We start from the raw sequence: 83,083 nt of genomic DNA, 5'->3' as shown, positions 1-83,083 counted from the left end.
AATTTTTTCCCGCGGGGGGCGTGTTTTTAAACCTAACCCCCCCCCCCACCCAACCCCCGGCCACCGGCTGAAAATCCCACCGGAGGGGCGGGGGAGGTCGAACCCGCTCCCCCGCCACGGCAGAGCAAAGCCACGGCAGAGCCAAAACCCTACGCAGCCACGTAATTACCACTAAGAATCAAAAGAACCTGAACGGTGATCCCAGTCCCATAGTAATCCGTAGCATCAGGAGACCAGGACGAGACAGCCGTCCAAAGCTTATCCAGCCAAGCCTGACTACCCGAATCCGTCATAGCCGCCACGGCAAACGGCGCAGTGAAACACGGATGCTGCCCACTCTCCGTCTTCGACCCCGAAAGCGAATACCCACTCTGGATCTTCGCCGGATCCCCACCGGTAGCCGACTTCACCCACGTGTTCATCTTCCGAACCTGCCCCGCAGCCGCGCTCCCCGAGAACGAAATCGCGTCCGCACCCAACCGCCACGGATCACGGCAGGCGTTCCAGCTGTACTTCCCGTCGTACGGCCCCTCGAGGAAGTTCGACGGCGCCGGCTTCGGCGTCGAGTTCGTGCTGACCACGAAGTCCGGCAGCAGCCCGGTGTTCGGCGCGTACGACGACTGCAGCTGGCTCACGGCCGTCTCCGAACGGGACCGGACGGCGTCCCAGAAGCTGTCCCCGGTCGCCGCGGCGAACGCGCGCAGGTGGCCCGGCATCCAGTCCGACGACCGCGAGCTGTTCTTGTACTCCGCGTCGTTGCCCCAGTCGCCCAGCAGGGTGAACTTCGTGCTGCCGTTGACCTCGCTCTTCTTGATCGCGTTGATGATCCGGACCGCCTCGGCCTTGTAGTTGACCGAACCGGAGCTGCCCCACTTCTTGTCCGCGACCAGCAGGCCGTAGGCGATTTCGAGGTCGCCGTCCGTGGCCGAATCGCTGCCGTTGACGCTCTTGCAGTTCGAATCCTGCTCGGCCGCGTGCAGGTCCTTGTTGTTGACCGACGGGTGCGCCTTGACGAACTTCAGGATCCCGTCGACGATCGAGCGCGCCTGCGGGTCCTTCTCCGCCATCATCGCCGAGATCGTCATGCCGTAGCCTTCGCCCTCGGCGACGAAGGAGTGGTCGGCGTCCTTGGACAGCACGGCGTAGGTGCCGCTGCCGCACTTGGTCGTCAGGAAGTTCTTCTTCCAGAAGTCGTAGTACTTCTGCAGCGCGGCATCCTGCGTGGCCTGCGAGACGGACGGCCGCAACGTTCCCGGCACGTACGGCGTGCCGGCCGCGGACGCGGCCGTCGGCACGCTCAGCAGCCCCGCGGCGAGCGCGGCCGAAACCACCACCGCCCGGACGACTTTCTTCATGGCTCCTCCGTAACGACATCGTTGGCTGCGGCGAAGGTGATCGAAGCCTGACAGAAAGTTCAAGACCAGGTCAAGAGCGTTAGGAAACTTTCCTTACTATTACCGTGAGTGGTCCCACACCGCCCCGCGCGCCCGGACGGACTAGCGTGGACACCATGAAGATCGACCTCGACGGCCGCGGGCCGGACTTCCGCGCGTTCTGGACCGAGCGCCACCTGGCCACGCTGACCACGGTCCGCCCGGACGGCACCCCGCACGTCGTCGCGGTCGGCGTGACCGTCGACTTCGAGGCCGGCCTCGCCCGCGTGATCACGTTCGCGCCGTCGGTCAAGGCCCGCCTCGTGCGCGCGGCGGGCGAGGCCGGCATCCCGGTCGCGGTCTGCCAGCTGGACGGCCCCCGCTGGTCCACTTTGGAGGGACGTGCGGTGCTGCGCGACGACCCGGAATCGGTGCGCGACGCCGAAAACCGGTACGCCGCCCGCTACCGGCAGCCCAAGCCCAACCCGCAGCGGGTCGTCCTCGAAATCACCGTGACCCGGGTCCTCGGCAACGCCTGACCCCGGGTCGTGAGTGAGAAACAGGGTTAGAACACTGTTTCTCACTCACGAGGCGCGGGAGTGCACCAGCCGCGTGTACTCCCCCAGCAGTTGCGCGAGTTCGCCGTGTTCACCCGCCGACGCCAGTTGCTGGTGGCCGACCAGCATCGCCAGCCCGAGGGACGTCAACGTCCGGGCGAGCGCGCGGTCGCCGACGATGGCCTCGACCACCCGGCCGACCGTCCGCACCCGGGCGTCGTCGACGCGCTTCTGCGCCGCACGCACCGTTTCGTCGTTGCGCGCCCACGCCCGGATGGCCGCCTCGGCCTCGTGGGGCAGGCCGAGGGTCAGGTCCATCAGCGCGGCGAAGTCGGCGGACGGGCCGCCGGTGCCGAAGTTGCGCTCGCGCAGGATCCGCACCTGGCGGTTCTCCCAGTGGTCCAGCAGCTGCTCCACGAACCCGGGCCAGCCGCCGAAGTGGTGGTAGAACGAACCGCTCGTGACGCCGAGCGCGCGGCACAGCGCGCCGACGGTCAGCTCGGTGAACCCGTGCTCGGCCAGCAGGTCCAGCGCGGCCCCGAAGTACGCCTGCCGGGTGACCGGCGGCATCAGACGTTCCGGTCCCGGTCCCGCCAGTACGGTTCCCGCAGTGATCGCTTGAGGATCTTGCCGGTCGCGTTGCGCGGCAACGCCTCCACGACGTCGACGCTGCGCGGGCACTTGTAGTGAGCGAGCCGCTCGCGGCAGAACTCCACGATCCTGTCGGCGTCGAGCTGGTCGCCGGCGACGACGGCCTTGACCTGCTCGCCCCAGCGGTCGTCCGGGATGCCGATCACGGCCACCTCGGCGACGCCCGGGAACTCCGCCACCACGCGCTCGACCTCGGGCGAGTACACGTTCTCGCCGCCGGTGATGATCATGTCCTTGACGCGGTCCTCGAGGAACAGGAACCCGCCGTCGTCGAGGCGCCCGACATCGCCGGTGCGGACCCAGCCGTCCACCACGGTCTCCGCGGTCGCCTCGGGTTTGCCGAGGTAGCCCGCCATCCGCTGCTCGGTGCGCACCCACACCTCGCCGACCGCGGCGTCCTCCGCCGTGACCGGGTCGACGATCCGGATGTCCACTCCGGACAGTGCGGTGCCCGCCGAGGCCAGCCGTTCGGGGCGAGTGGTGTCCCGATGTGCATCGGGGTCGAGCGCGGTGACCGCGCCGGACAGCTCGGTCATGCCGTAGACCTGGGCGAACTTGACGTCGGGCCAGGCGGCGAGCACCGTGCGCAGCAGCGGGAGGGGCATCGGGGAGGCGCCGTAGCAGAGGTACTTGATGCGGGAGAACGCCTGCAGCGCGGCCTCGCCGGCCTGCGCGATCCCGGCCACGACGGCGGGCACCAGGAAGGCGTGCGTGATCCCGGCCCGCAGCGCGGCGAACAGCGACGCCGCGTCGGGCTCGCGCGTCAGGTACGACGGTTCGCCGTAGAGGAACCCGGAAACGGCGTAACAGCTGCCGCCGACGTGGAACAGCGGCATGGCGACCAGGTTGACGTCGCCGGGGCCGATCGGGAACGCGGTCCCGGCGGCGAGGCCGTGCGCGAGGACGCTGCGGTGGGTCAGCACCGCGCCCTTCGGGAAACCGGTGGTCCCGCTGGTGTACATCACGAGCACGCCGTCGTCGGTGTCGACGCCGGTCCCGGCGTGCGGTTCCCCGGCCGCCAGGAAAGCTTCGTACTCGTCGGCGTCCCCGCCCACGACCACGACGCGTTCCAGTGCGGGCAGCCGGTCGCGGATCGCGTCGAGCGCGGGCCGGAGCTCGGCGCCGACGAAGACCACCTTCGCGCCCGCGTCCTTGAGCACGTAGGCGAGCTCGTCCTCGGAGAGCCGCCAGTTCACGACGGCGTTTGCCGCGCCGAGCCCGGCGGCGGCGAAGGTGGTTTCCAGGCAGGCCGGGTGGTTCTTGTCGACGAACGCAACCCGGTCCCCCCGCGCGATCCCGGCGGCGGCGAGCGCCCCGGACAACCGCCGGACCCGCTCGTCGAACTCGGCCCAGGTCCAGGCCCGGTCACCGAAGACGAGCGCGGTGTCGCCCGGACGTTCCCGGGCCCAGTGCGCCAGGAGCTCGCCGAACAACCGGACCCGCGGGCGGACGTCTTCGGGCATGGGCGTTCCCTCCGGACCGGCACTGGACCATAGACCGCTCTATGGTGCGGCCGCGCCCGGCGGACGTCAACACCGGACAACGGGTCCCGAACCGGCCCACCGGTCGGTGGTTTTGTGACGCCGTCAGCCGTCGAAGCGGCACCGGGCGGCTTCGATGTCCTCGATGAACCGCTGGGTCCAGCCGCACATGCTGTCGACCGTCGCCCGCAGCCCCTGCCCGGGCTCGGTGAGGGTGTATTCGACACGCGGCGGCACGGTCGGGTGCACCTCGCGCACGACCAGCCCGTTGCGCTCCAGCATGCGCAGGTTCTGCGTCAGCATCTTGTGGCTGATGCCCGCGACCTCGTTGCGCAGCTCGCTGAACCGCAGCGTGCGCTCGCCGAGGGTCTCGATGATCAGGAACGCCCACTTGTTGGCGACGTCCGAGAAGATCTCGCGCGCCAGGGAATCCGCGCGGGAGAGGTCCGCGTCCTGCTTGGTCACCATCTGGTTCCCCCGTCACCGAAAAGTGCCTTCTTCCGCATCGCCCAACACTCTCCTACGGTTCCTGGGTAACCACAAGAGAGCACGGAGGAAAGATGACCGTCACGCTGCTGAATTCCCTTGAGCTGCCCGAGATCGACGTCTACCACCAGGTCGCCGTCGCCGAGGGGAGCAAGCTCGTCTTCGTCGCCGGGCAGGTGGCCTGGGAGACCGGAGGCGACCTCGCGGCGCAGGTCGAGCAGTGTTACGTCAACGTCGCCGCCGCACTGGCCGCGGCCGGCGGCTCGTTCGCCGACGTGGCGAAGCTGACCTGCTACGTCGTCGACTGGACCCCGGACAAGATGCCTGCCCTGCTCGACGGCATCGCCCGCGGCAGCGCCAAGATCGGGACGACGGCGAAGCCGCCCGCCACCCTCGTCGGCGTGGCGGCGCTGGACGTCCCCGAACACCTCGTCGAGGTCGAGGTCACCGCCGTCCTCTAGCTCGGCGGGGCCATGACATTGGTGACGCCGGCGTGGAGCCGGGACGCTGGTAGCAGGCGCCTTTGTCGGTGACGACGCGGTGGATGTGGGTGATGCCGTGGCGGGCGAAGAATGTCCGGGCCAGCGCGCGATGATCCGCCGCGGCCGGCGGTTGGTGGCGCCGGCCGGATCGATGTAGCGGCGCCGATTCAGCCCGAGCTGCAGCAGGTGCCGGCTCACGGTCCGCACCGAGGCCGGGTCTTTCTGCTCGGCGGGGCGCGTGGGTCGCGCTTCTCATCCTGCCGCCGAAAGACCCGTCCCTCGTCTCAGGCCCTACCCGCCGTTACCAACGTCGTGACCCGCAACCGCTAGCTCGGCGGGGCGTATTCGTCCGAGATCTCCGTCGCGTAGTTCTCCCACAGCGGTTTCATGGTCTCGGCGTTGACCGGCTGTCCCGAATCGATCATGGCCTTGAAGTCGCGGAAGTACTGCACGTACAGGTCCGGCGTGAAGGTGTTCAGCATGACCGCGTTCTCGTCGCCGATGTTGGCGAACGTGTGCGGTGCGCCGGTCGGCACGATGACCCAGGTGCCCGGCCCGGCGTCGTAGTGGTCCGCGCCGACGGTGAACCGGAACGTGCCCGCCAGCACGTAGAAACCCTCGTCGTGCTGGGCGTGGCGGTGCTGCAACGGGCTCGGGGTGCCGGGCGGGATGGTGACCTCGGCGAACCCCAGCCGGTGGTCGGTGTGCTCGCCGTTCTCGAGGATGCGGATCTGCTGGGCCCCGCTGCCGAGGATCTCGCCCTCACCGGGGCGGACGATGTTCACCTTCGCCACGACTTCTCCTATCGCTGGTGGTCACCACCATCCTTTCCCGGGCCGGCCGTGCGCGTCTTGGTCGTCGGTGCACGGTTGCCGGTAACCAGTGCGCGGGCGTTGTAGCCGTACGTCGCCTTGAAGAGCTTGCTGAAATGGGTCGGGTCGGAGAACCCCCACCGGGCGGCCACGGCGGTGACCGTACGTCCGCTTCCGGTCAGCTCGGCCCGGCAGCGCTCCAGGCGGCGACGGCGGATCAGGGCCGCGACGGTGAGCGGCTGGTCCTCGAACAGCTTGTGCAGCCGACGTACCGAGATGTGGTGGGCGGCGGCGATGCCGGGCGGGGACAGCTCGGGGTCGGCCAGCCGGGCCTCGATGTAGCCGGTGATCCGGTCCCGCAGCCGCTCGTCCGGGGCCGGTTGCCCGTCGCCGAGCCGGGCCTCCAGGGCCACCGCGATCAGCTCGACGACGGCCGCCGCCGACCGCACTGCCTCCGCCTCGCGGAACCCGGGTGCCGACCGCGCCGACTCCCGGGCCAGCACGGAGACGAGGGCGCCCGGGCCGTGGCTGCCGTCGATGCGTACGCCGATGAGCCGGTCGAGCTGCGCGGGCCGGATCCGGAGCTCCCGGCGCGGAACCAGGATCGTGACGTGCGCTGCGGCGGTGCTCTCGAACCGGAGCGCCCGCGTGGGGTCGAGCAGCACCAGGTCGGCCGGCCCGAGTTCGGCTTCGCCGCGCCCCTGCTCGATCCGCGTCCGGCCCCGGGTCATCACCTTGACCGCCAGGTGCTCGCCGTCGGAGGCGTCGCGCTCCCGCCCGATGCAGGCGCTCTCCGGCGTGTCGAGGGAGACCAGCCGCAGCGGCCCGAGGTCACAGGTGGCGATCCGGCCCCGGAAGCCGGCCCCGGCCAGCTTGTTGACCAGCGGCGGGAACCCGCTGGCGGCCAGCTCGTCCTGGAACGTCTCGAGGTTGCCGGTCACCCGGTCGACGATAACCCTCAGGCGAACAGCGAAAGCAGTCCTTCGGTCGACCGCACCACCACGTGCGCCGCCGCGCGTTCGGCGTGCGGGCGGTCCGGGCGTTCCGCCTCGTGCCGCCAGCGCCGCAACGCGTCCAGGCCCGCCTCGTAGATCTCGTTCGGGTCCGCGTCCGGTTCCAGGCCGAGGCGGTCGGCCGGGGCCGTGCCCTGGGCACCCAGCAGCTGGACCGCCTCCTCCGCCGGCTCGCCGGACAACGCCGTGCGGCCGCCGCGGATGTCGGCGATCAGGCGGAGCTCGCGGAAGTCGTGGGCCGCCGCCGCGAACCGCTCCACGCGGGACACCAGGCGGTCCCCGCCCGGGCGGGGGTGCGCGGCCAGCAGGGCCTCCAGGCGGATGATCGCCGTCCGGGCCCGCAGGGCCTCGGCGCGCGCCACGAAACACCCCGCCAGGGTGTCCCGCAGCTCGCCCAACCCGCTGCGGCGCACCAGTTCCGCCGACAGCTTCACGCGGTCGTCGCAGCCGGTGCGGATCAGCGTGAGGGCCAGCCGGACGCCGAACATCCCGAACCGGACCACCAGCGACCGCCGCGTCTCGACCGGGATCGGGCCCGGGAACGCCGGGTCGGTGAACGAATCCACCGACAGCACGTGCCGTTCCAGTTCCTCGCGCGGCACCGCGGCGAACGCCGCCAGCAGGTCGAACTCGTCGTCACGCAGCGAGCGGCCGCCGTACGCGAGCTGGCCGGCGACCGCGATCACGCCCAGGAACCCCGTGCACAGCGGGTCTTCCCGCCACGCGCGCCGCGCCAGCTGCTTCGCAGTGAGCAACGCGTCGATCCGGCCCGCGCCCACCTCGTCGGCCCGGGACAGCACCAGCACCGAGTTGACCGCGCTCTGCCGCGCGAACGGCGAGCCGCCCGGCAGGTGCGCCGCCGCGAGCTCGTCCGGCTCGAGGTGGCGGACCAGCCGGACCATCGCGTCCGGGACGTCGTCGGCCGGGCCGGGGTCGTCCAGCAGCACCAGGTCGCGCAGCGCCCGGGTCGGCCATTCGCCCAGCGCGGCGGCGAGCGTCGTCTTCCCCGACGACGGCGCCCCGGTGAAGGCCACCCGCAGCGGCTGCTCCAGCCGGTTGAGGCAGTCGTGCAGCAGGGCCGAAGCCCGCGGGTCGTCCCGGTAGAGCCCGGCCGCGGCGTGCAGCAGGTCGCGGACGTCCTGGGTCACGCCGAAAGTTCCCGTCGCTGCTGCCGGCCGGCGATCGTGCCGAGCTCGCCCGCCCGCTGGTGCAGCGCGGCCAGCCGGTCGATCTCGCGGCGGATGTGGACGGTCCGCCGTTCCCGCTCGGCGGTGCCGGCCAGGATCGTCTCGCGCTCGCGGGTCAGCTCGTCGGCGAGTTCCTCGGCCAGCCCGGTGAAGTGGTCCCGCAGCCGGCGCTGCACGACCCGGATCGAGTCGCGGCTGTCCTTGCTGAACCGCAGGAAGACGTCGTCGACGTGCCGTTGCGCGGCCTGCTTGGCGACGGCCTGGCGCCGCTGCAGCCGCATCCCGCCTTCGTCCTTGATGGTCTTGGCGGCGAACGCGGCGCCGGCGCCGAGCGACACCGGGTTGATCAGCGGCAGCCCGGCGAGGCTGGTGACCAGGCCGAACATCAGCACACCGCCGTAGGAACCGCGCAGACCGGTGAACGCCTGCTGGCCGATCTTGAACTTCTCGATCTTCGGCCGCCGGACGTCGTCGAGGCCGTCCACGCCGGAGCCGTCGAGCCGCAGGTCGGGCAGCGCGAGGTCGTACTGGGCGCCGAAGCAGGCCGCGACCGCCTGGGCGATCCACTCCGCCCGGTCGGCCAGCCACGTGTAGTTCGTGTCGACCGCCTCGGCCAGCGCGTTGTCCAGCCAGGGCGCGAACTCGTCCCACACCTTCGCCGGGTCGCCCTCGTCGAAGGTCCGGTCGATCGTGGTGACGATCTTGCGAGTCCGCTCGCGTAGGTCGTATTCGGCGTCGGACAGCAGGTCGGTGATCTCGTCGGAGAGCAGGTTCTGCCACCGGGTGTTCTGCCGCCGCAGGTCGTCGGCGCGGCGCTGCGCCCGCTGCAGCAGCGCGGCCTGGCCGAGCCCGGCGTCCTGGCCCGCGGTGTCGGCGCGATCGCGCAGCGACTCCACCAGTTCGGCCGCGGCGGCGCGCACGCCGACCGCGGCGAGCAGCGCGCGCGACTGTTCCGGCGGGCGCGCGGCCTGCTCGGCGATCCAGCCCAGCAGTTCGGGGAAACCCGAGCGGGCGTTGAGATCCGCGTCACCGGCCTTGGCGGCGGCCTGGCGCACCACGGCCGAAACGGGCAGCACGGGCGCGTCGATCCCCGCCTCGCCGAGCATCGCGCGGTTGCGTTCGGCGACCGCGCGCCACCCCGGGCAGACGTCGATCTTGGTGAGCGCGAGCACGACGTGCGGGCACCAGGTGCGCACGTGCCGGGCGAGCGCGAGTTCCGCGGCGCTCAGCGGCGCGGTCGCGTCGGAGACGAGGATCACCGCGTCCGCTTCGGCGAGCACGTCGAGCGCGGCCGCGGTGCGCGGTGACCGCGGGTCACCGACCGGCGGGGTGTCGACCAGGACCAGGCCGGCCGAAAGGAGTTCGCGGGGCACGCCGACCTCGACGCGGCTGAGCGTGCCGGCCGGCCGGGCGCCGAGCTCGCCGGTGAGCCGTTCGACGGCGACCGGGATCCGTTCGAGGGACCGGCCGACCAGCGTCGCGGCGGGTTCGGCGGCGTAGGCGATTTCCGTGGGCACGGCGGGGGTCGCGGCGTCGCCGACCGCGCACACCGGCGCGTTCAGCACGGCGTTGAGCAGATAACCCTTGCCCTGTTTGGGGAAGCCGAGCACGCCGAGCCGGGACTGCCCGGCCGGGGCGTCCCGGCGTCTGCGCAGGCGCTCGGCGAGATCGGCGCGGCCGTGCGTGCGGCACGCGTCCAGCGTCTCGTTGAGCACTTCGAGCCAAGCCGGTGCGGTCACGATGGTCGAGTGTCCCCGGTTCACTCCCCGTACGCACACCGGGTGCCCGTCCCGCGGCTGCACCCAGACCGCGGGACGGGCACCGGTGACCGGTTCGGGGATCAGTGCCCGAGGTGGACGTCGTTGTGGGACGCGATGTCCCCGATGTGCAGGTTGCCCAGCGCGTTGTGGCCGACGTTGGCGACGTCGGACACCACGTCGTGGACCGCGGTGCCGTTGCCGGAGGCCAGCTCACCGACGTTGCCGACGGTGTTGTGGTCGGCGCTGATGCCGGCGGCGGAGGTCACGGTGTTGGTGACGTCGCCGAGGCCGTGGACCGCGTTCGAAACCTCGCCGGTGACGTGCTTCACGTCGACGTCGCCCGCGCCCTTGAGGATGCCGGAGAAGTCGCCGACGTTGCCCACGACCGAGTTCACGGTGTGGGTCAGGTCACCGCTGACGTCGCCGACGTGCGTGGTGGTCTCGTAGACCGGCGCGGTCACGTTGTTGGAGACGTTGCCCAGCACGCCCTCGCCGAGGTGGCTGACCTCGCCGACCGCGCCGACGGCGGCGCTGTGGTCGACGTCGGTGACCGAGTACACGAGGTTGCCGGCCACCTGGACCGCGTCCAGGCTCGAGCCGAGGTCGCCCGTCACGCCGAAGGCGCCGGTCGGGTCGCCGGCCAGCGCGGTCACGCCGGCGGCGGTGTTGGTGACGTCGGTCACCGTGGTGACGGTGTGCCCGAGGTCGCCGACGGCCGGCAGGCCGAGGCCGCCGACGCCCGGCAGCTCGCCGCCGAGGTCGCCCACGACCGGCAGGTCGGAGGTGGCCGGCAGGCCGAGGCCCGCGGTGAGGGCGGTGAGCTGGTCGATCGCGCCCTGGATGCCGGTGGCGTCGGTGCCGACCGGGGACAGGTCGCCGACGACGGGGAGGCCGCCCACGGCCGGGAGGCTGTCGACCGGCACGTAGTCGAGCACCAGCGGGATGACCTCGTGCACGTCGGCGGCGCTCACGTCACCGAGACCGGCGGCAGCGAGCACACCCTGCGGGTCGGTCCCGAAGGCCGCCAGCGCGGTCGGGTCGTTGAGCAGGTTGAGGGCGAAGTCGTGCAACGTCTGCACGGAGTCCATGGGGATTTCTCCTGGTCCGGTGGTTCGGGGGACGGCAGCGACCGCAGGGACCGCTGCTCCGTCATCAAGGTAGGGAGACGGTCCCCCAGCGCACATCGGGGATCACTCCGAGTCGCAGTCCAGTCAGCCGATAGGGGATCGATATGTCATCGTTAGGGAGTTAGGGGCTCATCCGAGACGCGCTCAGTTGGGTTAAATCCCTCCAGACCCTTGCCTGACTAACCCGTTTGGGTGAGGATGCCCCGAACCCTAGGGGGATTCCCTGCCCCCGATCGGCCCCACGACGTGAGGAGGAAGCGCCGGTGCCCTACGTCCTCGGGATCGATGTGGCACAGGGCCGGACCCACGCCGCCACCTGCCGCCGGCAAGGCCCCGGCTGGGGCGACCCCGAACCCCTCTGGCTGGGCGAACGCTCCCCGGCCGCGGCGTCCGCGCTGTTCCTCGACGACGAGGGCTACCTGCTCACCGGGGACGCGGCCGTCCAGGCCGGCGCCCGGGTGCCGTCGCGGCTGCTCACCGGCTTCCACCGGCGGATCGGCGACGACGTGCCGATGCTCGTCGAAGGCGAGCCGTTCCCGCCCGAGACGCTGACCACCGTGCTCGTCGAAGGGATCGCCGAGCACGCCGCGAACCTGTTCGGCGGCGCCCCGCACCACCTGGTGCTGACCCACCCCGGCGACTGGGGCGGCTACCGCCGTGACGTGCTGCGGCGCGCGCTGGCCGACGCCGGGTTCACCGCCGTCACGCTGGTCCCCGGCTCGATCGCCGCGCTCGGTGCGCACCTGCCGGTCCCCGGCCCCGGCGCGCAGGTGGCCGGGGTGTGCGAGTTCGGCACCGACGGCGTCAACGTCACCCTGGCGACGGCGACCGGGGCGAGCGGCTGGCAGGCCGGTGCGAGTGCCGAGGGGGTCGCCCCGGCGGCCGCGCTCAGCACGCTGTTCGCCCTCGCCGGCTCGGCCTCGGCCGTCCCCAAGAACCTCGCCGGGGTGGTGTTCTGCGGGGACGTCCCGCCGCACGCGCTCCCGGCCCGGCCGCCGTGCCCGATGTTCGCGGGACCGGTTCCGCCGGCGACCGCCGCCCTCGGCGCGGCCGCCCTCGCGGCCCTGCGCACCGACCGCCGGGAGACCCCCCAGGAACCCCCGGCCGTCGAGACCACCCTGCTCCCCCAGGTGGACACGTTCGGTGAGCTCGGCGAGCGGCCGCCCCGGCCGCCGGTCGACATCACGCCGTTCGAACTGCCCGAGCGCACCGGCCCGCTGAACCTGTTCCGGCGGCGGCGCCCCCTCGCCGCCGCGATCCTCGTGCTCGCCGCGGCCGTCTCGGCGGTGGCCATCACCGTCACCGCCCGCGAAGCCACCGCCGGTCCCGCTCCCACCCCCGCCCACTGCGCCCCCTCCGGTGAAGGTCACTGTTGAACACACTGCTCACGCAGGTTCCCCCGCTGCACTCCATTCCCGTGCACCCGGCGGCGCGGCAGCTGCTCGACCGCGTCGCCGCCGAGCCGGCCGCCCCGCTGCGGCTGGCCGTCGTCGCCCCCGGCGGGTACGGCAAGAGCGTGCTGCTCGCCGCGCTCGACCGCCGCTACCGCGAAGCCGGCGTCGAGGCCGTGCTGGTCGACGACGCCGACCGGCTCGGCCCGGACCAGCTCGAGGAGCTGCTCGCCGGCGCGGACGGGCCGATCGTCGTCGCGCACCGGCCGGCCGCGGTGGCGCCCGGCTGGACGCTGCTGCAGCTCGGCCCCCTCGGCGTCGAAGACGTGGCACGGCTGATGTCCGCGGTGACGGGTTCGCCCGCCGACCCCGCGGCCGCGGCCGAGCTGCACGCGCGCAGCGGCGGCGTGCCGCGGCTGGCCGAGCGGGCCCTGCTCGGGCGGCTGGCGGAGTTCCGGCCCGAGCTCGACGAGCTCGACGACGACGTCCTCCGCTACCTGATCGCGGCCGAGGCCGGCGCCGGGCGCAACCTCGACCTGCTCTGCGCGCTGCTCGACCGCGGCCCGGACCAGCTGCCCGCCATCGTCGAGGGCGCCCGCGCGACCGGGCTGCTCGCTCCCGACGACACGCTGCTGCCGCTGGCCGCGGCCGCCGTCCGCGACTTCGGGCCGCCCGCCCGCCGGCTGACCACCGTGCAGCGGCTGGTCGAACTGCAGCTGGCGAACGACCTCCCGGTGCTCGACCTGGCCCGGTCCCTGCTCGGCACGGGCAGTGCCGGCGCGTCCGCGGCGGCGGCGTTCGCCGCGGCGGCCGGGGAAGCGCTCCCTGCCGACGCGCGGCTCGCGACGCGGTTGTTCGAAGCCGCCGCCGAAGCGGGCGACCGCTCCGCCGCCGTAACCGCGGGCTGGGCGCGGGCGGCCGCGTTGTCCGGTGACCTCGACACCGCCCTCCGGCTGAGCGACGGGATGCTGGGCGCGGCCGACGCGGAAACCCGGGCGGCCGGCGCGGAAATCGCCGCGACGGTCCTGGCGCACCGGGGTGAACTGGCCCGCAGCGCCGAGCTCTACCACTGGGCGGGCCGCACCGACGCGTTCTCGGCGACGGCGTTGATCGGCACCGGCGACCTCGAAGGCGCCCGGCGGCTGCTCGACTCCCCCACGCCCGGCGCCGCACCGACGTTGTTCGCGGGCGCGGCGACCCGGATGGCCCGCGGCATCGTGGATTCGGTGTCCGGCTGCGCGACGGAGACGTTGTCCACGCTGCTGAGCGCGGCGGCGATGCTGGAGCCCGCGCTGGGCGGCACGCTGCTGCCGGACAGCCCGGCGGCCCTGGCCGCGCTCGTCGCCCTGCACACCGGGGAGCTGGCGCTGGCCGAATCCGTGCTCACCCGGGCCCTCGACGGCGGGATCGGCGGCGACCTCCTGGCCGGGCGGCACCGGCTGCTGCTGGGCTGGGTCGCGATGACGGCCGGCGACCTGGCGACGGCCGCGGAACACCGCGACGCCGTCGCCGGGCGGACCCTGGAGCCCCGGGACGAGCTGTTCTTCGCGACCCTGGAGCTCGGCCTGGCCCGGCGAGCCAGCGACCTCGTCGGGCTGCAGCGGTCGTGGAACCGCGCGTACCAGGCGTCGATGCGGCAGCAGACGGACCTGTTTTCGCTGCTGCCGCTGGGTGAGCTGGCCATCGCGGCCGCCCGCACCGGCGCGTTCGCCAAGCTGTCCGGCCAGTTCGAACGCGCCCACGGCCTGCTGGCCCGGCTCGGCGAGCCTCCACTGTGGACGGTGTCGCTGGTCTGGCACGAGCTGCACGCGGCGATCACCCTGGAGGACGCGGACGCGGCCGAGGCGCACCTGGCGACGTTGACCACGCACGCCCACTGCGGCCGCCACCCCCGCGCCCTGGCCACGGCGGCGCAGGGCTGGCTGGCCGTGCTGGGCGGCACGTTCGACCCGGACGCGATCTCCGCGGCCGCGGCGGAACTGCACGACCTGGGCCTGCGCTGGGACGCGGCCCGGCTGGCCGGCCAGGCGGCGATCCGCACGTCCGACCGCAAGGCGATGGTCCAGCTCCTGGAAGCGGCCCGCCAGTTCCAGGGCACGGCGGCCCGCCGCGACCCGGGCACGGCCGAACCGGCGGCGGGGACGGGTCTGGCCGCGTTGAGCGAGCGCGAGCTGGAAGTGGCGCGGCTGGTCGTGGACGGGCTGACCTACAAGCAGGCCGGTAGCAAGCTGTTCATCTCCGGGAAGACCGTCGAGCACCACATGGCCCGCATCCGCGGGAAGCTCGGCGCGGCGGACCGGCGGGAACTGCTGGCCACGCTCCGGGAACTGCTCTCGCGCCCGGACGCGCCCTAGTCCCGTTTGAGGGCGTTGGTCAGGCCGGCGACGACCGCGGTGGTCAGCACCCAGCCGGCCCCGGTCAGCACCCACGACCAGACCTGCGCCGTCTCCTGGGGGAACCAGTTCTTCTTCTGGCCCAGGTCGACGATCGGCAGCATCACGTCCAGGGTGTACGCCGCCGGCTGGAACTCCGGGACGGTGGCGGACGCGGCCTTCATCTGCGTGGGGTAGGCGCCGGCGAACACCGCCGTGCCGACGGCCACCAGCCCGGCCAGCCACAACCCGGCCAGCCAGGTGCGGTAGCCGTAGCCGACCGTCAGGTACAGCAGCCAGTTCCACGCCTTGCCCAGCAGGTTGAGCGCCCGGCGGCGGCGCCACTGCTTGGCGATGCCCACCCGGCGGGCGGCCTGTGAGTGGCCGTCCCGGCGGTAGGCCGCGGCGAGCTGGTCGTACAGCCCGGGTGCGTAACCGCCCTGGTGGCGCGCCAGCCACCTCAGGCGGGCGCGGACGCTGACCGTGTCGTTCTCCAGCACGTCGTAGCCGAACCCGCGCAGCCGCAGGTGGGCCGGCCAGCCGTCGAGGGCGTCGTGGAAGCTCGTCACCCGGGTGTTGGTGAGGTCGACGGTGCCGGCCGGCGGCTCTCGCGGCGTCAGGAACAGCGCGCCCGCGCGGGCGCTTTCGAGGTCGAGCGCCAGGCCGCCGGGGTTGGCCAGGGAGGCGCCGGTGAAGTCGAGGCTGCCGCCGATCTGCGCGCCGAGCAGGTTCACCTCGCCCACGGCGGTGAATTCGTTGCGGCAGAACATGGTCCGGTCGACGGTCAGGCTCTCGGCGTTGAGCGCGGGCCCGTGGTGGTTGGTCAGGGTGGCGCGGTCGAAGTCGAGGTTGCCGCCGATGTGGGCGCTGAGCAGGTTCACCTCGCCCACGGCGGCGAACCCGTGCCGGCAGAACATCGCGTGGTCGACCGTCAGGCTGTCGCCGTTGAGCGCGTACCCGAGGGGGTTGGTCAGGCTGGCGTTCTCGAAGTCGAGGCTGGCGCCGACGTGCGCCCCCAGCACGTTCACCTCGCCCACGGCCGTGAAGTCGTTGCGGCAGAACATCGCCCGGCCGACGGTGAGGCTGTCGGCGTAGAGCGCGTACCCGCCGGGGTTGGTCAAGGTGGCGCCTTCGAAGTCGAGGCTGCCGGCGACGGTCGCCCCGAGCAGGTTCACCTCGCCCCTGGCCGTGAAGCCGTTGCGGCAGTAGACGCTCTGGTCGGCCTTCAGGCTGTCGGCGTTGAGCGCGAACCGGCCACCGGCGGTCAGCACCGCACCGTCGAGTTCGAGGTTGCCGCCGACGTGGGCGCCGAGCAGGCGCACTTCGCCCTCGGCCGTGAACCCGTTGCGGCAGAACATCGCCCGGCCGACGGTGAGGCTGTCGGCGTTGAGCGCGGCCCCGTCCGGGCTGGCGAGCGTGGCCCCGTCGAATTCGAGGCTGCCGCCGATCTGCGCGCCGAGCAGGTTCACCTCGCCGTCGGCGGTGAAGCCGGCGCGGCAGTACATGCTCTGGTCGACGGTGAGGCTGTCGGCGTTGAGCGCGGTCCTGTCCGGGTTCACGAGCGTGGCCCCGTCGAGCTCGAGGTTGCCGCCGACGCGGGCGCCCAGGAGGCGCACCTCCCCGGTGGCCGTGAAACCGGTGCGGCAGTACATGCTCTGGTCGACCCGGAGGCTGTCGGCGTAGAGCGCGGGCCCGTCCGGGTTGGTCAGGGTGGCCCCGTCGAAGTCGAGGTGGCCGTCGACGCGGGCGCCGGACAGGCTGACCCCGCCTTCCGCGGCGACCAGCCGTTCCAGCACGAGGGCGCCGCGGACGTGCAGCTCGTCGGCGGCGATCCCGGGGAGGTGGCAGTCCGGCAGGCGGACCGTCACCGCCTGCGCCTGCTGCAGCGTGACCGGCTCCTCGAAGAAGCAGCCTTCCAGCACCAGCGGACAGCGGAGGACGGCCGCTTCGAGGTCGAGCCGGCCCGTCACCCGCGCCCCGCCGAGCCGCACGGCCCGCGGCGGGGGCTGCGTCCCGGTCACCAGCCGGGCGATCAGCTCGGCGCGCACGGTCCGGGACGCCGGCCAGCGGGCACCCCGGGCCGGGTCGTCGGCCGCGCGGTCGCCGGTGCGCAGGTCCACGTACGCGCCGCGCACCGCGGCCTCGGTCAAGCGTCGTTCGAGCCCCTGGTCGTCCGCCAAACCCCACACCTCCGGCAGGGCCCGGTTCCGGGCCCCCCGGAAGGGTGAGTCGATCGGCTGGTACCGCTCGTTACGCTACGACGTCGTAGTCGCGGCGAACGTGGCCGCGGGACCCGTGCCAGTCGCCGTGACCGCCGCGACGGTGAACGTGTACGCCGTCGCCGGGCGCAGGCCGTCGACCACGCGGGTCATGCCCTTGACCGTCGGCTGGGTCACCAGCGCGTCGCGGCCCTGCACGGTGATCGTGCGGCCGTCGGACACCGTGATCAGGTAGCCGAGCACCGGGGTGTCGCCCGCCGCGGCCGGCGGGTTCCAGCGGATCGAAGCCGCCGTTGCGCTCGGCAACGCCCGCGCGCTCGTCGGAACGTCCGGCAGCACACCGGTTTTCGGGCCGGGCGTCACCGGGGCGGCCGGCAGCGACGGCTCGCTCGTGCCGGACGCGTTGCGCGCCGCGACCGTCACCGTGTACGCCGTCCCGTCCGTCAGGCCCGGCACTTCGGCGTACGCGCGCTTCGCGAAGTCGGCCGCGGACACTGTCGCCTGGACCGTGCGCCCGCCGCCCGACGCCGTGACCACGTAGTCCGTGACCGGCGCGTTGTTGAAGGCGAACGTCGGGTTCCAGGTCGCGTACAGCTTGCCCGGGACGGCGAACGTGCCGACCCGCGACGGCGCCTCGGCCGGCGCCCGCCCGCCGACCTGCCGGGTGAGCAGCTTGCGGTAGGCCGGTTCGAGGCCCGCGTTCGCGACGATCGCGGGCGGCGCGTCGGCCGGGCGCGCCAGGAGCGTGTTGCCGCGGGTGATCGCGCCCTTGTCGGTCTTGTCGCGGTCGCCCTGCTCCCAGTAGTTGCCCTCGATCAGCGTCGGATCGTTGTTGCCGAGGTCGTCGCGGTAGTCGACGTGCACCGTGCCGACGTTCGCGTAGGCCATGTCGTAGAGGACGTTGCCGCGGACCGTCTCGTAGGTGTTGCCGTTGTCGGTGTAGACGCCCTTGCCGAGCCCCCACTGGCCGTGGATCACGTTGCCGGTGACCTTTTCGCCGTCGTCCAGGGAACTGCCGGTGATGCCCTGGGTGTAGACGCCGCCGCCGTCGTCGAGCATCAGCATGTAGTCGAAGATCAGGTTGTCCGAAACGACGTTGTCGTGCGACAGGTTCGGCGTCGCCGGGCGCTTGATCTTGTCCGGCCAGCCACCCCAGCCGACCGAGACCGCCGAGTAGCCGACGTGGTCGATCTGGTTGTGGGAGATGGTGTTCCGCACGGTGTAGCCGTTGACGACCGGCACCCCGCCGTGGAATTCGCGCGGCAGGCCGTAGAGGTGGTTGTCGGTGACCTGGACGTCCCGCACGACGTCGGCGTCGGTGTCCGTCACCGGTTTGTCGACGCCGCCGAGCTGCACGCCGTTGCCGGAGATGTCGGTGAAGACGTCCCCGCGCACCTGCGATTCCTTGGTGCCCTCGATCAGGTCGAGCCCGGCGCCGCCGAGGTGGGCGAACACGCTGTCGGCGAACTCGATGCGCTGCCCGTGGGAGACGGCGACGTTGGCGGGTTCCCGCGTCCACGAGGCGTACGGGCAGGTGCCGCCGGGCACGAACTGGCACAGGCCCTGGACGGCCCAGCCGTCGGCGCCCGTGATGGTGTAGCCGGCCTGGATTTCCGAGAACCCTTCGGGCGACGACGGCGTCAGCCAGGTCGCGTACGAGTAGCGCAGCCCGCGGAAGGCGACGTCGTGGATCGGCGCGGCGGCCGTGCCCTTCGCGTCGAGCAGCTTCTCCAGCACGGGCATCTCGACGTCCGCGCGGCGCAGGTCCTGGCCGGGTTTCGGCAGGTAGTAGACGACGTGCGCGGACCGGTCGAGGTACCACTCGCCGGGGGTGTCGAGCAGTTCGAAGGCGTTCTCGGCGTAGGTCGGGTGCCGTCCGTTCGTGAGGTCGGCCGGGCCGACCATGTTGACGCTGCGGCCGGGGATGTCCGGGAACAGCACACGTTTCGTCGAGTTGTCCCAGCACGGCTGGGCCATGGTGATCGTCGTGCCCGCCGCCGAGGCGAGGGGGCAGCGCGGCTCGGTCCACTGGCCGAGGCCGTCGCGCTGGATGTTCCACAGCGCTTCGCCGGCGGTGTAGACGAACTCGATGTCCTTCGGGTTGCGCCAGTGCGCGAGGGTGTCCGCGCTCGCGGTGTAGCCGGTGGCGGTGGCCTTGACGGTCACCGGCAGCGGGCCGCGGGCGCGTTGCTCCCGGACGCCGTCGACGTACAGCTGCCGCGTGGCGTCCAGCCCGGCGGGCGCGGGCGCGGCGAACAGGCCCGCCCGGCCCGCGACCGGCCGCCAGCCGGTGACCCGCACGCCGCCGTTCAGCTCGGTGTCGCCGCTGCCCTGCCAGATGACGCGGTGGCCGTTGCCGCCCGAATCCCGCGCGTCCAGCCGCAACGGCGCGGCCAGCCGGAAGACACCGGGCGCGAGGTGCACGGTGAGGTCCCGCGTCAGGTGCGGCGCCCGTTGCCGCACGAGGTCGCGGGCCCGGTCCAGGGTCCGGACGGGGTGCCCCGCGGTCCCGGACGCGTGGTCGGAACCGCCGGGCGAGACGTAGACGTCCCGGCTCGCGGCGTCCGGATCGGCCGCGGCCACCGGACCGGTCATGGCGAGCAGCGCGCCCGCCCCCAGGAGAGCGGCCACCGCGGTGCGCCCCCGCGTCGAGCCCCACTTGGTCAGCATGGACGAAACATAGGATCTCTCGACAGCGATGTCGACAATTTCCCGCTCATCGGGGCACGGGGTCCCCTATTCATCGGATGCCTGCGCGGCCATTCAGTCCCGGTCGGTCTCGGTCGGTCCCGGTCGGCCCGGTCAGTCCCGGCTGGGTCCGAAGCGTTCGGTGCGGATGCGGTGCGGGTCGTGGCCGAGGGCGACCAGGATGTCCGCGACTGTCTCCACGAAGCCCGTCGGACCGCAGACGAAACAGGACGCGCCGAACTCGGCGGGCCAGCCGGCGGTGTTGAGCGTCGCGACGTCGATGCGCTTGGGCAGGCCGGGGCGGCCTTCGGGCAGCTCGCGCGTGTAGACGTAGGTGACGTCCACCCCGGCGACGGGCGCGCGCAGCTCGTCGGCGTAGTACAGCTCGGCCGGGGTCCGCAGCGAGTAGACGAGCTTGAACGGCGTCCGCACGCCCGCGGCCCGCCGGGCCCGGATCATCGCCATCAGCGGCACGATCCCCGAGCCGCCCGCGACGAGCAGCACCGGCGCCGGATCGGTGGGCCGCCAGGCGAACCAGCCCCCGATCGGGCCGCGGATCTCGACGGGGTCACCGACCGCGTACGGGCCGGTGAGGTGCTCGGAAACCTCACCGCCGGCGACGCGCTGCACGGTCAGCTCGACCCGGTCCCCCTCGGCGGGCGCGGAGAGCGAGTAGCTGCGCTGCGCGCGGTAGCCGTCCGCCGCCGTGAGCCGGACGTCGACGTGCTGCCCGGCGAGGTGCCCGGGCCAGCCGGGCACGTCGAAGACGAGCGTGCGCGCCGTCGGCGTCTCGTCGCGGAAGCCGGCCAGGCGGGCGACCCGCCAGGCTAGTCGCCCTGATACCGCTGTTCGCGCCATGGATCCCCGTAGTCGTGGTAGCCGACGTTCTCCCAGAAGCCCGGCTCGTCCCGGATCTTCAGTTCCAGTCCGCGCACCCACTTCGCGGACTTCCAGAAGTACAGGTGCGGCACGAGCAGCCGCGCCGGGCCGCCGTGCTCGGGGGTCAGCGGCTTGCCGCCGTACTCGTAGGCGATCCACGCCTGCCCGTCGAGCAGGTCGGCCAGCGGCAGGTTCGTGGTGTAGCCGCCGTAGGAGTGCACCATGACGTAGTCGGCCTCGGTGCCCAGGCCGCCGACCAGCGTGTCGACCGGGACGCCCCGCCACCGGGTGTCCAGTTTGGACCACTGCGTGACGCAGTGGATGTCCACTGTGGGCTTTTCGCTGGGCAGCGCCATCAGCTCGGCCCAGTTCCAGGTGTGCTTCTCCCCGGACTCGGTGGTGACGGTGAATTCCCACGTTTCGGTGCGCACGCGCGGCGTCGGGCCGGCCGACAGCACGGGGAAGCCTTCCTCCAGGTACTGCCCGGGCGGCAGCCGCGGGTTGCCGCTGCGTGCCCGTCCCTGGAACCCCGGAGTCACGACACCCATTGCGGCACTCCCTTCCCGATCGCGCCGAGCCTACGCCCGGACCTGCAGCCCCAGCGACGTGACGAGCACCGCAGCCTGATCGGGTGACACGATCGCCGCGGCCAGCTCGGCGTTCAGCGGATCGAGGGCCGAGAGATCACTCCCCCGCAGGTCGGCCCGCGGGAGTTTCACGGCGTGCAGCATCGCCCCGGACAGGTCGACGTCGGCGAACACGGCGCCGGCGCAGTCCGCCCCGGTGAGGTCGGCCTCCCGCATCCGCACCCCCTGGAAGCTGACGGCCCGCAGATCGGCCCCGGCCAGCCCGGCGAAGGACCAGTCCCCACCGGTGACCCGCAACGGCCGCAGCTCGCATTCGGCGAACGAGGAGCCGACGAGCTTGCACCCGGTGAATTCGGCGTCGAAGAAGTTGCACCGCTTGAAGGTGCACCCGGTGAACGCCGAGTCCACGTGCCGCGACGCGTTGAAGCGCACGTTCCCGAACACGCAGTCGGTGAAGACGGAGTTCCGGGTGACCGCCTCCGAGAGGTCGGTCTCCTGGAACTCGCACCGCACGTAGTGCCGCCCGGTGAGCTCCTCTCCGTACCAGTCGTCGCGGACGAACCGCTGCTCCTCTTGCGTGGCCTCGGACATGCCGCCAGGCTAGCCCCAGATCCGGCCGCCGGAGGGAGCCAGCGCATGCTCGACGCCGACGACGTCCGCAAGGCCGTCCCGATGACGGCCGCGATCGACGCGGTCCGCGAGGCGTTCCTCGACCTGGCGGCCGGCCGTTTCGAGGTGCCCCAACGCTTGTCGTTCGCGGACGCGACCACCCTGGTGATGACGGCCTGCCACAAGCCGACGTCGGCCACGGTGGTGAAGACGCTCAACCTGGCCCCGGGCCGCACCCCGATGATCCTGGGCACACTGGTGTGGAACACGGCCGAGGGCCAGGTGGTCGCGGACGCGGTCGAGGTCACCACCCTGCGCACAGGGGCGGCCTCGGGCGTCGCAACGGACCTCTTGGCCCCGCCCACCGCAAGCCGCCTGGCCCTCCTGGGCACGGGAGCCCAGGCGGCCGACCAGGTCCGCGCGGTGGCAGCGGTACGCACGTTGCGGCAGGTGTCGGTGTTCGGACGCGACCTTTCGCGGGCGCAGGCGTTGGCGGACCGGTTGGGCGCCGAGTTCCCCTCGGTGGCGGTGCGGGTGGCGCGCCGCGCCTCGGATGCCGTGGGTGACGCGGACGTCGTTTGTTGCGCTACTTCATCGGAGACTCCTCTCTTCGGTGTCGACGACTTGCCGGAACGGGTCCACGTGAACGCGATCGGCTCGTACCGGCCATCCATGCGGGAGCTGCCGCCGGAGCTGTTGGCGACGGCGGGGTGTGTGGTGGTGGACCAGATCGCCGCGGCCATGGCGGAGGCCGGCGAGGTGATCCACGCGGTGGAGACGGGCCTTGTGGAGCGCGGATCGCTGGTGGAGCTGGGGACTGCGCTGGGCGACCCGCCGGTGGTGGGTGGGCGGACGGTGTTCAAGTCGGTTGGGCTCGCGGTGCAGGACTGGGCGGTGGGTCGGCTGCTCGGGGAAGCGGCTGCTAGGGCACGCCTTTAGACGGCATCGGCTGCCGGAACACCGCCAAGCCACGCCGGTGACCGCCGCGATCTCGCCGCCGGTGCGCAGCGGAACCCCGCACCCAGGGGCCCGCCGCCCCTGCAGCGCCCCGGCCCGCCGACCGAACCGAACCCGGGCTCGCCGGCCGAAGCCCGACCGCTGGCCGAACCGCACGCCGGGGTCGCCGCCCCTGCCGCACCCGGCCCTGCCCGGCCGGCGACCTTGCCGCGCCACGGCACGCACTCGGCCCGCCGCCGAAGCTCGCACGCCGGCCGAACCGCCCGGGACCCGTGTCGTGACCTGCTCCCCGGCTGCCGCGGCCCGGCCCTGTCCGGCCCTGTCCGGGCCGGGCCGGGCCGGGGCAGCGCGAGGCGGCGCGGGTCGGTGCGGAGTGGGTCGGGGCGCCGACCCTGCCGCGCTCCGGCTACCGACCGAACCGAACCCGGGCTCGCCAGCTGAAGCCCGCCCGCTGGCCGAAGTGCACGCCGGGGCAACCGCCCCTGCCGCATCCGGCCCGGCCCGGCGATCCTGCCGGGCCCCGGCCCGCCGCGCGAACCGCACTCGGCCCGCTAACCGAAAGCTCGCACGCCGGCCGAACCGCGCCCCGGGCCGAAGGTCGAATCGCCCGGGACCTGCGCCATCACTGCGAGCCGGCTGCCGGACCGGGGAGCCAGCCAAGGCCGTTCACCGCGCGTCCGGCTGCTCACCCGCCGTTGCGAGGGGGCGGCGGAGAGCAACGGGAGCGGCCGAACGGCGCAATCTTGGGGTTGGAGCGTTTGATCGGTCACCCGATCCGGGAATTTTCGCGGCATGTCTCCTTGGCGAACCACCACCAGACGGAACACGGCCGTGCGGGTCATCACGGCGATCGGCGCGATCTTCGCGGGGATCGAAGTTCTCTACATGATCATGGTGCTCGCCGGCGCGAATGCCGGCAATGCCTTCTTCCAGTTCATCAAGTCGCTGGCGGTTCCTCTCGCGTTGTTCTGGCCCGGCCTGTTCCCCGTGGACAGCCCCAGCCTGGCCGTGATCCTCGACTACGGCCTGGCCGCGGTGTTCTGGCTGGTCGTGACCGGCATCATCGCCCGCTTCGCCGGACGGTGACCGGAGGCGAACCACCCGCCGTCGCCGCCGTTCGTCGCCTTGGGTGACACTGGACGGATGAGCGACGGCAGGTGGTTCGACGGCTGGTCTCCCTGGCCCGAGCTGGCCGGCTTGGCCGCGGCCGGGCGTTCCCTGCTCCCGAACGTCCCGGTCACGCCGGCCGCCCTCGTGCGCACCGTCACCGAGCAGCTCGTCGGCCGCAGGCTGACCGCGAAGGTGGGGGACCGCGAAGTCGGCCTCACCCTCGCCGAACTCGACTACCCCGCCGACAGCCTCCGGCTGGCCACCGGGCGCATCGGCGACGTCCGGATCGTCGCCGAGGACGTCGACTGGCCCGACACCGAAGGCGCAGACGGCGAAGCACCCGGAAGCATCCCGCTGCGCCGCGTCACCGTGCTCGCCGAAGACGTCCGCCTCCGCTCGCTGCCCACGCCGGCCGCCAAGCCCGCGCGGGTGCAGCTCGGGATCGCCGTGTCCGCGGACGTGCTCCGCGACCGGGTGGCGAAAGCCCGCCCCGGGATCGTCGCCACCCCGGCCGACAACGGGCTGCTGCAGATCCGCTGGGCCAAGCGGCCGGACTGGGGCCACCTGACGCTGCGCCCCCAGGTGGCGGAGGACGCCGTGGTACTCGTGCCGCAGACCCTCCACATCGGACAGCGCCGGCTGCGCCCACCCCGCCGTTTCCGGCCCATCGTGCTTCCGCTGCCGGAACTCCCACCCGGCCTGAAACTGACGAAAGTGGAGCCGCGGCACGACGAACTCGTGCTGCACACAGTGGCGGAGGAATGGCCGGAGCGACTCTCCCGCATTCCCCTGCCGGACCTGCTGAGCTGGCTGACCACCGCCGCGATGACCCTGACCTTGCCGAACCTCGGTACGCGTTCATGATTTCCCCTCTCCGATGAGGGCCACGCTACTCGAACGCGCGTTCGAACATCATCACTCACAGGAGTGGAACTCAGGCGTCCCGATCCCGTAGGTACCGCGTGTGGTCGGCCTGCCGGTCGACCTCCGTCGCGTAGAACCGCTCGGCCACCCGGTGCGCCTCCGCTTCGAGCAAACCCAGCTGCGCCACCAGTTCCGAGCCCGCAGAAGCACGCCGAGCCGCGAACCACCACGGCAGATTGAGGTAGCTTTCCAGCGACAGCGGCAAATCGGTCCCCGCCAGCCGCACGACGGCGTGCTGCAGATCAGGATCCGCCGCGAGCCGCGAAGGCCGCGACAGCAGGTCGCGAAGGACCAGAACGATCCGGCGCACACTGTCCACTGAGGACGACGGTAGCCGGGACGCCTGCGCGGAAACCGTCGCCTCGAGCGCGTCCAGAGACTGCCGCAGCTCAGCCGACGTATCAGGAACCAGCCGCACCTTCTCCCCCGGCGCGAGCAGCGCCCCCGCCGCGTAGAGCGCAGCCACGACGAACGGCCAGAACCACCCGACCACCCCGGTCAGGTACAGCCCGACGCCGATCAGCCCGCCGACGCAGCCGGCGAGGTTCTTGGTCGACCCCAGATAACGCAGCATCACTGGTACCCGCGAATCTCCTGGAACACCCGCGAAAGCTCGACGTTGCGCGCGTCGAACACCTTCCCGCCGGTCTGCGTCGCGACCTGGGTCAGCTCGTCGCTGCTGCCCTCGCCGAACAGGACCGTGAACACCGGAACCTGTTTCACCGAGGGTGGCAGCGACCCGGACGACGTCAGGAAGTCCGTCAAGGAAGAACCGTTCGCGTTCTCGCCGTCGGTCATCAGCACGATGGAGGTGAACCGGTCCGGATCCGCGGCCACCAGCGGCTCGAGCACCTGGTACGCCCGCGAAAGGCTGTCATAGATCGCCGTTCCGCCCTTCGCCGTGAGCCCCTCGGCGAACGTCTTGATGTGCGCCAGCTCGGCCGCCGGGTTTTCCGATGGCACCGTAAACGTCCGCGGCGCGCCCGGCGCGGTGCTGAACGGCAGCATCGTCACCTCCTCACGGCTCCTGAACCGCCGGAACCGGCCGGTCAGCGAGGTGTCCGCGCCCGTGAGGCCCACCAGAGCGGACCGCAGCGAATCGATCCGCGCACCCGCCATCGACCCGGACGTGTCGAGCACGTACAGCGTCCGCGAAGGCCGCCGAAGCTTGTCGAAGTACGCCGCCAGCAGCGCGTCGACCGCCTGCTGCGTCGCCGGGAACGGCAGCTCGACCAGGTCCCGCTGCGCGAACTGCGGCCCCAGCGCGACCCCGGGCACGACCGGACGCCGCCCGGTGGTCTCCATGATCCGCTGCTGCACCGCCGGCGTCCGCAGGTGGTCCGCGAGCCGCTGATGGGCCGACCGCGCGTCGGCACCGGCGGAAGCCAGCAGGGTGAGCGGGTAGTCGGCGGTGACGACCCCGTCGCTCGGGTAGATCAGCGTGAGCGGCGCGGGCAGCTTCCCGGACGCGTTCGCCGACAGCAGCACGGACTCGTAGTTGATCAGCCCGTCGACCGGGTCGGGACCGGTCGCGCGCCGGACGTAGGCGTCCGACAGCCAGCCCGAGGAGCCCGCCGAAAGTGCTTGGGCGCTGAAGAACTGCGTCAGCTGCGGAGTCACCGAAGCGATCTGCTGGGCGTCGATCGCGTTGCCCGCGCCCGCCAGCGCCGAGGCGACCCCGACCAGCGCCGAGAACCCCGAGTTCGACGCCGACGGGTCCGTCATCCCGTAGCTGAACGCCTTCTTCCCGGCCTGCGCGGCGATTTCGCCCCAGCTGACCGGCTTTCCCGCCCAGCCGAGCCGCTGCACGACCGGCATGGCCAGCCCCAGCACCACCGGCGAGCTCATGATCTTGGCCTGGTTCCCGAGCCGCTTCGCCGCTTCGGGAATCCCGGCGGGGTAGCGGTTCGACGAGAACCACACGGCGTCGTACTTGCCGTCGGCACTGCCGTTCGCCAGCGCTTCGGCGCCTTCCAGGGTGCCGGTGAAGGTGAACTTGACCTTGACGCCGGTGGCCTGCGCGGCTTCGTCGAGCACCGGCTGCATGTCCGCCAGCTCGCTGCCCGCGAGGATCCGCAGCGTCCCCGGTTCGGGCGCGTCCGGCGGCGCGGACGACGGATCGGAGCACCCCGCCAGCACCACCGCCCCCAGGATGAGGGCCAGGACTTTCCTCATGCTTCCCCCTCGTGCGAACGCCGCAGGTGGTCCTCGGCGCGGCGGATCTCCCCGGACAGCGATTCGACGGTCGCCGCCATCGTGCGGACGGCGTCGGCGCGGAACCCGTCGATCGCGTCGATCGAGGCGTAGATCCGGTCGAAGGACGCGCGGATCGTCTCGGTCGCGACGGCCGGGTCGCTGCTCGCCTTGCGGATCTCGGCGGACTGCAGGTCCAGCAGCTCGGTGTTGGCGCGGATCAACCCGTCCGTGGTGGCCTGCAGCGCCGCGACCTCGTCGAGGACGTCCCGCTGGCTCGCCAGCGCGCCGCTGACCAGCAACGCGACCCGCAGCGCGGACACCGTCGTCGACACCGCCCGTTCGACGCCGCGGATCAGCTCGTCGTTGTTCTTGCGCACCAGGTCCAGCGCGAGGTAGCCCTGTGCGCTGACGGCCAGCTGGGTCAGCAGGTCCTGGTGCCGCTGCCGGATCGGGTAGAGCACGTCGGCACGCAACGCGTTGGCACGCGCGGGATCCGTCAGGTCGAAGACACCGGCCTGCGCCTCGATCGCGCCGTCGACGGCCTCGGCGAGGGCGGCCGCTTCGGCGAGCTTCCCCATCACCTTCCACAGCCGTTCGCGCTCGCCCTTGATCGAGGCGTTGTCGCGGCGCAGCACGTCCTGACGGCCGCGCAGGTCGACGACCAGCGCGTTGACCGGCTCGTTCGCCGCCCGGTAGCGGTCCAGCGCCCGCTTCGCGCCGGCCGCGGCCGGGAACATCCCCAGCAGCTTCCGGCCGGTCAGCGGCAGCTTCGCCGGGTCCAGTTCGGCGACGGTCCGCCGCAGGCTCGCGAGGCTCGTCGTGACGCCGTCCTGCGGGGACACCGAGCTGCGCAACGACCGGTCGAGCATCGTTCCGGCGACGCCGGCCGCCGCGCGCATGTCGGCCTCGCCGACGGTCAGCAGCTCGTCGAGCAGGTCGGTGAACTCCGGTGACCGGACGTCGAGGGCTTCGAGCCGGGACGCGAATTCCGAAGCGCGCACGGTGATTTCCGTCCGGGTACCGGAACTGAGCGTGATCAGCCCGGCGGCGCGCTCGGCCGGGATCGCGGAGACCGGCTCGGGCGGGGTGAGGGCGAAGTCCATGTCAGTACTGCTTGCCGACGGCGTCGAGCAGCCGTTCCAGGGTTTCGAACGACGGTGGCTCGACGGCGTCCACCAGGTCGGCCGGCACGTGGGCCGGCGCGGCGACCTCGGCGAACAGCTTCGGGTCGTTCGTGCGGAAGCCGAAGGTCGCGGCGAGCCGGCCCAGCTCGGGGTCGGTGGCGAGGAGCTGACCGACCTTGTCGCCGTCGGAAGTCAACGGCACCAGCGTGTGCTTCGAGTACACCGTCGGCGCGGTGTAGAGCATCCGCATGTCCGGCCGGATCGAGCCGTCGCCGCGGACCACCCGGTCGACGAACTGCGACTCGTAGATCAGCGCCAGCGGCGTCTTGCCCATGCCCGCGGACAGGTAGTCCTCGAACGGCCCTTCGGTGCTGTTCTGCGTGTACCCCTGGTCCAGGAACAGCTTCGCCACCGACGGCAGCACCTTCGCCTCCTGGTCGGGCGTGCTGACGACGGTGTTCCCGTTGGCCACGAAGGAAACGATCGACAGGTACATCGCCGCGGAGTTCGACTCGCGCGGGTCGGTCGTCGTGACCAGGACGTTCTTGCGGGCCGGGTAGGCGGTGTTGCCGGGCAGCTGGTCCCAGCGCGTGCCGGCCTTCGCCAGGTCGAGGTACTTCGCGATGTCGAGGACGTCGTAGTCGCCGGCGCCCTTGTGCACGACGCCGTTGGCGCGAAGCAGCGCAACGACCGGCTCGAAGGAGGCGACGGCCATCGGCGACTGGAACGGCGTGTACACCGTGGTCACCTTGCGGTCGCGCTGGATCTTCTGCGCCGCGGGCGACGACGACGGGAACGCGAACGCGTACTTCCCGAGGTCGACGGTGGTCGCGATCTGGCGCGACCCGGCCGTGTCGACCTCGACCTTCAGGCCGTGGCGGGCGAAGACGTCGACCACGCGCTGGTCGGCGAAGAAGGCCTGCTTCTCCGAACCGATCACCCCGCGCACGGTCGCGACGTCGGACGCGGTGCCGTCGCCGCGGCCCCAGATGATCACTCCCACGACGGCCAGCACCAGCACCACGGCCAGCCCGATCGACACCCGGCGTTTCACGAGTCACTCCCCTCAGCCGCCTTCGCCCATTTGACGCGGGAGCGGGCCGGTTCGAAGTGAACGGCGGGTGAAGGAACGGTCTCAGGTCACCGGGAACCAGGTCCCGGACGCCCATTCCGCGTCGCCCCAGGCTGTCCGCTCGTCGGCGCGTGGATCGAGCACCAGATCGGTGTCTTCCCGGAAAACCAGCACCGGCCGCAGTTCCGGCCCGTACGGCGGCCATTCGGGGCCGTCCGCGTCCGCGACGCCGTCCCGGACGAACCGCAGCCAGGCGCGGTGGATGAGCAACGCCGCCCGCTCGCGCTTCGGGTTCACCGCGGTCCCTTGCGCGGACAACGGCAGCGGCACCTTCCACGCCATCGTGGTTTCGGTGCCGTGGCCGCCGTCGAGCTGCTCGGGCACACCGGGCGCGGCGATGTCGATCCGGTAGCGGTACACCGGGGCGTGCGCGGACTGCGCGTCGGCGAGCCGCTGCGTCGGGATGCCGTACCGTTCGTCGCCCATCGCGGCGATCTTCGCGGCCTTGAGGTCGGGGACACGGCGAAGGTACGTCTCAAGAAGCTGCGAAGCGCCTTCGTCGCCGAGGATGCTCGAAAGCACACCGGACGCCGGAGCCGTCGCGATGTCGTCGCCGAGCATCAGCGCGTACGTGCTGCCTTCGTTGCTGTTGCAGCCGATCAGCAGCGGGATCCCGGCCGCGCTGCCCCGGCGGATCGGCTCGATCGGGACCTCGGGCAGGACCCGCGGGTGCAGCGTCGGGCGCCACAGCCACAGCGCCTGGAAGCCGGTCAGGATGCGTTCCTGCGCCTCGATGAACTCCTTGGCGGGCAGCGAGCGCAACGCGGCCACGTCGTGGCAGCCGACCTCGTCCAGCAGCCGCCGCGCCAGCGCCGTCCCCGCTTCCGGCGTCGCGACGTGGTCCGCGCCGCCGGAGCTGCTGATCGCCTGCGCGAACAACCCCTGGCCCAGCGGGCTGCCCAGGAGGTTGCCGACGCTCTTCGCCCCCGCCGAAACGCCGTAGACGGTGATCCGCGCCGGGTCGCCGCCGAACGCGGAGATGGTGCGGCGCACCCACTTCAACGCCTCGACCTGGTCGAGGAACCCGCACACCCCGGCGTCCGCTTCGGACTCCCCGAAGATGCCGCCGAGGTGCAGGAAGCCGAGTGAGCCGAGCCGGTAGTTGACGGTGACCACGACGATCCCGGCGCGCGCGAACTCCTCGCCGTCGCCCAGCTGCTCGCCGTGGCCGACGCGGTACCCGCCGCCGTGCAGCCAGAACAGCACCGGCCACCCGCCCTCGGGCGCGGGTCCCTCGGGCGTGCAGACGTTGAGGTACAGGCAGTCCTCGTCGCACACCGCGGACGGGTTCATCGGATCCGGCGACTGCATCGCGTGCGGCCCGTACTCCGTCGTCACGTGCACGCCGCCGGACGGCGACGGCGGCTGCGGCGCCTTCCACCGCAGCTCGCCGACCGGCGGCCGGGCGTACGGGATCCCGCGCCACACGCGGACCCCGTCGCCCGCCAGCCCGACCAGCGCCCCGAGTTCGGTCGTGACCGTCGGGACGGAAGCCATCAGAGCGAGGCCTGCTCGACCGTCGGCAGGCAGACCTCGAACCGGGTGTTCCCCGGTTCGGATTCGACGCGCAGGTCACCCTGGTGGCGTTCGACGACGATCTTCCACGAGATGTCCAGGCCCAGCCCGGTGCCCTCGCCGACCGGCTTGGTCGTGAAGAACGGCTCGAAGATCCGCGGCTTGATGTCCGCCGGGATGCCCGGGCCGGTGTCGCCGACTTCGACGCGGACCTGGTCGTCGACGCGCCAGGTGCGCAGGGTCAGCGTGCCTTCGCCCTTCATCGCGCCGAGGGCGTTGTCGATGATGTTCGTCCAGACCTGGTTCAGCTCGGCCGGGTACGCCGGGATCTTCGGCAGGCTGCGGTCGTACTCCTTGACGACCCGGATCCCGCCGCCGATCTTGCCGGACAGCATCACCAGCGTGGAGTCGAGGCCGTCGTGGACGTCGACCCACTGGTGCGGCGCCCGGTCCATCTGCGAGTACTGCTTGGCCTTGCCGACCAGCGCGGAGATGCGGGTGGTCGAGTCCTCGATCTCGCCCATCAGCATCTCGGTTTCGAGCGCGTAGGCGAGCCAGCGGACGGCGCCGTCGATGAACGTGTCGCCGACCTGCTCCAGCACGTGGTCCAGGTCGGCCGTGGTCAGCCCGGCGCGGACGTAGATGTCGGCGAGGTCCCAGCCGCCGTCGATCTCGCGCTCGTCGAACCAGTCGCCGATCTCGTCCTCGCGGTCGGCCTGCTGCATCGCGGTCAGCTTCTCGGCCTGCGCGACCTGCTTGACCAGGCGTTCCTGGACGTCGATGAGCTGGTAGAGCAGCTCCGGGTCGATGTCCTTCTTGGCCAGGAAGGCGAGCTTGTGCCGCATCCCGGCGACGCGTTCGCGCAGCGCGGCCGTCGCCCGCACGGCGGCCGCGGCCGGGTTGTTCAGCTCGTGCGTCAGGCCGGCCGACAGCTCGCCGAGCGCCAGCAGACGACGTCGTGAGCCGATCACCGTGTCGCTGTTGCGCCAGCCCAGGTACATGCCCTCCAGCAGGTGCGTCGCCATCGGGAACCACTTGCGGAACTCGAAGGAGAACTCCTTGGACGGCAGGGCCAGGAACGTGACGTCGGACAGCGCGCGCACGGTGGCGTTGTAGGTGTGCTCGGTCTCCTGGTGCACGAAGAACTGCGTCGCGCCGAAGTAGGCGCCGCGCTGGTCGGACCGGTTGGTCTCCACCTCGGTGCCGCTGACCAGCCGCGTCATCCGGATCGCGCCGTTCAGCAGGACGTAGAAGCAGGTCGCCTCGCTGCCCTCGCTGATGACGGTGGCGTCGGCCGGGTACTCCTCGAGCACCGCGTTGGCGGCGATCCAGTCGAGCTGCTCTTCGGAAAGGTGTTCGAACAGGAAGAGCCCGCGAAGCTCTTCCCGCGGCAGTGCGCTCATTGTTCCTCCAGGTACCGGTGTACCAGCGTCACGGCCATCGCGCCCTCGCCGACCGCGGACGCCACCCGCTTGACCGACTGCGACCGCACGTCACCGGCCACGAACACGCCGGGGATCGACGACTCGAGGTAGTGCGGATCACGGTCGAGCGGCCAGCCCGCCGGCCGCTGCCCGGCGGTCAGCAGGTCGGGGCCGGTGCGGACGAAGCCGTGGTCGTCGCGGTGGATGTCCTCGCCGAGCCAGTCGGTGCGCGGGGCGGCGCCGATGAAGATGAACAGGTGCCCGCTTTCGACCGTCTCGGTGACGCCGTTCTCGCACAGCGTGAGCCGCTCGAGGTGCTCGTCGCCGTGGGCCTGCTTGACCGTGGTGTGCGTGCGGACGTGGATGTTCTCGATGCCCGCGATCTGCTCGATCAGGTAGTGCGACATCGACGACTCCAGCGACTCGCCGCGGACCAGGATCGTGACGTCGCTGGCGTGCCGGGAGAAGAACACCGCGGCCTGGCCGGCGGAGTTGGCGCCGCCGACGATGTAGACGTGCTCGCCCTTGCACTCGGGCGCCTCGGTCGCCGCCGAGCCGTAGTAGACGCCACGGCCGGTGAGCTCTTCGATGCCCTCGGCGTCCAGCGCGCGGTAGTTGACCCCGCTGGCCAGGATCACCGAGTGGGCGGCGATCTCGCTGCCGTCGCCGAAGGTGATCACCCGCGACGAGCCGCGGGCCTCCAGGCCGACGACGTCCCGCGCGGTCAGCACCTCGGCGCCGAACTTCTGCGCCTGGCGCCGCGCCCGGTCGGTCAGCTGCGCGCCCGAGACGCCGTCGGGGAAGCCGAGGTAGTTCTCGATGCGCGAACTCGTGCCGGCCTGGCCGCCGGTGGCCTTCTTCTCGACGAGCACCGTGCGCAGGCCCTCGGAAGCGCCGTACACCGCCGCGCCGAGGCCGGCCGGGCCGCCGCCGATGACGACGAGGTCGTAGAACTCCTGCGCCGGGCGCGTCGACAACCCGACGGCGTCGGCGATTTCGCTGCCGGTGGGGTTCTTCAGCACGGTGCCGTCCGGGGTGACGACGACCGGGATGTCCTTTTCGGTGGCTTCCGCGGCCTGCAGGATCCGGCAGGCTTCGTCGTCCTCGACCGAGTACCAGCGGTACGGCACGGCGTTGCGCGCGAGGAAGTCCCGCAGGTGGAACGAGGGCGAGTTGTAGCGGTGGCCGATCAGCTTGACCTCTTCGACCGGCCTGTCGCCGACCGCCTTCCACGTCTCGACCAGGGCGTCGATCACCGGGTAGAGCTTCTCCTCCGGCGGGTCCCACGGCTTGAGCAGGTAGTGGTCGACGTCGACGACGTTGATCGCCTGGATCGCGGCGTCGGTGTCGGCGTAGGCGGTCAGCAGGGCGCGGCGGGCGTGCGGGAACAGGTCCATCGCCTTCTCGAGGAAGGCGATCCCGTCCATCTGCGGCATCCGGTAGTCGGCGAGGATCGCCGCGACGGCGTCACCGCGCAGCTTGATCTCGCGCAGCGCGTCGAGGGCGTCCGGACCGGAGTCGGCGCGGATGACGCGGTAGTCCTTCCCGTAGCGCCGCCGCAGGTCGCGGGCGACCGAGCGGGACACGGCGGGATCGTCGTCGACGGTCATCAGGATCGGCTGGCTCACGAGATGCAGCCTACGGCGCTTCTCAGGCCGTTGGGGAGGAACGCCGTTTCGGCACCTGGACCCGCTCCAGGTCCTCGGCCACCACGATCTCGCCGTCGAACTCGGCCCGCGCTTCCGCTTCGAACCGGTCCGGATCGGGGTAGCGCTGCGAGAAATGGGTCAGCACCAGCTGCCGGACGCCGCACTCGGCGGCGACGCGGGCCGCCTGCCGCGCGGTCAGGTGGCCGAAGTCCTTCGCCAGGGACGTGTCCTCGGCGAGGAACGTCGACTCGATCACGAGCATGTCGGCGTTTTCGCTGAGGGCGTACACCGCGTCGCACAGGCGGGTGTCCATCACGAACGCGAACCGCTGGCCGGGCCGCGGCGTGCTGACGTCCTCGAGTCTTACGTCGCCGAGGCTGCCCTCGCGCTGGAGCCGGCCGACGTCCGGGCCCGCGATGCCGCGTTCCCGCAGTTTCTCCGGGAGCATCGTGCGGCCGTCGGGCTCGGTCAGCCGGTAGCCGAACGCCTCGACCGGGTGACTCAGCCGCCGCGCCTCGAGGGTGAGCTTGCCGGTGGCGATCGGGCCGTCCTCGGCGATCGGGTGTTCCCGCAGGTCAGCCTGCTCGTAGAAGGCCGTCGCGTGCCGCATCCGCTCGAAGTAGCGCGCGCCGGACGCCGGGAAGTGGGCGTGCACCGGGTGGGTGACCTTGTCCAGCGAGAGCCGCTGGATCACGCCGGGCAGGCCGAGGCTGTGGTCGCCGTGGAAGTGCGTGACGCAGATCCGCGTGATGTCCGTGGCGGCGACGCCGGCCCTCAGCATCTGGCGCTGGGTGCCTTCGCCGGGGTCGAAGAGGATGCCCTCGCCGTCCCAGCGGAGGAGGTAGCCGTTCTGGTTGCGGTGGCGCGTGGGCACCTGGGACGCGGTGCCCAGCACCACCAGTTCGCGGGTCGACACCCCCGCACGGTACTCAGCCGGCGAGTTTTCGGAGCCGGAACGCCAGGACCAGGAGCACGATCCCGTAGAGGAGGGCGTAGATCCCGGCGATCAGCGCGACACCGTACGCGCCGGCGATCGGGTTGATCACGATGAGCACCCCGGCGAGCACGGAGATCGCGCCGGCCGCGATGAGGAACGCCTCGCCCCGGATCTGCTTGCGCAGCCGGATCGCCGCGGCGATCTCGGCGACGCCGGTGATGATCGCCCAGAAGCCGACCAGCAGGGCCAGCAGCAGGACGGTGAGGCCGGGCCAGACCAGGACCAGGATCCCGGCGACGATGCCGAGCGCGCCCAGGACGCCGTAGGCCACCCGGTGCCCGGTGTCACCCGGGCGGAACGCCTGCATCAGGCCGCCGATGCCGTCGACGATCGCGTACACGCCGTACAGGATCGCCAGGACGAGGACGGTGGCGCCGGGCCAGATCAGCGCGAAGAGCCCGAAGAGCACGGCGAAGACGCCGCGGACGGCCGCGATCGGCCAGGCTTGGCGGGGTTCGACGACGGTGAAGGCTGCGAAAGAGGTCATCTGCCGCTCCCGGGTCTAGGGACTCCCAGTATCGCGACGATTACCCTGTCCGGCTCCCGGAACACCCCGTTCGGGTGTATCCACAAAGGACCGGCGTGCGCCGCGGCCGCCACCACGGCGCACGCCGGTGACTCAGGGGTAACTCACCAGGTTGACGGCCTTGGTCCCGGACGGTGTCGCCGGGCCGGTGTTGTTGATCACGTGCGTGATCGTGCCCTGGTAGTTGAGCGACACGGTCACCATGTCGTGGAACCGGACACCCGGCGTGTTCGGCGCCTCGTACGCGTGCGCGCTGGCCACGGACGGGTTGGTGCTGAAGTAGCAGTAGCTGCCCAGCCCCCACGCTTCGTGACTGGTGACGTTCGGACCCACCTTGTAGGCGGAGAAGCCCGGCGTCGAGCCGTTCATCCAGCTCGCCTGGTCCGGCACGTCGTAGGGCATCTCGTTCTGGAAAAAGTAGGTCCGGCCGCCGTTGCCGTTCCAGACGACCTGCGTCTTCTGGTAGTGCTCGACGAACAGGCCGTACATCGTGACGTCGTTGCCGTTGACGACGAGCCCGGTGTCGGCGGTGTTGGTGCCCCAGCCGACGTACTCGTTGCGGTCGGCGTGGTCGGCGCGCCAGATCCACATGTGGTCGCCGATCACGTTGCTGCTGTTGACGACCAGGCTGGTCGTGGCCTTGCCGACGGCGGCGCCGCCGATCCGGAAGAACACGTCGTGCAGCGAGGTCGGGTCGGCGGCGTGGTTCGCGGTCGAACCGGCCGGGCCGACCTGCATGAGCGTGTTCGAGCTGGTGGTGCCGGCGTCGATCAGCAGGCCGGCGACCTTCACGCCGTCGACGTCGTCGACGCTCATCGCGGTGATGCCGTTGTCGGGGACGAGCGTGGCGATGCCGAGGCCGAGCACGACGGTGTCCGGCCGGGTGACGCGCAGGGTCTGGTTGAGGTGGTAGACACCGGGTGTGACCAGCAGGTTCTTGCCGGCGGCGAGCGCGGCGTTCAGGTCCGCGGCGGTGGCGCCGGGCTTGGCGATGTAGAACTGGCCGATCGGGATCGACGTGCCGGGCGCGGCGCCGTTGGCCCAGGTCGTACCGGAGGCGTTGGTCTTGGCCGCGGGCACGAACACCTGGTAGTTGCCGGCGTTGTCGATGTAGAGGAACGGCTTCTCGCGCACGACCGGCGTCTGCGCCACGGTGGTGTACGGCGGGCTGGGGAAGGTGTTCGCCGGGGCGCCCTGGACGCCGGCGAAGACCATGTTCCAGTTCGAGCCGTTCCAGCTGCCGAACTGCGAGTTGCGCGAGATCCACTGCTGCTGCGAGCCGGACCGGACCTGGCCGTCGATCTTCGTGTCGGAGATCCAGCCGCCGCTGGCCCACCCGCCGTCGTCGAGCTGCAGGTCACCGCGGACGTGCATGCGGCGGTAGGGCGCGGCCTGGCTGACGGCCCAGCGGTCGGCGCCCCCGGTCGGCGTCACGGACAGGTTCTCGGCGCCCCGCCAGAAGTTCTGCGTGGCGTTCTGCGGCGGAAACCAGTCGGCCTCGACGTGCACGGCACCGTTGATGTTCACGGCGTCGGGGCTCAGGCCGAGGCCGAGGACCTGGGTGTAGAAGCCGACGTTGACGTCGTTGGCGTAGGTGCCGGGCTTGAACATGACGGCGTACCGCTGGCTGCCGAACTGGTTGCGTTCCTGCTGGCCGAAGATGCTGTTGAGCCGGCTTTGGATGCTCGAGCTCGACATCGAGGGATCGAAGACGACGACGTTCGGGCCGAAGTCGGGCTGGCTCGTGTTCACGGGGCTCAGCATGAAGGACTGGGCGGCGGTCCCGTTGCAGGTGTACTGCTGCAGCTGCACCGAGTCGGCGGTCGAGGCACCGGGGACGTCAAGGCATTTGTTGCTGTTCCGGCTGACGAAGTGGTACCGGCCGTTGCCTTCGTCGACGGCCTGCCACTGCTGGTTGGCCCCGCCACCGTAGGTCCAGAGCTGCAGCAGACCACCATCGGAGCCGGAGACATCCTTGACATCCCAGGCGGCGGCCGGGTTGGCGCGGGCGTTGACCCGGAAGTAGCCGTCCCCGGTGGACTGGAACTGCCACTGCTGCGAGGTGGTCTGGTTGCAGGAGTACTGCTGCAGAACGGTCCCATCGGTACTGCCGGCACCCCGGGCATCAACGCACTTACCGCTGTTCGCGGCAGCCACGGTGTACCACCCATCGGGGGCAACCGCGGCGTGCGCAGGGGTCGCCATGGTGCTCCCGGCCAGGACAGACGCTGCCGCAAGCAGCGTCAGCAACCGCCGTCTCGTCATCGAAGCCTCCTCCGCCGCAGAAGCGGCGTCATCGAGAGGTGTGCCCGGAGTGTGGAGACGCGGCGTAACGGGCGGGGACCTCGGCGTCACAACCGCGCAAAATGTAACGGCGGTCACGGTGAGGAGTCAATACAGGACTAAAAATAAGGTGTGAATGTGCAGGTCAGAGGGGTTTGGGGGTTGTGGGTACCCCCGCGTGGAGGCCGTCTGGGCGGGGTGTACTGTATGGGCATACGAGATGCGGAGTTCACCTTCGCCTCGGGGCTATGGCGCAGCTGGTAGCGCACCTCACTGGCAGTGAGGGGGTCAGGGGTTCGAGTCCCCTTAGCTCCACAGTGACGAAACACCGCCCGCCGGATCTGAAGGTCCAGGTAGGGCGGTTTTTTCGTTGCGCCGGATCTTGAGTTACGTCAAGAAGAAGTTCAGCTACCGGTCGGTAGCTGGGGCAAAACTGGGGCACCGGCCCGAGGGCGGCGAAATGGGGTCACGAAAAGTGCCCCAGCAGCTTCCCCCGGACAGGTGAGCATCAGAGCTACTTCGTCCAGCGCCGTCGACCTATACGCTTCCGCCTCGCGAGGCCCTTCATCGACGTAGCGTCACGATGCAGGCTCGATCGTTAACGCGACGTACCCGCCTTCATAGGCCAACTGCGCAGCCAGCGGCCGACGAACAACTGTGACGGCCAACACCGTATGCTCAGACATGGTTGGCCCCGACCGACCGAGGCAAGACCGGGAATCCGTAGCGCCTAGCCCTGTCCAACGGATCCCCGGCCCCATACCCCGAGCGAAAGCATTTCCGGACAGGGACGAGGGGACGACGAAGACGCGCCGTGCGTCGGACTCGTCTGCCGGCCTGAGATAGCCGGCGCCAGGACCCCGATCCTGACCCTCACACCGGTTCGTAGGCGCTGGGAAACCGAGAAGCGTTCAGTGAGCGCGCTACTTGTTGTGGTCGGGATTGCTATCCCGACCGTTGGAGGAATCCTTGTTGTAGCGTTGATCTTGAGGTACTGCAGGTGGTTGGTCGAGCAGACCAACGACCCAAGGTCATTGCGCGAGTTCACACCCGTGTTGCGCGAACTGCGTGAGTTTGTGCGACGTGGGCGCCCAGCCTCCCGAGAGGAGGTGAAGCGAAACCGCCAGCAAGATCAATTGCCCAACCAGCCCAACAACGATCAATAGAGCTTCTCCTGTGGGCTTGATCTTCCCTTGGAGGATCAAGCCCACAGGCATGCACTCATTCGCCTGGACTTGGCGTACTGCAAGCGCTTCGACCGTTGCCTACATGCTTGCAAGCCTATCCGGTAAAGATCAACTGCATGTTGTCTCCCAAGTTGCCGTTAAGCGGAGTTAGCGGCGACAGTGTCCTTCGCTCATTTCGAGGCCGCCATGCAGACCGATGATGATGTCCTCCGCCGCCCCGACTCCCTGCCGCCCGCGCCACCGAGCCACTCCCAGCCCGCCGACTCCTCCACCGACGAAGAGGGCCGGCTGCTCTACACGCCGGCAGCCGCGGCCGAGCGGCTGACGGTCGGCGAGTCGTGGCTTCGGCACAAAGCCGGGCAGCGCCTCATCCCCTGCACCTTCATCGGCAAACACCTGCGCTTCTCCGAAGACGACCTGCGCGCCATCGTCGCTGCCGGCCACCGGGCCCCGCGCAATCGCAACCAGACCGGCCGCCCAGGACGCCGACGCCACACCCGTCGCTGACACCCGATCCGGTACCACGACGAGGTTCTTCGCCGGACCAGCTTCCTCTCTGTCGCCTATGGAGCGGTTCTAGACACGCACCACCACGCGACCCCCTCACCACAGCGCAGGAGTTCACCGTGCCCTGGACCGAACCCGCCGGCGACGACACCTGGCGAGTCCGCTACCGCCGCACCGACGGCACCAAAGGCGCCATCTCCGGCTTCCCCACCCCCGACGCAGCCGACGACCACATCAGCACGATGCTCCACGAACAACGCGCCGGAACCTGGATCGACCCCGGAGACGGCCGCACCACCATCGCCGAATTCGCACCCGCCTGGCTCGACTCCCTCGACATCGACCAACGCACCGAAGAGAACTACCGCAGCTTCCTCAAAGTCCACATCCTCCCCCGCTGGGGCAACACCGCCTTCGCCGAACTCACCAACCTCAGCATCCGCACCTGGGAAAAGAAGCTCCGCGCCTCCGGCCTGGCCAAGACCACGGTTGACAGCATCATCAAATGCTTCTCCCTCCTGCTCACCGACGCCGTCCCGGAGAAGCTGATCGCCGCGAACCCCCTCGTTGCCCGCCGCCGCGGGCGCCGCCGCCGCGCCCAGCGCACGCCACGCAAGATCTGGGGCGAACCCGCCGAAGTCCTCCACGTCGCCGACCAAGCCGCCCTCAAATACGGGGCATGCGGCGCCGTCCTCATCGTCACCGGCGGCTGGACCGGAGCCCGCTGGGGCGAACTCACCGGCCTCGACCGCGCCAACGTCCACCTCTACGACGACGACACCGGCTCCATCTACCTCGACCCCGACGTCGGCGCCCTCCACGAACCCTGCAGCGGCCCGCTCTACCTCGGCCACCTCAAAACCGACGAGTCCGAACGCACCATCAGCCTGCCCCCGTTCCTCGTCCGCCTCCTCCGCTGGCACCTGACCACCCACAACCACCGCCAGGTCTTCGTCACCCCCAACCTCGAATGGCACCGACGCAGCAACTTCTCCCGCCGAGCCTTCCGCCCCGCCGCCGACGGCAACCTCCACATCGCCAACCCGGCCATCCGCCTCCAGCCGGCCAAGCCAGGTCTCACCTTCCACGGCCTCCGCCACAGCCACAAAACCTGGATGATCGACGACGGCATCCCCGAAATCGCCCAAGCCCTCCGCCTCGGCCACGTCCTCCAAGACAAAGTCCAAGAGACCTACTCCCACGTCGCCGCCGCAGTCGAACAACGCCTCCTCGACAGCCTGCAGACACGATGGGACAAAGCAGTCGCCGACTCCGAAACAAAGCCCGGAGACGCACTATGGCGCACCTGGGGGTAGTTCAAGCGAAGCTCCGAGTCGAGCCAGCCCAACTTCAGTGCCCTCTAGTCCCTCACCTGATCCAGCATGACATTTTCACCGTTCTATAAACTTTCGGTGAGGAGCAAATCGGCAAACTTAGCTTCGTGATCACCGGCAAGTTTGGATCGCGGCGGAACGTCGGCGCCGGGCTGGCAGACATCCGGTCCAGGGTATCGACCATTTAGATTCAAGTTCGGGTTCGGCGCGAGCCAGTCGTCAGCAGTGAGTAGCCGTCGCCAAACGTCCCCTCCGACCGTAGCAGCCGAAGTGAAAATAGGAGCAAGCTCCTGGTCCGTGTCACCACAAGCAAACAGAACTGTTGGATTTCCAAGCCAGCGGGCGAGCCGGTCACTATGCTCAATGTCAGTCGCCTTCAGGCCGGTCGACCGATGCTTGACCTCACAGGCAAGGAGGTCGCCGCCTTCCATCGCGACGAGCACATCGGCTTCCAATTGCTCACCGTCTTCATTTCGAAAATCAACCCCGGGGTGCAACCCAACAACCTTTTCGACACCGGACTCAAGAATCACACGGATCGCTCTCATGACTAAAAGGTGGTAGATGGAGTCCATTTCGATCGCCCTTCTCAGCGACTCGCCGAGCCGATAGGAGAACGGCAAAGACGTCGGCTCAAACGGGTGACTGAGTGGCCGAGCGCAGCCATCGCAGATAATTGAGGTGCCGAGTTCGGAGACAGGTCGCCACGCCTCACGCTGACACCGCTGGCATTTTATGGAAGTCCCACGCAAGAGAAGTGATTTTTCCTCAGCCCACCGCAGCCACACCTTCGCGGCTTTTTTGTTGCCGATCGCTCGCGACAGTTCACCAAAGACGAGCGTGGCCGCTGATTCCCCTCCATGAGAAACGGACACATTCTCAATCAAACACTTCAGCTCTGCCAACGCCTCTTCAGGATTGCTTTGAGCTGCCGCGACGACCTTCGCCTGCTCTGTCGCGCGCTTCTTCCACCAGCTCATACCTGTCGCCGCCGACTTCTTGTACAGAAGGTCCAGCAACGGCCTGTGCGCGATGCGCCATACTTAGCCAAGGTCTCCGATCGACTCAAGAAGTGCAAGCGCGGAGCGCCCTGACGCAGACGGCGACACCGTCAGGCCACGATCACGCGCAACCGCTTCGAGGATCGTCCAACTCGCCGGCCATCGCACCTTTTTAATTTCGTCGTTGCCCGCGTCGATGGTGCAGCCACCCCCCGTGCACCGGTCGCTGTACCATTCATGCCGGTTCAGGGTAGGAGAAGCCGGAATCTTCGAGTCGTTGAGCGTGACAGTCAGATAGAGCTGCGGACGCGGACGAAGTCGGGACATCGGCTCGAGTAGAGTTCGATCTTCGTCTGTTCGTGTTCCAACCTGCGCCACGCCGTTTTCGAAGATGATCGCCGCGCGACTGGAGCGACTGGGAGGCGTCATGGGAACGAGCACGTCCCCTATTTCGACGACGTCAGCGATCTGTCCACTAGTCGCAAGACCTTGCCGGATCGCTTCCAACGATTCACGGTCAACTGTCGAGCTGACGAGGGAAATTGGCCACCCCGTAATCCCCGTTCCCCCTCTGGAGACAAGCATCCGGATATCCTTCACTGCCTGGTTTATCGCGTCTTCTCGACCATCTAGCAGCGGCACTCCCAGAGGTAGACTCCGCAACCACCCGTGCATGGCACGAAGATTCCACAGTAGGGCCAGGTCAGCGACCTGGCGCGGACGGTAGACAACGAGCACGTAAGGACCGGTCTGCCGAGCGAATACACCGCGTTCGGCACGCCAGCCGTCCAAGGCCGAGTGGACCACCTTCGGTCGATGTGGGGTAAGACCGAGAAGTGAGAACCCAGTCGGAGTGAACGTATCCCTGTTGGCGAGTCGCTGAGCCAATCTTTCAGCAGAGGGCTCTGAATCCGTGACGTAGTTGATCGGAAGATATTCTTGGAACTTGAGTCCCGGACGAAGCCCCTGGCTTGCAAGAATTTCGGCGTCCGGCACCTCCGGAAGATGGCCAAGACTGCCGAGGTAGCCGAGATGCCAGGGATCGTCTTCGGCGACGGTGCACACCTCGAGCATCCGATATTTCCCCCTCTCCTTGGCCGCAGCGACCGCAAGGGCTGAGACAGACCCACTTGGACGGGTCGATAGATGGGGGAACGCTTCGTGCATACCCGAGTCGACTACGTTGTCAACGTCTGACATGCATACCAGGTTCTTGTAGAATTCAGACGGGCCGTTCTCGTCGGTCGGCACAAGGAGATCTGCGACGCCGCCCCAGGCTTGACACATCCAACTGATGGTGTCAATCGCTGACTTGTAGTTCCTTTCGGGGAGCGAGTGAACGAACCGCAGAGGTCGGAGATGTAGCTCCGCGGTAGCGGCACCGCTCCGCAGCTCGTCGTCGAGAACACGTTTCATCAACACCTACTTTCATCCGGCGCGGCTACTCTACGTTGACGAACTTCCCCATCGCTGGACACGACGTTGGAGACGGCGAAAGCCACCAGATCGCGATGGGAGATGCTGGGAACGCCAGCCCCGAAGGACGCGGACGGTGCCAGCGACACTGGCGCAGCTTGATCCGCCATTCGGCCAACGTGGACCCAGTCCGGGTACTGGCTCGAACCGGGGAGTCAAGGCCGAGCGGCCGAGCCAGGTTCGTCATGCTTGACGATGCGGACGAACTGCCCTTATCGCGTCACTCGGTCGGAGATGGGCCGATGAACGCCACGAAGACCGCATTGGGCCAGGTCAGCTGACCACGCCGCACTCGCAGGCCTAACTCTACTGAGCGCTGCGAGATTCACCGATCGATCGATCGACAGATTCGGCCGCGGATCGTACGACCTGAACCAAGTCGAATTTGCTAGCCGGCTCGTTCTGCTGGCAGCAAGCGCGACCAGCAGAGCTACGAGCATGCGCACCGGCAGCCTCAGCACCAGGTTCAACACGTTGTCGCCCCTTTGAAACGTTGTGACGCCCTCGGCCGATCTCTTGAACGGTGCTTTAAGACAGGTCCTTGGTGTCGCGTGCGTAGTTCGAACGACGTGGTGCCCGGACCTCCGACCGCCGACTCCGACCTGTGAGGTCGAAGAGTTCAGGGGGATAGATGGCAGACGGCGTACGGAAGGCTTCGCGATGGCAAAGCGCGGTGAGGCTACTGCTGCTCATCACTGCTGCCGGTTCGGCTCCCTCCGATGAGGACGGCGAGGTACCGGCCGGGGCCATCGGGGTCGTGCGAGGCCAGCTGCGGCTACAGAAACTGGACTTTTGGGTGCGGTACCCCGACTACTTGGCCAATGAGCTGATGAACGAGTACGAGAAGGCGCTCGACGAGCCGTACCTGCTTGTTCTGGTGGCCCAAATCCTTGACTCGGAAGAACCTGACCTGCGACGGCTTCCAATGCTGCGGCACCGGTTCGGAGCATTCGAACCCTTGGACGATGTCCTGGCGCCGCTGGTCGAGAAAGGGCTCGTTCGCAAGTCGCAACTCGTCAACCGGGAGAGGGTGGCAGAGCACCGCTACTGGTTCACTGCTCGGGGCCAGGAGGTGGCCGACACTATGTTGGACGAGGCCCCTTCCCTGGGGTGGTACGGCGAGCGCACGCAACTGGTAGTCCAATTGTCAGATGGTTTGGGCGGCGAGCAACTTAAGCGCCGCCAGTATTTGGTCCGGGACTACGCCGACACACCTTGGAACTCCCACATCCCGCCGATCACTGAGCAGGCGCGGGCACGTTTGACCCAGCTTCGTGAGCGCCCCCGCACACCGAGCACACCGTCCCGCAGTGCTGGAGATGACCTCTCATGAGTACCCCGACTTACGACAACCTCACGGTCAGCGCAGCGGACCTTCTGACAAAGGTCGCCGAAGATCTCAAAGTCTCCCGCGATGTCGTGGAGACTGCCTTGGCCACGGTCAACATCGGCATACACACCCCGGTTGTGTCGGACCGGCGCTTACGGCTGGTGCACCTGGTCGTTGTCGGCGAGAAGAAGTCTGGCGAGGCGTTCACCGTGGACCGACAGCTCGATAGCGGCGTGTGGGCGATCGTGCACCCGGAGAACAGCGCGGGCAAGACAAGCTTGCTGGAGTTCTTCGTGCTGCCTTTACGGGGCGCCGCGCGTGACCTGCCCAAACATGTCCGCTCATGGGTGCGGCACCTACGCCTCGACGCCGTCGTGGCCGGCCGGCCTGTACGGATCTCGATCGACGCCAGCGACGGCTGGGAACGGCGCGCTCACGCCACCATCCGCACAGCAGACAGCGAGGACGAGCTGGCCAACTCGACCGACGAAGAACTGCGTCTGCTTGCCGAGGCGGTTGGGCTGGGAGAGATCGAGCAGGTGATCGGCCAGTTCATGCTCGACACACTGCGAATGAACCGCACTCAGCTGTGGTCGAGCAGCGGCGGCGCCGACGGCGACGGAGCCCCTTCGATCCACGGCTGGGCCTCATACTTTGGTGCCTGCTACCTCAACCACGGCGGCGATCAGCTGCTGCTCGGCGACGTGAACGCGCCCGGCCTCCCAGGCAAGCTCATGGAGCTGTTTGTCGACCTGCCCTACAGCTCGACGCTGGCTGAGGTAGCAGTGGCGGAGAAACGAGAGGCACGGACAACGAAGCAGCAGAAACGGCGAGCCGAGGGCGACGCGACGGCACGCGCCTCGGAGCGCGCCATCTGGCAGGAGGAGTTGAACCAGGTCGAACTGGATATCGCGGACCTCCGCACCAGCAATGCGCCGAGGGTATCTGGCCTGTTACAGGATCTGGACCGCGCTGCCAGCGCCCTGCGCGAGGCGAGGGACACCTTCGAGCGGACCGAAACCGCATTTCACGAGGCGCGCGACGCACGCTTGCGCGCCGAGCAAGCCAAGCTCGACGCGACCGAGACGTGGCAGGCGCGCCGGGTCCTGGGCCGGCTGGATCCGACCTGCTGCCCGCGGTGCGAGGAGCCGCTGACCGCGGACCGCCGCTCGAAGGAGCGGTCCAACGCCGATTGCGCCGTGTGCACACGTCCGTTGCCCGAAGTCGAGCCCGAGCTCGCGGAAGCGTTCCTGACCGAGCTCGACCAGGTCATCTCCAGCACCACGGCCGCTGAGAATGAAATGACCAGCCAGTACCAGCAACAGAGGACGGCAGTCGAGCTACGTCGTGATGAGCACGAAGCGGCTCGTCGGGCCCTCGATGATGCAATGACCGGCGAGCACCCGGCAGCCCGGCTGCAGACGCTAGAGATCAACGCCGCTGAACTCCGCGGCCGCTTGAGCGCGACCGCATCGTCCGAGGGCTCACAGCCCGAAGCCGGCACGTCCGTCACCTCGGTGTTAGCCGCGACACGTAAGCAGCTGCTGAAGGTCGTGGATAAGGCATCCAAGACATTGCTGCCGGAGATGGACGCCGAGATCGTCGCACTCTGCGAGCGGTTTGGCGTCCAAAACCTGGACTCGGTCAAACTCGATCGCGGAGCCCATGTCAACGCGGTGAAGGACGGGGAGCCGCACGCGTACAAGGACCTCTCCCGCGGCGACCGGCTACGCATGCGCATCGCAACAGTCATCGCCCTTTTGCGGATCGGCAAAGCACGAGGCGTGACCTCTCACCCCGGCCTGCTGATTATCGACTCCATCGCGGCCGAAGAGCTCACCAAGACCGCCGCACGCACCTTGATTGCGGAGCTGCAGAAGATCACGCAGGAGCTGCCGACCTTACAGGTCGTGTTCACGACCGCCCATCCGGAGTTCGTCGAAGGACTGCTACCGAAAGACCACGTCATCACCGCCGAGGGAGCGCACCTGTTCTGAGTAATCTCGTCTAGGTTTGCGAATGGCTCGAGGCGTTGGGCATGCCGAGCAGGGACGGGAGGAGCCTTGACGACGAACACCGAGCAGGCGTTACAGGAATGGGCCGAGGCTGCGACGGAGGCGCAACTGGAAGCAGGACCCACTCTGAACGACCTACGAGGCGCCGAGTCCGTTCTCGCCGATGCCGAGATCGTCTGTCGCGGCCCTCAGTTGCCGTATGTGATGCATGCTGTCGCGGTCAGCCTGTCCGACCTGGCCGAAAGCCAGGCTGCCGGACTGTTGCAGGCGATCAACGCGGGAATGCGCGACCCCGACAGCGGTTGGGTACTCACCGACGCGATCGATGTCCTCTGCGAACACAACCTGCTGCTGGAGAGGCTGGCGCGGGACGCCGCACGAGTCTTCTACAACCACGCCGAGACCGCGTTGCGCGACGAGAGCCGCGCAGAACTCGCCCACCCCTCCCTCACGGGTCTGCTGCGTCTGGCGCTGTCGAAACACGTTCCGCAGCACCGCCTGCTCAGCCTGCTCAGCGAAGTGACTGGGAACGAGCCGGCGACCGCACTACAGCGGTTGCCCGTGGTCATCGGCCTGGCACACGACTACTTCGGCGAAGCTGACTTGCTGGACGTCCTTGCCCTGCTGGCCGACAACCGTGGCCTTGACCCAGCCACACGCGCAGACGCGACCTTCGAACTCGGCCTGGCCCATGTCCACACCGCCCTTACCCAGCACACCGGGTCCGCAGCCAGACCCGATTTGGAACGCGCGCTCATGCGTTTCAATGTCGTGGCCCAGCACCATGAAGCGCGTTTCGATGCCCGCGCCTACGCTGCGTCCGTTGAAGCCATCCTTGCCTTCAACGACCTGGCCGAAGACGACGCCTCCGCCGTCGACCGACTCCGGAACGCCGTTGACCTGCTCGAGAGCAGCTTAGCGACGCTCCAAGCCTGGAACTCTGGCCACCACGACATGCCATGGCTAGCCGCCCGGGGCCAAGCCCTAACCGCCTGGGCGGGACTGACCACCACCCTCCAGGCCGCCGCGCAACACCTCTTCCAGCCGAGCTGGTACGACGCGGCAGCGGCGCTGGAGGAACTCATGGACGTCTACCTCGCCTGCCGAGCCGTCAGGGTGTATCCCGCCCACGCCGACGAGCTCGGCTCACTTGTCTACCCAACTGTCGAAGCCAGCTTCGCCAAGCGCGCGGGCCTACTGCACCACTTGGAGCAAGCCCTCGACCACGACCCTCGCTTCGTCGATCACCCAGACGCAACGGCCTTGCGCGACGCCGTCCGCCAACGTGGCACCACACCAACAACCGGAGAGCAGGAACGCCTGGGAAAAGCCCTGGCGAACCGCCCCGTCCTCGCGGCGCTGTTCGCTGACAACGTCCCCGCACTTCGCGATGACCTCGATCCCGCCCTCCTTGACGCAGTCGAGGACACTCTGCAACAGCACCAGCACGGATTTGCGCAGACGGACAATCCCCGGTACAACCAACTGGTCATCACGCTGCTGGAGCAGCTGTCGCAAAGCCCGGAATGGTTGCCTCCGGTCTCCACCCACTTCACGATTTTGCTCGACCGAGTGCTGCGCTTCCTGCACGTGAGATTCGATGCCCAAGCAGATCTATACGGCACCATCACGAGGTACCTCGGTCCTTGCCCACCTGGCGAGGACGGCAAGCCTCAGCTGTGGCCCGAGGAGACCATTCAAGACGACCTCCACCAGCACCTCTCTATCGCACTCACCCCTGGCACCGTTCAACGCGAGGTCATCGACATCGCCAGTGGCCGCACTGACATCACGTACACCCCGCAACCTGGGAACCGCTTTGTAGCGGAGATCAAACGGAGACCCAGCAAAGCGACCCGGATCGCAGTGGAACGTGACTACCTACCGCAAGCCACGAACTACACGGCTACCGGCCCGCCTTTCGGTATCCTCATCGTCGGAGACCACGGCCCCCACACAGCGGGATACACCAGCCTCAACGACAGCGTCTGGATCACGCCCGTCACACGCAGTCCCACCGAAACACCTAGGCTCATGGTGATCGGTGTCCTTCCAATAGGGCGTCCAACGCCGAGCGATGTCACCACGCCGGCAAGCGAACGCAAGTATGACCGGGCGCCAGGAGGAAGAGCTCGGCAGGAAGACCCGAAAAGACGCTGATCGGAGCACCGTATTACCGCCCCACGCCATAAAATCCGCGAACAAGCACTCAGACTGGCTCTACTCGACAAACGATCACCGCATCGCGTTCAGGCAGTCTAGCGCCTGGCCTGGCCCGGGTCGCGCCGTAGTCACGATGCAAGTCGACAGGCGGCGCCTGGTGCCCCAGCTCGCCTGACTACGGCGATCGGGCGCCTTCAAGATGACGACATCCTCGTGTGCGATCAGGTGCAGTGGCAAGCCGCCGTCGCGTTGCTTGCGGATGAAATCGCGCTGGAAAAAGCTGCCGCGCGCGACCAGCTTGGTTTCCGCGACCCGGGCGAGCAGGGCGACGCACCGCTCGACCGGCACCAGCCCGGCCGCGGCGCCGCAGGCGATGACCTGGGAGGGCAGGTCGATCAGCTCGGCGTGTTCGCGCCATGGGCGGACCGTGATTGCCACGTGGCCGCCGGGGCGCAGGATGCGGGCGCAGGCGGTGAGGATGCGGGTGAAGCCGGCCAGTAGGCGGTGGTGGCCGATGTTGGCGAGGTTGCCGCGGTCGAGTGCGCTGCCGTAGCGGTAGTGGCGCTTGCTGACCTTGTCGACGCCCGCCTCTCGGTCGGTGCTGACCAAGCCGTGCACCGACGGGCCGTACGGTGGCGAGGTGACGATCAGTGCGACCTGGCCGACGTACTGCTCCGGCAGCAGTGTCTCGAGTTGGCGGGCGTCGCCGCGGACGATCTGGCCGTCGTGGTCGTGGCCGCGCTTGCGCGCGAAGCGGAGGTTCGCGCGGGCGATGTCGGCCCAGTGCGGCTCGTACTCGACGCCGACCGCGCGGCGCCCGAGGTCGATTGCCTCGACCAGGGTGGTGCCGATTCCGCACATCGGGTCCAGCACCAGCTCGCCCGGCTTCGTGTAGTGCTCGATGGCGTGCGCGGCGACGGCGGGCAGCATTTTGGCCGGGTGCGCGGTCGACTCCGGCACGTACCGGCCCTTGCGCTGCGCGGCCGGCGAGGTCTGCGCGGTCGCCCACACCGACACCGGCAACTTCCCGAAGTCCGTCGGCGCGTCGGCGGGTGGAGTGGTGTCGAGGGCGTCGATGAACGCGCGGGACAGCGGCATGGTCGGCTCGTCGGCCGAGGACGTCGGGGTGGTCGGCGGTGTGGTGGTCACGGCGGTGCACCTGCCTTTCGGTCGGCTGGTCATCGGAGGTCTTCCGGCTGCGCGGCGTCGGCGTGGGCTTGGGCGAAGACGAGGACGTCGCCGTGCGCCCGCGTGTGCGTCATCGGCGCGGCAGGTTCTCGGCCGCCGGGTGCGAGGTCGGTTCGGTGCGTCGCGGCGGGTGGCTGGAGGCGGCCGTTCTGGATGGGGGTGTGGAGGGTGACGATGTGCTGGAGGTAGAGCAGGTCGGCGTTTTGCGCGGCGGCGATCATCTGGCCTGACGCGTCGGCGAGGCGGCCGCTCGACCAGTCGCTGTAGGTGTAGACCGCGAGAATTCCGCCGAACCCGAGCGACTGCGCTGCTGCGATCGCCACCGCCTCCGCCGAGCCGTCGGCTCCGCGTTCCGGCGGCAGCGACGTGATGACCAAGTCGACTCGCTCGTCGGCCGACAACCAAGCCGACGCCGCCTCGCCGTTGACGGGCACCTCGATCGCGGTCAGGAGCTCGAGCTTCGTGATCGCGGGGCGACGATCGAGCGCGTGCACGGCGTCGAGCGCCGCGTCCAGTTCGCCAGCGCCGGTGGCGCGGTCCGCAGCCTCCTCAGCGGTCGGCCATGGTGCGAGCAGAACCCGAGCGCCGGGTGCCGAAAAGCTGGTCGTGATGGTCTCGATGATCGGCACCGGCCAGGCGGCTGCCGGGTCGATCGGGTCGGGCCCGGCCGTCCACACCGTCGGCGGAATCGGCGCGAGTTCGCGGCTGGTGGTCGATCGCTTCGGGGAGCGGCGAGTGCGAGCGCTCGAGCCGACGGGATCCGGAGCGCCCGGGTACGGGATGCCGTTGACGGATCGAGGGCGTTGCGGGCGGGTCGAGTCGTCTCGATTGGACGGCCGGTTGGCCGAAGACGGCGGACGTCGAGTCACGAGCGGAACCTCCGGGGCGGGCCACCGACCGATCGAGTCGGGTGGCTTTCTGCGCGGTCGCCGACTAACTCCGGCACTGAGGTCGACAAGAGACACCATCACGCCGAGTTCGCGTTTTCCGTCCGGCGGCCGAACCTTCGTGAGCGAAGTCCGAGCTGGTCGACTGCCGGATCGCTTCTGCGATTTCGAGGTCGCGGTGCAGGCGTGAAACGGCTTTGAAGCGGCTTTGTCACGCCTGTGACCTGGGCTTGAAGCGGTTTTGAGGCGCTCTGGCGCGCTTCCTGGCGACGTCACTTTCCGTTCGCTCAGGAGTGCCGCCATGGACCAGACCTCGTCACCGAAACAGCCGACCCTCAGTCCGACGACGCGTCCGCGTGGCGAGGCCGGCATGTTCGATACCGCCCGCACCGCCTTCGCCTGGCTGGTCACCGGACCACATCCAGTCGCCCTCGACGGCCGCCAAATCTCCGGGCTACCGCCACGGCTGGTGCCGCTGGACGAAGTCGGCAAGCTGACCGTCGCGAAAGGATGTCCACAGCAGACCCGGGACGCGGTGTGGACGGCACTCGTGACGCGGTCACGGGCGGAAGGCGGCACGTGGACGGTTGCGTGCGTCGGGCTGGCGCTGCCGGTGCTGTTGCCGGTCGCGGCCAAGCTGACCAACCGGTTCCGCGGCGAGTTCCACGACATCCACGCCGCGGTGCTGACTGGCTTCCTCGAAGCCCTGGTCGACGTCGACCTCGATCGGCCGGCCATCCTCGTGCGGCTGCGGTGGGCTGCGTACCGCGCCGGTCACCGCGCCCTGCGCGAGGCGCTCGACGCCGCGGCCCCGGTCGCCGACCTCGGCGCTCGCGCGCCCGGGCCGGAGCACGTCGGCGGACACCCCGATTTCGTTCTGCTCGCCGCCGTCGACGCCGGCGTCCTGACCGCCGCCGACGCCGCGCTGATCGGTGACACGAGGTTCGGCGAGCTGTCGCTGGCCGAGGCGGCGCAGGCCCGCGGCCAGACGTACAAGGCGACGCAGCAGGCCCGGCACCGCGCCGAACGCAAGCTCGCCGAATACCTGAGCGACGCGGCGACGCGCCCGAGGAGGCGGCGCACTGTCGCCCGCGCGCCGGAGAAGTCGTGGCGTCCGGTGTCTCCCCGGCCGCCGAAATCCGGAGTTGGTGACCGCGGGACGCGAGTGCCCGCCCGCCCTCGCCCATCCCGGTCCACGTCGGAACCGGGCGCCGTTCAGGAGGCGTCCCCATGCGACTGATCACCCACCGCCCCAGTCACCACGCACCCGCCCACCGGCCACCGAACCGGCCCAGCCATCGCACAACAGCTCGAGTTCCCGCTCGCGCAATGCGCTGCCGCCGGCCCGGTTCTGTGCCGAAAGCTCCGATCTCTCCAACACGATCGCGTCGTCGCCCGGTCGTCGTGCTCGGCGGCACGCTGGCCGCCGCGGCGCTGCTCCTCGGTGGTTCCGCGGCGCATGCAGAGACTGTGCAGTACGTCGCGCTCGCCCAGTCCGTTGATCAGGTCCTGTCGAACATTCGCTCGTGGATCATGGGCATCCTCGCCGGCGTCGCGCTCGTCTTCTTGACCATCGGCGGGCTCCGCTACCTGATGGCGGCCAACGACCCCGGCGAGATCGAGAAGGCCAAGGGCGCGTTCAAGGCCGCCGGCATCGGGTTCGGGCTCGCCGCCCTGGCACCGCTCGTCGTGGAGATTCTCAAGACGATCGTCGGCGCGGTGTAGACGATGTCCGCCCACGCCGCACGCCGTATGGTCACACCGGGACACGCCGTCCGGTCGCGTCGCCGCCGCTCGTTCTGGCTCGTCGCTCTGGCGGCGTCGCTCACAGTCGTGCTCGGCGGCGTCGCGTCCAGCGCAGCCACCGCCGTCCCACGACACACCGGCACCGACCAGCTCGCTCCGGCACAGCCACCGTTGCCGCTGCCACCCAACCCGGGGTGCGAGCCGAATTCTGCGGAACCGGCCTGCCACCTTCCGAGCACGAGCTCGGCCCCGTCGATTCCGGCGACTCCCCTGCCGCCGATCACGGCGCTGCCCGCGCTGCCGTCGTGCTTCCCGGGCTCGTTGGATCCCGGCTGCGCGCCGGCGACCAGCTCGCCGTGTCAGGGGCCGAACTGCATCCCGCAGCCGTCCACGCTCGTGCCGAGCACGCCACCGTCGGCGTCGGTGCCGGACGGCGCCGGCGGCGACGCCGCGGAATGCGGCCTGACCGACCTCACCGGCTGCATGGTCGTCGCCGCGAGCACGTTGCTTGCCGCGGTCGTCGCCGCGGGGATGAACCCGCTGCTGGACCTGCTGGGCAAGACGCTGCTCACCACGCCGGAGCCGGATCAGCTGCCCGGCCTCGGCGCGGTGTGGGTCGGCTCGTGGCACATCCTGCTCACCGCCTACGTGATCCTCGTGCTGCTGGCCGGGCTGATCATCATGGGCTACCAGACGCTGCAGGCCCGCTACACCGTCAAGGAACTCGCACCCCGGCTCGTCGTCGGCTTCCTCGCGGGCACCTTCTCGCTGTTCCTGATGACCAAGGGCGTCCAGGTCGCCAACGCGCTGTCGGCCGCGGTGCTCGGCGAGGGCGTCGATCAGGCGCAGATGACGCGCAGCTTGATCTCGATGGTGCAGGGCTCCCTGCACGGCGGTGGCATCTTCCTCGGGATTCTCGGGCTGGTCCTGGTGGCGATGCTCTTGGTCCTGCTGGTGGTGTTCGTTGTGCGGGTGATGGTGACGATCCTGCTGGTCGCTGCCGCGCCGATCGTGCTGATGTTCCACGCCCTCCCTCACACCGAAGGTATCGCCTACCCCTGGTGGAAGGCCTCCGGCGGAGTGCTGGCGATCCAAGTCGGGCAGTCGTTGACGCTCGTGGTCACCGTGCGGGTGTTCTTCGCGCCGGGCGGGTTCACCATCTTCGGCCCGTCGCTCTCGTCGCTGATGAACCTTCTGCTGTGCATCGCGCTGATGTACGTGCTGATCAAAATCCCGTTCTGGTTCCTGGCGCCGCTGCGCTCCGGCCGCCCCTCGTTGCTCGGGCGGATCGCGCGCGGCGTGATCGCCTACAAGACGATGGGCCTGCTGTCCAGCGCAGCAGCGGCCCGCGGCACCTCGCGAGTTCGCCCCGACGGGCCGAGCGCGCCGCCGGATCCTCCTGCGACCCGGTCCGGGCAGTTCATGCTGCCGATGAAACTGCGCCGCTCCACCAGCTCGCGCCAAAACCCGCGCCGAGGATGGGACGAACTCCCCCGCGCCGGCGCGCTCGACGGAACGCCGGGGCCAGGCCAGCTGTCGTTGTTCACGACGCGCACCGGCGACTCGACGATCCGGACCAACCCGCGCGCGCTGCCGCTGAAGGATCTGCCGAACGCGCTGCCCGCCGACCAGCTCGGGTTGCCGATCACCGTGCGCCGCGAGCCCGACCGGCCCTCGCGACGCACGCTCGCCGATGACCTCGCAGCACCGCCGCCGACCGTTCGTCCAGCGCGGCAGCCGGGCCTGCTCACACCCGACGGGCGGATCAACCGCAACGCGCGACCGCCGACGAAGCTGCCGAACGCGCTGATCGCGCCGAGTGCGGGCATGCTACCGATCCACCTGCCGCCGCAGACGCCGCGGCCCGCGCGACGCAGCCTCGCCGACGAGCTCGCCGACCCCACCCGGACCACCAGCGCACCGCAGACCGGGCCGGGCCTGATCACGCCCTCGGGACAGATCAACCGCGCTGCACGCGCTCACCGCCGTCCCGCGCCCGACGCGTTCAGCGGGAACCGGCCGCTCGCGTCCGGGCAGTACCCGCTCCCCCTGGGCCTGCGCCGCCAGCCGAAACCCGTACCCCCGGCATCACCCACGCCGGTGCGGAAGCCCGGCGGCAAGCAGCTGCCCCTGCCGCTGGATCTGCCGCCGCGCCGGCCCAGGAAGTGAGGTAGCGAGGTCATGTCCCGACCTGTGCGCATTCCCGCCGACGTCGACCGCCCCGACCGCGTGTTCGGCCCGCTCACCGCGCGGCAGCTGACGATCCTCGGCGTCACCGGCCTGCTGCTCTACGCCCTCTACGGCGCCACCCGCAGCGTCCTGCCGCTGCCGCTGTTCCTGCTCGTCGCGGTCCCCGTCGGGCTCGCGGTCACGGTGGTCGCGCTCGGCCGCCGCGACGGCGTCCCGCTCGACCGCCTGCTGCTGGCCGCAATCCGCCAGCGCCGCGCGCCGCGCCACCAGGTCTCCGCTCCGGAGGGCGTCGGGCCGGTTCCAGCCTGGCTCACCGACGAACCCAAGCAGGACACGGTGGCGCCGACGCCGCTGGAGCTACCCGCGCGCGGTGTCGACAACGGGCAGACCGCCGGCGTCGTCGACCTCGGCGACGACGGTCTCGCGGTGATCGCCGCCTGCTCGACCGTCAACTTCTCGCTGCGCACGCCCGCCGAGCAGGAAGCACTCGTCAGTTCGTTCGCACGCTATCTGCATTCGCTGACCGCGCCCGTGCAGTTCCTTGTACGCGCCGAGCGGCTCGACCTGGCCCCGCAGATCACCGAGCTGCGCGACCGCGCCGGCGGACTCCCCCACCCCGCACTCGAAGCCGCCGCACTCGACCACGCGGACTACCTGGTCCAGCTCAGCCAGCATGCTGACTTGCTGCGCCGCCAGGTGCTGCTCGTGCTGCGCGAACCGACGCGTCCCGCAGTCGTCGACAGCGTCTGCTCGGCGCTGGGACGCCTCCGGCGACAGCCCGAAGCACCTGCGGTCGATCGGGCGGCGCGCCAGGCGTCCGAGCAGCGTCTCGCCCGGCGGCTCAACGAGGCGGTCGAGCTGCTCACCGCGGCCGGAATCGTCGTCACCGCGCTGGACGCGGCGACCGCGACGGGCGTGCTCGCCGCGGCGTGCAATCCCGACACCTTCCTCCCGCCCTCGGCCGCGCTGGCCGGCGCCGGCGACGTCGTGACCGCCGCCGACCTCTACGACGAATTCGAAGGTCGGTGAGCGCAATGCCCCGCACACGGCAACCCGGCTCAGCAGCTGCGACGTTCACGCCGGACTCGCTGTCGATCGGCGCACGGCATCTCGAGGTCGGCAACGAATGGGTCGCCTCCTTCGGCGTGACCGGCTACCCGCAGGAGGTCTACCCCGGCTGGCTCGCCCCGCTGCTGACCTACCCTGCCCGCCTCGACGTCTCCGTCCACATCCAGCCCGTCGACCCGGTCACCGCCGCCAGCGGCCTGAAGAAGCAACGGGCCCGGCTGGAGTCCTCCCGACGCCACCACGCGCGCCACAACCAGCTCGACGACCCGGACCTCGACGCCGCAGCCGATGACGCCGCCGACCTGTCCCGGCGGATCGCTCGCGGCGAGGGCCGGCTGTTCAAGTTCGGCCTGTACCTGACCGTCCACGCCCCCGACGAGCAGGCACTCGCGGAGGAGGTGTCGGCGCTGCGGTCGTTGTGCGCGTCGCTGCTGCTGGACGCCAAACCGGCCACCTACCGGTCGCTGCAAGGGTGGGTGACCACGCTTCCGCTCGGGCTGGACTCCCTCGGTCTGAAAAGGACGTTCGACACTGCCGCCGCGTCCGCGGCGTTTCCTTTCACATCACCGGACCTGCCCGCGACGGATCCGACGTCGACCTCGCCCAGCGGCGTGCTCTACGGCTACAACGTCGGCTCCCAAGGCCTCGTGCACTGGGACCGCTTCGCCTGCGACAACCACAACGCCGTCTTCCTCGGCCGATCCGGCTCCGGCAAGTCCTACCTGGTCAAACTCGAAACCCTGCGCAGCCTCTACCGGGACATCCAGGCATTCGTCATCGACCCCGAAGACGAATACGCCCGCCTCGCCGCCCAGGTCGGCGGCGCCTACGTCCACCTCGGCGGCGGAGGCGTCCGGCTCAACCCCTTCGACCTGCCCATCCACACCACGGCGTCCGGCCGGCGCACCGCGCCACAGGACGCCTTGAACCGGCGTGCGCTGTTCCTGCACACCGTGCTCGCCGTGTGCCTCGGCGCCGAGTTGACCGCCGGCGAACGCGCCGTCCTCGACACCGCCCTCATCACCACCTACGCCAACACCGGCATCACCACCGACCCGCGCACCTGGACCCGGCCGGCCCCGTTGATGCGCGACCTGCGCGACGTCCTCGCAGCTACCGGCGACGCCGTGGCCGCGGACCTCGCCGCTCGGTTGCACCCGTTCGTCGACGGCGCCTTCGCCGACCTCTTCTCCGGCCCCACGACCACCACACCCGACGGCCACCTTGTCGTGTTCTCCCTGCGGGACCTGCCCGACGAGCTCAAAGCGATCGGCACGCTGCTGACGCTGGACGCGGTCTGGCGGCGGGTGTCCAACCCGGCCGACCGGCGCCGGCGACTGGTGGTCGTCGACGAGGCGTGGCTGCTGATGCAGTCACCGGAGGGTGCGAAGTTCCTGCACCGGATGGCGAAGACGTTCCGCAAGCACTGGGCCGGGCTCACCGTCGCCAGCCAGGACATCGAGGACTTCCTGCGCAGCGAGCTCGGCCGCGCGATCGTGGCTAACGCCGCCACCAGCGTGCTGCTGCGCCAGTCACCGCAGGCGATCGACCAGATCGCGGCCACCTTCAACCTCTCCGAAGGGCAGCGCCAGTTCCTGCTCACCGCCGAGCGCGGTCAAGGTCTGCTCGGCTCCGGCACCGAGTGGGTCGCCTTCCAGGCGCTCGCGTCACCGACAGAGAACGTCCTGGTCACGACCGATCCCGCCGAACTCGCCGAGATCGCCCGAGACTTCGACGACCCCGCAGTCGAGGACGTCATCGACCTCGGCCCAGCCGGGTCGGAGGTCGCACCATGATCCGGCACCTGGGGTGGATCGGCGACTACCTGACCGACCCGTGGAGCGCGACGCACCACCTGCTCGCCGGCGCCATCGACGAGGCGGTGCGGTGGACGCCGATCGCGCTTCCGGTGCTGATGATCGTCGTAGCGGGCCAGGCGGTGGGTCGACGCTGGTGGCGAGGCAGGTGCCATGCCGCGCTGCTGGCTGACGCGCGGTGCGTCACCGTGCTCGCCCCGCCGACCGTCGACCCTGCCGGTGGCGTCCTGCTGTGGTCCAACCTCGTCGGCCTGCTGCGGCCGGGCTGGCGGCGGTGGTTGGCCGGCCAGCCGCACCTTGCGTGGGAGTACCGGTTTTCCGAGCACGGCGTCAGCCTGCGGTTGTGGGTCCCGGGCGTGATCCCGCCGGGGCTGGTCGAGCGGGCGGTCGAAGCTGCTTGGCCCGGCGCCCACACCCGCGCGGTCGTGGCCGACCCGCCGTTACCGGAGCCGAAGGCTGGTCTGCGCGCCATCACCGTCGGCGGTCAGCTGCGGCTCGCGAGGCCGGAGGCGTTCCCGATCCGGACCGGGTTCGACGCCGACCCGATCCGCGGCTTGCTCGGCGCGCCGGTCGGGCTCGGACGCGGCGAGTACGCGAGTGTGCAGGTCCTTGCCCGGCCGGCCACCGGTCGACGGGTCAGCCGAGCGCGTCGCGCCGCCCGGCGGGTGCATGCCGGCGCGTCGGGCCGGCTCGGCGGCCGCGTGCTCGACCTCCGCTGTTCGGTGGCAGGCTCCAGCGCCTGCGGGCGTCGCCAGCACTGAGGGACCAGCCGCAGGGGGCGCCGTGTCGAGTCGGACTGCACGATGCGTGCCGCCATGTCGTCTCCGCTTCCTCGTGGGACCTGGGAGCACCCCGGCGACCGGGACCGCGTCGGGGCCGGGCGAGGGGGATCGTTCCGTGCGAGAGGAATACGCCCGGGTCTCGCCCGGCAGGGCGGGTACAACCGGCCGCCGGGGTGCCACGGATGACCATGGAGCGGTCGTCCCTGGTCCACCAGGGGGACGAAACCGGGCGAATGTCGGGTCAATGGGGTGGCAGGTCGGTTGACCTGCGGTAATGTGGCGACTCGCGTGCGTAACGGAACGGGTGATGATCTTGGGTGGACGCCGACACGGCCTGATCCAGGCGCGCAAGGCCGCGATCTACACCCAGGAGTCGCTAGCCCACGCGCTCGACATGGACATGAAGACCGTTGGTACCTGGGAACGCGGCGAGGCCGAGCCCGTGCCGTACAAGCGGCCGAAGCTGGCCAAGCTGCTGAACGTGACGCTGGCCGAGCTGGAAGTTCTCCTGGCGGAGGGCACCACCGAGCGACCTGTGGAGCCGGCCCCGGCCGCCGAGGTCGCCGCGCCGAGTTCCGAGCCGGAACCCACGCCGCGCGGCGGCTGGCTTCTGCCGGTTATGGTGAATGGAAGGTCCGTACTTGTGCCGCTGAACGCCACCACCCTGAGCACCAGCGACCTCGGGCCGCTTCTGCCGCCCGCTCTCGTCGCCGGTGACGAGGCCAACCTTCCAGCGGCCGGGGCCGCGGAATGGGACGCCATGAGTCCACTTAGTCGTCGCTCGCTGCTCGCACGCGGCTTAGCTGCTTCGGCCCTCCCTGCCCTTGGCCTCGATGAACTGCAGCGCGTTGCCGAAGCTATGGCCGACGCCCGCCGCTACTTCGACGGCCCGGTGCTCGACTACTTCCGCCGCCAACTGGCCGCTTGCAAGGCCGACGACGGCACCCTCGGACCGGCCAAGACCTTGCCCCTGGTGCTCGGCGTGGTGGGCGCAATCGAAGAGCACGCCCGCGACGTCAAGCCGAACCTCCGCCGCGAGCTGCTCAGGCTCGGTGCCGAAAGTGCCGAGTTCGCGGGCTGGCTCTTCCGCGACGTGCGCGACTTCGGCCGGACGCTGTACTGGTACGACCGGGCTATGGAGTGGGCGCAAGAAGCCGGTGACACCGCCATGCAGGGCTACGTCCTGCTCAAGAAAGCGCAGCTGGCCTTTGACCAGCGCGAACCGCAGCAAATGCTGACGCTGGCCCAAGCCGTCCAGCACGGGCCCTGGTCCTTACCGTCCCGCGTCCAGGCCGAATCGGTGCAGCAGGAGGCGCGGGCGGAAGTCATGCTCGGCGCAACCGCCGACGCCGTGGGGCCAAAGCTGGACCAAGCCCGCCAGCTGCTGGGCGCTCGCGACGATGGGGCGTCCACACTGGGCGCGCACTACAACGACACGCTGCTGACCATGCAGACCGCGATCTGCTACACCGAAGCCGGAGCACCGCGGCGGGCGGTGGAGCTGTACGACGAGTCACTGGTGGAAGACCGGTTCTCGCCGCGCGACTACGGCTTCTTCTTGTCGTTGCGGGCCGGTTCGCTGGCACTAGCCGGGGAGCCGGACGAGGCCGCCCGGACCGGTGTCGAGTCGGCTGCGCGGGCCGACAGCACCAGCTCGCGGCGCACGAAGCAGGAGCTGGTGCGCGTTCTGGAATATCTCCGGCCTTGGACGAACCGACCCGCCGTGACGCAACTGCGCGAGGTCGTCGCTAGCTGACCCTGTACGCGTCAGTCGGCGGTTATCGACCGCCAGTTTCTCCCCGGTCGCCTTCAGAGCGAGAATGGAACCGTCCTTCTTCGACCCGATCATGCTGTGACGCATCATCTGAATCACTGCGGTAGGAGTCCTGGCGCTCCCTGTCCGCAAGATCCTCGGTTGACTGGTCGACCCGACCCCATGCATCGCCTGACGACACCGGCGTGTCGTCGCCGTAAGGCGGGTTGTCGCCGGTTGTTGAGCCGTATGGATTGGACATTCCTGCCTCCGTACTTGTCACTTAGATTGCGACAGAGAAGCAGGCTACTCCGAATAGAGATCGATTAAAACTCCGTTCGCACACTGGAGGGATACGAGTCCTCATCCTGCTGGTAAGCAGTGCCCTACGATTAGACGACAGGGTGCGAACTCTTCAAATTATGATCTTAACTGGAGATTTCGTACAGCTTGAGCGTCAATCCGAGTGATTTCCCAGCCAAGCTTGTACTTCGGCGATAACTTGCCCCTGCCACGCCCGAGATTGCGGATTGGCATACGTCGGGTCGTCGTGAACGGCGATGCCGTGCTGTGCGCCTTCGAGCTCCGTCAGTCGGTGCGGGGCGGTCAGCCGGCGATCTGCGTCCCGCGACGACTCCACCGGGATGAAGGTGTCCTTGGTGCCGTGCACGATAAGCGTGGGCGCCTGGATGTCGGCCAGCGCCCCACGGGCGTCCAGCCAGAACACCTCATTGAGTAGGGCGCGGCTCAGCCTGAAGCTCGGCGAGTGCGGCAAGAAGCCCTGCTCGCTCAGATCGCGGGCGGCCTCATCGGTTAGGTAGTCGTCCTCCCAGAAGTCCTTCTGGTCCACGAACCGCTGCTTGTAGTCGAGCAGCGGGTTGAACAAGACCAGCCGCTCGACGTCGGTCGGGCGTCGGGCGGCGTAGTAAGCAGCCAGTCCGCCGGAGAAGCTGGCCGCCACCAGCGACGCCGAAGCCAGGTTGGTCTCCCGGCAGAGGTAGTCCCGAGCTGCATGGATGGCGTTGAGGACCCCGGCGAGCGACAGCTCCTCCTGACGGCCTTCGCTCTCGCCGTGACCGGGGAGATCGAAGCGGAGTGAGGCTACCCCGCCTTCGGCCAGGCCAGCGGCCAGACGGGTGAAGAAGCCTGCCTCGTGGCGGGTGACACCGCCACCATGCACCAGCACAGCGGCGTGGCGGCTCGGGCCGTCCGGCTGGACGAGTGTGCCGACCAAGTTGAGGCCGTCGGGCGTGCGGACCGTGGTCTCAGTGCTGCGTGCGGTCATAGTTGCAGCCTAGAGGTGTGGATACTCCAGGCAACCCTGTAGCTCGGACCGGTTGCAGTCGCTGCTCTCCACGGAGGAGTAACAGTGTTGCACCTGGCTTCGGCTACAGAGAGTGTGCTGCGCGGTCCCTGATCGCCACACCGAGTACCGATAGGAGGACTTCTTGTTTGATGCGCCCCCGCAAGGCGCTCGCAGCGGATACCCCCGTATAGGCTCCCATCCTTCTACCGATGAGATGAAGCCGCAGGTCCGGAGGGGGACGGGATGCCGATGCCACAACAGGAAGCAGCCCCACGCCTAGCGAGTGAATCTTCTTTGTGGAGGTCAGGTGCCAAGCCTATCCGACTGGGTGCAAATTGCTTCAGCCGTCGGCGCAGTGGCCGCGGCGGTCGTTGGATGGCGCGCGGCCGTGGCGGCGCGAGCATCGGCTGACGCTGCCAACAAACAACTTCCCGAGCTGCGTAGACAGGTGGAGGCGAGCAACATCCAGGCGTCGGCTTCGCAGCGGCAAGTTGAACTTGCGCAGCAGGCCGCTCAAGATGCGTCCAGAGCTGCTCGCGAGGCCGTTCGCGCCAGAGCGGATGAGCGCGCTCCACACGTGATCGTAGCCCTCAGCGAGCCCAAGTGGCCACCATATGTTGACCCAAATCGCTCAATGATGCCGTATGCTAATGAACTCAGGCTCCTAGACAAAGAATCCATTCAACGATCCACGCAGGGCATGAGTGAGTTCTTTATGACCAAGCATGCTAACTGGTTCATGTGGTTCATGGGTACTGGTCGCCTTATCAACGAGGGGCCGACAGCGGCTCGCGTGCGAGTGAGTGGTGAAATAGTAATGGATACCTCACCTTCCCTTACTCATGCACCAGAGCGATCATTTGCCTCGACATATCCCATCCGAGGTGCTCAAAGAGTTGGCGATAGGGCCCGAGATGAATATCTTGTTGCTCCTGGCACGGCTATTGAGTTCGATTGGGCTATTGGTGCACCAGTAAGGGAGTGGGCCGAAAAAAGCAACGCTCCCGACGCCGCTGGAGGCGAGATTAGCACGGCAGTGTGGTCATACGGCGATGCCGGCACATTTGACAATATTCGGTCTGAGTTTAGAGCTCGCCCGCTACGTCAGGACGCGGATAATCCCAATCAGTGGCATCTCATTGAAGATACCATAGGGAGAATTGGGGTAGTGACCTATCCGGCAAAGCGCACGTGGCTCTTCGAGAATCAGTCGGATGATGCCTGAGTTTAGATGCGCGACTGCGGTAATATTAAGCTGTAAGTCCCCAGCTCGTGGAATGCGATACTCCTAACCGCGTGCGCGGCGACTGCTGCGTTGAGCGTGATGACACCGAGGGTCGTGCGCGGGTAGGCTTGCCGACTTGCTGTTGCCGCCGTGGCTTGCAAATTTTCTGGCACCTGCAATAGTTGAGGCATGACTGATTCGGGCGAAGCGCTGCTTTTGCAAACCTTGGGTGAAAACTTTCTGGCGTATGTTACTGCAACAACGTTAGAGACTATCCGATTGCGTCTCACGCAGACCCAAGAGACACTGTCAGCCGAGCGCGAAGAGGTTCTTGGAAACCTGGTGGCTTTTGTTCAGCAGGTTTCAGCCAGTGCCGAACATGCTGGGTGGCTCAACCACAGCTTCGCCGACGTGTTCGGAAGAATCCCCGACGGCGAGTCCGACTCCGTCGCCAACTCATTACGGAGGTCTTCGGGAGGTGATGTCTGGGAGCCGACGAACGAGGATCCAGCAACTCAGGAACTACTAGTTGCGCTTCGTGATGTGTATCCGATCATGCTACTTCCCGAGGAAGCGCCTTCCCCAATAAATCACGGTGCGCCGCTTCTAAGCGGTCCCCTCCACCGTCACCCTCGGCGCGAGAGGTTCGAAGCCGCGGTTATTGCTGACGAGGTGCTGATTCAATTATTTCCTGAGGAGCGAGAGGGTCAGGGAAGGGTTGGTATTGTGTACAGCAGCGCAGGTCATGGAGGTGGGACGCAACTTTGGCTTTTTGCAGGTCAACTTATCGGTGCGGGCTGGGAATGGGCTAAGCTGACAACTAGGGTGCCTAGTCTGCAGGAGCATGTGACTGGAGCAAAGTCTGCCCTCAACGTCCTCATTGCGGCAATCAAGAAAAAGCCTGCGAAGATACCGGTCAGGGTAGGTGTCACCGGCGTGCTGCTGCCTGATGGTTGTGAGCACATTGAACTTGGGTGGGCTACCCTGCGTCGTGCCGACGAGCGAGATGAGAATTCGGTGATTGACAATGCTCTGGCCGGTTCATTGCAAGCTAATCAACCGGACGGTACCTCGATTACGATCAAGTATAGCGGCGACATCGTGATGGAGATGGATATTGAGTACCGTCTCCGTTTGAAGGAAATCGATGTGATGAAGAGTGGCTGGCCGCTAGACCTTGATCCAAGTCTAACGATCGAGAAGCGTCTCGAAAACTTACGTCTCGGCCTACTGCTGGCCTTTCCTGATGAGCAACAACCGGTGATGGTTGCGCCTACATGGACTCAGATTGTAGACCCTACAAAATCACACATACTTGCGGGGTGGAATGACCCGCGAACCACGACAAACCTCCTGCCGCGCCAGTTGTCGACTGCAGATGTCGATTCTTGGAAGGAGTGGGCAATTCTCATCGGGGAAAAACGACAGAAGAGTATCGACGTTTCGATTCGGCGCGCGCTCCTTGCCGCATCGCAACGTCCCATGCCTGAGGATAAGCTTGTCGACGCCGTCGTAGTTTGGGAGAACCTGTTTGGCGCGGCTCAAGAGACCACACTTCGGGTTACTACATCCCTGGCGTGGTTGCTGGCCGAAGGTGCCGACGAGCGGAAGGGACTGCGGGAGCGATTCTCCAAGATTTATCGATTGCGAAGCGGGATTGTTCACGGCTCGAAGCAGTTGACGCGCGAAGAGGCTCAAACGGAGCCGGATGAAGCCCTGAAGATCGCATTAAATGCTTTGCGTGCTATCTTCCGCGACCGGCCGGATCTGATTGATGAGGCCGATGGAGGTGCACGAAGCAATAGGGTGCTGATCGGTGACTAGGCTAAATAGTGAGGTCAGGCGGCTGCGGCTTTATCACAGCTAAGCAGTCTTTGTCCTACGACCTCGGGTCCGGATCGCGAACGTACGGCAAGGTATCCGACTCACTTACCATAATAAGGCAAGAAAAATCCCGCAGAGAAGAATCGCATCTTCCCTGCGGGTTCGCGGCTACGAACTCGGCGTATTGCGCCGTCGGGCCGGCTTGCCGGGTTCTTCCGTGGTCGCCTCGGCGGGGTCGCCACCAGCCTCGAACAGCGCCTCAATGGCCTTGCGCCGGTCGGCGGCCTCCCGCTCGATCTCGGCCAGGGCTTCGGCGGCACGAGTCGCCAGCGTGCCATCGGCGCGCTTGCTCTCGATGTAGGCCCGGATGGCGTCCAGGATGGTTTCGCCGAGCGTCACGCCGTCCAGCTGGGCGACCATCGTCAACTGCGAGTGCAGCGTCTTGTCGAGCTTGACTCCAAGGGTCTTGGAGCCGCTCGGGGTGGGTTCCGACACGGAATCCTCCTCAGTGCGGGTGCGGCCGGTCATCCCCCGTTGGGATGGCAGCGACCGCACGACACCGGTGAGGTGTCGCGGCGCGCGTCAGGCGCAGCGCGCAAGGCGGGTGGCCTGGACGCCGAGCCGAGCGGCGGCCAGATCGGCATAGTCCGGATTCAGCTCGATGCCGAGCCAGTCTCGACGGTGCTTCTGCGCGACTGCACCCACGGTGCCCGTGCCCATGAACGGGTCAAGGACAAGCCCGGGTACCGGCGTGACCCGGTGGGAGCAGGCTGCGACCAATTCGCCCGTCGCTGGCCCCTTAGCGCTGTGCGGCCGAGGCCGGCGGGGCCGGGTCCACGACAGCCCGCAGGTCGGACAGACCTTCTCTGGGGTCGTCGCCAGCAGCGGCCGAGTGATCAGCTGCGGCGGGAACGTAGCGAAGTGCGCACCGCGGTAACGGCTCGTGGACAGCGTCCACACGTCGCCCGGGTTCTTTCCGTCCGGATGACCGGTGCGCCCCTCAGTGTGCAACCGTCCGAGCCCGCTACGGCTGGCAGCCAGCGGACCGGCCCAGTGTGGCCGAGGGGTCATGGGTGCCTGACTCGTCCGAGGTGTCGCCGTAGACTTCAGCGGCTCGCGGATCGCGTCGAGATCGAAGAAGTACCGCGGTGAGCGCACCAGGAAGTAGATGTACTCATGTGTTGGCGTTAAGCGGTCCGAAATCGAACTCGGTACGGGGTTGGACTTCGCCCAGACCACTTTGTTGCGGATAGTCCAGCCATCGGCGGCGAGACCGAGCAAGAGCCGTTCCGGTGCCAGCAGCAGGCTTTTCGGCGGTGCCCCGTATTTGGGATGGCGGCTGTACGAGTCGCCCAGGTTGAGCCAGAGTGAACCGGTGGGCTTTACCACGCGCCCCACCTCCCGCAATACCTGTCGTAGCGCCAGCGCCCAGGCGAAGACGTTGGCCTCTTGGCCGAGCTGGCCGGGCTGGCCATAGTCACGGAGGGCGAAGTATGGTGGCGACGTGATAACGGTGTCCACGCTAGCGGTCGGCAGCTGGCGCAGCACGTCCCGAGCGTCGCCCATGAGGAGGGCGTTACGCGGCAGGGGCTGGCAGCGCTTGTCGCCTTCGGGTTCGGGGCATGGCCGCCGCATCGGCCGGAAATCGACCCGCATTATTCTGAGCCTCGGTCTAGTGAGATTTGTATCTGTTGAGCATGCATGTTCCACCTCCTTCAGGGTTGCTTAGTGTGCATGGAGTCGCCTTAAAGCAACTGCACATGAAAGTTATACCGAGGATGCACCACTCGCAGCATTAGACCATACCCCGGAAATGTTCGGTTTTATTTCGGTTACTTCTAGAGTCCGACACAGACATCCCTTGCGTAAGCCCGGGGCTGAGGCTTGCGAAGTGAGGCCAATTATTGGGCGCTTTGGTCCTGCTCCTTCTTCACCAGACGCTTGATCGTGCTAACGCTTAAGCCGTAGGTCCGGGCCAGCGTCGGCTTTGACATGCCGTTGCGCCAGTCAGCCAGTAGCCGGTCTAGTTCGTCTGCACCCAGACGGTCAGCCACCCGCCAGGGCTGCCGCACGGCCACCGCCACATCCACGGATGCGGCCCCGTTCAGGACCGTGGGCAAGTCGGTCTGGTCGTTCGCGGCCATCCGTTCCAAGACGCGTTTGGCCTGGTCAACGGCCGTTTGACGGTTCGAGAACCGATGCAACATCTCCACATCGTCAGGAACCCCTTCGTTTCAGTCTTCTGGGCTGGTCGGAGGGGTTTTCTGCGTTCCGGGTTCGATCTTCGATGATCGTTGTTCCGCGAGATCTTGTGCTCCTGGTGGGGCAGAACTGGAGCACCACCCCAGCCCCGGTCCGGCGTCGGCGCGGTGTTCCTGCTGCTCCCAGACTGGTCCGGGGGCGTGCCCCCACCGTGGCGACAACCGGCGCCACCTGCCCACCGTCAGCCACACTCGGTGGCGGGGCCGCCGTGTGCCAGCAGCGCTCGAGATCGTCGAGCAGCCGCTGCTCGACCTCCGGGGCGACGTGGGCGCAATCGTCCGCGCCGAGGCCCGGGTCTTCGGCGGACCCAGCCACCGCATCGACCTCGACTCATGCAACGCACCCACCAACGGATCGATCACGATCACACCACGTCGAAGATCGACATTGTCCCGATGCAAGCCGGCCAGTTCGCCCCACCGGCAGCCGGTCCAGGCCGCCGTGATGACCAGCAGCCGCGCGATCGAGCCACCGTGACCGCGCTGTCCGCCGGATCGATCCACACCCGCCGACGCCGATCCACCTCCAGTCCCGCGGCGTAGACCTCAGCATCACGCCGCGAGCCGAATCCGGACACCGAACGAACACGGAGTACTGCCTCGAGAGGGTTCAGCGTTCGGTGATCGCGAAGCTGTCGTCGAGCTTGGCCACGAGGTCCCCCACAATGCCGGGCGCAAACTCATGCGCCCATTGGGTGGCTGCGTCCAAGAAGCCGAGGAGGTCTTGGTGCGTGCTGTGCAGTTGAGCGGTGACGATATCCAACGGTGCCGTGATCGCGTGCTCGATCGGGGGCAGGGCCTCGCCGAGGCCACCGTCGGGCCAGATGCGCACGGCGTTGTCGAGGTGCTCCACCCACGGTGCGGGGCTGTGGCCGAGCCACGGCTGGCCACCGTGCGGGACGGTGGTCCATTCGCGCCAGCCCTCCAGGCCGCAGCAGCAGCTCGGCGGGATAGCGACCCCTGTCTGCGAGTCGCGGGCCAGCAGACCGCCGGCGGCGATCAGGCGGTCGGTCTCGATGATGGCCCGAAGCACGGCGACAGCGTCACGAGGATGTGCAGCAGAGGCATCGGAACCCTGCGGCTGCAGGGCCGCCATCACCGTGCCGACGTCGAGCGGGGACATGCCCGCTGACATGTGGACAAGGGAACGCCCGACACGGGCTGCGACCGGCCAGAGGGTGAACCCGGTCGCGTCGGCCGCGTCGATCACCGGTTCCAGGACGAGCATGGCGGTCAGTCTTCACGGGCAGTACACCAGCCGGGAATCGACGCTGCACCGGGTGACCGTCGGCCGCAGTCGCGGAAACAATCATCCCGCCCTTGGACCAGCCCAACTCCGTCTGCGGCAGATGTTGACGTGTTGTGGCTGGCGCGATTACCGGGGCGAGCAGGTGATGGCCAAGTAGTCAGCTCAACTCCGGTCACGCCAGCGGCGGGGCCGGCGATCGCGGTTATCGGTGACGACATCGGGTGCAACATACGGCGTGGCCATGAATTCCTTGAGGGCGAGCGCTTCGCCAGTCTGAACGTCCAGCGCGATGGCCTCGGCCGCGGTCGCGGCGGGATCCTCGCCGGCGACCCAGCGGGCCAATGTCCTCGCGAGGTGGTAGACGAAGGTCGAGGGCACCAGATCCGCCCGGAAGCCGGGGGCTGCCACCTCCGCGACCACAGTCAGAGCACGCCGCGTGGTGCTCATCGGCCCGGTGGTGACCGCCTGCTTCACCGCGTCCACCAGGAGCTGGAGCAATGGAGACCACAATGGCTCCGGGACCAACCCGCACAACACTGCGGTCCATGTCGCGGCCGCCCACAGCGCGTCCACGTCGGGGCCGCGGCCGGCGACGTCGGCCATGGCGGTCACCACACCTGCCGCCAGTTCCCACAAGCCGCAGTCGAGCGCGACCGCGACGGACCGCCCGTAGTGCTCGACGGCCTCGCCGAGCCGTCCGCGGCGGGCGGCGATCCGACCGAGGTCGTGGTGGAAGGCGGCGGCCTCCTTGGGCTCATCCAGCCGGGTGGCGTGCGCGAGCCCGGTGGTGGCAAGGCGTTGCGCCGCGTCGAAGTCACCGCGATCGAGGTGACAGAGGGCCAGTCGGCCGATCGCGGTGACTTCCGCCCGGTCGTCGTGTATGAGGCGGCTGAGCTCCAGAGCTCTGGTGGCGGCGGCGATCGCCGCGTCGAGGTCGCCGGCCATCTGGTGCAACGCGGCCTGGTCGAGCTTGAACGCGCCCTGCCGCCACTCACTCTTGACCGCAACGGCGAGGTCGTAGCCCTCCACGGCGTACTGCATCGCCTCCTCGGCACGTCCCAGCCGCTTGCTCAGCTGCCCGAGCACGCCGACCGCGACGAGAGCCCCGTGCCGATCATCGTGCTCGGCGTGCAGGTCGCGGGCGGAGCGGGCCAGTGCCAGCGCTTCGTCGTAGTCGCCCTGCCGCATGGTGATGTCGGCCATCCGCATGGTCAGTTCCGCCCGGTTCGCGCAGGCTTCGCCGTAGCCGACGCTGCGACGGAAGTCGGCCAGCGCGGTGCCCCAGTCCGACCAGTGTGCGGCCAGTTTGCCGGTGAGCTCGAACCGCCGGGCCCACCGCCTGTCGAGGTCGTCCTGCGGCAAGCCGGCCCGCTCCAGCGTGGTGTCGAGGCGGCGGACGAGCTCGTCCGCCGCGGCCCGGTCGTCCTCGTGACGCGGGTCGTGCACGATGAAGAACCACAGCTCGCCCAACAGAGCGTCCACGTAGGACTCGCCGGTCTCGTGCGGGGTACCGTCGGCCCGCCGGCGCAGGGTGGTGATTTCCCTGTGCAGCAACCGGCTGATGCGTTCGTGTGTGGCGCCACCGGTCTGCGTGAGCAGCGCGCACTCGGCGAGCGCCGCCTCGGCCGCGGTCGTGCTCCGGTCCTGCCACTGGTCCAGCCTGCCGTTCACCGTGCCTACGTAGAGGTAGGCGCGTTCGATCCCGGACGGCAACGCAGTCCGCACAATCGCTTCGCTCGCGGGCCACTCCCCGGTGGTGAGCCGGTCGACCACGATCCGGCCGAAGTCCGCCGCCGGCCCCGACGGGACGCTCCACAGCGTGCCGATGTAGCCGCGGGCACCCGCGCGGACGAACTGCCGGCCCACGCCGGTCCAGGACTGGCAGGAATTGTTGAACACGATCGGCCGCCGGGTCATCGTCAGCCATTGCGGGATCAGCCAGCTCGGCAGCTTGAACCCGTCGGCCAGCACGATGGCCTCGTCCGAACCGTGCGTGTTGAAGAAGATCAGCTCGACCGGGAGGCTGCGCGACAGTTCCATCAGGGCCTGTGAGGACGCCTCGGATCCGGACAGCAGGACCGGGTGGGTGAAGTGAGTGCCCACCGAGCGCAGCACATCCGGGGTTTCCGACGTGCGGAAGAACCCGGGGTCGAACACCAGGCTGAACGTCCCGGGAGAGCGCTCGACCCCAGCGCCGTACAGCTCGTTCAGGATCAGCAGGGCCGGGTCGGCCGCGACGTGCCCGATGGGCTTGGTGGCCCAGTCGGCGTCGGCGGTGCGCACGAACGAGTAGGGCAGCCCGGTGGTGAACACGGTGAGGCGCCGCTCCCCGACCTGGGCGACGGCGGCCGCGGGCACCTGCGCGGTCACCGCGGCTTCTACAGCGGCGTAAGGGTTCCGCCCGGCGGACAGGTATCCCCACAACTTCCCGACGAAGTCGGCCGACCGCACGTCCTTGCCGAGCGCTCGGGCCCCAGCCTGCACCCGGGCCTGCTGTTCGGCGACCGCGCGCTGGACCGGTTCGAGATCCGGTGGCGGCGTGACCACAAGCCTCGTGCCGCGGTGGTGCGCGTAGACGGCGCCGAGCAGGGCCGCGGTGTCGGCAGTGTTCTCCACCAGCACCGCCTCGTCCCCGCTCGACCCCCTGTCCTCCACCGACAACGGGTCGAGCGGGGGCACCTCGTGGTCAACTGCACGCAGCACCGCTCCCGTACGCAACGCGACGAACAGCGAGCCGACCCAGGCGGTGAGGTCGTCGATCGCCACGTCGAGCAGCCGTCCGGGCGCACTGTCCGGGTCGCGCAGCAGGTGCCACCCGGCGATGGTCAGGCCCGGCAGGTCCGTGCACGGCAGAGACAGGGTCTCCGGCACGCTCGCGAACATCGCTGAGCTGCCGGGTTGCTCGGGATCGCGGCCGGACTCGGCCCACACTTCGTCGGCTTCCGCGAGCAGCGCCGGATCCCTGGTGTTCAGTTCCTCCGGCGCGAAGGCGTGCAGAAACACGACGCGCCGGACACCCATCCGGTGCACGAGGTCGGACACCAGTTCGTTGTGCTTGAGCCACGACCGGTACGGCGACAAAGCCCGCCGCAGCCGATGGTCCTCGGCGATCTCGGCCATCGCCTTTCGTGCCGTCTCGGGATCGCCGGACATCACCTCGTCCCGCCCCAACGTTGCGCCGATGCGCTGCATGGAGGCGTCCTGGGCGCGGCGGAACCGGCCGTAGAGCTCGATGTACTCCGCCTGCGGCATCGGTGGCGGCTCGATCGCGACGATCGGGGTGAGCCGGTCCGCAGGCAGGCAGGACGTCACGATCGCCGCCTCCCGCACCTGGTCCGGCCGGCACACGATGACCGTGTCCGCCACGTCGAACACCGGCTCACTCGTGACGGTGACAGTGAGCTCAGAGGTGCCTGGCGGCAGCGAAACCCGCACCCCGCCCCGGTGGAGAGCGCACGGCGCGACTGATTCGACGGTCAAGGTGATCTTGCCGGGCAGCGCGAACACGGCTCCCCGCTCGGTGGCCTGACCGGCCGCGTCGACGGCCAGCAGCCAGTCGAGCGGCGAGCGCAGGTCGAACCGCTGGGTCAGGGCCGCCGCGACCGGGCCGCCGTCGCGGCTCTCGACGAGTTCCAGCTCCCGGGTGCCGATGCCGAGCCCTTGCCGTACCCGCGTCACCGGCACGTCCGCCGACGGCAGTGGTTCCGGCGCGACACCCGCTGCCAGCAGGTGCTCATTCACTGTCAGCGCGGGCTTTCGGTGCAGGTCGAGCAGGGCCGAGGCGAGCAGTCCGTCCGCGAAGCGGAGCCGGATCCCGTGTGACAGACCAAGATCCACGATCTAGAGCCCTTGAAGGTAGGAGTCGACCAGCGAGCAGCGGACCAGCCGATCGCCGCGCAGCTGCTGCCGGCTGAGCTCGCGTCCCTTGCGTACCATCGAGTTCACCAGCACCGGCGTGGACACCCCGACGTAGATCGCGCCCCAGTAGGTGGTGGCCGGCAGCGCCAGGGCCAGCAGCCCGCCCAGCCCCGCGAACGCCAGCGACACGACCAAGTAGAACCAGGACCATTGGAACCGGCCCGGATCGTGGCGAATCCCGTACAGCCGGACGATCTCCGGTGCCAGTGCCCCGGCCATGCCCAACAAGAAGACGACTGCTGAACTCACCGAGCAAAGCTACCTGATCCACGCAGCCGCCAAGCCCGTTTCGGATTCGGCTGTTCGGGTGCATTCCCCTTCGATCAAGCCGTTCGGCTGGTCGGAGGGGCCACACCAAGGCCGACAGGGAGATGTGGACGGCCGCCTGGCGAATTCTTCGCCCTGCTGACGTTCTGGACTACGTGGCCCGCGTGCGGTCGCCGGTGGTGCGGGCGGCCTCACGTGCCGCGAGCTCGACACGGTCGTGGAACTCGGGCCACCCGTCGGGAAGGTTGTTGACCGTGGGGTGGTAGCCGGCGCGGCCGTCGATGAGTTCGCGGACGATGTCGGCGTGACCGGCGTGCCGGCAGGTCTCGGTGATCATGTGGACGAGCATCCACTGCAAGGTCACGTCGCGCATGCCTTCGGGAAAGTGGGGCACCTTGCCGGGTGAGTCGAGATCGAGTGCCGCGATGGTGGCGTCAGCGTGCTCCCACGACCGTTTGTACTGCGCAATGATGTCGTCGCGTGTCTCTTCGGGGCGGGCGAGGAAGTCCTCTGACTGCGTGCGGTCGACCAGCCACTCCCCCGCGTGGGCGGGCCGGTCGAACACTTCGCCGAAGTAGCCGAACTCGTTGCCCGTCAGGTGTTTCACCAGTCCGAGCAGATTGGTTCCGGTCGGGGTGAGCGGCCGGCGCGCGTCGTACTCGGACAGGCCGTCGAGTTTCCACACCAGAACGTCGCGCACCTGCTGCAAATACAGATGCAAATATGTCTTCGGATCCACGCCCCGACCCTAGGAATCCGGTACCCCCGCGGTCTTGGACATGCGTGCCGCGTCGATCGACGATGCGTGCCACGTGGTTGGATGGCCGGGTGGACTCGGTACGGGGCTCGGTTCGGCTGGACACCGAACGGTTCGGTGTCGACGCCTTCCGCGACGGCTGGGAAGCGCAGGTCGGCGACGGTTTCACGTTGCCCGCCTTCCACCACGAAGCCACGGCCGAAGCCGTCGTTCGTGGTCTCGCCTCCCGCGTCGGGGACTCAGTCATCACAGACTTCGAAGCCGCCACGCGCGTGCGGGTCGATTCCGCGTTTCCCGATACTGGCGAACTGCGGCTCTACGTGGTGCATCGTGGCGCCTACATCCTCAGACGTGAACGCGACACTTCAGCTGTCGACGCCGGCCAGTTCGTGCTGAGCCGCTCGATCGGGGTCACCGGCTACGAGGTCGCCGCGGGCACCACCGCCCAGGTGATCGGGCTGCCCGCCGAGGCGCTGGGCTTGTTCGCCGACGGCACGCAGGCGACCGGCCCGGCGGCTGCCGCGGAGGTCCAGATGCTGCTGGCACACACGAGTGCTGTCCACGCGACACTCGGCGACCTCAGCGAAAGCGGCGTCCACGCCAGCCGCAACGCACTGGTGGAGCTGGTCCGCGGGGTTTTGCACGGATATGTCGACGGCACCGAACCCGGCCTGGCCGGCCCGCTGGTCCACGCGGCGGGCAACCTCGCCGATCAACTGCTCACCGACCCGGACCTGACACCAGCGCTGCTGGCGCGCCACCTCAAGGTCTCGCTGCGAACGTTGCACCGGGCCTTCGCGTCGACCGGCGAGCCCGTCGCGGCGTACATCCGCCGACGTCGTCTCGAGCAGGCGCGCCGCGCGCTCCTCTCGCCGTTCCACCCCACGGTTTCGGAGATCGCGGCACACTGGCAGTTCGCCGACAGCAGCCACTTCATCCGGATGTTTCGTCGCCACTACGGCCAGACGCCGGCCCAGTTCGCCCGCGATCACCATCACTGAGCGTTCTAATACTGGCTTCAGGTTGGTCGGGGAGACTGAGCCGCGTGCGGATCATGATCGCGGATGACGAGGCGGCCATCCGTGAGTCGCTGGAGCGGGTGCTCCAAGTCGAGGGGTACGACACCAGCACCGTCGCCAACGGTCTCGCCGTGCTCGGCGGGGTCGGTGACGACGCGCCGGATCTGCTGATCCTCGACGTGATGATGCCCCGCCTCGGCGGGCTGGAGACCTGCCGGCGGTTGCGGGCGGCGGGCCGGGAGCTGCCGGTGCTGATGCTGACCGCCCGGGATCAGGTCTCCGACCGGGTCGCGGGGCTGGACGCGGGCGCCGACGACTACCTGCCCAAGCCGTTCGCCACCGAGGAGTTGCTGGCCCGGGTGCGGGCCCTGCTGCGCCGCCGCGCGCCGGGCGAGGACGAGTCGCAGATCCTGTCGTTCGCCGACGTCCGGGTCGATCCCGACCGGTTCGAGGCGTGGCGGGGCGGGCGACCGCTCCGCCTGACCCGCACCGAGTTCTCCCTGCTGCAGGTCCTCGTGCGCAACGCGACCCGGGTGTTGACCCGCTCCGCGCTGTTCGAGGCGATCTGGGGCTTCGACATGAGCACCACGGCCAACAACCTGCAGGTGTACGTGAGCTACCTGCGCCGCAAGCTGGAAGCCGAGGGTGAGCCGCGACTGATCTACACGCTGCGCGGCTTGGGGTACACGTTGCGGGAGACTCCTCCGTGAGCGGGCCCGCCGGCCGGCTGACCCGGTGGTGGCGCCGGCGGTCCCTGCGGACCAGGCTGACGGTGATCGCGGCGACGGCCATCGCGGTCAGCGTGTTCGTGGCCTTCCAGGTGGCCATTGAGCTACTGGACCGGGGGCTGCAGGACACCGCGAAGGATCAGCTGCGCGCCGACTCCCGCGTGCTCGCGACGAACGCGGAGCGCGCCGGTCTGGCGCAGGTCCGGCTGGCGGCTTATCCCGGATCCGGTGGGCTGGTGCGGGTCGTCCTGCCCGACGGCTCGACCCGGACGCCGGCCGGTCAGCCCGCGCTGCCCCCGGTCAGCGAGGACGCCGGGCGCGTGGCGCAGGGCGCGTCGGCCGACCTGATGGAATCGATCGACAGCGATGACGACCGCTACCTCGTCTACACGCTGCGGGCGGGCGACGGCGCGGTCCAGGTGGCCCGCGTCGCCGATGACAGCACGAACAACGAGTTCGGGTGGGGCATGGTGCTGATCGGGCTGCTCTGCGTGGCCGGCGGCGCCCTTGTCGGGCGGACCGTGGCGCGGGCCGGGCTGGCCCCGATCGACCGGCTGACCGCCGCCGCGGTCCGGGTCGCGCACACCCGGGATCTCGACGCCGACATCCCGGACGAGGGCGGTGGGGAGATCCGGCGGCTGATCCGGTCGATCAACGACATGCTCGCCGCGCTCCGGGAATCCCGCCGAGCCCAGCGGCTGCTGGCCGAGGACGCCGCCCACGAGCTCAAGACCCCGCTGACCAGCCTGCGCCTCAACGCCGAGCTGCTGATCCGGCTCGATCGGCGCGGCACCCTCGACAGCGCGCTGCCGCCGGAGAGCCGGACCCGGCTGCTCAACGACCTCGGCGCCCAGGTGGCCGAGCTGAGCACCCTGGCCGCCGAGTTGACCGACCTGGCGCGCGGTGACGTCAGCGACGAGAGCACCGAGGTGCTCGACCTCGCCGACGTGGTGGTGGCCGCCGCGGCCCGGGCGCGTTCCCGGGTGCCCGACGTCGAGGTCGCGCTCGACGTGAGCTCCGTGTGGGTGAGCGGACGTCCCGCCGGCCTCCAGCGGGCGGTGCTCAACCTCATCGACAACGCCGGCAAGTGGTCTCCCGCGGACCAGCCGGTCCAGGTCCGGCTCCGTGCCGAGGGCACGTCGGCGGTACTCGAGGTCGACGACGCCGGGCCGGGTATCGACGCCGCCGACGTGCCGCGGGTGTTCGACCGGTTCTACCGCGCCGACAGGGCGCGGGCGTTGCCGGGATCCGGTCTGGGGCTGTCGATCGTGCAGCGGGTCGTCGACGCCCACGGCGGCCGGGTCGCCGTCGCCCGGTCCGCACGCGGTGGCGCGCTGCTCCGGGTCGGCCTTCCGGCCGCGGCCTCGCCCGCCCCGATCGCGCGGCTCACGGCCGGGGAGGACACCGCTGTGCGCTGACCCGCCTGCCGAGCAACAACGAATGTCAAGAACTCCACTGTGGACACAAAGAAGTACCGTGGTACCAACGTCCTCCCGAGAATGACGACCGCAGTACGATGAAACGGGACGGAATCCGGCCTAGCGTTCGGGCCATGACGAAACCTGATAGTCCACTGCGGACTTTCGCGGCGGCGGCCATGGCGCTGGCGACGGTGTTCGCCGTCGTCGCCTGCGGGTCGAAGGCCGACAACAGTGCGGCGCCCGCCGCAGCCGGTCCGCACAACGGGCACGCGGGCGGGCCCGCGGCTCCACCGCAGCCGCTGCGCGCCGGCGAGCGGTTCGTCGACCTGAAGATGGCCGAGGCCTACACGCCCGCGCCGCCGGAGGGCGGCGGCACGGACGAGTACCGGTGCCAGGTGGTCGATCCGGGCCTGACCAAGACGGCGTTCCTGACCGGAACCCAGGTCACGCCGGAGAACGTCGCCCTCGCGCACCACGCCATCGTGTACACGGTGCCGCCGGGCGGCGCTGCCGCGGTGCGCGAGCAGGACGCGAAGACCCCCGGCCCCGGCTGGGAGTGTTTCGGCGGGACCGGCGTAAAGGGCGCCGAAGTGGAAGAGGGGCAGGCGACGTGGGCGGACACCTGGGCGCCGGGCGCCACGGAGACGCTGTTCACCCAGGACGCCGGCTTCAAGCTGGAGCCGGGCAGCCTGGTCATCCTCCAGATGCACTACAACCTGCTCGCGACGGACGGCAAGCCGGGCGGGTCGGACCGCACGGCGGTGCGGCTGCGGCTGACGGACGGCACGCCGCAGACCCGGGAACTCGACACGTTGCCGCTCGACGCGCCGACCGACCTGCCCTGCCCCGCCGGCGAATCGGGTCCGCTCTGTGACCGGGCGGCCTCGATCGCGGACGTGACGAAGCGGTTCGGGCCGGAGGTCGGCGAAACCGCGGACCGGCAGGTGGCGGAATGCGGCCAGAGCGCGCCGAAGCCCGGCGACACCCAGACGTGCGACCACAAAGTGGCGGCGCCGATGACGCTGTTCGCCGGCTTCGGCCACATGCACCTGCTCGGGCGGGCCATCAAGGTCGAACTCAACCCCGGCACACCGAACGCCGAGGTCGTGCTGGACGTGCCGCAGTTCGACTTCGACAACCAGCGGCTGGTGAAGCTGCCGTCGCCGGTGGAGATCGGTCCGGGGGACGTGCTGCGGGTGACGTGCACGCACGACGCGGGGCTGCGCAAACGGCTGCCGCAGCTGAGCAAGCTGCCGCCGCGTTACGTGGTGTGGGGCGACGGCACCAGCGACGAGATGTGCGCGGGCATCATGACGGTCTCACCCCGCAAGTCCTGACGAAGCGCCGGACGTGTGTGAGCGCACCGAGGTCTGAGCTCACACACGTCCGCGCTGCTGCGACCTGAAAGGCGGATTCCCCTTGTCCCTCAACGCTTCTCCCGACGAAAGAACGGATCGCGCCGATGCGCCACCACGGACACCGATCTGGACGCTCCTGCCGCTGCGTGTCTTCCTCGGCGGCACATTCCTCTACGCGGGCCTCTCCAAGATCTTCGACACCCACTACCTGGACGACACCTCACCTCTCGGCGTCCACGCTCAGATGCTGCACTCCGCGGCCACCTCCCCGATCGGCCCGCTGGTGTCCTTCGCGGCCGAACACCCGACCGTCATCGGCCTGGTCATCGCCTTCGGCGAGATCGCTGCCGGGCTGGGTACCCTGCTCGGGCTGTTCACGCGGATCGCCGCACTCGGCGGGTTTCTCCTCGCGCTGAGCTTCTTCCTCACCGTCAGCTGGACGACCCGCCCGTACTACTTCGGCGCCGACATCGTCTTCGCAGCCGCCTGGACCCCGCTGCTGATCGCCGGCGACGCAGGCCTGTTCTCCACGACGGCCCACCTGCGCGCCGCGATACGTCGTCGCCACCCGCCGAACCACGCCCCGGACGACGCCGAGCGACGCATTCTGCTCCGGGGCGGCCTGATCACCGCGACCGCCGCTGCCGTCGGCGCCGGCGTCATCGCCCTTTCCCGTCGCACCACCACCAGACCAAAACCAAGCCAGGCAACAGAACCAAGAACGCACTCCCCGGCCGTGATCGCTGCGGTCTCCGCCGTCACCGTCGGTTCGTCGACGAGCTTCACCACACCGGACGGTTTCGCCGCCTACCTGGTGCGCCCCTCGACCGACAGCTTCATGGCCTTCCTCGCCGCCTGCACCCACCAAGGCTGCCCCGTCACGCCCGCAGGCGCCGGCTTCCGCTGCCCGTGCCACGGCTCCACGTTCGACGGCAACGGCCAGGTCACCGCCGGACCGGCGACGAAACCCCTGACCGAAGTGCCGGTGCAGGTCGTCGGCGGGCAGGTCGTCACCGCATGACCGGAAGCGCTACACCGGCAGGGCGAGTCTCAGGTCGTAGGCGAGGATGACGGCCTGGATCCGGTCCCGGGCGCCGATCTTGGCGAGGACCCGCCCGACGTGGGACTTCACCGTCGACTCCGACAGCGTGAACCGTTGCGCGATCTCGCCGTTGGTGAGGCCGTGGCCGATGGCGACGAAGATCTCGCGTTCGCGGCCGGTCAGGGCGTCCAGCCGGGGATCGTCCCGCACGGGCCCGCAGAGGTCATCGCCGAGCCGGTCGGCGAACGCGTCGAGCAGCCGCCGAGTCAGCGCCGGCGCGACCACCGCCTCCCCGGCGGCGACGGCCCGGATGCCGGCGAGCAGTACCTCCGGGCGGGTGTCCTCCAGCAGGAAACCGCTCGCCCCGGCCCGCAGCGCGGCGAGTGCGTACTGGTCCATGTCGAACGTCGTCAGCACCAGGATCCGCGACCGCCCACCGGCGGCGACGATGCGCCGGGCGGCCTCGATCCCGTCGGCGCCCGGCATGCGGATGCCCATCAGCACCACGTCGGGACGCAGCTCGGCGGCCCGCCGAACGGCCTCGGCGCCGTTCGCGGCCTCGCCGACGATCCCGGTGTCGGGGGAACTCTCCAGCAGCATGCGAAACCCGAAGCGCTGCAGCGGCTGCGGGTCCACCACGAGCACAGAGATCATGAACGGCTGCCTTTCAGGGGCGCGTAGACGGTCCAGCCCGCCGTCCGATGCGGGGCCGCCGAGACTCGCGTCGCCCGGCGATGCCAACTTCATACCGAGCGAACCTGAAACGACTGTTAAAGCGGCGCTCAGGCCGGTTGGCCGCGCCCGCCCGCGCTACTGCCTCGACAGCGCCCAGGGCATGAGCTTCTCGGCCAGTGCCCGGCTGAACGGCCGCACCAACGTCTGCAGTTCCAGGCACGCAGACTCGCCGACAGCAGCGTAAGGCCTCACGCTGTTCTCGTCGGTCGCCTTCTCGATCTCCGCTCGCCGCGCCGTGCCCTCGGGTGTGAACGTCGGGGCGGCGTCCTCAGTGAGCCAGCCACGCGCACGCAGGCCCTCGACAGCCGTCGTCCAGTCTGCTTCGGGCCATGCCCGGGAAGTGCGCAGGGTCTCGGCCGGGACCGCGCCGGATGCCGCGTGGGTGATCAGGGCTTCGATGCCGCTCAGGCCGGCCGTCAACAGGGCCGCCACGTGCGCGTCGCCGCGGTACTCGCGTAGCAGCGTCTGTGCGTGCCACAACGCCAAATGCGGCTCGTTGGGCCAGGGGACCGCCGTGTGGGCTGCGAACAGGGGGCGGCCGGTGACGTCATGTACCACCGCCTCGGCCGCTTCGCGAAGGAGCGAAGCTGCGCGGTTCATCTCGGGTGAAACGATCGCGTCGCCCAAAATTGCGCGCAATGCCCGGTCGGCCGCCGTGTATCGAGCCGTGAGGACCGTCGCCGGGTCGGTGGTGGACCACGCGCCGGCCATCGACTTCGTGACCAGGTCCGGGTTGAAGTTGTAGAAGGTCGCGACCACGACCGGCGCTGGGACCGCGCCGAGCGCTGCCGACCTTGAGGCGAAGTAGCCGGTGCGGCCGTGGATGCCCAGTTTTTCGTACTCGGCAACGGCTTCCGGGGCGAAGTAGATCATCCCGTGGTAAGGCTCGAGAATCCGCCAGGTCCGCCGCGCCGCTTCGATCACCGGGTCAACATACCATCCGGTCGGTACGGAGACGAGCGGGCAGGAACCGCCCGAACCGGGCTCGGCGGCGCCACAACAGGGTTGATCCGCGTGTCGGGCCGACCTACGCTTCAGCGTCGATGCCTGCCGAGGAGGACCGATGCGAGGCGCCAACCGTGGCCACCGGGTGATCATCTCCTGTGCCCTGTCCGCCGGTCTGCTGGCCGCGACGAGCCCGGCCGCGGAGGCCGCGCCGGCGTCGCAGTTCTCCCCCGGTGCGCCGGGCGCCGGAGACCCGTACTTCCCCGACATGGGCAACGGCGGCTACGACGTCAGCCACTACGACATCCGGCTGGCCTTCACCCCCGGAACCGGCGCGATCAACGCGACCACGACCGTTCTCGCCACGGCCACCCAGAACCTCTCCAGCTTCGACCTGGACTTCCAGGGACCGCTGACGATCAGCAGGCTCTCGGTGAACGGCCAGGACGCCGCCTTCACCCGCAGCGGCGCCCAGGAGCTGGTCATCACCCCGCCGTACGGCCTGCGGAAGGGCAGCCCGTTCGTCGTCTCGGTGACCTACGCCGGCGTCCCGCAGAAGATCGACGACCCCGCGCTCGGCCTCTCCGGCTGGGTCGCCACGAAGGACGGCGCCGTCGCGCTCAACCAGCCGATCGGCGCCGCGACCTACTACCCGGTCAACGACACCCCCGACGACAAGGCGACCTACACCCAGTCCATCACCGTGCCGTCCGGGCTCACCGTGCTGGCCAACGGCGAACCCGGGCCCACCACCACGCAGGGCGGCCAGACGACCTTCCGCTGGTCCATGAACCGGCCGATGGCCAGCGAGCTGAGCATGCTCGCGATCGGCGGCTACAACGTCACCCGCGGGGTGATGGCCGGCGGCCTGCCGAACATCACCGCCATCGGCAAGTCGATCGACACGAAACCCGGTCAGGGCAAGGTGTTCAACCAGACCACCGCCCAGGTCATCCAGTGGGAATCCTCGATGTACGGGCCGTACCCGTTCGACTCGGCCGGCGGCATCATCGCCGACGTCGGCGTCCACTACGCGCTCGAGACGCAGAGCCGGCCGGTCTACGACCAGCGGACCAGCGACGTCGACGGCGACCTACTCGCCCACGAACTCGGCCACCAGTGGTTCGGCGACAGCCTCACCCCGGTGCACTGGTCGGACATCTGGCTCAACGAGGGGTTCGCGACCTACTCGGAATGGCTCTACCAGGAGAAGTTCAACAACATCCCGGTGCAGCAGACCTTCGCGGACACCTACGCCGGCGAGGAGGACTGGAGCGGCCAGGTCGCCGACCCCGGCCGTGACCACATCTTCGACGACCTGGTCTACAACCGCGGCGCGATGACCCTGCAGGCCCTGCGGACGAAGATCGGCGACCGCGCCTTCTTCGCCGTGCTCAACCTGTGGCCGTCGACGCACCGGTACGGCAACGTCTCGACGCGGGAGTTCATCCAGTTCGTCGAGCGGCTGACCCACCGCGACCTCGGATCGTTCTTCCGGACCTGGCTCTACCAGCCGGGAAAGCCGGCCCTCTGACCGTCACTCCAGCGCGGCCGCCTTGCGCAGCAACACCGAACGCTCACGGTCGTTGCCGCACACCCGCGCCGCCGGCTCCAGCTCCGTGCGTGCCTCCCGCACCCGGCCGAGCCTGGTCAGCAGGTCTTCGATGAACCGGCGGCCCGCGACCATCATTTCGTCGAAGTCGCCATCACGGCCGCGTTCGACTGCTCCCGGCGCCGGTCCCCTCGGAACTGCTTGAACGAGCAACTAGATGCGAGTACTAGTGGCAGCAGGGCCGACACGGTCCGTTCACTCTTCAGGGGAGAAGCAATGCCACTTGGGTTCAGCCTTCCGGTCTTCGGCAAGGCGGCGGCCACGCCGGGCGGGATCGCGTACTACGCGCGCGAGGCGGAGCGGGCGGGGGCGACCGGGCTCTGGGTCGGCGACCGGCTGCTGTCGCCCGTCGCGCCGGTCGTGCCCTACCCGGGCTACGAGACCATGCCCGAGGAGTTCCACACCGCGCAGGACCCCTTCACGGCGTTGGCCATCGCCGCCGCCGTGACCGAGAAGGCGGTGCTCGGGTCCAGCACCATCAACGCGACCCAGTACCAGCCCGCGAACCTCGCGCGCCTGCTGACCAGCATCGACGTCGCGAGCAACGGCCGGCTCCTGCCCGGCTTCGGCATCGGCTGGTCGCCCGACGAGTACGACGCCGTCGGCGTGCCGATGGGCGAACGCGGCAAGCGGCTGGACGACCTGCTCGACCTCCTCGAGACCTGGTGGACCCGGGACCTCGTGGCGCATAAAGGCGTCGGGTACACGATCCCGGAATCCCACGTCGACCTGAAGCCGGTGCGGAAGCCGCCGGTCCACCTGGCCGGCTTCGGCGGGAAGGCGCTGCAGCGCGTCGCCCGGCGCGCGGACGGCTGGCTGCCCGCCTGGTCGATCCCCGAAGCCTTCCCGGCCGACGTGATCACCTCGACCTTGGCTCAGATTCGCGTCGAGGCCGAGCAGGCCGGGCGTGACCCGCAGGCGCTCGGCGTCGCGCTGCGGGTGAACGCCGCGCCCGGCACGGACCTGGAGACGATCGCCGAGTCCGTGACCAAGATCGTCGAACTGGTCGCTCCGGACCACACCTTCGTCGACCTGTCCTACCTGGCCGGCAGCGTGGAGGAACTGCTCGACCTGACCGGCCGCCTGCTGGCTCTGACGGCCCGGGGCTGACGGATTTCCGGATCGCACGGTTGAGATCCCGCGTCCGTGGGCACGTCACCGGAGACGGGTCCTGGATGCGGGCTCGTCCGGGGTAGGCGGCGGCTCGCCGTGGTGATCACCCTGCCGTCGGGGCGGCAGGCGCGAAGGTCACCGCGGCCGGCCGCCGCCATCTTCTTCCGGCCGCCCGGCGGCCATCGTGGCGAAAATGCGGGCGAGCGCCGCCAAATCCTCCGCCTCGAGCGCAGCCAACGCCGGCGGCGGTTCGGTCAGGATGCGCCGAGCCGCCGCCGCGGCCTGCAGACCTGCCTCCGTGAGGTGCACCAGCCGGCTGCGCCTGTCCCCCGGATGGGCTCGCCGCTC

Annotated in this window: 68 protein-coding genes, 1 tRNA gene and 2 pseudogenes (1 of these 71 cut by a window edge); 30 read left to right on the top strand and 41 right to left on the bottom strand. The window is 69.4% G+C overall.

The window, feature by feature from the left end:
- Positions 1–149: 149 nt before the first annotated feature.
- On the bottom strand, positions 150–1,355 hold the full coding sequence (locus ABZW17_RS28515; RefSeq protein ID WP_354820739.1) for a glycosyl hydrolase family 8: 1,206 nt from the start codon (positions 1,353–1,355) through the stop codon (positions 150–152).
- 155 nt (positions 1,356–1,510) lie between these two features.
- Between ABZW17_RS28515 and ABZW17_RS28510 the strand changes: the two genes are divergently transcribed.
- Positions 1,511–1,912 (top strand): PPOX class F420-dependent oxidoreductase, encoded by a 402-nt coding sequence (locus ABZW17_RS28510; protein ID WP_354820736.1) that lies wholly within the window; start codon positions 1,511–1,513, stop codon positions 1,910–1,912.
- Between the two features lie 45 nt (positions 1,913–1,957).
- Here ABZW17_RS28510 and ABZW17_RS28505 read toward each other — a convergent pair whose 3' ends face one another.
- The 3 genes from ABZW17_RS28505 to ABZW17_RS28495 all read right to left on the bottom strand — a co-directional run bounded on the left by ABZW17_RS28505 (position 1,958) and on the right by ABZW17_RS28495 (position 4,530).
- Positions 1,958–2,500, bottom strand: coding sequence for a TetR/AcrR family transcriptional regulator (locus ABZW17_RS28505; RefSeq protein ID WP_354820733.1), 543 nt, complete (start codon positions 2,498–2,500; stop codon positions 1,958–1,960).
- Positions 2,500–4,044 carry a long-chain fatty acid--CoA ligase gene (locus tag ABZW17_RS28500; protein WP_354820730.1) on the bottom strand — a complete coding sequence of 515 codons (1,545 nt, stop codon included), beginning with the start codon at positions 4,042–4,044 and terminating at the stop codon, positions 2,500–2,502. The genes ABZW17_RS28505 and ABZW17_RS28500 overlap by 1 nt, the downstream gene beginning before the upstream one ends.
- A 123-nt stretch (positions 4,045–4,167) precedes the next feature.
- The gene (locus tag ABZW17_RS28495; protein WP_354820727.1) at positions 4,168–4,530 is read right to left on the bottom strand and encodes a helix-turn-helix domain-containing protein; all 363 of its coding nucleotides are present in this window, start codon (positions 4,528–4,530) and stop codon (positions 4,168–4,170) included.
- Between the two features lie 92 nt (positions 4,531–4,622).
- On the opposite strand from ABZW17_RS28495, the gene ABZW17_RS28490 reads away from it, so the two are divergent.
- A complete protein-coding gene (locus ABZW17_RS28490) occupies positions 4,623–5,009 on the top strand; it encodes a RidA family protein (RefSeq protein ID WP_354820724.1) in 387 nt (128 codons plus the stop codon).
- Between the two features lie 111 nt (positions 5,010–5,120).
- Here the strand turns inward: ABZW17_RS28490 and ABZW17_RS28485 are convergent.
- The 6 genes and pseudogenes from ABZW17_RS28485 to ABZW17_RS28460 form a co-directional block, all read right to left on the bottom strand.
- Positions 5,121–5,240: pseudogene (locus ABZW17_RS28485) on the bottom strand (IS481 family transposase); the annotation flags it as partial.
- 116 nt (positions 5,241–5,356) lie between these two features.
- Positions 5,357–5,824: a cupin domain-containing protein gene (locus ABZW17_RS28480; RefSeq protein ID WP_354820721.1), complete on the bottom strand. Its 468-nt coding sequence runs from the start codon at positions 5,822–5,824 to the stop codon at positions 5,357–5,359.
- Positions 5,825–5,832: 8 nt separating this feature from the next.
- Positions 5,833–6,783 (bottom strand): helix-turn-helix domain-containing protein, encoded by a 951-nt coding sequence (locus ABZW17_RS28475; protein WP_354820718.1) that lies wholly within the window; start codon positions 6,781–6,783, stop codon positions 5,833–5,835.
- A gap of 17 nt (positions 6,784–6,800) precedes the next feature.
- On the bottom strand, positions 6,801–8,003 hold the full coding sequence (locus ABZW17_RS28470; RefSeq protein WP_354820715.1) for a GTPase: 1,203 nt from the start codon (positions 8,001–8,003) through the stop codon (positions 6,801–6,803).
- The gene (locus tag ABZW17_RS28465; protein ID WP_354820712.1) at positions 8,000–9,781 is read right to left on the bottom strand and encodes an isoniazid inducible protein IniA; all 1,782 of its coding nucleotides are present in this window, start codon (positions 9,779–9,781) and stop codon (positions 8,000–8,002) included. The genes ABZW17_RS28470 and ABZW17_RS28465 overlap by 4 nt, the downstream gene beginning before the upstream one ends.
- A 101-nt stretch (positions 9,782–9,882) precedes the next feature.
- On the bottom strand, positions 9,883–10,890 hold the full coding sequence (locus tag ABZW17_RS28460) for an IniB N-terminal domain-containing protein (protein WP_354820709.1): 1,008 nt from the start codon (positions 10,888–10,890) through the stop codon (positions 9,883–9,885).
- A gap of 302 nt (positions 10,891–11,192) precedes the next feature.
- Between ABZW17_RS28460 and ABZW17_RS28455 the strand changes: the two genes are divergently transcribed.
- Together ABZW17_RS28455 and ABZW17_RS28450 are read left to right on the top strand one after the other, a co-directional pair.
- Positions 11,193–12,305 carry a molecular chaperone DnaK gene (locus ABZW17_RS28455; protein ID WP_354820707.1) on the top strand — a complete coding sequence of 371 codons (1,113 nt, stop codon included), beginning with the start codon at positions 11,193–11,195 and terminating at the stop codon, positions 12,303–12,305.
- A complete protein-coding gene (locus tag ABZW17_RS28450; protein ID WP_354820705.1) occupies positions 12,302–14,674 on the top strand; it encodes a LuxR C-terminal-related transcriptional regulator in 2,373 nt (790 codons plus the stop codon). The genes ABZW17_RS28455 and ABZW17_RS28450 overlap by 4 nt, the downstream gene beginning before the upstream one ends.
- Here the strand turns inward: ABZW17_RS28450 and ABZW17_RS28445 are convergent.
- The 5 genes from ABZW17_RS28445 to ABZW17_RS28425 all read right to left on the bottom strand — a co-directional run bounded on the left by ABZW17_RS28445 (position 14,671) and on the right by ABZW17_RS28425 (position 21,656).
- Positions 14,671–16,872, bottom strand: coding sequence for a hypothetical protein (locus ABZW17_RS28445; RefSeq protein ID WP_354820702.1), 2,202 nt, complete (start codon positions 16,870–16,872; stop codon positions 14,671–14,673). The two genes, ABZW17_RS28450 and ABZW17_RS28445, sit on opposite strands and share 4 nt — an antisense overlap.
- A gap of 75 nt (positions 16,873–16,947) precedes the next feature.
- Positions 16,948–19,581 carry a fibronectin type III domain-containing protein gene (locus ABZW17_RS28440; RefSeq protein ID WP_354820699.1) on the bottom strand — a complete coding sequence of 878 codons (2,634 nt, stop codon included), beginning with the start codon at positions 19,579–19,581 and terminating at the stop codon, positions 16,948–16,950.
- A 132-nt stretch (positions 19,582–19,713) separates the two neighbouring features.
- The gene (locus tag ABZW17_RS28435) at positions 19,714–20,457 is read right to left on the bottom strand and encodes a ferredoxin reductase (protein ID WP_354820696.1); all 744 of its coding nucleotides are present in this window, start codon (positions 20,455–20,457) and stop codon (positions 19,714–19,716) included.
- Entirely contained in the window at positions 20,427–21,026 is a 600-nt protein-coding gene (locus ABZW17_RS28430; protein WP_354820693.1) for a sulfite oxidase-like oxidoreductase, read from the bottom strand. The genes ABZW17_RS28435 and ABZW17_RS28430 overlap by 31 nt, the downstream gene beginning before the upstream one ends.
- A 30-nt stretch (positions 21,027–21,056) precedes the next feature.
- Positions 21,057–21,656 carry a pentapeptide repeat-containing protein gene (locus tag ABZW17_RS28425; protein WP_354820690.1) on the bottom strand — a complete coding sequence of 200 codons (600 nt, stop codon included), beginning with the start codon at positions 21,654–21,656 and terminating at the stop codon, positions 21,057–21,059.
- 45 nt (positions 21,657–21,701) lie between these two features.
- Here ABZW17_RS28425 and ABZW17_RS28420 point away from each other — a divergent pair, with 45 nt between their 5' ends.
- The 3 genes from ABZW17_RS28420 (at position 21,702) to ABZW17_RS28410 (ending at position 24,605) form a co-directional block, all read left to right on the top strand.
- Positions 21,702–22,613 carry an ornithine cyclodeaminase family protein gene (locus ABZW17_RS28420; RefSeq protein ID WP_354820687.1) on the top strand — a complete coding sequence of 304 codons (912 nt, stop codon included), beginning with the start codon at positions 21,702–21,704 and terminating at the stop codon, positions 22,611–22,613.
- Positions 22,614–23,462: 849 nt separating this feature from the next.
- On the top strand, positions 23,463–23,717 hold the full coding sequence (locus tag ABZW17_RS28415) for a hypothetical protein (RefSeq protein ID WP_003083120.1): 255 nt from the start codon (positions 23,463–23,465) through the stop codon (positions 23,715–23,717).
- A gap of 57 nt (positions 23,718–23,774) precedes the next feature.
- Complete coding sequence (locus ABZW17_RS28410) at positions 23,775–24,605, top strand: hypothetical protein (protein ID WP_354820684.1); 831 nt, start codon at positions 23,775–23,777, stop codon at positions 24,603–24,605.
- Between the two features lie 70 nt (positions 24,606–24,675).
- On the opposite strand, the gene ABZW17_RS28405 is transcribed toward ABZW17_RS28410, so the two are convergent.
- From ABZW17_RS28405 to ABZW17_RS28360, 10 genes are all read right to left on the bottom strand, one after another.
- A complete protein-coding gene (locus ABZW17_RS28405) occupies positions 24,676–25,242 on the bottom strand; it encodes a hypothetical protein (RefSeq protein ID WP_354820681.1) in 567 nt (188 codons plus the stop codon).
- On the bottom strand, positions 25,239–26,840 hold the full coding sequence (locus tag ABZW17_RS28400; RefSeq protein WP_354820678.1) for an extracellular solute-binding protein: 1,602 nt from the start codon (positions 26,838–26,840) through the stop codon (positions 25,239–25,241). The genes ABZW17_RS28405 and ABZW17_RS28400 overlap by 4 nt, the downstream gene beginning before the upstream one ends.
- Entirely contained in the window at positions 26,837–27,964 is a 1,128-nt protein-coding gene (locus tag ABZW17_RS28395; RefSeq protein WP_354820675.1) for a toxic anion resistance protein, read from the bottom strand. The genes ABZW17_RS28400 and ABZW17_RS28395 overlap by 4 nt, the downstream gene beginning before the upstream one ends.
- Before the next feature lies 1 nt (position 27,965).
- Positions 27,966–29,039: a hypothetical protein gene (locus ABZW17_RS28390; protein WP_354820672.1), complete on the bottom strand. Its 1,074-nt coding sequence runs from the start codon at positions 29,037–29,039 to the stop codon at positions 27,966–27,968.
- 81 nt (positions 29,040–29,120) lie between these two features.
- Positions 29,121–30,614 carry a carboxylesterase family protein gene (locus ABZW17_RS28385; RefSeq protein ID WP_354820669.1) on the bottom strand — a complete coding sequence of 498 codons (1,494 nt, stop codon included), beginning with the start codon at positions 30,612–30,614 and terminating at the stop codon, positions 29,121–29,123.
- Positions 30,614–32,035: an ATP-binding protein gene (locus ABZW17_RS28380; protein WP_354820666.1), complete on the bottom strand. Its 1,422-nt coding sequence runs from the start codon at positions 32,033–32,035 to the stop codon at positions 30,614–30,616. Before ABZW17_RS28380 ends, ABZW17_RS28385 begins: the two co-directional genes overlap by 1 nt.
- Positions 32,032–33,684 (bottom strand): FAD-dependent oxidoreductase, encoded by a 1,653-nt coding sequence (locus tag ABZW17_RS28375; protein WP_354820663.1) that lies wholly within the window; start codon positions 33,682–33,684, stop codon positions 32,032–32,034. Before ABZW17_RS28375 ends, ABZW17_RS28380 begins: the two co-directional genes overlap by 4 nt.
- A gap of 22 nt (positions 33,685–33,706) precedes the next feature.
- The gene (locus ABZW17_RS28370; protein ID WP_354820659.1) at positions 33,707–34,621 is read right to left on the bottom strand and encodes a ribonuclease Z; all 915 of its coding nucleotides are present in this window, start codon (positions 34,619–34,621) and stop codon (positions 33,707–33,709) included.
- A 13-nt stretch (positions 34,622–34,634) separates the two neighbouring features.
- Positions 34,635–35,189, bottom strand: coding sequence for a DUF308 domain-containing protein (locus ABZW17_RS28365; protein ID WP_354820656.1), 555 nt, complete (start codon positions 35,187–35,189; stop codon positions 34,635–34,637).
- 132 nt (positions 35,190–35,321) lie between these two features.
- Positions 35,322–37,493, bottom strand: a complete 2,172-nt coding sequence (locus ABZW17_RS28360) for an RICIN domain-containing protein (protein WP_354820653.1) — start codon at positions 37,491–37,493, stop codon at positions 35,322–35,324.
- Between the two features lie 260 nt (positions 37,494–37,753).
- On the opposite strand from ABZW17_RS28360, the gene ABZW17_RS28355 reads away from it, so the two are divergent.
- The 3 genes from ABZW17_RS28355 (at position 37,754) to ABZW17_RS28345 (ending at position 40,521) form a co-directional block, all read left to right on the top strand.
- Positions 37,754–37,826 (top strand) — tRNA-Ala (locus ABZW17_RS28355).
- A gap of 1,058 nt (positions 37,827–38,884) precedes the next feature.
- Complete coding sequence (locus tag ABZW17_RS28350; protein WP_354820650.1) at positions 38,885–39,205, top strand: helix-turn-helix domain-containing protein; 321 nt, start codon at positions 38,885–38,887, stop codon at positions 39,203–39,205.
- A gap of 119 nt (positions 39,206–39,324) precedes the next feature.
- Positions 39,325–40,521: a tyrosine-type recombinase/integrase gene (locus tag ABZW17_RS28345; protein WP_354820647.1), complete on the top strand. Its 1,197-nt coding sequence runs from the start codon at positions 39,325–39,327 to the stop codon at positions 40,519–40,521.
- Positions 40,522–40,604: 83 nt separating this feature from the next.
- Here the strand turns inward: ABZW17_RS28345 and ABZW17_RS28340 are convergent, their stop codons facing one another.
- Both ABZW17_RS28340 and ABZW17_RS28335 read right to left on the bottom strand, forming a co-directional pair.
- On the bottom strand, positions 40,605–41,558 hold the full coding sequence (locus tag ABZW17_RS28340) for a hypothetical protein (protein WP_354820644.1): 954 nt from the start codon (positions 41,556–41,558) through the stop codon (positions 40,605–40,607).
- A gap of 24 nt (positions 41,559–41,582) precedes the next feature.
- Positions 41,583–42,956, bottom strand: coding sequence for a hypothetical protein (locus tag ABZW17_RS28335; protein WP_354820641.1), 1,374 nt, complete (start codon positions 42,954–42,956; stop codon positions 41,583–41,585).
- A gap of 691 nt (positions 42,957–43,647) precedes the next feature.
- Between ABZW17_RS28335 and ABZW17_RS28330 the strand changes: the two genes are divergently transcribed.
- The 3 genes from ABZW17_RS28330 to ABZW17_RS28320 all read left to right on the top strand — a co-directional run bounded on the left by ABZW17_RS28330 (position 43,648) and on the right by ABZW17_RS28320 (position 48,521).
- The gene (locus ABZW17_RS28330; protein ID WP_354820638.1) at positions 43,648–44,349 is read left to right on the top strand and encodes a hypothetical protein; all 702 of its coding nucleotides are present in this window, start codon (positions 43,648–43,650) and stop codon (positions 44,347–44,349) included.
- Complete coding sequence (locus ABZW17_RS28325; protein WP_354820635.1) at positions 44,346–46,343, top strand: hypothetical protein; 1,998 nt, start codon at positions 44,346–44,348, stop codon at positions 46,341–46,343. The genes ABZW17_RS28330 and ABZW17_RS28325 overlap by 4 nt, the downstream gene beginning before the upstream one ends.
- Positions 46,344–46,409: 66 nt before the next feature.
- Positions 46,410–48,521 carry a hypothetical protein gene (locus ABZW17_RS28320; RefSeq protein WP_354820632.1) on the top strand — a complete coding sequence of 704 codons (2,112 nt, stop codon included), beginning with the start codon at positions 46,410–46,412 and terminating at the stop codon, positions 48,519–48,521.
- Between the two features lie 75 nt (positions 48,522–48,596).
- On the opposite strand, the gene ABZW17_RS28315 is transcribed toward ABZW17_RS28320, so the two are convergent.
- Together ABZW17_RS28315 and ABZW17_RS28310 are read right to left on the bottom strand one after the other, a co-directional pair.
- The gene (locus ABZW17_RS28315; protein WP_354820629.1) at positions 48,597–49,706 is read right to left on the bottom strand and encodes a DNA methyltransferase; all 1,110 of its coding nucleotides are present in this window, start codon (positions 49,704–49,706) and stop codon (positions 48,597–48,599) included.
- Positions 49,703–50,341 (bottom strand): hypothetical protein, encoded by a 639-nt coding sequence (locus ABZW17_RS28310; protein WP_354820626.1) that lies wholly within the window; start codon positions 50,339–50,341, stop codon positions 49,703–49,705. The genes ABZW17_RS28315 and ABZW17_RS28310 overlap by 4 nt, the downstream gene beginning before the upstream one ends.
- 628 nt (positions 50,342–50,969) lie before the next feature.
- Here ABZW17_RS28310 and ABZW17_RS28305 point away from each other — a divergent pair.
- The 7 genes and pseudogenes from ABZW17_RS28305 to ABZW17_RS28275 all read left to right on the top strand — a co-directional run bounded on the left by ABZW17_RS28305 (position 50,970) and on the right by ABZW17_RS28275 (position 59,958).
- On the top strand, positions 50,970–51,839 hold the full coding sequence (locus tag ABZW17_RS28305; protein WP_354820623.1) for a sigma-70 family RNA polymerase sigma factor: 870 nt from the start codon (positions 50,970–50,972) through the stop codon (positions 51,837–51,839).
- 164 nt (positions 51,840–52,003) lie between these two features.
- Positions 52,004–52,324 (top strand): pilin, encoded by a 321-nt coding sequence (locus tag ABZW17_RS28300; protein ID WP_354820620.1) that lies wholly within the window; start codon positions 52,004–52,006, stop codon positions 52,322–52,324.
- Between the two features lie 3 nt (positions 52,325–52,327).
- Positions 52,328–54,514 carry a hypothetical protein gene (locus tag ABZW17_RS28295; RefSeq protein ID WP_354820617.1) on the top strand — a complete coding sequence of 729 codons (2,187 nt, stop codon included), beginning with the start codon at positions 52,328–52,330 and terminating at the stop codon, positions 54,512–54,514.
- Positions 54,515–54,526: 12 nt separating this feature from the next.
- Positions 54,527–55,564, top strand: coding sequence for a PrgI family protein (locus ABZW17_RS28290; RefSeq protein ID WP_354820614.1), 1,038 nt, complete (start codon positions 54,527–54,529; stop codon positions 55,562–55,564).
- 5 nt (positions 55,565–55,569) lie between these two features.
- Positions 55,570–57,399, top strand: a complete 1,830-nt coding sequence (locus ABZW17_RS28285) for a DUF87 domain-containing protein (protein ID WP_354820611.1) — start codon at positions 55,570–55,572, stop codon at positions 57,397–57,399.
- A pseudogene (locus ABZW17_RS28280) lies at positions 57,396–58,133 on the top strand (type VI secretion protein); the annotation flags it as partial. The gene ABZW17_RS28285 and the pseudogene ABZW17_RS28280, both read left to right, overlap by 4 nt.
- A gap of 376 nt (positions 58,134–58,509) precedes the next feature.
- Entirely contained in the window at positions 58,510–59,958 is a 1,449-nt protein-coding gene (locus ABZW17_RS28275; RefSeq protein ID WP_354820608.1) for a helix-turn-helix transcriptional regulator, read from the top strand.
- A gap of 454 nt (positions 59,959–60,412) precedes the next feature.
- Here ABZW17_RS28275 and ABZW17_RS28270 read toward each other — a convergent pair whose 3' ends face one another.
- Complete coding sequence (locus ABZW17_RS28270; RefSeq protein WP_354820605.1) at positions 60,413–61,240, bottom strand: alpha/beta fold hydrolase; 828 nt, start codon at positions 61,238–61,240, stop codon at positions 60,413–60,415.
- Between the two features lie 721 nt (positions 61,241–61,961).
- On the opposite strand from ABZW17_RS28270, the gene ABZW17_RS28265 reads away from it, so the two are divergent.
- A complete protein-coding gene (locus ABZW17_RS28265; RefSeq protein WP_354820602.1) occupies positions 61,962–62,486 on the top strand; it encodes a hypothetical protein in 525 nt (174 codons plus the stop codon).
- 189 nt (positions 62,487–62,675) lie between these two features.
- Positions 62,676–64,310, top strand: a complete 1,635-nt coding sequence (locus ABZW17_RS28260; RefSeq protein ID WP_354820599.1) for a hypothetical protein — start codon at positions 62,676–62,678, stop codon at positions 64,308–64,310.
- Between the two features lie 168 nt (positions 64,311–64,478).
- Here ABZW17_RS28260 and ABZW17_RS28255 read toward each other — a convergent pair whose 3' ends face one another.
- The 3 genes from ABZW17_RS28255 to ABZW17_RS28245 all read right to left on the bottom strand — a co-directional run bounded on the left by ABZW17_RS28255 (position 64,479) and on the right by ABZW17_RS28245 (position 66,517).
- Complete coding sequence (locus tag ABZW17_RS28255; protein ID WP_354820596.1) at positions 64,479–64,805, bottom strand: hypothetical protein; 327 nt, start codon at positions 64,803–64,805, stop codon at positions 64,479–64,481.
- An 87-nt stretch (positions 64,806–64,892) separates the two neighbouring features.
- Complete coding sequence (locus ABZW17_RS28250; protein ID WP_354820593.1) at positions 64,893–65,966, bottom strand: site-specific DNA-methyltransferase; 1,074 nt, start codon at positions 65,964–65,966, stop codon at positions 64,893–64,895.
- 245 nt (positions 65,967–66,211) lie between these two features.
- Positions 66,212–66,517, bottom strand: a complete 306-nt coding sequence (locus tag ABZW17_RS28245; RefSeq protein ID WP_354820590.1) for a hypothetical protein — start codon at positions 66,515–66,517, stop codon at positions 66,212–66,214.
- 265 nt (positions 66,518–66,782) lie between these two features.
- Here ABZW17_RS28245 and ABZW17_RS28240 point away from each other — a divergent pair, with 265 nt between their 5' ends.
- Positions 66,783–67,049 carry a hypothetical protein gene (locus ABZW17_RS28240; RefSeq protein WP_354820587.1) on the top strand — a complete coding sequence of 89 codons (267 nt, stop codon included), beginning with the start codon at positions 66,783–66,785 and terminating at the stop codon, positions 67,047–67,049.
- A 132-nt stretch (positions 67,050–67,181) separates the two neighbouring features.
- Here ABZW17_RS28240 and ABZW17_RS28235 read toward each other — a convergent pair whose 3' ends face one another.
- From ABZW17_RS28235 to ABZW17_RS28220, 4 genes are all read right to left on the bottom strand, one after another.
- A complete protein-coding gene (locus ABZW17_RS28235; RefSeq protein ID WP_354820584.1) occupies positions 67,182–67,799 on the bottom strand; it encodes a hypothetical protein in 618 nt (205 codons plus the stop codon).
- Between the two features lie 183 nt (positions 67,800–67,982).
- On the bottom strand, positions 67,983–71,657 hold the full coding sequence (locus ABZW17_RS28230; protein ID WP_354820581.1) for a hypothetical protein: 3,675 nt from the start codon (positions 71,655–71,657) through the stop codon (positions 67,983–67,985).
- A gap of 3 nt (positions 71,658–71,660) precedes the next feature.
- A complete protein-coding gene (locus ABZW17_RS28225; RefSeq protein ID WP_354820578.1) occupies positions 71,661–71,987 on the bottom strand; it encodes a hypothetical protein in 327 nt (108 codons plus the stop codon).
- A 169-nt stretch (positions 71,988–72,156) separates the two neighbouring features.
- On the bottom strand, positions 72,157–72,744 hold the full coding sequence (locus ABZW17_RS28220) for a DinB family protein (protein WP_354820575.1): 588 nt from the start codon (positions 72,742–72,744) through the stop codon (positions 72,157–72,159).
- A 62-nt stretch (positions 72,745–72,806) separates the two neighbouring features.
- Here ABZW17_RS28220 and ABZW17_RS28215 point away from each other — a divergent pair, with 62 nt between their 5' ends.
- The 5 genes from ABZW17_RS28215 to ABZW17_RS28195 all read left to right on the top strand — a co-directional run bounded on the left by ABZW17_RS28215 (position 72,807) and on the right by ABZW17_RS28195 (position 78,309).
- Positions 72,807–73,763: a helix-turn-helix domain-containing protein gene (locus ABZW17_RS28215; RefSeq protein WP_354820573.1), complete on the top strand. Its 957-nt coding sequence runs from the start codon at positions 72,807–72,809 to the stop codon at positions 73,761–73,763.
- 44 nt (positions 73,764–73,807) lie between these two features.
- On the top strand, positions 73,808–74,491 hold the full coding sequence (locus tag ABZW17_RS28210) for a response regulator transcription factor (protein ID WP_354820570.1): 684 nt from the start codon (positions 73,808–73,810) through the stop codon (positions 74,489–74,491).
- Positions 74,488–75,927 (top strand): HAMP domain-containing sensor histidine kinase, encoded by a 1,440-nt coding sequence (locus tag ABZW17_RS28205; protein WP_354820567.1) that lies wholly within the window; start codon positions 74,488–74,490, stop codon positions 75,925–75,927. The genes ABZW17_RS28210 and ABZW17_RS28205 overlap by 4 nt, the downstream gene beginning before the upstream one ends.
- 134 nt (positions 75,928–76,061) lie before the next feature.
- A complete protein-coding gene (locus tag ABZW17_RS28200) occupies positions 76,062–77,267 on the top strand; it encodes a hypothetical protein (protein WP_354820564.1) in 1,206 nt (401 codons plus the stop codon).
- 82 nt (positions 77,268–77,349) lie between these two features.
- On the top strand, positions 77,350–78,309 hold the full coding sequence (locus ABZW17_RS28195) for a Rieske 2Fe-2S domain-containing protein (protein WP_354820561.1): 960 nt from the start codon (positions 77,350–77,352) through the stop codon (positions 78,307–78,309).
- Between the two features lie 9 nt (positions 78,310–78,318).
- On the opposite strand, the gene ABZW17_RS28190 is transcribed toward ABZW17_RS28195, so the two are convergent.
- Positions 78,319–78,984, bottom strand: coding sequence for a response regulator transcription factor (locus ABZW17_RS28190; RefSeq protein WP_354820558.1), 666 nt, complete (start codon positions 78,982–78,984; stop codon positions 78,319–78,321).
- Positions 78,985–79,140: 156 nt separating this feature from the next.
- Positions 79,141–79,989 (bottom strand): hypothetical protein, encoded by an 849-nt coding sequence (locus ABZW17_RS28185; protein ID WP_354820555.1) that lies wholly within the window; start codon positions 79,987–79,989, stop codon positions 79,141–79,143.
- Between the two features lie 139 nt (positions 79,990–80,128).
- On the opposite strand from ABZW17_RS28185, the gene ABZW17_RS28180 reads away from it, so the two are divergent.
- Complete coding sequence (locus ABZW17_RS28180; protein WP_354820552.1) at positions 80,129–81,544, top strand: M1 family metallopeptidase; 1,416 nt, start codon at positions 80,129–80,131, stop codon at positions 81,542–81,544.
- Positions 81,545–81,547: 3 nt separating this feature from the next.
- Here the strand turns inward: ABZW17_RS28180 and ABZW17_RS28175 are convergent, their stop codons facing one another.
- Positions 81,548–81,700 carry a hypothetical protein gene (locus ABZW17_RS28175; protein WP_354820549.1) on the bottom strand — a complete coding sequence of 51 codons (153 nt, stop codon included), beginning with the start codon at positions 81,698–81,700 and terminating at the stop codon, positions 81,548–81,550.
- Positions 81,701–81,838: 138 nt separating this feature from the next.
- On the opposite strand from ABZW17_RS28175, the gene ABZW17_RS28170 reads away from it, so the two are divergent.
- Entirely contained in the window at positions 81,839–82,732 is an 894-nt protein-coding gene (locus tag ABZW17_RS28170) for a TIGR03619 family F420-dependent LLM class oxidoreductase (protein ID WP_354820546.1), read from the top strand.
- 138 nt (positions 82,733–82,870) lie between these two features.
- Here ABZW17_RS28170 and ABZW17_RS28165 read toward each other — a convergent pair whose 3' ends face one another.
- Positions 82,871–83,083, bottom strand: the end of a protein-coding gene (locus tag ABZW17_RS28165) for a MarR family transcriptional regulator (RefSeq protein WP_354820543.1). 237 nt of this gene lie beyond the right edge of the window; the window shows 213 of its 450 coding nt (coding positions 238–450); its start codon lies beyond the right edge, outside the window; its stop codon occupies positions 82,871–82,873.

The organism is Amycolatopsis sp. NPDC004625 (genome assembly GCF_040609695.1).
Classification (GTDB): domain Bacteria; phylum Actinomycetota; class Actinomycetes; order Mycobacteriales; family Pseudonocardiaceae; genus Amycolatopsis.
The sequence above is the reverse complement of the archived record's forward strand: the minus strand, read 5'-3'. Positions and strand labels throughout refer to the sequence as shown.

Excerpts from the sequence above, each read along its gene's own strand:
- ABZW17_RS28515 (WP_354820739.1), bottom strand. The coding sequence starts at position 1,355 with ATGAAGAAAGTCGTCCGGGCGGTGGTGGTTTCGGCCGCGCTCGCCGCG.
- ABZW17_RS28510 (WP_354820736.1), top strand. The coding sequence starts at position 1,511 with ATGAAGATCGACCTCGACGGCCGCGGGCCGGACTTCCGCGCGTTCTGG.
- ABZW17_RS28505 (WP_354820733.1), bottom strand. The coding sequence starts at position 2,500 with ATGCCGCCGGTCACCCGGCAGGCGTACTTCGGGGCCGCGCTGGACCTG.
- ABZW17_RS28500 (WP_354820730.1), bottom strand. The coding sequence starts at position 4,044 with ATGCCCGAAGACGTCCGCCCGCGGGTCCGGTTGTTCGGCGAGCTCCTG.
- ABZW17_RS28495 (WP_354820727.1), bottom strand. The coding sequence starts at position 4,530 with ATGGTGACCAAGCAGGACGCGGACCTCTCCCGCGCGGATTCCCTGGCG.
- ABZW17_RS28490 (WP_354820724.1), top strand. The coding sequence starts at position 4,623 with ATGACCGTCACGCTGCTGAATTCCCTTGAGCTGCCCGAGATCGACGTC.
- ABZW17_RS28460 (WP_354820709.1), bottom strand. The coding sequence starts at position 10,890 with ATGGACTCCGTGCAGACGTTGCACGACTTCGCCCTCAACCTGCTCAAC.
- ABZW17_RS28440 (WP_354820699.1), bottom strand. The coding sequence starts at position 19,581 with ATGCTGACCAAGTGGGGCTCGACGCGGGGGCGCACCGCGGTGGCCGCT.
- ABZW17_RS28435 (WP_354820696.1), bottom strand. The coding sequence starts at position 20,457 with ATGGCGCGAACAGCGGTATCAGGGCGACTAGCCTGGCGGGTCGCCCGC.
- ABZW17_RS28430 (WP_354820693.1), bottom strand. The coding sequence starts at position 21,026 with ATGGGTGTCGTGACTCCGGGGTTCCAGGGACGGGCACGCAGCGGCAAC.
- ABZW17_RS28425 (WP_354820690.1), bottom strand. The coding sequence starts at position 21,656 with ATGTCCGAGGCCACGCAAGAGGAGCAGCGGTTCGTCCGCGACGACTGG.
- ABZW17_RS28420 (WP_354820687.1), top strand. The coding sequence starts at position 21,702 with ATGCTCGACGCCGACGACGTCCGCAAGGCCGTCCCGATGACGGCCGCG.
- ABZW17_RS28410 (WP_354820684.1), top strand. The coding sequence starts at position 23,775 with ATGAGCGACGGCAGGTGGTTCGACGGCTGGTCTCCCTGGCCCGAGCTG.
- ABZW17_RS28400 (WP_354820678.1), bottom strand. The coding sequence starts at position 26,840 with ATGAGGAAAGTCCTGGCCCTCATCCTGGGGGCGGTGGTGCTGGCGGGG.
- ABZW17_RS28395 (WP_354820675.1), bottom strand. The coding sequence starts at position 27,964 with ATGGACTTCGCCCTCACCCCGCCCGAGCCGGTCTCCGCGATCCCGGCC.
- ABZW17_RS28385 (WP_354820669.1), bottom strand. The coding sequence starts at position 30,614 with ATGGCTTCCGTCCCGACGGTCACGACCGAACTCGGGGCGCTGGTCGGG.
- ABZW17_RS28380 (WP_354820666.1), bottom strand. The coding sequence starts at position 32,035 with ATGAGCGCACTGCCGCGGGAAGAGCTTCGCGGGCTCTTCCTGTTCGAA.
- ABZW17_RS28365 (WP_354820656.1), bottom strand. The coding sequence starts at position 35,189 with ATGACCTCTTTCGCAGCCTTCACCGTCGTCGAACCCCGCCAAGCCTGG.
- ABZW17_RS28360 (WP_354820653.1), bottom strand. The coding sequence starts at position 37,493 with ATGACGAGACGGCGGTTGCTGACGCTGCTTGCGGCAGCGTCTGTCCTG.
- ABZW17_RS28350 (WP_354820650.1), top strand. The coding sequence starts at position 38,885 with ATGCAGACCGATGATGATGTCCTCCGCCGCCCCGACTCCCTGCCGCCC.
- ABZW17_RS28335 (WP_354820641.1), bottom strand. The coding sequence starts at position 42,956 with ATGAAACGTGTTCTCGACGACGAGCTGCGGAGCGGTGCCGCTACCGCG.
- ABZW17_RS28330 (WP_354820638.1), top strand. The coding sequence starts at position 43,648 with ATGGCAGACGGCGTACGGAAGGCTTCGCGATGGCAAAGCGCGGTGAGG.
- ABZW17_RS28325 (WP_354820635.1), top strand. The coding sequence starts at position 44,346 with ATGAGTACCCCGACTTACGACAACCTCACGGTCAGCGCAGCGGACCTT.
- ABZW17_RS28315 (WP_354820629.1), bottom strand. The coding sequence starts at position 49,706 with ATGACCAGCCGACCGAAAGGCAGGTGCACCGCCGTGACCACCACACCG.
- ABZW17_RS28305 (WP_354820623.1), top strand. The coding sequence starts at position 50,970 with ATGTTCGATACCGCCCGCACCGCCTTCGCCTGGCTGGTCACCGGACCA.
- ABZW17_RS28295 (WP_354820617.1), top strand. The coding sequence starts at position 52,328 with ATGTCCGCCCACGCCGCACGCCGTATGGTCACACCGGGACACGCCGTC.
- ABZW17_RS28290 (WP_354820614.1), top strand. The coding sequence starts at position 54,527 with ATGTCCCGACCTGTGCGCATTCCCGCCGACGTCGACCGCCCCGACCGC.
- ABZW17_RS28285 (WP_354820611.1), top strand. The coding sequence starts at position 55,570 with ATGCCCCGCACACGGCAACCCGGCTCAGCAGCTGCGACGTTCACGCCG.
- ABZW17_RS28275 (WP_354820608.1), top strand. The coding sequence starts at position 58,510 with ATGATCTTGGGTGGACGCCGACACGGCCTGATCCAGGCGCGCAAGGCC.
- ABZW17_RS28270 (WP_354820605.1), bottom strand. The coding sequence starts at position 61,240 with ATGACCGCACGCAGCACTGAGACCACGGTCCGCACGCCCGACGGCCTC.
- ABZW17_RS28265 (WP_354820602.1), top strand. The coding sequence starts at position 61,962 with ATGAGTGAGTTCTTTATGACCAAGCATGCTAACTGGTTCATGTGGTTC.
- ABZW17_RS28260 (WP_354820599.1), top strand. The coding sequence starts at position 62,676 with ATGACTGATTCGGGCGAAGCGCTGCTTTTGCAAACCTTGGGTGAAAAC.
- ABZW17_RS28250 (WP_354820593.1), bottom strand. The coding sequence starts at position 65,966 with ATGCGGGTCGATTTCCGGCCGATGCGGCGGCCATGCCCCGAACCCGAA.
- ABZW17_RS28245 (WP_354820590.1), bottom strand. The coding sequence starts at position 66,517 with ATGTTGCATCGGTTCTCGAACCGTCAAACGGCCGTTGACCAGGCCAAA.
- ABZW17_RS28235 (WP_354820584.1), bottom strand. The coding sequence starts at position 67,799 with ATGCTCGTCCTGGAACCGGTGATCGACGCGGCCGACGCGACCGGGTTC.
- ABZW17_RS28215 (WP_354820573.1), top strand. The coding sequence starts at position 72,807 with ATGCGTGCCACGTGGTTGGATGGCCGGGTGGACTCGGTACGGGGCTCG.
- ABZW17_RS28200 (WP_354820564.1), top strand. The coding sequence starts at position 76,062 with ATGACGAAACCTGATAGTCCACTGCGGACTTTCGCGGCGGCGGCCATG.
- ABZW17_RS28190 (WP_354820558.1), bottom strand. The coding sequence starts at position 78,984 with ATGATCTCTGTGCTCGTGGTGGACCCGCAGCCGCTGCAGCGCTTCGGG.
- ABZW17_RS28180 (WP_354820552.1), top strand. The coding sequence starts at position 80,129 with ATGCGAGGCGCCAACCGTGGCCACCGGGTGATCATCTCCTGTGCCCTG.
- ABZW17_RS28175 (WP_354820549.1), bottom strand. The coding sequence starts at position 81,700 with ATGATGGTCGCGGGCCGCCGGTTCATCGAAGACCTGCTGACCAGGCTC.
- ABZW17_RS28170 (WP_354820546.1), top strand. The coding sequence starts at position 81,839 with ATGCCACTTGGGTTCAGCCTTCCGGTCTTCGGCAAGGCGGCGGCCACG.